This is a genomic window from Burkholderia sp. BCC0506 (genome assembly GCF_902833145.1).
In the GTDB taxonomy this organism is placed as follows: Bacteria; Pseudomonadota; Gammaproteobacteria; order Burkholderiales; family Burkholderiaceae; genus Burkholderia.
Window position 1 is genome coordinate 570,182 of record NZ_CADFEN010000002.1, and the last position, 115,343, is coordinate 685,524.

Here is a 115,343-nt window from a genome sequence, read left to right on the forward strand (position 1 = left end):
GGACGGTTTCTCCAGCAGCGCGCGCACGCCGAGATAGATCAGGTACGCGGCGCCGACCAGCTTCACGACGTTGAACGCGAGCGCCGACGTCATCAGCAGCGCGGACAGCCCGACGGCCGCGAACAGCGTGTGCACGAAGTCGCCGCTCGCGACGCCGAGGCCGGTCAGGATGCCGGTCTTGCGCCCGCCTTGCACGGTGCGGCTCAGCACGAGCAGCACGGCGGGGCCGGGGATCAGGAACAGGCCCAGAACGACGGCCGTGAAGGTGGTCAGCGTGGTCAGGTCGAACATGGCGGCTCCGGCGGGTGGGCGCAGCGGCAAGGGATCGGCGCATTGTATTCGGTTCGGCGCGCGGCCGCAGGCGCTTGCCGGAACGGCGCGGCTGCATCGGCACCTTTCTGGTGTAGGCACGACAGGACGCGCCGGCGTCCGGCCTTTTCCACAGCCCGTCGTTCCATGCGCGACCTTCCACCGATCGCCGATCCCGCCGCGGACGCCGACGTCTATCGCGTGCCGCGTCCGCTCGTCGTGTTCGGCGGCTCCGTACAGGCGGAGGTAAATATTGGGGCGATTCAGCACGAAACTCGCCGGAATATTGTTCTCGTATGCCCGGTGAACATCCGCGCAGCCATCCACGGCGAGCCGGAACCGTACGCTCGCCCGCGGCTCGCATAACGGTGCGTGACGCTGCCGGGCGCACGTAACCGACGCCCTACGCCGCCGTCAGCCGTCCCAATTCCTCCGCCAGGAAATCGACGAACGCGCGAATCCGCGTGGACATCTGGTGACGCTGCGCATACACCGCGTAGATGTCGGCGCTCGGCGTTTCATGATCGGGCAGCACGACGACCAGCCGCCCGTCGGCGAGATAGTCGCGCAAATCCCATTCCGCGCGCATCAGGATTCCGTGCCCGTCGAGCGCCCACTTCACCGCGATCTCGCCGTCGTTCGTCGTCAGGTTGCCGTTGATCCGCACGGCCTCCGTGTGGCGGGCCGCGCCGCGCCCGCTCGTCAGGCGCCACACGCCGTAGCCTTCGTCGCCCTGCCGGATGCCGATGCAGTTGTGCCGCGTCAGGTCGTGCGGCGTGGCGGGCACCCCGTGCCGCGCGAGATACGCGGGCGCCGCGCACAGCAGCCGGCGGTTCGGCGCGAGCCGGCGCGCGACGACGCGCGTGTCCGGCGGCTCGCCGAAGCGGATGCACACGTCGAATGCGTCGTCGGTGAGCGGCGGCGGCATCACCGACAGCTGCAACTGCACCGACACTTCCGGGTAGCGCGCGACGAAGCGCGAGATCGCCGGGCCGACGTGACTGCGCCCGAACCCGAGCGTCGCATTCACGCGCAGCAGCCCCTTCGGCCGCTGCTTCGCGCTGCCGAGCAGCTCGCCGAGTTCGTCCATCTGGTCGAGGATGCGGCGCGCGTATTCAAGGTACACGTCGCCTTCGGGCGTCAGCATCATCCGCCGCGTCGTGCGATTGACGAGCGTCACGCCCGCGCGCCGCTCCATCTGCGTGAGCCGCTTGCTGACGGCCGCCGCGGTCAGCCCGAGTTCGCGCGCGGCCGCGCTCAGGCTGCCCGACGCGGCCAGCGTCGAGAAGAAGCCGAGATCGGCCGGCTGGACGGTATCCGCCATGACGGGATTCGTGAATTGAAGTTAAAGATGCTTTGAGTATAGCCCCGGTTTATACACTCCCGGTTCGGTAAAGTGCGTGGACGCTCACGATCCATCGAGGATGTCCGCATGAAGACCTACCGTATCGCAACGATTCCCGGCGACGGCATCGGCAAGGAAGTGGTGCCGGCTGGCAAGCAGGTGCTGGAAGCGCTGGCCCGCGGCAGCGACCGCTTCGCGTTCGAGTTCGAGGATTTCGACTGGGGCGCCGATTACTACCGCCGGCACGGCGCGATGATGCCGGCCGACGGTCTCGACGCGCTGCGCGGCAAGGACGCGATCCTGTTCGGCTCCGCGGGGGACCCGGACGTGCCCGACCACGTGACGCTGTGGGGCTTGCGCCTGAAGATTTGCCAGGGCTTCGACCAGTACGCGAACGTGCGTCCGACGCGCATCCTGCCGGGCATCGACGCGCCGCTGAAACGCTGCGGGCCGGCCGACCTGAACTGGGTGATCGTGCGCGAGAACTCCGAAGGCGAGTACGCGGGCGTCGGCGGCCGCGTGCACCAGGGTCATCCGATCGAGGCCGCGACCGACGTGTCGATCCTCACGCGCGCCGGCGTCGAACGGATCATGCGCTTCGCGTTCCGGCTCGCGCAGTCGCGGCCGCGCAGGCGGCTGACCGTGATCACGAAGAGCAACGCGCAGCGGCACGCGATGGTGATGTGGGACGAGATCGCGAAGCAGGTCGCACTGGAATTTCCCGACGTGACGTGGGACAAGGAGCTCGTCGATGCGGCGACCGCGCGCATGGTGAACCGCCCGGCGTCGCTCGACACGATCGTCGCGACCAACCTGCATGCGGACATCCTCAGCGATCTCGCCGCCGCGCTCGCAGGCAGCCTCGGTATCGCGCCGACCGGCAACATCGATCCCGAGCGCCGCTATCCGTCGATGTTCGAGCCGATCCACGGCTCCGCGTTCGACATCATGGGCAAGGGGCTCGCGAACCCGGTCGGCACGTTCTGGTCGGTCGTGATGCTGCTCGAGCATCTCGGCGAGACCGAAGCGGCCGTGCGCGTGATGCAGGCGATCGAGGCCGTGACAGCCGACCCGTCGCTGCACACGCGCGACCTCGGCGGCAATGCGACGACCGTGCAGGTGACGGCGGCCGTCTGCGAGCGCGTCGCACACGCGGCGGTCGTGGCCTGACGGCGGCGAGGCGACGCAGCGGCGAGGCGACGGCGAAGCGGCGGTCGCGCAAGCGCGCTGCCGTGCGCCGCACGCTCGCTTCGCCCGGACACTTTCTGCCCGCGACTCGCGCATGCGACGCGAGCGGGGCGCCGGCCGGCGTTCGCGGTCCACCGACCGACGGCGCACGGCCCGACCTCGAAGGAGGAGACACATGCAAGCGGATCTGGAAACCCGCGTCGCGCGGAAACTGATGTGGCGCATCATTCCGTTCGTGATGCTGCTGTACTTCGTCAGCTTTCTCGATCGCGTGAACGTCGGCTTCGCGGCGATGACGATGAACCAGGCGATCGGCCTGTCGCCGACCGCGTTCGGGTTCGGCGGCGGGCTGTTCTTCATCGGCTATTTTTTGTTCGAAGTCCCGAGCAACCTGATTCTTCATCGCGTCGGCGCACGCATCTGGATCGCGCGCGTGATGATCACGTGGGGCATCGTGTCGGCCGTGTCCGCATTCGCTGTCGGGCCGACCAGCTTCTATGTGTTGCGCTTTCTGCTGGGCATGGCCGAAGCCGGCTTCTTCCCCGGCATCATCCTGTACCTGAGTCTGTGGTTTCCCGCGAAGCAGCGGGCCGTGGCCGCCGCGTGGTTCATGGCGGCCGCGCCGATCTCGACCGCGATCGGTTCGCCGTTGTCGGGCGCGATCATGCAGATGCCGCCGATGTTCGGTCTGGCCGACTGGCAGATGCTGTACATCGTCGAAGCGCTGCCCGCGGTCGTGCTCGGCTTCGTCGTGCTGAAGCGCCTGACCGATGCGCCGTCGCAGGCCACGTGGCTGCGCGCCGACGAGCGCGACTGGCTGATCGCGAAGCTGAAAGCGGAAGCGGACGCGCGCCACACGCATGCCGGGCACACGGCCGGCGCGTGGCAGGCGCTGCGCGACCCGCGCGTGCTGGCGCTCGCGCTGATCTACTTCGGCACGTCGGCGGGGCTCTATACGCTCGGCCTGTGGGCGCCGCTGATGGTCAAGCAGTTCGGCTTCAGCGCGCTGCAGACGGGTTTGCTGACCGGCATTCCGAGTCTTGCCGCCGTGGTCGCGATGATCGTGTGGGCGCGGCATTCGGATCGCACCGGCGAGCGCACGTGGCACGTCGTGATGCCGTGCGTGCTCGCCTGCATCGGGTTCGTGTTCGCCGGGCAGGCGAGCACGGCATTGCTGACCGTGCTCGCGCTGGTCGTCGTCAACATCGGGATCAGCGCGGCGAAGGCGCCGCTGTGGGCGATGCCGAGCGCGTTCCTGTCAGGTGCCGGCGCGGCGGCGGGGATCGCGATGATCAACTCGATCGGCAATCTCGGCGGGTTCGTCGGGCCGTTCGCGATCGGCTGGTTGAAGCATGTGACGGGCGGGTATGCGGCGGGGTTGTATGTGGTGGCGGGGACGCTCGCGGTGTCGGCGGTGGTGACGTTGATGTTGAGCCGGAAGGGGGCGCAGCAGGCGGTCGTGTCGGGGGTGCGGCACAACCATTGAGGTCCGTGCAACGGGGCAGCCGGTGTACGATGCGTCACCCGCCCGAAGCCCCGATGACCGTGGGACATGGATCGACGCGAATCCGTCGCTATCGGCCACACTAGCGCGTCAAGGCCGCGAGTCCAGCGCGACGACGCGCTGCGCGATCTCCGTCGCGCACGCGTCCACCGACATGTGTGACGTGTCGACCAGACAGTCGCTGAAGGTTCGCGACGCATAACCTTCGCGATACATCTGCGCGACGCGTTCCCGCTCCCAGTCCGTCAACACACGCGCCCCCCGATTCGATCGCGCGACCGCTTCCGGCGGCGCCAGCGTCACGACGAACAGACGCGCCGAGCGCGCATCGCACGCCGCGCGCAGCCGCGCGAATTCTGCCTCGCCGATCGGATAGGCGACTACAAGAAAACGTTTGTGCGTATCGGTTATGCAGCGAACGAGGCGCTCCAGCGCGATCGCCCATTGCACGTCGAACGGTGCATCTTCCGGCGCGTCGTGATCGTCGCCGTCGACGAAGCGGGCACCGGGCAGCGCTTGCGCAAGCGCGGCGCCGATCGTCGATTTACCGCTGTTGATCGGGCCGTTGAGATGAATGACGGTGAGGGGGCGCATGGTGGCACGCGGGACCGGTCGAGGCTCAATGCAGGGAAGCGGCAATTATAGATGTAAGGATGGTGAAAGAAAATTTTTCACTCGATTCCTCTAAAGAAAGCCTTCGCGCCGCCGTTAGCGTTCAGCACAAGCACAAAAAGCATTACAGACCGAAAACCACACGACCAAACAACCGAGGACCGCGCGGCCGGTGAAGCCGCGCGCATGACCACAAGATGGCACACCGGAATTCGATACGGCGCGCGGGCACCGGGAGCCTGCGCGTGCTCTTCTTTTGTCTGGCCGCGGCGGGTGCGCTGCCGCGCGCAGCGTCGGCCGCCGGCATCGTGCCGGACGGCGGCACGTTCACGCACGTGTCGACCGGTCCGAACGGCCGGCAACTCGTCGATCTGGCGCCGGCCGTCGGCGGCGTGTCGAACAACACCTATTCTTCGTTCAACGTGACGACGGCCGGCGCGACGCTGAACAACGTCGGCATCAACGCGCGTACGATCGTCAACCAGGTGACGAGCACGAACCCGAGCCTGATCGAAGGCCCGATCGCCGTCGCGGGGGCGCGGGCGAACGTCGTGCTGGCCAATCCGAACGGCATCACCGTCAACGGCGGATCGTTCGTCAACACCGGGCACGTCGCGCTGTCCACCGGCAGCGTGGGTTTCAACGACCTGCAGATCGCCCCCGGCATCTATCAGCGCAACGTGCTGCTCGACACCGCGACCGGTACGATCGTCGTCGGTCCCGGCGGCCTCGCGAGCGCGCTGATCGGCCTCGACCTGATCGCCAGGAACATTCGCATCGAAGGCCCGCTGAACAACACGTTCTCGTCGCCGACGGCCGGCGTGCGGCTGTTGGCCGGACGCAGCGGCGTCGAGCTGAACACCGGGCTGTCGCCGACCGACAACGCGAACGACTGGCTCTCGCGCAAGGCGACGATGAACCCCGACACAGCGTCATCGTATGCGATCGACATCACGGCGGCCGGCAGCCTGACCAGCGGGCGTGTGCAACTGATCGTCACGGATCGCGGCCCCGGCGTGCGCAGCGCCGGCCCGCTGAACGCGTCGCTCGGCGATTTCACGCTGACGTCGAACGGCGGCGTCGAGCTGTCGAACACGAAGATCGACGTCGCGCGCGACTTCAGCGTGACCGCGCAGGGCGGCATCTCGCTGGCCGACACGCAGATCAGGGTCAACGGCGGCAGCGCGAACGTCGCGTCCGCCGGCGCGATCATGTTCGCCGGCAGCAGCCTGCTCGCGTCCGGCGGCGTGAAGCTGACCGGCGCCGGGATCGCACTCGCGCCCGACGCGGCGCAGGCGGGCTCGACCATCGCGTCGTCGCAAAGCGGCGTCGTGCTGAAGAGCAGCGCGGATATCGCGAACGTCGGCTCGCTCGTGCAGGGTCAGGCCGCGATCGACGCGGATGCCGATTCGGCCGGCGCCGTGACGCTGAACGCGACGGGCCGCATCCTGAACCAGTCGCTGCCGCAGACGCGGCTCGGCATCCTGTTCGGCGTGCAGGGCGACGTGTCGCTGACGGCGGGCGCGGATATCGTCAACCAGAATGCGCGGATCCTGTCGAACCGCAACGTGTCCGTCGTCGCCGGTGGCGACGTGAACAACGTCGTCGACCACAGCACCGGCGAGCAGAACGGCGCGGTGGTCGGCTTCTCTGAGCGCGGCGGGCGCTTCCTGTTCCTGCAACATCGCAGCGACGGCTTCACGGTCGATTACGGCGCGCTCGCGGATGCGTCGAAGCTCGCGTACATCACCGCGGATGCCGGCGCCGTGACGATCCGTGCCGCGAACGTGACCAACATCGGCGGCTCGATCCTGTCGAACGGCGGCGCGATCGATATCGCCGCGCGCGACCGGCTGCTGACGCAGGCCGTGTTCACCGGGCAGGCGTCGTACCGGCGCACGTGCTTCGTGTTCTGCCGCGCGAGTGCGTCATCGAACGTGCGGGCGCTCGGCGGCGTCATCGAGGCCAACACCGACATCACGCTGAAGGCCGGCACGCAGATCACCAATACCGGCGGCACCGTGCTCGCGCTCGGCAACCTCACGCTCGATGCGCCGAAGACGCTCGCTCAGGGCGTGGCGGGCTACACCGCGATCAACCGCGACCACGACCTGAAGGCGTGGTTCGGCAATCGCTGGGCGGCGATCTACGCGGCCGATACGGGCGGCATCTTCACCGGCGGGTCCGGCAAGGTGCGCCTGACCGGCGAGGCCGACATCGAGGGCGGCGCATTCAACGCGCCTGACGGCGTGTCGGCGGCAGGCGGCGTGGTGACGATTCGTTCGCCGGGCCGCCAACCGGTGACGATCGGCAACGGCAACCACCTGGGGCTCGTGTCTTGGTTCGGGCTGTGACGGCCCGTGCGCCGCGACTGGCCCGCGCGCTCCTGCTGACTGCGGGCGCGGCGTCGCTGCACGCGCATGCGCAGCTCGCGGGCGGGATCCCGCCGGGCATCGCCGCGCCGCGCGTTGAACAGGATCCGGCGCAGCGGCTGCTGCAGGAGCAGCGCGACCGCCAGCGCAGCGAAGAGATCGCACAGCCGCCCGCGCAGATCGCCGTGCCGGAACAGCCGACGATGCCGAACCTGCCGGCCGATGCCGATGTCGAGACGCTGCCCGATGTCGCGCCGACGTTCCGGATCGACCATGTCGAATTCACCGGCGATGCGATGCTCGGCCAGGCCGAACTCGACCGCATCGCCGCGCCGTTCATCGGCAAGCAGCTCGGGCGCAACCGCATCAACCTGCTGTTGCGCCGGCTGACGGAAGCCTTCATCGCGCGCGGCTACATCACGACGCGTGCGTACCTCGGCCCGCAGAACCTCGCGTCCGGCACGCTGAAAATCGACCTCGTGCCCGGCCGCGTGGCCGCGCTGACGCTGAACGGCAAGCCGCTACGGCCACGCGACCCGGACGAGAAGTGGTACGAGGTGCGCGGCGGGGGCTTGCTGACCGAAGCCGGCACCGCATGGGCGTTCGCGAGCGGCCCGGGCGACCTGCTGCGCCTGCCCGATCTCGAACAGGGCGTCGACCAGATCAACCGGCTGCGCCGCAACCAGGCCGAGATCCAGATCCTGCCGGGCGAGACGCCGGGCGATTCGATCGTCGCGATTTCGAACCGCGCCGGCGATCGCCTGCATTACGACTTCGGCGTGGACACCTACGGCAGCTCGCAGACGGGCAAGACGCGCTACCGCGCGGGGGTCGAAGCCGACAACGTGATCGGCCTGCAGGAATCGCTGTCGTTCAACTACGTCGGCACGACCGACACGAACGCGGTGGTGTTCTCGGCGGCGGTGCCGTACGGCTACCAGACCTTCAGCTACACGGTGTCGATGTCCGAGTACCAGCAGGCGATCGGCGACGTCGCGCTGCTCGAAGGCCGCACGTTCAGCCAGATGCTCGGCTGGAACGACGTGCTCGTGCGCTCGCCGCGCGGGCGCGTGAGCGTCGACGTGACGCTCAACAAGCTGCGCACCGAACGCGACGTGAACGGCCTGCCGCTGTCGCCGCAGAACCTCACGGTGCTGCGCGTCGGGCTGAACGGGCTCGTGCGCTTCGCCGCGCGCGGCCAGGGCGCCGCGGCGACCTGGGACGTCGGCGTGTCGCAGGGCCTGCCGTGGCTGTCGGCCACTCACGACCCGTCCGACATCGGCATTGACGACGCGCACAGCCAGTTCACCAAGCTCGACGCGACCGCCACGCTGCAGATGTCGCTCGGCACGCTCGCGGGCTCCGTCTGGGCCTATCGGGGCACGCTGCGCGGCCAGTACAGCCGCGTCGCGCTGTTCGGCAACGCGCAGATCTTCCTGGGCGGGATGAGCTCGGTGCGCGGCTTCACCGAAGGCGGGATGGCCGGCGACAGCGGCGTGTACCTGCGCAACGAGGCCGCGTGGCAGAACGTGCCCGCGTGGCGCGACGCGCGCATCGAGCCGTACGTGTTTCTGGACGGCGGCAAGGCGCATCTGAACGCGCAGGGCGGCTGGCCGACGCTCGTCGGCGCTGGTGTCGGCGCGCGCGCGCAATGGCGCCTGAAGCGCGGCACCGTGTCGACCGAGGTGCTGCTCGGGCAGGCGCTCGCGCAGCCGGCGGCACTCGGCAGGAAAGCCACCGTATTGCTGGCCACACTCAACTGGACCGATTGAAGGGGAAACTCCATGCATCGCTTGTCGAACCGTAGTGCCGTTGCAACCCGCTCGAACCTGTCCGCGCACGTGCGCCACCTGGGCCTGGGGCTCGTCGTCGCCGCATTCTGCGGCTTGGCCGCACCGCATGCGCACGCGGCGGCCAAGACGGCCCGCAAGCCCGCCGATGCGGCGCTCGCCGCTTCCGCGCCGTTGCCCGCCGATGCGGTGGCGAGTGTGAATGGCGTGCCGATCACGAAGGCGCAGATCGACGACGCCGTGCGCGCGGGGAAAGCGCCGGACACGCCGGCGCTGCGCGCCGCGCTGAAGAACCAGCTGATCGCGCGCGAGCTGTTCCGCCAGGCGGCGCTCAAGCTGCACTACGACACGAAGCCGCAGGTCGTCGCCGCGGTCGAGCAGGCGAAGGCGCTCGCGATGACGCAGGGGTACCTGCGCGACCAGGTCAAGCCGGCGCCGGTGGCCGATGCCGACGTGAAGGCGCGCTACGACGCGATCGTCGCGACGCTCGGCGAGAACGAATACAAGCCGAGTGTGATCGCGGTGAACGATGCGGACACCGCGAAGCAGATCGTCGCGCGCCTGAAGAAGGGCGAGGACTTCGGCAAGCTCGCGCAGGAATTCAGCAAGGGGCCCGGCGCGGCACAGGGCGGCGCGCTGAACTGGATCTCCTTCAAGACGCCGATCACCGCCGGCAACACGCAGAACTGGCCGCAGCCGCTCGCCGAGGCGCTCGTGAAGCTGCCGCAAGGCGGGCTCACGCGTGATCCGGTGCAGGTCGGCGACGCGTACTGGATCCTGCGCGTCGACGACAAGCGGCCGACGCAGGTGCCGGCGTTCGAACAGGCGAAGGACACGCTGCGCCAGCAGCTCGAACAGGTCGCGATGGAGAAGGCGACCGCGCAGGTGGTGGCGGACCTGATCCGCAACGCGCGCATTCAGCAGTAAGCGGCGACGCCGGGCGCGGCCCGGCCAACCGTCGACGCGGCATCGGGCGGGGAAACCCGGTGTCGCGTCTCGCCATGGCCGGGCCGGCCGATGGCACGCAACGCGCGGCATAAAAATCGAAACGAATCGACCAAGAAATGAACACGTCCAAGCGTAAGGTCTTGCAGCAACTGGCTGCCGCGGCAGCGGCGCGTGTCGGCACGCGTGCGCGTGCGGAAACGACGATATCGCGTTTGTTCCGCGTCAACGCGTATGCACTGCGCGAGTACAGCGGGTGGCAGCGCGTGATGTGCGCGCTCATTGCGACGACGATGTTCATTGGCCCGATCACCGTGACGGTCGAGCAAAGCCGCGACGCGGCCGGCATGCTGGGCGCGGGCAACCGCCGGATGGACGACGACACCTGGCAGCGGGTTCTCGACCTGGCATCGCTGCGCGTGCGCTTCTCGATGCAGATTGCCGCTGCCGCGCCAATTACCGACCCGACGGCCCCCATCTCGTTCCAGCCCGCGATCACGCAATCGACCGGCGCCGGCGGCGGCGTGCCGGTCGTCAACATCACCGCGCCGAACGCAGCCGGCATTTCGCTGAACCAGTATCAACGCTTCGATATCGACCCGGTCGGGCTGATCCTGAACAACAGCCTGATGTCGGGCACGTCGCTGACGGGCGGCGACGTGCAGGCGAACCCGAACCTGAACGGCCGGGCCGCGAGCGTGATCGTCAACCAGGTCACGTCGACGGGCAGCGGCTACGCGAGCTTGCTGAACGGTCCGCTCGAAGTGTTCGGCGCACCGGCGACGGTGATCATCGCGAACCCGAACGGCATCACGACGCGCGGCGCGGGCTTTACGAACACGATCGGCGTCACGCTGTCGACGGGCGCGCCGCAGTTCCTGAACGGGATCGGCGGTGCCCCGGCCGATTACGCGAACGCGAAGGCGATCGGCTACAACGTGACCGGCGGCCATCTGCAGATCGAGGGCAACGCGGGTGCGAACGGCCCCGGCGCGGGGATCGAGGGCACGGTGGGCACGATCGACCTGATCGGCGAGACGATCGGGATCAACGCGCCGCTGTATGCGGGCACACGCATCAACGCGATCGCGGGGCGGCAGTTCGTCACGCCGTCGGCGGCGGATGCAACCGGCACGACCTACGGCACGGCCTCGAACGGCGCGACCAACTCGGCCGCGGCGATCAACGCGGCGAACGGCGGCGCGAATCGATCGCTCGCGATCGACGCGACGGCGTTCGGCGCGATAACCGCGGGGCAGATCCAGGTGATCAGCACGGCGGCGGGGATGGGCGTGCGCACCGATGCGCAACTGGCCGCGAACGCGGGCGACCTGACGCTGTCGGCGAACGGCGACGTATCGATGGCGGGCACGGCGGCCCAGCATCAGGCGACGGTGCAGGGCACGGGCAACGTGTCGATGACGGGCACGCATATCGGCGTGGGCGGCTACACGATCAACGCGAACGGCGACGTGACGTCGGCCGGCGCGATCCAGTCGGGCGGCAAGCTGGCGGTATCGGCGGGCGGCAACGTGAACGTCGCGAACGCGCAGGCGAACAGCGACATCGCGATCGCGGGCGGCGGCGCAAACGTCACGCTGGGCGACGTGCAGACCGGCGGCACGCTGTCCGTCGCCGCACAGGGCGGCGCCGGCGGAGACGTCACGCTGAATGGCGCGGTGCTCTCGACAGGCGGCACGTCGTTACGCGCATCGCGCGACGTCCGGATCAACAACCGGCTCGACAGTCAGACGATCGACGTCACGGCACAGCGCAACATCGGCATTGCGGGGCCCGTGAGCGCCACGGGCAACCTGACGCTCACCGCGCAAGGCGGCGACATCGCGTCGACCGATCGCGTCGCGAGCGGCCAACGCTTGTCCGTCAACGCCGGACACGACGTCGCTGCCGCCGGCGCGCTGCAGGCGAACGGCGACCTGAGCGTGCGTGCGGGGAACAGCGCGAGCGTCGGCGACATCCATGCGGGCGGCGCGATCGACGTGAGCGCGCAGGGCACAGCCGGCGGCGGCGATCTCGCTTTCGACGGCGAGACGCAGGTGACGGGCGCGGCGCGGGTGGCATCGGCCCGCGACATCACGGTGAACGGCACGTTGACGGGCGGCTCGACGCTGACGCTCGATGCGCAGCGCGACGTGACGGTCGGCGCGCGCGGCACGGTGCAGTCGGCGGGTGACCTGGCGTTGACGGCGCGCACCGGCAGCGTGACGTCGAACGGCACGTTGACGAGCGCATCGAACCTGTCGGTGCAGGGCGCGCAGGACGTCGCACTGCTCGGCACCACGGGCGCGATGGCGGACACGACGCTGAGCGCGGGGCGCGACGTGACGGTGGGCGGCACGTTGTCCGGGCGCGGCGGCGCGCGGATCGATGCAGGGCGCGACATCGCGCTCGGCGGCAGCACGGGTTTCGTGAAGGACGTGCAGGCGCAGGCGGGCCGCAACCTGTCGATGACGGGCTCACTTGCCGCGACGAACGTGACGCTGGGCAGCGGCCAGTCGATGACGTTGCACGACGTGCAATCGTCCGCGGCCTTGCAGGCGAACGCGCAAAACGGCGCGTTGACGATCGACGGCACCGTGACGTCGCTGTCGACCACGCAGCTCAAATCAGGCGGCGACACGGCGGTGACCGGCACGCTGCAAAGCACGGGTCGCCTCGATGTCGCCGGCGGCGGCGGCGTCGCGATCGCGGGGCTGGTCAATACCGTGTCGACCGGGACGTTCCGCGCGGGAAACCGGTTCAGCGTGGACGGCACGTTGCAGACGACCGGCACGCTCGATATCGCCAGCGGCGCTGACGTATCGGTCGGCGGCACGGTGAACGTGCTGTCGGACGCGATCCTCGTATCGAGCGGCGGCGTGACGGTGAACGGGCTGCTGCAGAGCGCGGGCCCGCTGACGCTGACGAGCGGCGCGAACACGTCGATCGGCGGCACGGTGCTGTCGACGGGTGACGTGACCGTCAAGAACGCCGCGGGTTCCATGACGAGCACCGGCACCATCCAGGCAGGACGCGATCTGCTGATCGACGCCGCGCACGCAGTCGATCTCGGCAGGCAACAGACGATCGCGCAACGCGACCTGACGGTGCGCGCAGGCGGCGACCTCACCGCGAACGGCACGGTGACGGGTCAACGGAACGGCGCGCTGAACGCCGGCGGCACGCTCGGCGGCGCGGCCGCGATCGCGTTCGGTCAGGCGGCGACGCTGCAGTCGGGCGGCGATACGCGCCTGACGGGTTCGCTGCGCGGCGATACGGTGCAGACGCAGGCGGGCGGATCGGCGTCGCTGCACGACGTGCAGGCCGCGTCGTCGATGTCGCTCGCCGCGACGCAGGATCTCGCGACGACGGGCAACCTGATCGGCAACGCAACGACGACCCTGCAGGCCGGGCGCGATCTTGACGTCGGCGGCGCGGTTCAATCGTCGCAGACGCTCGTGCTGACAGCCGGTCGCGATGTCGCAACCACGGGCGCAATGCGGGCCGACCAGAACCTGCAAGTGCATGCGGGCAACAACGCAGCAATCGGCGATGTGCAAGTCGGCACCGCGCTCGACGTGAAATCGCAAGGCACGGCGGGCGGCGGCGACGTGACGCTCAACGGCAACGCGACCGTCGCAGGCGTGACGAACGTGCAGGCGGCGCGCGACATCGTCGTGAACGGTTCGCTCGCCGGCGCCACGCAGGTGACGCTGTCGGCGCAGCGCGACGTCGGCGTCAACGGCAGCGGTGCCGTCCGTGCCATCGGCGATCTCGCGATCACCGCGACGACCGGCAGTATCGCGTCGGCCGGCATATTGAACGGCGCAGGCTCGCTGACCGCGAATGCGGCCCAGGACGTTGCGCTGACGGGGACGACCGGATTCACCGGCGACACCGCCGTGACGGCAGGCCGCGACGTGACGGTGGGAGGGACGCTGGCAGGTCGTGGCGGCGCACGCATCGACGCGGGGCGCGATATCGCGCTGGGAGGGAGTACAGGATTCCTGAAGGATGTGCAGGCGCAGGCCGGGCGCAACCTGTCGATGACGGGGGCGCTCGCCGGAATGAACGTCACACTGGGCAGCGGCCAGTCGATGATGCTGCATGACGTGCAGTCGTCGGGCGCATTGCAGGCCAATGCGCAAAGCGGGACGCTGACCGTCGACGGCACGGTTACGTCGTTGTCGACCGCGCAGCTCAAATCGGGCAGCGACACGACCGTGACCGGCACGCTGCAAAGCGCGGGCCGCCTCGATCTGACGAGTGGCGGCAATCTCGGGATCGGCGGCACCGTCAGCGCGCTGTCCGATGCGACCGTCACGTCGAGCGGTGCAGCGACGGTGAACGGGCTGCTGCAGAGCGCGGGCCCGTTGACGCTGACGAGCGGCGCGAACACGTCGATCGGCGGTACGGTGCTGTCGACGGGTGACGTGACCATCAAGAACGCCGCGGGTTCGCTGACGAGCACCGGCACGATCCAGGCAGGCCGCGATCTGCTGATCGACGCCGCGCACGCGGTCGATCTCGGCACGCGGCAAACCACGGCACAACGCGACCTCACGGTGCGAGCGGGCGGTGACCTCATCGCGAACGGCACGGTGATCGGCCAGCAAAACGGCGTGCTGACCGCCGGTGGCGCGATCGGCGGTGCGGCCGCGATCGCCTTCGGGCAGGCGGCGACGCTTCAATCGGGCGGCGATACACGCCTGACGGGCTCGCTGCGCGGCGACACGGTGCAGATGCAGGCAGGCGGTTCGGCGTCGCTGCACGACGTGACGGCTGCCGCGACGATGTCGCTGTCGGCCGCGCAGGATCTTGCGACGACCGGCACCGTGGTGGCCGGCTCGACGGCGACGCTGCAGGCCGGCGGGAACCTGGGGGTCGACGGCGTGATGCAGGCGGTCGGCGATATCGCGCTGACCGCGACGAATGGCAGCATCTCGACCAGCGGGCCGATCGCCGGCAACGGCGCGATCGGCATGCAGGCGGGTACCGACATCCTGCTGAACGGCGCGGTCGGCGCGGCGCGCGGCATGTCGCTGAACGCGACCCGCGACGTCTCCGCGACGCAGGCCTTGAACGTGCTGGCGAACGACCTGCGGATCACCGCGGGCTACAACATCGGCGTGGCCGACGTGCAAGCGGGCGGGGCGTTTTCCGTCACGGCCCGGGACGGCGATGCGGCGTTCAACGGTATGGCTGCGGCGCTCGGCGAGACCACCGTGAACGCGGGGCGCGACGTGGTCGTGCGCGGCACGCTCGCCGGCGGCGGCGACGGCACGAGCGCGACGCATGCGCCGACGTCCGTGCAGGCCGGGCGCGATCTCCAGGTGACGGGCATGCTCGCGGGCGGCGCGACGCTCGGCGTCAACGCTGCGCGCGACGTGACGATCGGCAACGCCGGTCAGGTTCAGGCGGCCGGCGACATGACGCTTGCCGCCGGCGCCGGCAGCATCACGTCGCAGGGCACGCTTGCGGCAGAACGCGCTGCCGCGCTGACGGCGGCCACGGACGTTTCGCTGACCGGCAGGACGAGTATCGGCGGCGACGCGGCGCTGAAGGCCGGGCATGACCTGACGCTCGGCGGATCGGTCGCCGGCAAGGGCGGCGCGGTGCTGAACGCGGGCAACGATGTCGCGATCGGCGGCAGCACCGTCTTCACGAACGACGTTGCGGCCAAGGCCGGTAACGACCTCGCGGTCACGGGCGCGCTGCAGGGGCAGGCGGTGTCGCTGAGCGCCGCACGCGCGATCGCGCTGAAGGACGTGCAATCGAACGCGGCGCTGACCGTCAACGCCCAGGGTGGCGCGCTGACGATCGACGGCACCGTCAACTCGCTCGCGGGCGGCACGCTGAACGCCGCCGGCGGCCTGACGCTCAACGGCGCGTTACAGACGGCCGGATCGCTGAATGTCGCGAGCGGCGGCAACCTGGCGATCAACGGAGCCCTCAACGCGCTTAGCGATGCGACCTTGCATTCGGCCGCGGACCTGAACGTGAACGGCACGCTGCACGCGGGCGGCCCGCTGGCGGCATCGAGCAATGGCACGCTGTCGGTCGGCGGCACGCTCGACACGGCCACCGATGCGACCTTGAGCGCGGCGCGCGGCCTCGTCGTCGACGGCACCGTCAACGCGGGCCGCACGCTCGACATGACGAGCGGCGGCCCGACGACGCTGCGCGGCGTCGTCAACGCGGCGGCATCGGGCGCGCTGCGCTCGGACGGCGACATCACGGTCAACGGCACGCTGCAGGCGGCAGGGCCGCTCGACGTCATCGGCGGCGGCAACACGACGGTCGGCGGCGCGCTGGTGTCGTCGGGCGACATGACGCTGCGCAATGCCGCGGGCGCACTGACGAGCACCGGTACGCTGCAATCGGGCGGCAACCTGTCGGCCGACGCGGCCGGCACGATCGATCTCGGCCAGGGACGCACGACGGCGCTCGGCGATCTCGCGGTCAACGCCGGCCGCGATCTGCACGCCGACGGCACGGTGATCGCGCAGGGGCGCGGCACGCTGACGGCCGGCGGCGCGATCGGCGGGGCGGGGGCGCTGGCGTTCGGCGGCGCGGCGACGCTGCAGTCGGGCGGCGACACGCTGCTCACGGGTTCGCTGCGCGGCGACAGGGTCGACGTGAACGCGGGCGGTAATGCGACGCTGCACGACGTGAATGCGGGCGCGGCGATGACGCTCGCAGCGGCCGGCAACCTGAGCACGACCGGCGCGGTGACCGGCAACGCGGACGTGTTGCTGCGCGCGGGCGGCGACATCGATCACAGCGGCGTATTGCAGGCCATCGGCAATGCGACGTTCGACGCGCGCGGCGGGTATGTCGCATCGACCGGATCGATCGCGACGAACGGCGCGCTCGCGGTGAAGGCGGGCACGGATATCGCGCTCGGCGGCAAGACGGCTTCGGCGCTGAACACCGCCCTGACCGCCGGCCGCGACATCGCGCTCGGCGGCTCGCTCGCGAGCGGCGGCGCGTTCGATGCGACGGCCGGCGGGAACGCGGGCATCGCGGGCGCGGTGCTGGCCATCGGCGACACGCATGTCGGCGCGGTCAACGATATCGACGTGACCGGCAAACTCGAGGGCCATGGGGCCGGCATGCTTGCTGCCGGCCGGGATCTGACCGGCGCCGGCACGATCGCATTCGCACAGGCCGCGATGCTCGATGCGGGCCGCGATGTCGTGCAGGGCGGGCTCGTGCAGGGGCATACGGTTGCGATCACGGCGGCAGGCAATGCAAGCGTGACCAACGTGCAGGCGGACGATACGTTGTCGTTGCGCGCGAACGGCACGCGCACGGACACGGGGCCCGGCAACCTGACGATCAACGGCACGGCCGCCGCCGGCGCGCGCATCGATGCGGTCGCGGCGCAGGACGTGTCGGTGCCCGGCAAGTTGCAGGGCGCGGCCATGGTCGGCATCGACGCGGGGCACAGCGCCGTGATCGGGGGCGCAGTGCAGTCGGGCGGCGCGATGACGATTGCCGCGCATCTCGGCGATCTTGCCGCGACCGGCGGGATCAACAGCGGCGCGACGCTGGACGTGACGACCGGGCGCGATCTGGCGCTCGGCGCCACGACGAGCGCGGTCGGCGACATGACGCTCACCGCCGCGCGCGATCTGAACACGGGCAGCGGGTTGCTGATCGGCGACGCGAACGGCACGCTGCGCGCGGCGCGCGATATCGTCGGCGCCGGAACGCAGTCGTTCCTGCAAGGTGCGTTCGATGCCGCCGCGCAGCGCAACGCGGTGTCGGGCGGCCTCGTTCAGGCCCGGAGCGTGCAGTTGCAGGGCGGCAACGACGCGTCCGTCAACGACGTCGTCTCGGCGACCACGTTCGACCTGAAGGCGCTCGGCAACGCGGGCAGTGGCGATGCCGTGGTGCACGGCATCGCGCAGGCGGCCAGCGCCGCGACCGTGACCGCGGCGCATGACGTGCGGGTGACGGGCACGCTGTCGAACGGCGCGGCCCAAACGCTGAGCGCGGGCAACGACGTCGTCGTGAGCGGCACGTCGACGTCCGCCGGCGACATGAAGGTGGCCGCGTCGGGCGGCAGCGTGCAATTGAACGGCACGACGACGTCGGGCGGCGCGCTCGATGTCCGCGCCGGCGTCGATGCGCGCTTGGACGGCACGATTGCCGCGGCCGGCATGACGACAGTCCAGGCCGGCCGCGATATCGGCATCGGCGGCAGCGTGGCCGGGCAGGCTGGCGGCACGCTGACGGCCGCACGGGATATCGCCGGCGCCGGATCGGTGGCGTTCGGGCAGGGTGCGACGCTCGTCGCGTCGCACGACGTCGCGTTGTCGGGCGCGTTGCAGGGCGCGAGCGTGTCGGTGACGGGCGGCAACGATGCCGGCCTCGGCAGCGTGCAGGCGGTGTCGGGCGATCTGTCCGTCGTCGCGAACGGTCTCGCGGGCGGCGGTGACGTGACGCTCGGCGGCGCGGGCACCGCGCTGGGCGCGTTCGCGTTGCAGGCCGCGCGCGACGTCAGCGTGAGTCACGCGATCAACGCGGGGGCGGCAACGGGCATCACCGCCGCACGCAACGTCGCGCTTGGCGACGTGAACACGGCGGGCGACCTGAGCGTCGCCGCGTCGAACGGAAGTGCCGCTGCGGCCAATGTGACGGCGCGCGGCGATCTGAACGTGACCGCCGGGCAGGCGATCGCGCTGTCTGGGCAAACCGTGTCGGGCGGCAATGCGACGCTCGTGTCCGGCGGCGACATGACGCTGGCCGGCAGCATCGCCGCGCAGCAGGCAGGCAAGCTGACTGCGGGCGGTTCGATCGACGCGGCGTCGATCGCGTTCGGCAAGCAGGCCACGGTCGTCGCGGCGAACAGCATCACCGTGAAAGGTGACGTCGCGACCGACGGCGATCTGGCGATGACGGCCGGTAACGACCTCGCGATCGGCAGCGCGCAGACGGGCGGGGCGATCGACTTGCGCGCGCAGGGGCACAACGGCGCCGGCGACGTGATCGTGAACGGCGGCCTGACGTCCGGCGCCACGACGACGATCGCCGCCGCGCGCGACGTGTTGATCGCCGGCAGTGTCGGCAGCGGTGCAAGCCTGACGGCCGGCGCGGGACGGAACCTCGGTATCGGCGGCGCAATGCGTTCGAACGGCGATACGGCGTTGAGCGCGACGAACGGCAATCTCGTCGTGGGTGGCGACTTCGCATCTGTCGGCAATTTCGGTGCGCGTGCCGGCGGTACGCTGGCGCTGCTGACGGGCGGGCTGACCAACGGCGACACCACGTTGACGTCCGGCGGCGCGATGACGCTCGGCGGCGCACTGTTCGGCCTCGGCGGCGCGCGCCTCGACGCGGGCGGCGCGATCACGGGCGGCAGCGCGCTGACGTTCGGCAAGGATATCGGCGTGACGTCCGGCGGGGGCGTCGCGCTCGGCGCGATCCAGAGCGCGGGGACATTCACGGCGACGTCGGCCGGCGACCTGTCGCTCGGTGCGACGACCGCGGTCGGCGGTGTGTCCGCGACGTCGCAGGCGGGCAGCGTCGCCGTCAGCGGCGTGCTGCAGTCCGGCGCGAACGTGCAGATCCAGGCGGCGAACAACGTGCAGGTGACGGGCGCGCTGTCGTCGATGGGGACGGTGAATGTTAATGGCGTCAACGGCAACGTGACGCTCGCGGGCGTGTCGTCGAACGGCGATGCGACGCTGCATGCCGGGCAGAACCTCACGCTCGGCGGGTCAAGCGTCGTGGCCGGTCAACTGGGGTTGTCGGGCGGCAACGTGACGCTCAACGGGTCGGTGGCCGGTTCGAAGAACGTGACCGTCTCCGCGCAGGGGACGGTGGATGCCGGCAACGCGACGATCGTCGCGTCGCAGAACCTGCAGGTGAACGGCGCGAACGTCACGCTCGGCGACGCGACGGTGGGCAGGGCACTGACCGCGCAGGCGTCGAACCAGCTCACGCTGGCCGGCGGCCATGCGGTGAACGTGGTCGGCAATGCGACGCTGACGTCGCAGAACGCGATGTATAACGCGGCGCATGTGCTGGCCGGGTCGCTCAACGTGTCCGCGCCGAATCTCACGAACGCGGCGGGGGCGTCGCTTGCGTCGATCGGCGCGACGACGATCAACGCGTCGAACTTCACGAACGCGGGGCTGGTGAACGGCACGACGACCAACGTGACCGTGGGCGGCGGGCTGACGAACGTCGGCGGGTCGCTGATGGCGGTGGATGCGCTCGGCATCAACGCGGGTTCGCTGAACAACCAGAACGGGATCATCTTTGCGGGGAATCCGAGCGTTGGGACGGGGGCGACCGGTGATGTGTCGCTGACGATCAATGGCGGCGAAGGTACGTTCTACAACGCGGGCGGACAGGTGCTCGCGCAACGGAACATGGGCATCAACGTCGTCAACATGACGTTCGACCCGCTGCAGGGGACGATCAGCCAGGGCGGAAACCTGTCGGTCACCGCCGGCTACGTGAACATCGGCGGCATCTGGAATTACGGCGGGCAGAGCGTGGCGCTGACCGGCCTGAACGGCATCACGAACAACGGCACGATGACCGGGACCGCGGCGCTGACGCTGTCGTCCGGCGGCGGGACGTTCGAGAACCACGGGCAGGTCAGCGGCCGCGACGTGACGTTCAACGGCACGCTGAACAACGCGGGCGGTGCGGTGATGCATGCCGACAATGCGTTGACGCTGAACGGCAATACGACGAACCGCGGGACGGTCGAGGCGGGGAGCGTGCTCAACGTCAGCGGCTGGGATTATGACAACCAGGGGGCGACGACGCAGTCGCGCGGCGACGCGAATTTCAATCTCGGCGGTTCGCTGCTCAATACGGGTGGCTCGATATTCGCCGGCCGGAACATTGGCATCTCCGCGGCGCAGGTGATCAACGATCAGACTGCTCCGCAGGGGGCCGTCACGACGACCACCCAGGTCAGCGACCCGGCACTCCTGATGTCAGGGTCGGTGGGCTTGGTGATCGTTGGCTACGAAGATGTCAAAAATGGAGACCACGGCTATGTTCAGGCTGCGTACAAATCGCTGCCTGCGACGCTCGGTGGCCTGCTGGCGCCGACGGGCTCGACCACGAACACCGGTTTGATGTCGGCTTCCGATCCGGTCGCGACGTCCGGCACGGTGACGTTCTATCAATACAACGTACAGACCGGCACCAACGACCACGGTGTTTCTCAGTCTTCAAACTACTGGTTCGTTGGAACCGGGCCCGGGGCCGGTGCACTCAAATCGGCGACGTTCACATTGCCGACGGTCTATCAAACGACGACGACCCAGCAAGCCGGAACGTCGGGCGTGATTTCCGCCGGCGGCTCGATCTCGCTGACTGCCGGTACCTTGTCCAATAAGGGCGGGCAGGTCGCGGCGCAAGGCGACATCGCACTCAACGTCCAGTCGCTGAGCAACGGCGCAGTTGCGCCGACCATGACGGTCAACAACTCGACTTATGTCGATCAGGCCCAGTACGCGAACTTTCTGGCGCAGCTTGCGGCGCTCGGAACGATCGGGGTCAAGGGCACCGGCAATCCGACCGGCGCGTTCAATTGCGATGGGGGTAACTATTGCCAGGTGGGTTCGCCTTACCTGCCGACCACGTTTCAGATCAACAGGGGCGCAGCCGCGCCTACGGCTAACGGCACGGTGACCTTCACGACGCCGACGGGCATGATCGCGGCCGGCAGCAATCTGACGATCGGCGGCGGCAATCTGATCAACCAGGGTCTGCTGTATGCCGGCAACAACGTCGGCATTACGTCGGGCACGCTGACTAACCAGGGCGGCAACCAACAGAACTACGCGAGCCAGGTCGGCTGCGCATCCGGCGTGCCGAACGCTGCCTGCGGCAACGCAGGCCAACCGCGCGGCAACAACCCGACCACTACAACGTTCGGCTATCAGCAGAACGACGCGACGATCTATGCCGGTCATGACCTCGTCATCGCCGCCGGCCAGATCAACAACACGTACGGCAACCTGCTTGCGGGCCATGACATCGTCATCGGCGGTGTCGGCACGACCGCAAGCTCGACCACGCCCGCACAAAGCCTGAACAACACGTCCGGCAACATCGTCGCGGGCAACAACATCACGCTGAACGTCTCGGGGGCGATCACCAACAACCTGCCGCCGCCGGTTCCCGTGCATGAAAACTACGGCAAGAAGGAGCAGTACTCCGGCTGCATGACCGCAGGCGGCTACAAGGAAAGCTACTGCGAGGGTTATGTCGACCAGCAGTCGGGCAGCTCGTCGGTGATCAGCGCGGGCAACAACCTGCAGGTCAATGCCGGCAGCCTGACGAACATCGGCAGCCTGATCGCCGCGGGCAACAACGCGACGATCACGGTTGCAGGCCCGGTGGTCAACGAAGCGCAGGTGCTGAACGCCTACTGGCACTCGCATTGGGTGCAGGAAACGGGCATGTTCAGCAGTGACAAGCGTCACGACATCTGGGCATGCGGCACGCCGGAGCAGTGCCAGGCGCTGTATGGGAGCGCATACACGAGCACTGGCGGCGCCATCGATCCGCCGACGCCGGTCGGCAACATCGCGGCGACGATCCAGGCGCCGAACCTGTCGATCTCGTCCGGCGGGCAGATCCAGAACGTCGGCAACGTGATCGGCACGTCGGTGTCGTTGAGCGGGCAAAAGCTGATCAACGGCATCAAGACACCGAACACCTACACGCCGCAAGTCGGCTCGCCGGAACGCGTGATCACGCTGAGCCCGGTAACGTTGCCGGGGCTCAATCTGTCGATTCCGCGCGCGGTCGGGATGGGTACGCTGCCGACGCCGGTAGCCGGCAAGGCGTCCTACGTCGACGGATCGTTGAGCGGTTCGGGGCTTGGGCTGCTGGGTGCGCAGGATCTGCTGAACAACCTGCCGACGAATTTGCAGCCGTCGTCGACGCTGTTCTATTTCAATCCGCAGGAAGAGGACCTGCTGTTGCAGCAGGCGGCGCTCCAGCAGACCGGCAAGGCGAGCTTTGTCGACGGGCTGACGTACGACAGCAAGAACAACATGTCTGTGACGGCGCAGGAAAAGATGTACCTGTACCAGAACGCGATCGACTACTCGAAGGCGCACGACCTGCAACTGGGCGCCGCGCTGACGCAGGAGCAGATCAATACGCTGGACAAGCCGATGCTGTGGTACGTCGAGCAGACGGTGCCGGACCCGACGTGTCATGCGACCGGTACGGCATCGTGCCCGACGATCACTGCACTGATGCCGCAGGTGTATCTGCCGCAGGACACGCAGGCGCTGTCAGCGGGCGGCAACATCTCCGGACATGACGTCACGCTGAAGTTCAATCAGGACGGTAACGGCAGCATTCTCAATACGGGGAGCATCACCGCGTCGGGGACGCTGAGCGTCGACACGCACACGCTGACGAACCAGGCGAATCAGGTCAACGTCGGCGAGATCTGGCAGAAGGTCGATGGCGGGTATCTGAAGACGACCGGGACGGTGGTGCAGCCTGGTGGGTTCATGAGCGCGGCGAACATGGAGTTGAATGTTCAGGCGCTCAATCAGATCGGTGGGGCGCTGCAGAAGCTCAACGCGGATGGGACGGTTGATGCAGCTTCGACGCAGGCGATGCTTGCATCGCTGCAACGGCAGCTCGGCGGGGACTTCGCGCAGCAGACGCTGAGCGACCATCTGCATTCGGAGTTTGTGAAGCAGGGCGGATTTGGCCCGGATCAGCTTTTCTCGATGGCGGCGGCGGTGGCGCTGTCCGCGATGGGGATGCCTGTCGTGGGCGCCATGGTGTCGTCCGCGTTGAATCAGGCGTTCAGCGATCAGGGGTTCAGCCTCGGGGAGGTTCTCAAGGCCGGAGCGGTTGCTGATCTGACGCAGGGATTGACGCTGGGGCTCGGGCTTAACGCGGCTTCGCTGTCGTCCTTGGGGGATGGCATCGTCGCCGGTACCGCCACGCTTGATCAGGTCACTCAAGCGGCGGTTGAGATGGTTGGACGCGGCCTCATATCGGCTACGGTCAACACGGCGGTATACGGCGGCAGCTTCGGGGAGGTCCTGAAAGGCAGCGTCGTCAGCGATCTGGCCGCCGTGGGTGCCGGCGCGATCGGGGAACTGAACGACACAGGCTTCTTTGGGGCCGGCGACGGTTTCAAGGTGGGTTATGTGGTCGCGCACGCGGCGCTGGGTTGCGCGGGTGGTGCCGCGGGCGGGACCGGCTGTGCGGCGGGGGCGCTCGGAGGCGCGTTGTCCGCCGGTCTGAATCCGATTATCGATGCGACGGGCAGGATTCCAGCGCCAGTGCTGAATGTGATCGAAACGCTAGTGAGCGCTTCGGTTGCAGGCGCATTGGGGTTCAACGTTCAAGGCGCGGTGTCGGCGGCGCAGAACGAAACGCAGAACAACTGGCTGAGTCATGTGCGGCCAAGCTCAATGACGCTGTCGCAGCAGGAGCAGTATGAACAGGCGGCGGCCTCATGTCAGCAGCAAGGGGGCTCAGGGCCGGCCTGTAATCAGCAGAACCAGCTCGCTGCCTTGTCGGCCCAGAATGATCAGAATCTGGCGCAGGCGTGTGCGGGAGGAGCTAACGCGGCATGCCAAGCGCAGATTCAGGCGGCCAAAGCGGGTGGGAATCTGATCTTCACGAACCCCCTGGGGGGAGGGCTGAATTACACGTATGCGAATCCGCTGCAGTTTGCGACGGGGCCGGAAAGCGTGCCTTTCTCGTATGCTAACGGGCCCCAGATTACGAATATTCCAACGAGCTCGGGTTCGTCGGTCGGCGCTGCGACGCTGAACACCATGCTGGGCAGTCCACTGGCGGGGGCATTCGCGGGTATGGTGTATGCCTTGGGCGGATCGAATGAGCGCGCTTATTCGGCCGCACAAATGGGCGTCGCAGTGGAGGGTATCCTGGCCGGTGCGGCGGGATATAGCCTGCCGAAGGCGCCGGGCGGGGGGGCTCGAGCCTCTGCAGGTCGGGGCAGCGATTACACGGCGAGCACGGACGGGGCCACAAACAGTGCAACGACGACGCTCTATCGTGCCGTGAGTCCGGAGGAATATTCTTCGATCATGAATTCCGGACAATTCTCTTTTGGTCCGGCAGGTAGTGAGATGAAGCAGTTTGGGTTCAACTTGAACGAGGTGCTGAATTATGCGAACTTCCAGCCTGACTACGCCGCTATCGTGAGCGCACAGGTCCCCACAAGGCTTCTTGGGAACTTCAATGTCTCAAATGCAATAGATCCGTTCATCTTCAAAAACGGCGTTCTCACGGTCAACGGACAGTCAGGATTGAACCTGTTCAATTCCATTGTGAAGAATGTTGGTCACGCGTATTAGGGAGACGGTCTTGTATCACATAGTCGCGACGGTTCGCATGGCAGACGACGTTGAAGCTCCGAAGGTAAAGGGGGTGCGTTCCGGGTATGCCCCTCACCACAAGTTCAAAACGATCGACTATTTAGCTAGCGGAGTGCACACGTATGAAGATGATCGTTTGCACTATCCCGGAGAAACGCTGGAGACACGGATCAGCTTCCCAAGTTGGGAGTACTTTAAGGACACGGTGAAGGTGGGTGATTCCTTCGAGGTGCTTGAGCTCGACAGGTTGGTTGGATACGGGAAGGTGGAGCAGATACTGTGAAATTTATGTGCTGCGAGCGCAGCTAGCGGCACGGGTTGTGCGGGTGGGGCGCTCGGACGCGCGTTGTCTGCCGGCCTGAACCCGATCATCGATGCGACGGGCAGGATTCCAGCGCCAGTGCTGAATGTGATCGAAACGCTAGTGAGCGCTTCGGTTGCAGGCGCATTGGGGTTCAACGTTCAAGGCGCGGTGTCGGCGGCGCAGAACGAAACGCAGAACAACTGGCTGAGTCATGTGCGGCCAAGCTCAATGACGCTGTCGCAGCAGGAGCAGTATGAACAGGCGGCGGCCTCATGTCAGCAGCAAGGGGGCTCAGGGCCGGCCTGTAATCAGCAGAACCAGCTCGCTGCCTTGTCGGCCCAGAATGATCAGAATCTGGCGCAGGCGTGTGCGGGAGGAGCTAACGCGGCATGCCAAGCGCAGATTCAGGCGGCCAAAGCGGGTGGGAATCTGATCTTCACGAACCCCCTGGGGGGAGGGCTGAATTACACGTATGCGAATCCGCTGCAGTTTGCGACGGGGCCGGAAAGCGTGCCTTTCTCGTATGCTAACGGCCCGACCACTACGAGACATTCATTCCCGTGAAAAGGTAACCGCGATGACAATCGTCAACCCGTTTCGTTACGAAGCGCAGCCGAGCTATTACAGCCCGAAAGACGCATTTGTTGCTATGCTCCCTGCGACCATTGGAACGAAGAATGACTTGCTTGAGGCGTTAGCGTCCTCGCTTGTATTCCCGGCTTATTTCGGCTTTAACTGGGATGCGTTGTTTGACTGCTTGCGTGACTTCAGTTGGCTGGACGAGCACGACATCGTGTTAGTCCATCCCGATCTCCCGCTGTTGCAGCAATCAGAGCTGAAGATCTATTTGCGTTTGTTGCGCGATTCAGTTCTCGATTGGCGTCCAGATGAAGCTCATCGCTTCGAGGTTGTATTTGCCGAATCCGACAAGGAGGCGGTAGAACGCATGCTGCGAGAGTGATAGCTTGCTACTGCACTAGAACAGGAACGTTGGCGCCCGAAACACGGAGGCAACTCGTCCGGTGATCGTAGCGAGCAATCTGGATATATACCGTGGAATCAATGACGGTATGCCAATTGCGCTGCCACAAAGAGTGGCGCCAGGGTGGGCCGTAGCCGGTCCGCTTGCGGAGGCCGACGGTGTACCGTACACGGTGTTGAGTGGGCAGGGTGCCAGCGATGGCATGACGGTCTATCGTCGGAGCGCAATTTTTCCGGGCTGGCATGCGCGATATTGGACTGGACGAAAGGGCCATAGGGACGCGCGGAGCGGACTGCGCACGAATATCGGCCAGATTCATACATTCACGAGTTCCGCTATGACCCGGTACAAAAGCAGTGGCAGATTGGTCCCGCTACGCCGTTCTACGGACATTGAAAGGACATATGAACGCTAACGTTGGAATCGTGCTTCGCAAGCGCGACAGAGAGGCGGTCTTGCTGCAATTGGCGCGACAAGTCAGAACTTGGGGCGACGAGGTCGTGGAGGTTGGCGAAGCACGATATGGTTTTTCGGGGCTCGACGATGTCGAGTTCCAAATCTATCCGGTCACCCCCTTTGTCCTCGGTCGGATACCCGCCGGTGAGCGGGTATCCGACCTCGAATATGCGTGGATGACCGGCGCGGGTTTGGATCGATACGTGTCGTGGGCCAGGGAACATGACGAGGCCGCTCCGCTTGGTGTGTTCGAGGAGTCGCTCGTTGCGATGCTGAGCAAACTCCATTTTTGGGCTGTGCTGTGTGCACCCGAAGGCGACAGGCTGGAGACGTTTGTCAGGGTAAATGCTTTGGATATGGTGCAAATGCTACGTCGTACGGCGCGGGATTTGATTGCGAGCGGGGGATTTCTGGCAATCAGTCTGTAGAGCGCTGATAGGTTCGCGTCCATGCTACCTGGAATACTGCGATGACTCGTCGGAGACTGGCCGATCTTCGTTGGTCGATACGGCCTCCCGGCAGCTCCGTGCCGATCTGCAGCGGTCGCGGGCGGACACTGATCGCTGGATTGCTTCGCATCGGATTGGCTTAGAAGAGCACGTGAAAAGAATTAATAATTATTCGAGTGAATTTATAAATGAAATTAAACGATTTATTTCCATAAATAACGCGGCGAGGGTGTCGTTACTTCGGAACCTGAAAGTAAAATGCAATACCGAAGCAACTAAACGACCAACACCCAAGGACTGCGCGGGCTGAGCCTCCGCGCAGCTGACGCTTGAGCGTATCTACCATATAGTGAGCGTCGAGATTGACGCAGACGGAAGCGTCGTTATGGGCTGGTGACGTCCGACAGGACGGGAGAATGGCCAAGCATAGGTGTGCACTAAGCAGAGTGTTTTGAGATCGTAAATACAGCGGTGCCGTCGAACTGGCGTCCAAGAATAATTCCGAATAGGACGGTCAGCATTACGTCTGCAGCCTGGGAGGAATTGGGCTTCTCGAAGCATTTTATGATCGAGATCCTGTTGTGTATCCGATCTTCGAGCGAGAGCACGACCTTATCGCGTATGAGGATCCGTGAACATTTGTCGAACTTGGATGCGCGGCCGATGACGCGGCGGGCGGGTCTCCAGCAGAAGCTTGGCGCGCCTCAACCTCAGTGGAGGGTGAAAACGACTTTGAGCGACCACCTTCACGACGCATCCGTGAGGATGCTCGGTTCGTCCGGGATCACGCGGATCAACAACATCGCCTGACCCCGCGTCCGGGCGAGAACGGGAATGCTTCGAGCGACAAAGCCCCTAGAAAATTCCCTCGACAAAGCCCCCTAAAGAAATCCCCCCCCACCGCCGTTACCTTTTCTTAGGTAGCTCAAAAAAAGTATTACCACAGCCGTACAACCAAACCACACGACCAGATAACCGAGGGGCCGCCCGGCCGGCGAAGCCGTGCGCAGTATCAGAAGATGGGATGCACCGATTCAATGGGGCGCGCAGGCACCGGGGGCTGGCGCGCGCTTTGCCGTTGCCTTGCCGCGGCATGCCTGCTGCCGCATGCGGTTCTCACCGCTGCGTGCGCGTTCCCGCACGACCACACCTCCATGCTCGTCCCCGTCGTGCCGAATATCCGGCAACCGACGCCCCCCTCATCGTCCTTCCCCAACACATCACCCCAAGCACCCAACATCGCTCGAGGAGGCCCACGCAAAACACCAGAAAAGTAACGCGATTCGAATCTAGACCACTAAAAAAACGCATCAAAAAAATCGAGGATTGAATTGAACAAGCATTCCCTTTGTCTGCTGGCCGCAGCCGCAATTTCGGTATTCGTCGTCGCCGGTTGCGGCGGCGGTGACGGCTCGTCGAACGCAAGCAGCGGCACGCCCGCGAACACCGGCGGCGCAAATAACGCAGCCAGCGCACCGACCGTCGCGTCCACGCCCCTCGCGGCTCCCCCCGCAAGCGTCCCCGTCGCATCGTCGCAGCCGGTGACGGTCGGCGAGGCACTGCCCAGCCTGACGACCCCGCAAGCCGGTTCGACGGCCGCAACGGCAACCGGCCCGATCGGGATCTGGTCGGCATCCGGCAACCTCGGCTACTCGACCATCGCCTTGGTCGACCCGCACAACAACCTGAGCACGCTCAATCTGCTCGGATCGTTCGTGATGTCCGACGATTTCACGACCCTGACCGTCAACGGTTCGACGTGGTCACTCGCGCCGGGTATCAACTTTGCAGGAACGAGCGGCATCGTCACGAAGATCGATTCGGGCTCGGGCGCATACAGCCCGCAGCAGACGTTGTCCGGCACGATCAGCCGCAACGGTACGGCCTCGAATTTCACGTGGACCTACAACGCCGCAAACGCACTTGCCGTCACGCAGGACAGCGTGGTGGGCACCTGGGCGACGACCAACGCATCGTTCGCGATTGCATCGGGCGGTACGCTGACCGGCACGCTGAGCGGTTGCAACCTGAGCGGCGCGCTGCTGCTTGCCACGCCCGGCTCGAACCAGAACATGTACGACATGACGGTGACGGCCTCCGCGTCGACGGGCTGCAAGCTGCCGGCCGGCGTTCCGCTGTCGGGCAGCGCCGCGATCATGTTCGTGCCGATCACGGGAACCAACGGCTTCAAGCGCTCGATCCTCTACGTGCTGCGCGCGGCTGATTACAGCTTCGTCGCGTACGGTCAGGTGATCAAACAATAAACGCACGGTCGCATCGCACGCGGCGCGTCGACGTGCCGCGTGCGGCGGCCCGATGAACACGTTCCGTCAACAACGAAAGCCACTGATCCAATGAAGAATTCATCCAAAGCCACCCTGGTCGGTTGCGGCCTGCTCGTGACGCTGCTGTCCGGCTGCACCACGCTGCCGAATACCGACATGAAACCCGAGGCGCGTCAGAAGCTGCATTCGATCGCGATGCTCGACGTCACCGAGCCCAAGCGTGTGTCGGTCCTCAATCTCGGCGGCGCGGCGGGCGGGTTCGGCCTGATCGGCGCGCTCGCGCAAGCGGCCGTCAACGCGAGCCATACGAGCACGTACACGGATCACGTGGCGGCCAGCAAGGTCGTGTTTGCACCGGACATCGCCGACGGCGTGGCGGGCCGCCTCACCGGCAACGGCTATCAGGTCGTGAAGCTGGACGGCCAGAAGGTTAAGCTCGCCGATGACGGCAAGTCGGACGACTACTCCGCGATCCAGACCGACGCGGATGCGATCATGAACGTGTGGTTCTCTTCGTTCGGCTATATCTCGCCGCCCCAGCAGCCCGACTACATCCCGTGGGTCGTCATCCGCGCACGCATTCTCGACGCGAAGACGAAGCAGGACATCTATTACAAGACGTTCGCGTGCGGCTACGACATCAAGGCGAACAGCGTCCACATCGACAGCGATTTCGCCTACACGTACGGCAGCTTCAGCGATCTCGAGAAGAATTTCGACAAGTCGGTGGAAGGGATCAAGTCGTGCGAGAAGTCGGTCGCGGACATGATCGGCCAGGATCTGGCGCGTACGCCGGCGCCGGCCGCTGCCGCTGCCGCTGCCGCTGCTTCCACTGCTTCGACGGCATTGACGACGACTGCGGCCACCGCGACCGCGACGGCCACGGCCACGGCCACGGCCACGGCATCGAAATAACCTTGACGCGCCTGCAGGATCGTCGCGATACGCGTGGCGAATCCGGCAGTGCTTGAAGAAAAATCGGGAAGGGAAGTACTGCATGCAACCGGGCGGTGGTCACGCCGCCCGGCTGCTCTCGAAAGCGACTGGCTTACTTGTCGCTATCGCCCTTGATCTGCGGCAACGCCGACGCTTCACCCGGCGTCAGCAGCCCGACTTGCGAATACACGCGCAGCTTGTCGCGCGTATCGGTGATGTCGAGATTGCGCATCGTCAGCTGACCGATCCGGTCGCGCGGCGAGAACGTCGACGCCACCTTCTCCATCGACAGGCGTTCCGGCTGATACGTGAGGTTCGGCGACTTCGTGCTCAGGATCGAGTAGTCGTTGCCGCGGCGCAGTTCGATCTTCACTTCGCCGGTGATCGCGCGCGCGACCCAGCGTTGCGCGGTTTCGCGCAGCATGATCGCCTGCGGGTCGAACCAGCGGCCCTGGTACAGCAGGCGGCCGAGGCGGCGGCCGTTCTCGCGGTACTGCTCGATCGTGTCTTCGTTGTGGATGCCGGTGACGAGACGCTCGTACGCGATGTACAGCAGCGCGAGGCCCGGGGCTTCGTAGATGCCGCGGCTCTTCGCCTCGATGATCCGGTTCTCGATCTGGTCGCTCATGCCGAGGCCGTGGCGGCCGCCGATGCGGTTCGCTTCCAGCAGCAGCTCGACCTGATCCTTGAACTCGACGCCGTTCAGCGCGACCGGCTGGCCGGCTTCGAAGCGCACCGTCACTTCCTCGGCGGCGATCTTCACGTCGTCGCGCCAGAACGCGACGCCCATGATCGGGTTCACGATCTTGATGCCGCTTTCGAGGCTTTCCAGATCCTTCGCCTCGTGCGTCGCGCCGAGCAGGTTCGAGTCGGTCGAATACGCCTTCTCGGCCGACATCTTGTACGCGAAGCCCGCCTGGTTCATAAATGCGGACATTTCGGCGCGGCCGCCGAGCTCGTCGATGAACGTCTGGTCGAGCCACGGCTTGTAGATCTTCAGATCGGGGTTCACGAGCAGGCCGTAGCGGTAGAAGCGCTCGATGTCGTTGCCCTTGTACGTGCTGCCGTCGCCCCAGATGTTGACGCCGTCTTCCTTCATCGCGGCGACGAGCATCGTGCCCGTCACGGCGCGGCCGATCGGCGTCGTGTTGAAGTACGTGACGCCGGCCGTCGTGATGTGGAACGCGCCGCTTTGCAGCGCCGCGATGCCTTCGGCGACGAGCTGCGCGCGGCAGTCGATCAGGCGGGCGCCGGCTGCGCCGTATTCGATCGCGCGTTTCGGGATCGCGTCGTAATCGTCTTCGTCGGGCTGGCCGAGGTTCGCCGTGTATGCGTACGGGACGGCGCCCTTCAGTTTCATCCAGTGCAGCGCGGCGCTGGTGTCCAGGCCGCCGGAGAAGGCGATACCGACCTTCTGGCCGGTCGGGAGGCTTTCGAGAATCGTGCTCATAGGAATTACCGTGGATTGAAGCCGGTGGGATCGTATTTCGCGGAATATGCGAGTATCGGCTGTCCGGGAAGTTGGGGCAAGGGTTGATTTTGGTGCGAAACCGGCGTCGCGCCTGTCGCGGCGGGCCTGACAGCAGGTTAACCGGGTAGAGAACGACGTGCCGGGCGGCGTTGCGTCGCCGCCGAAACACGTGCGGACGAGCCGGCGTGTCGGCCGGATTTCCGGGGCCGGATCGGCCACGGGCCGCGGGTCGGCGTCGCCGGCGCGCGATCTGGCTGTATTGAAAGGTCTATGAAAGGTATGTGCGCAAAACCCGGATGCCCGGACCCTCAGATATTCCACGACCGTGCGGTATCGAGCAGCCGCTCGCGCAACTGGTCGACTTCGCCGGCCAGCTTGGCGGTGATCGACACGTAGCCGGACAACTGCGGCGGCGGCGCATCGTGCAGCGGGTCGACCGGCCGCCGGCGCGGGGCGAGCCGGCTCGGCGTGCCGAACTTGAGCGCGCGGCTCGCGCCGACCAGCGTGTCGCGGATGCGCCGGTTCAAGGTCTTCATCTCGACGCGCACGTACTCGCGGGCCGCGACGTCGTCGCGGTCCGGCAGCGCGCTCGACAGAATCTCCAGATAGCCGATGCACAGGCGCAGGCTGCGCTGGATCGCCTCGAGCTGCGCCATCGACGTTCCGCATTCCTTCGATACCGACGGCATCAGCGAGCGCAACTGCACGAGCAGTGCGCTCAGCGCGGCCATTTCCTTCAGGTGCGCGTCGTCGCTCACGTGGCGGTCACCCGCGAGCCGCGCATGCACGGCCGCGCACGCGCGCAGCGCGTCGGCGAGCTTGTAGCGCCACGAATAGGTCGCATAGAGCGGCAGCGCGAACGAGAACGCCAGCGCGATCGCGATGCCGGCCAGCACGTTCACCGCGCGCCACAGGCCGTCGACGATCTCGTTGTCGCCGTGCCCGGCGACGATCACCATCGTGATCGCCGACAGCAGCGCGATGTAGCCGGCCTTGCCGATCGCGTGATACGCGCAGACGCCGCACCCGACGGCCATCAGCAGGTAGATGACGAGCGGCGCGTGCAAAGCGGAATAGAGGAGGATCAGCGCGAGCCCCGCGAGCGCGCCGATCGACGTGCCGAGCGCGCGCTCGGCCGCCTTCTTGCGGATGTTGCCGTGGTGCTGCAGCCCGCCGACGACGATCAGCACGGTGATCGTCGACCACTCGCCGTGCGGCACGTTCAGCCCCGTGGACAGCGCGATCGACACGAGAATCGCGAGCGCGACGCGCGCCGCGTGGATCAGCTTCGCATGCCGGTAGCGGCGGTACGGGTCGAGTAGCGGGCGGAGCGCGTGGCGCACGAGCGGCGGCAGTCGGGTCGGGAGCGGGGCGGTCATGACGGAGCGGAAGTGGCCGGAACGCGCACGGCGGCCCGCGCGGGCGGGCGCCGCGCCGCATGCGCAGCAGACGTAACGCTAGCCGAACGCGGGCGGGCTGTCCACGGCGCGCCCGCCGGGCCGGGCGGCCGGCGGGCGCATCGGATCGCGCACGTCGCGTCGCGTCACGCGTCGGCCGCGCTCGATTGCGCGTCCAGCACGCGGTTGCGTCCGCCGGACTTCGCGCGGTACAGCGCTTCGTCGGCGCGCCGCAGCAGCGTCGCAGCGTTCATCCGGCCGTCGTCGGCGGTGGCCGTGCCGATGCTGGCCGTCACGCGCCCGTACGGGCTCTTCACGTGCTCGATCCCGAGCCCCGCGATCGCGCGCCGGATGCCTTCGGCGACGGTCGCCGCGCCCGGCGCGTCGGTGTCGGGCAGCGTGACGACGAATTCCTCGCCGCCGTAGCGCGCGACGTGATCGCTGTCGCGGCGCAGGCAGCGCGACAGCGATTGCGCGACCTGGCGCAGCACGTCGTCGCCGGCCGGGTGGCCGTAGTAATCGTTGAACGCCTTGAAGTGATCGACGTCGACGAACAGCACGGACAACGGGCGGCCGCTGCGCGACGCGCGCTGGGCTTCCTTCGCGAGCACCGTGTCGAACGTGCCGCGGTTGTCGAGGCCCGTCAGCGAATCGGTGTGCGCGAGCCGGTACAGCTTCGATTCGGCCTCCTGCCGGCGCTTCAGCTCGCGCGACAGCGCGAGCGAGCCCCACGCGATGAACGCCGTGAACAGGCTCATCAGCACGACGGTCCACACCGCGCGGTGGTGCCACGACGCGTAGATGTCGATCTCGGCGGGTGCGACGTCGACGATCAGCGGCAGCCCGGCGAGATGCTTGTAGACATAGACGCGCCGCACGCCGTCGATGGCGCCGACACCGGTCAGCTCGCCGTCGCGGCTGCGCTGCGCGTCGATGAACAGCGGCGAGTCGTGCAGGTCGAGGCCGACCACCCGCCTGTCGTACGGCAGGCGCGACACGAGCGTGCCGTTGTCCTCGACGATCGCCGCGCTGCCGTGCCGGCCGACCGCGAGGCCGTCGAGCAGCGCGCGGAAGTAGTCGATGCTGAGCGTGCCGACGACGACGCCGCCGAACGTGCCGTCGGGCCGCGTGATCCGGCGGCTCAGCGCGATCGTCAGCGCGCCGCCGCGCAGCCGCGACGCGTACGGCCGGCTGATGTAGAGGTCGGGCACGAGCCGGTCGCGATGCACGGTGAAATAGTCGCGGTCGGCGAAATTGCCCTGGCGCGCGGGCGACGCGCTCGAATCGATCGCGATATTGCCGTGCGGATCCATCACGAAAATCGAGCCGAGATAGGCGCCGGTCGCCGCGCGATCGAACAGCAGCCGGTGGCGCTGGCGCGGCGGCAAGGTCATCAGTTCCGGGTCGGCCACGCCGTCGACGACGTTTTGCAGCGACAAATCGTAAAGCTCGATATTGCGCGCGATATCGCGTTCGATCAGCAGCATCAGGTTGCGCGCATTTGCCACCGCATGGTCATATGCGTCGCGCCGCGCCTCGATTAATAGCGACGTGGAAAGTCCCCAACTGAACATCAGCAGGACGATACCCGCCACGAGTACGCCGCGGGGCGACAGAATGCGTGCCACGATCGACGCGGTATGGCGGCGCAGCGTGGCGGGCAGCGGGAATGACTTCATCCTCGGGGGGCGGCGGGCGGCGGCTACTCGCGTGGTTCGCGGTTCCGCGCGCGGATTATTTCGAATTGAGCGCCATTATCCCGCGAATTCCCGATTTTCGCGTGCACATGCAAAACATGCATGTGGAGAAGGCGATTCGCAACGGTTACGCATCATTACCGCAGCGCGCACGGGCGACTCGATTTGAATCGATTAACAGTGCCGGCCTTTTCGTCTGATTAATCGCATAATCATCAGTCGATTTTACTTATTGGCGCGGTATTTGGCGGATCGGGACAGGATTGCGTACCGACCGGGAAAACGAAAATCGGATGGCCCGCCCGTCGTCGGGTTTGGGCGACGACGGCCGGCAGTGACCGCGACCGATGCGGCCAAGCCGTTGATTCCGCGAAATCTCCTGCCCGACGGCGGGCGTGCCGACCTGAGCTGTCCCCCTGTCGAATCAGGTAGAATCCGCGCTTCGCCGCAGGCGCCCGCCGCGCAACGCGTATCGGGGCCGCATCGAATGCATCGCAGGACGCGCACCGCGCTCCGGTTCCGCATGCGCCGGCTACGGATGCCGGCCCGCTCAACGTTCGTCTCGTTTATGTCCGCAATTCCGAAGTCCGACCCATCCGGTTCGTCCGCGAACCCACCCAAGCTTCATCGCGCGCTGAAGGCGCGCCACCTGACGATGATCGCCATCGGCGGCTCGATCGGCACGGGCCTGTTCGTCGCGTCCGGCGCGTCGATCTCGCAGGCCGGCCCCGGCGGCGCGATGGTCGCGTACATGCTGATCGGCCTGATGGTCTACTTCCTGATGACGAGCCTCGGGGAAATGGCCGCGTTCATGCCGGTGTCGGGCTCGTTCGCGACCTACGGCGCGAAATACGTCGACGAAGGCTTCGGCTTCGCGCTCGGCTGGAACTACTGGTACAACTGGGCGGTGACGATCGCGGTCGAGCTCGTCGCCGCGCAGCTCGTGATGCACTACTGGTTTCCGGACGTGCCGGGCGTGTGGTGGAGCGCGGCGTTCCTCGCCGTGATGTTCCTGCTCAACGCGCTCACCGTGCGCGGCTTCGGCGAAGCCGAATACTGGTTCGCGCTGATCAAGGTCGTCACCGTGGTGGCGTTCATCGGCGTCGGGCTGCTGATGATCTTCGGCATTCTGAAGGGTGCGCCGGCCAACGGCTGGGGCAACCTGACGATCGGCGACGCCCCGTTCGCGGGCGGCCTGCCGGCGCTGATGGGCGTCGCGATGATCGCCGGCTTCTCGTTCCAGGGCACCGAGCTGATCGGCGTCGCGGCCGGCGAATCGGAAAACCCGCGCACGACGATCCCGCGCGCGGTGCGTCAGGTGTTCTGGCGCATCCTGCTGTTCTACGTGTTCGCGATCTTCGTGATCGGCGTGCTGATTCCGTATACCGACCCGAATCTGCTGAAGACGGACGTGACCGACATCGGCGTGAGCCCGTTCACGCTGGTGTTCCGTCACGCGGGCCTGGCCTTCGCGGCCGGCGTGATGAACGCGGTGATCCTGACGGCCGTGCTGTCGGCCGGCAACTCGGGCATGTACGCGTCCACGCGCATGCTCTACAACCTCGCCACCGAAGGCCGCGCGCCGAAGGTGTTCGCGAAGCTGTCGCCGGGCGGCGTGCCGCGCAACGCGCTGTACGCGACCACCGCCGTCGGCGCGCTGTGCTTCTTCACGTCGCTGTACGGCGACAAGACCGTGTACCTGTGGCTGCTGAACACGTCGGGGATGACGGGTTTCATCGCGTGGCTCGGCATCGCGGTCAGCCACTACCGGTTCCGCAAGGGCTACGTGAAGCAGGGTTATGCGCTCGACCAGTTGCCGTACCAGTCGAAGTGGTTCCCGTTCGGCCCGCTGTTCGCGTTCGTGCTGTGCCTCGTGATCGCGCTCGGCCAGGATTACCAGGCGTTTCTCGCGAACCGGATCGACTGGGCCGGCGTGGCCGCGACCTATGTCGGCATTCCGCTGTTCGTCGTCGTGTGGCTCGGCTACCGGTTCCTGAAGAAGAGCCGGTTCGTGCGCTACGAAGAGATGGAGATCGCGCCGTGGGTCGCCGCGAACCGCGGCGCGCAGCGGCAGCCGGTGGCGAACCGCGAAACCGCGGGCTGACGCCGGCGCGGCGGGCGGCCGCGCGACGGACGACGAAACGGGAAGCCGCGTGCTTCCCGATTTTTTTGCCCGGCTTTTGCCTGTACGGGGTCAAAGCCGGTTATATTGCCCGACCCTACCGGGCCGCGGCCCGGCCGGCGCGACAGGCGCAGCGCGGATCGGCATCCGGCGCGCGCGGTGCGGCGGCCGGTGCGCCGCCCGGCGTTTTCATCGCTCCATCCGGGCCGGCACGGCCCGCGGAGCGCGCAACCCAGAGGAATCCATGAGCGCATCACCCGCCGAGCGGAAGGCCGGACCTGTTTCCATCGTGCGAATCGAAGCCGCGATCAACGCGTGGCGCGAAGTGTACCCGCCGGCGCCGGACGGCGAGGACGGCTACGCGCTCGACGCCGGCAGCAACTGCCTGGCCGAGCTGTACGGCACGATGATCTGCTATCAATTGCCCGACGTGCCGCTCGACTCGCTGAGCGACGAGCAGCGCGACGCGCTGTACGCGACCGAGGTGTGATGCGGTCGGCACGATGTCGCGGCGCGGCATCGGCGAACGGACGGGAAGCCTCGCGGCTTCCCGTTTTGCTTTGCGCGGCGCCGGACGTCGCCGCGAGCGGAACGCTGCTCGCGCCGGGATCGGCGCCGGCTGAGGTATCGTGGCGAAATCGGGAAGCGCGCGATCGAGGAGGCCGGTACGGATAGCCGGCGAGGGGGACCGGTGCGGGCGTTGTCCGCGCGGTGCCGGATGAGCGTCCGTCGCCTGTCCCGGGAGGATTCGAACATGGAGTTGAGACACCTCCGCTACTTCGTCGCGGTCGCCGAAGAGCGGAATTTCACGCGGGCGGCGGAACGGCTGCACATCGCGCAGCCGCCGCTCAGCCGGCAGATCCAGCAGCTCGAGGAAGCGCTCGGCGTGCCGCTGTTCGAGCGCAACGCGCGGCCGTTGAAGCTGACCGACGCGGGGCGCTTTTTCTACTCGCACGCGGTGCAGCTGCTCGCACAGACCACCGAGCTCGAATCGATGACGAAGCGGGTCGGCAAGATCGAGCGCAGCATGTCGGTCGGTTTCGTCGGCTCGACGCTGTACGGGATGCTGCCGAAGATCATCCGGCGCTTTCGCAGCGAATATCCGGCCGTCGAGCTGAGCCTGCACGAGATGTCGACGATGGACCAGATCAAGGCGCTGAAGGAAGGGCGCATCGACGTCGGCTTCGGGCGCATCCGCCACGAGGATCCGAGCGTGCGTCGCGTCGTGCTGCGCGAGGAGCGGATGATCGTCGCGCTGCCCGTCGGCCACGCGCTCGACAGCGCGAAACCGGTGCTGTCGCTGCACGATCTCGTCAACGACACGCTGATCATCTTTCCGAAGGCGCCGCGCCCGAGCTACGCGGACCAGGTGCTCGCGGCCTTCCACGATCGCGCGCTGCAACCGCGCAAGATCTACGAGACGCGCGAGTTGCAGATCGCGCTCGGCCTCGTCGCGATGGGCGAGGGCGTGTCGGTCGTGCCGCACAGCGTGTACGGGCTCAAGCGCGACGACATCAGCTACAAGCCGCTCGACGATCCGAACCTCGTGTCGCCGATCATCATGAGCATGCGCATGCTCGACGAATCGGAGGACATCCGCGCGATGCAGGCGCTGATCTACCGGCTGTACGACGAGGCGCAGATGGAGTATCTGCCGCCGCAGCCCGAATGAGCGCGCGGGCGGTAGGGGCTTTTCTTGACGCTGTGCGCGCCGGCAGGCCACCATGCGCGGATTCGATGCGGCCGCCGACGCGCGGCCGCTTTCATGCAGACGACCGACACATGACCGATATCGTGACCGAGGAGACGACCGTCGAGACGCCGCAAGGGCGCCTCTTTGCGAAACGCTGGCGTGCGGGCCCGGCTCGGGGTGCGGCAGCGCCTGGGCCGGCCGCACCGATCGTGCTGCTGCACGATTCGCTCGGCTGTGTCGACCTGTGGCGCGACTTTCCCGCGCAGCTCGCCCGCGCGACGCAACGCGACGTGATCGCTTACGACCGCCTCGGGTTCGGCCGTTCGGACCATCATCCGGGCACGCTCGGCACGACGTTCGTGCGCGACGAGGCTGGTCGCGCGTTCGCGGCCGTACTGGAACGGCTCGGCGTCGATGCGTTCGTCGCCTTCGGGCACAGCGTCGGCGGCGGGATGGCGGTCGGCTGTGCGGCCGCGTATCCGGCGCGTTGCCGCGCCCTCGTGACGGTCGCCGCGCAGGCGTTCGTCGAGGATCGCACGCTGGCCGGCATTCGCGACGCGGAGCGGCAGTTCGACGCGCCGGGGCAGCTCGACCGGCTCGCGCGCTATCACGGCGACAAGGCCGAATGGGTGTTGCGCGCGTGGGTCGACACGTGGCTGTCGCCCGCGTTTCGCGACTGGAATCTCGACGACGACTTGCCGCGCGTGCAGTGCGCGACGCTCGCGATTCACGGCGAAGACGACGAATACGGATCCGACGTGCATCCGAAGCGGATCGCCGCGCGCGTCGCGGGGCCGTCGTCGTTCCTGCTGCTCGCCCGCTGCGGGCACATGCCGCACCGCGAGCGCACGGACGACGTGCTGGCCGCCGTCGCGACGCGCCTGCGGGACGCGCGCGCCTGAGCGCGCTCGCCATCGGCGGCGGGCCGATGCCCGCCGGTCGTCAGAACGACAGCTGGATCGCGAGATCGATCGCCAGCAGCACGATCGAAAGACCGATGCCGAGCATCACGTTCGGCAACCGGTGCTCGAAATCGCGATGATCCTTGCGCATCGCGGCGCCGAGCAGGAAGATCGCCTCGACGACGATCTGCAGCCCGACGAACAGCAGCATCAGCAGATACTCGTAACCCATCTGCTTGAACGCGACGAATTGCATCCCGTGATCGCGGATCCACTGGCCGATGCGCAACAGTTCGTAGACGAACAGCAACGCAGGGAACAGGTAACTGATGAAGTAGGTCGGCGCGGTGGCGTGCCGTAGTTCGAGGTGGAAGTGCTGATGCGTGGTAGCCATCACAACCCTCCTTGCAACGCATGATTGCGGTCGCGACGGCGGCGCGTGTCGCGTGCGGGCGACGGGGTTGCCCGATGCACAGTGCGCAGCCGTACCGCATCAGCATACTGCTGCGCGCGGAATTTGGCATGCGATGCGTGCGAACGTTGTAACAATGTGTGTGCGCCGCGCGACGCGTCGGCTGCATCCCGCTGCCGGATGCGTTGCGTCAGCGTTTCGCTTCCGCGCCTTCGATGAACAGCTTCGCGACCGACTGAAACTCCCGTTTCAACGACAGCCCCGGCACGGTCAGCCAGCGCAGCATCGCCGCGAGATACAGGTGATGGAACCAGGTGGCGAGCTGATCGGCCCGCAACGCGGCGTTCAGTTCACCGGCCTGCTGGGCGGCGGCGATCAATTGCTGCCACACCAGCGCGATGTCGCTGCCGTTCTCGCCCGCACGCTCCGGTTCGGCTGCCCCGATGCTCAGGAAGCGGTGCCGCAGGTACGCGAGCAAATACGCCGGATGGTGTTCGCACCACGCGGCCGACGCGTCGAGCACGCAGCCGATGCGCGACGCGAAGGTCTTGCGCCGCGCGACGTCGTGCTGCAGATGCGCGAGGTCGCGCGCGAGTTCGCCTTCGAGCCAGTGCGCGAGCACGGCTTCCTTCGTCGGAAAGTGGTTGTACAGCGTGCGTTTCGCGACGTCCGCCTCGGCGGCGATCTGCTCCATCGTGACGGCCTCGTAGCCGTGCGCATCGAACAGGCGCGCGCCGGTCGCGGCAAGATGCGCGAGCATCTGGATGCGCTTGCGCGCGCGGCGGCCCGGATCGTCGGTCGGAATCGTCATGGCAGGGGATTGACTGAAAGTGTACGGATTGCATTAGTATACGACGTGCATTTTTTTGAATCCAACTTTTCCGCCGCGCACGAGGAGCCCCGCATGAAACTCGTCATCGCCACCTACGGCACCGAAGGCGACACGCGTCCGCTCGCGGCGCTCGGCCGCGCGCTGCTGGATGCCGGCCACGACGTCCGGCTGCTCGCCGATGCGGCGACGCTCGGGTCGGCCGTTGCGCTCGGCGTGCCGTCGGCGCCGTTGTCCGGTGACATCCGTCGCGCGATCGCGCCGGACGGCGCGCTCGCCGATGCGGTGCGCGGGCGCGGCGGCTTCAACGATACGTCGAAGGCGCTCGCGGCGATCGCGAATGCGAACACGGCCGCGTGGATGCGCGAAGTCGCGGACGCATCGGCCGGGTGCGACGCGCTTCTCGTGTCGGGGCTCGCGTCGTTCGTCGGGTTGTCGGTCGCCGAGTATCGCGGCATCCCGGCGATCGGCACGGGCATGATCCCGATCACGCCGACGGCCGAATTCGCGTCGCCGTTCCTGCCGCCGGGCAAGCTGCCGCGCTGGCTGAATCGCGCGAGCCATCGGTTCGTGAATGCGTTGCTGTGGCAGGCGTTCAGGAAGGCGACGAATGCCGCGCGCGCCAGCGTATGCGGATTGCCGCCGCGCCAGCACGTATGGACCGATCATCCGATGCTGTATGGCGTGTCGCCGGCGCTGCTGTCCGGTCCGGCCGACTGGCCGGCGAACGTGCAGGCCTGCGGCCAGTGGCGAATCGATGCACCTGCGTGGGCGCCGCCGCCCGACCTGGCGGCATTTCTCGACGCCGGCGAGCCGCCTGTCTACATCGGCTTCGGCAGCATGGCCGGCTTCGATCGCGCGGCGCTGGCCGCGGCGCTGACGCAGGCGCTGGCCGGCCGGCGCGCGCTGTTCTATCCGGGCTGGAGCGGCATCGATGCGTCGCTGCTGCCGGCGCACGTTCGCGTGATCGACGATACGCCGCACGACTGGCTGTTCCCGCGCGTCGCGATGGCGATGCACCACGGCGGGTCGGGCACCACGCATTCGGCCGCGCGGGCCGGCATTGCGTCGGTGGTCGTGCCGTTCGCGGGCGATCAGTTCTTCTGGGCGAACCGGTTGCAGCGGCTGGGTGTCGCGGCAGCGCCGGTTGCGGGGCGGCGCGTGGAGGCGGCCGCGCTGGCGCGGGCCATCGCATTCGCCGAGCGCGGCGACACGAAGGCGCGTGCGGCGGAACTCGGTGCGCGTCTGGCGCACGAGGATGGCTTGCAGCGGGCCGTCACTGCGATCGAACGATGGGGGCAACCGCGCGCGAGGTAAGCCTGCGCTTCGGCATCGGCATCAGAAATGCCCGGTGAACCGGTAACGGCTGCCCGGGTGCCACAGATTGGCGACCGACGCGACCATCCCTTGCGACCACGTGCGCCGATGCAGCAGCAGGCACGGTTCGCGATCGTCCATCGTCAGGTGGCGGCGCGTTTCGGCGTCGGGCATCGCGGCCTCGATCCGGTATTCGACACGCTGCAGCGGCGCGACGCGCGTCAGGTACTGGTTCGGCGTCGTCGTCGTGAAGTCCTGCAACGCGTATTCGGGCGCGCAGGCCGGGTTGACCCAGCGTTCCTCGAGTTGCACGGGTGTGTCGTTCTCGAAATGCAGCACGCGCGAATGGAAGATCGGGCTGCCGGTGTCGAGCTGCAGTTCGTCGGCGAGCTTCGCATCGGCGACGGCCGCGCCGACCTGCAGCACCTGCGCGCGATAGCCGTGGCCGCGCGCAGCGACTTCGTCGGAGATGCTGCGGATCGCGACGAGCGTCGATTCGTATTTCGGCGACGCGACGTACGTGCCGGAGCCGCGCGTGCGCGTGAGTACCTGTTCGGCCGTCAGTTCGCGCAGCGCGCGGTTGACGGTCATTCGCGCGACGTTGAATTCGCGCGCGAGCTCGTTCTCCGACGGCACCTGGTCGCCTTCCGCCCATTCGCCGGCATGAATGCGCGCGAGGATGAAGTCCTTGATTTCCTGATAGATCGGTGTGGTCATGGGATCACGATTCAGAGTCGGCAGCGGGCCGCCGCCGAATGCCGATCCGGCGCGCGCCCGGCGCCGAGTGTACCGGTTTCGCGGGCGCGCCGGCCCGGATTTCCCGCATGATCCCTGTTCGGCCGGCGCGCGTCCATGCGGGATTGCACAGAGCGGCCGGCCTGCGGCGGCCCGCTTGCGGTCAGAACCGATGCCGGATACCGACCGTTGCGACCACCTGCGTGCGGGTCGACGAAGCCGCGACCCCCGTGACGTTCGCGAACCCGAGTGGCGCGCCCGACGCTACGCCGAATGCGTGCTGGTATACGGTTTCCGCATACACGTCGGTGCGCTTGCTCAGCGCGTAGTCGGTCATCAGCGTCACCTGGTGCCACTTCGGCCGGTAGCTGCCGGTTGCGTCGTCGTAGCGGCCGTCGGTGAATGTATAGGCGAGCGCGAACGAAACCGCCGGCGTCAGCGCATAGCGCGCGTTGGCCTCGTAGTTGTCGAAGCGCAGCGCGTGCAGCGCGCCGGGCAGCGACGACGCGGCCGTCTCGTCGAACATCGTATGCGTCCACAACGCGCCGATCGTCAGCCGGTCGAACGCATAGCTGCCGCCGGCGCCCATCACGCGCTGCCGCGCGGCCGGGAAGTTCGGCGCGTCGTTCGTCGACAGCGCGCCGCCGGCCGTCAGGCCGCCCCGGTTGAGTTGCAGGTACGCGGCGCCGACGCTGACCGGCCCGTTCGCATACGACACGCCCGCACTGTACGCGCGGTTGTTCGCGAAGCCGCCGGCCGCGTTGCTGAACCCGTACAGGCCGCCGAACTGCCAGCCGGCGAGCGGCGGGCTCGTATATTTCACCGCGTTGTCGATGTAGAACGAATCGTCGAGGTTGTCGTTGTCGAACGGATGCGACGCGAGGTTGTTGCCGTCGCCGTTGTTCGCCATCGCGAGCGGGCCGAGATAGTCGACGACCGCGTCGTACTGGCGGCCGAGCGTCAGCGTGCCGTACCGGTCGCTCTGCAGCCCGACGTACGCGCGGCGGCCGAACAGCGTGTTTCGATAGGACTGCGTGCCGTTGTTCAGGTTGAAGCCGCTTTCGAGGCGAAACAGCGCATGCAGGCCGCCGCCGAGATCTTCGTTGCCGCTCAGCCCGAAGACCGTATTCGACAGCAGGCCGTTGCCTTGTTGCCATGCGCTCTTGCCCGACTGATTGTTCGTATAGGCGATACCGGCATCCAGCATCCCGTAGAGCGTGACGCTGCTTTGCGCATGCGCGGCGGCGCCGATGAATGCGAACGACAGGGTACCGACGACTGCTTTTTTCATTGCGAGTGTTTTCCTGGAAAGGCCCGTTGCGACGGGAACGGCGATTCGTCGCGCGTGTCCGTGCGGACGCGCGCGTTCGAATCGATGAAAAGGGGGAGCGCGTGACGCGTGTCACGCGTGGCGACGGCGAACGCCGGCTAGTGCTGCAACAGGCGGATCGTGCCGAACTCGGCGGCCGGCAGCACGCGCAGGATCGACAGGATCGCGGGCGACGCCTGCGACCGCGCGACTTCGAGCTCGATGCATGCGCGCCCGGTGCGGCGGTCGATCGTGGCCGTGTAGAAGTTGAGCGCGGCGCCGACGGCCTGATGCAACCGGCGTCGCACGAGCGCGAGGTCATCCGATTCGACGCGGATCGACAGCAGCACGAGTGCATCCGCGGGGGCGCGGCGTCGCACGCGATCGGGCAGCAGATCGCATGAAGCGGCAAGTTCCGTTCTGGTCGGTGTCATGTGCTCATCCTCGGTCGCGTCGTGCTCCGTACGGCGGAAGCCTCGTCTTGGACATGGTGGCCATTCTAGAAATCGCCGCGGCGAAACGGTGTATAGACTCGCCGCGCGTCCGCAAACGATGCGTAAACGCGCCGCGGCGGCAACGCTGTCGTTGGATGACTGGCAGGCCGATGAGGAAATGCCGATTTGGCCGGCGAAGTCTAGACAGCTGACGCGCTCCGGTCGGCTGCCTCCGTACGCGTCGAGAAAGGCATCATTCAGCCTCGCGTAACCAGTAATTAATTGAAAATTAAGGAAAATGCTGAGCGCGCGCGTAATCCGCCGACAATTAGAGATAAACACGGATTGCTGGCTTCATCCGTGAAAAGGCAAAGTTGTATGTACAACTCGGATGTCGCTGAACAGGCGATGTCCCGGTTGGAAGGGTTCACGGCGGGCAGCCCGACCGGAGCCCGTCCCAGTTCGCCTCTGACAGGAACGCCATGAAGAAACTCGCGCTCAGTATTGCCCTCGCCTGCATCGCGGTCGGTGCCCACGCCAAGGATTGGTCGACGATCCGCTTCGGCGTCGACGCCAGCTATCCGCCGTTCGAATCGAAGGACGCGAGCGGCAAGGTCGTCGGCTTCGACGTCGATCTCGGCAACGAGATCTGCGCGCGCCTGAAGGCGAAATGCGTGTGGATCGAGAACGACTTCGACGGGATGATCCCGGCGCTGAAGGCGAAGAAATTCGACGGCGTGCTGTCGTCGATGTCGATGACGCCGGCGCGCGCCGAGCAGATCGCGTTCTCGGCGAAGCTGTTCAACACGCCCACCCGCCTCGTCGCGAAGAAGGGCGCGAACCTGCAGCCGACGGCCGAATCACTGAAGGGCAAGTCGGTCGGCGTCGAGCAGGGCACCATTCAGGAAACCTACGCGAAGGCGTACTGGGCGCCGAAGGGCGTGCAGGTCGTGCCCTACCAGAACCAGGACGGCGTGTACCAGGACCTGATGTCGGGCCGCCTCGACGCGGCGTTGCAGGACGCGGTGCAGGCCGACATCGGCTTCCTGAAGACGCCGCGCGGCGCGAACTTCGAATTCGCCGGCAAGGACCTCGACGATCCGAAGACGCTCGGCAACGGCGCGGGCATCGGCCTGCGCAAGGACGACGCCGACCTGAAGGCGAAGATCGATCATGCGATCGCCGACATCATCAAGGACGGCACGTACAAGAAGCTCGAGAAGAAGTACTTCGCGTTCGACGTCTACGGCGGCTGATCGCGCTGATGCGGCGAGCATCGGCTGCGGTGCGTGCTGCGTCGCGTCGGTTACCGGGTGCCGCCAGGCTTCGCATGATGCGTCCGAGTTGATGAGCGGACGGCATCACGTCGTGCGCAGAACTCGTTTGATGCGCGCTTAATGGCTATCGACAATCCAGCCACATCGTTCTGGATCCCTGACATGATCTTCCAAGGATTTGGCCCGCTGCTGTGGGCCGGCACGGTCGAGACCGTGAAGCTCGCGGTGCTGTCGCTCGCCGCGTCGCTGATACTGGGCCTCGCGGGCGCGGCCGCGAAACTGTCGGCCAACCGCGCGCTCAGGTCGGTCGGCACGTTCTACACGACGCTGATCCGCGCGGTGCCCGATCTCGTGCTGATGCTGCTGCTGTTCTACGGGATCCAGATCCTGCTCAACGAGGTGACCGACCTGATCGGCTGGGACCAGATCGACATCGACCCGTTCGTGGCCGGTGTCGTCACACTCGGCTTCATCTACGGCGCGTACTTCACCGAGACCTTTCGCGGCGCGTTCCTCGCGGTGCCGCGCGGCCAGCTCGAAGCCGGCTTCGCGTACGGGATGAGCGGCTGGCGCGTGTTTCACCGCATCCTGTTCCCGCAGATGATGCGCTTCGCGCTGCCGGGCATCGGCAACAACTGGCAGGTGCTCGTGAAGGCTACCGCGCTCGTGTCGATCATCGGCCTCGCCGACGTCGTGAAGGCGTCGCAGGATGCGGGCAAGAGCACGCTCGATTTCTTCTTCTTCACGCTGGCTGCCGGCGCGATCTACCTCGCGATCACGACGGTGTCCAACGTCGTGCTGCATCACCTCGAGAAGCGGTATTCCGTCGGCGTCCGGAGGCTCGCACTGTGATCGAACTCGTCAGCCAGTACTGGCAAAACTATCTCTATTCCGACGGCTACCGCTTCAGCGGCCTCGCGATCACGCTGTGGCTGCTGGTCGTGTCGATCGCGCTCGGGTTCGCGCTCGCCGTGCCGCTCGCGATCGCGCGGGCGTCGTCGAACCGCTGGATTTCCGGCCCCGTGTGGCTCTATACGTACGTGTTCCGCGGCACGCCGCTCTACGTGCAACTGCTGATGTGCTACACGGGCATCTACAGCCTGCAGGTCGTGCACGACCACGTGCTGCTCGACACGTTCTTCCGTAACGCGATGAACTGCACGCTGCTCGCGTTCGTGCTGAACGAATGCGCGTATGCGACGGAGATCTTCGCAGGTGCGATCAAGGCGACGTCGGCCGGCGAGATCGAGGCCGGAATGGCGTACGGGATGTCGCGCTTCAAGCTCCATACGCGCATCATCCTGCCGTCCGCGCTGCGCCGCTCGCTGCCGAGCTACAGCAACGAGGTGATCCTGATGCTGCACGCGACGACGCTCGCGTTCACCGCGACGGTGCCCGACATCCTGAAGGTCACGCGCGACGTCAATTCGGCAACCTACATGTCGTTCCAGGCCTACGGCATCGCGGCCGTGCTGTACGCCGTCGTCGTGTTCGCGCTCATCTGGGCGTTCCGCAAGCTCGAGACGCGCTGGCTCGCATATCTCTCGCCGCGCAGCCATTAACGCATTCGCACGATCCGCAACGAAGGACCCCGCATGTACAAGCTTACCGTTGACAACCTGCACAAGAAATTCGGCGACAACGAGGTGTTGAAGGGCGTGTCGCTGAAGGCGAAGGCCGGCGACGTGATCAGCATCATCGGCTCGAGCGGCTCCGGCAAGAGCACGTTCCTGCGCTGCATCAACTTCCTCGAACAGCCGTGTTCGGGGCAGATCACGATCGGCAGCGAGCCGATCCAGACCGCGCGCGACCGCAACGGTTCGCTGCGCGTGGCCGACCAGAAGCAGTTGCAGCGCATGCGCACGAAGCTGTCGATGGTGTTCCAGCACTTCAACCTGTGGGCGCACATGACGGTGCTCGAGAACGTGATCGAGGCGCCGATGGCCGTGCTCGGGATCGGCAAGGACGAAGCGATCGCGCGGGCGCGCAAGTATCTGGAGAAGGTGGGGCTCGCGCCGCGCGTCGAGGGCATGTATCCGTCGCACCTGTCGGGCGGCCAGCAGCAGCGCGTCGCGATCGCGCGCGCGCTCGCGATGGAGCCGGAAGTGATGCTGTTCGACGAGCCGACGTCGGCGCTCGATCCGGAGCTGGTGGGCGAAGTGTTGAAGGTGATGCAGAAGCTCGCCGAGGAAGGCCGCACGATGGTCGTCGTCACGCACGAGATGGGCTTCGCGCGCAACGTGTCGAATCACGTGATCTTCCTGCATCAGGGGAAGATCGAGGAAGAAGGCGATCCGCAGCAGATTCTCGTGAATCCGAAGAGCGAGCGGCTCGGGCAGTTTCTGTCGGGGCGGTTGAAGTAAGTATGCGCACGGTGTCGTACCGCCGCAAAACTGGAACGCTAAATGCTTGTCTCCCGTGATCCTTTCGATGAAGGAGCACCGCGATGAGCACGCCGACCACTACCGCTTTTTCCCACGTGAAGCCGCAGGACACCGCCTATCAAGGCGAAGGCCTGCGCGACTTCTTCCTGTACCGCGATCTTGGCATCGCCGCCGCGACGAACGGCAAGGTCGTCGCGCAACTCGTCAGAGCCAATCATGCACCGGAGGCGGGCACCGGCTGGCACCGTCACGAGGCCGAGTTCCATATCGTGATCATGCTGAAGGGCTGGGCGCGTTTCATGTACGGCGAACAGGAAACGCTGGTGGCGGCCGGCGACTGCGTGCACCAGGCGCCGGGGATCGTCCACTACCTGTTCGATTACTCGCCGGACATGGAATACCTGGAGATCGTCGGGCCCGCCGACTTCAAATCGATCGACGTCGAAGGGCCGTGCGCGGTACCGCAGCCGACGCCTTGGGCCGAGGCCGGTGCGTAGCTGGCCGGTTGGGTGTGCGCTTTCGACGAACCGCCTGCATGCAGGCGGTTTTTTATTGCCCCGCCGACATCCGCGACATGCCGTGTGTTGTCCGCTTCGACACATTCTTTCGAATTCCAAACGATCGCGAAGCTGAACAACCGGAAAGAAAAGAAAGAGATTCGTCAGCTTCGGCCGTCGATTGGCGATGCGATGTCAAAGATCGTCAATTGCACGTGGGCGCGGTGCACGGCCTGTCGTCGACCGGCGTTAAGGAGGTACCGGCCGGATTACCGGCTGGCCTATCCGGGAGAGTTTCACCATGAACCGCATCGCGAAGATCCTGACGGCTACCGCACTGGCTTGCGCCGTGCTCGTGCCGGCACTGGCCGAAGCGCATTCGCACCGCGTGTGCCACTTCGATCATCACCACCACCGCGTGTGCCGCTGGGTGCGGTAACCGTGGTTGTTTCCGGGAATGCCCCGGACGCTTTCATCATTCAGGCAAATCAGGAGAGGACCATGAAAAAAACGATGTTGATCGCCGCGCTGGTCGCCGGCATGGGTGTGTCGATCGGTGCGTTCGCGCAGGTGCCGGCCAGCGCGCCGGCCGGCACGACCGGGCTGTGCAAGGACGGTTCGTTCTACTCGGGCGCATCGAAGAAGGGCGCATGCGCCGGCCACAAGGGCGTGAAGACGTGGTACGGCGCATCGGCCGCCGCCGCCGCGAGCGCACCGGCCGCGGCGCCTGCAACGGCGGCTTCCGCTGCACCGGCATCGGGCGCCGCGGGCGCGAAGAGCGCCGCCACGACGGCCGCGGCGCCGGGCGGCGGCGCGGGCAAGGTGTGGGCGAACGACAGCACGAAGGTCTATCACTGCTCGACCGACAAGTACTACGGCAAGACGAAGCACGGCAGCTACATGTCGGAAGCCGACGCGAAGGCGAAGGGCTACCACGCGTCGCACGGCAAGGCTTGCTCGTAACGAGCCGGCCCGGCGCGCGAGCCGTTTCGCTCGCGCGTCGTCCCATGCTGCAGCAAACGTCGCCCCGCCTCTTCGGCGGGGCGATTCACTGTGTGGCCAGCCGCGTTCAGTGCGCGTGACCCGGTTACGCTTCAGTCGCCGCCTCGATCCCGGCGGCGCGCGCATCGAGCAGCGCGCGCAGCGTGACGTAGTGGCTGCCGCTCGTGTCGCCTGGCGCATCCGCGGTGCGATCGTACGGCTCGTTGTCGTGGATCGTCGCCCGCACGATCGGATAGATCTGCGTTTCCCACCGGCTGCCGTTGAACACGCCGTAGTGCCCCACGCCCGTCTGTACATGGTGCGTTTTCAGGTACGACGGCAACCCCGAACACAGTTCCTGCGCGGCCACCGTCTGGCCCACTGCGCAGATATCGTCCTTCTCGCCTTCGACCGTCAACAGCGCGGTGCGATGAATCGCCGCCGGTTCGACGAGCGTGTCGCCCACCGTCAGCTCGCCGCGTGCCAGTGCGTACTGCTGGAACACCTTCTCGACCGTTTCCAGATAGAACTCCGCGGTGAGGTCGGCCGTCGCGAAATATTCGTCGTAGAAGCGCCGCAACGTGTCGGCTTTCGCGGGGTCGCCTTTCGCGCGTTCGTAGTACAGATCGGCGAACGACGCCGCATGCCGGTCCGGGTTCATCGACATGAACGCGCCGACCTGCACGAAGCCCGGATACACGCAGCGCTGCGCGCCGACGAAGCCCGCCGGCACCACGCTGATCAGGTTGCGTGCGAACCATTCGATCGGCTGGCTCGTCGCGAGTTCGTTGACCTTCGTCGGATTCACGCGGCAGTCGATCGGGCCGGCCATCAACGTGAGACTCGCGGGCTGCGCGGGATCGCCGCCGGCCGCCATCAGCGAGACGGCTGCCAGTGACGCGACGGTCGGCTGGCAGATCGCCAGCACGTGAGCGTCCGGGCCGATGTGGCGGATGAAGTCGATCACGTGCGTGACGTACTCGTCGAAACCGAAGCGTCCGGCCGCCAGCGGGATGTCGCGCGGGTTGTGCCAGTCGGTGATGTACACGTCGTGATCGGCCAGCATCGTGCGCACCGTGCCGCGCAGCAGCGTCGCGAAGTGCCCGGACATCGGCGCGACGATCAGCACGCGCGGCTGGCGCGCGACCGGCCGCGCCTTGCGGAAATGCAGCAGTGTCGCGAACGGCGTGACCGCCGCCGCTTCCTCGACGATCGGCACCGTTTCATCGTCGACGACGACCGACGCGATTCCGAACGGCGGACGCCGGTGCGAGAACGCGCAGCATTCGAGCAGTTCGCACAGCGCGTCGACCATGCGGCCGGTCGGCGTCGATGTCGCCGGCGGCCACAGCGACATCGTCGCGCGGGTGGCGGCGGCCCATGCACGCGCCGGGCGCAGGCATTCCGCAGACCATTGATAAAACGGATAGGCAAGCAGGTTCATGACCGTCGCTCGTGACGCCGCATTGCAAGGAACGAGGCAAGCCGTATGCCAGCGTGAGGCTGGCACGCGCGTTGCAGCGGTTCGGGAGCGTGGCGACACACGCTGGGCGTGATGACGCAGGGGCGAAGGCGATGCGCCGCCTTGCCGGTCGGGCGTGCGACACGTGCCGGGATGCCGTGCGACGTTGCGCCAGTTCGGCGAACGGACCGCACAGGCGTGGTGCGGGCGGTCATGCGGCGCGTCCGTTTACGGTGCAGGGGCACGAACGACATTCAGCAGGAGGGAGCGACATGGAATCCAACGCACGGACGACGCTGACCATCAGCAGCCGCAATTACTCATCGTGGTCGATGCGCGGCTGGCTGCTCGCGAAGCTGAGCGGGCTCGCGTTCGAGACGATCAGCGTGCCGATCGATGCGACGTCGCGCGCGGAGCTGCTGCTGCTGTCGCCGTCGATTCTCGTGCCGTGCCTGACGCACGACGGCAACGCGGTGTGGGACACGCTCGCGATCGCCGAATACCTGAACGAGATCCGCCCGCAGGCGCGGCTGCTGCCCGACGACCGGCATGCGCGCGCGCATTGCCGGTCGATCTGCGGCGAAATGCATTCCGGCTTCAGCGCACTGCGATCCGCGCTGCCGATGAACCTGCGCGGGCATTTCCCCGGCTTCCGGATCTGGTCGCGCGCGCAGCACGACATCGAGCGGATCGTGACGATCTGGCGCGAGTGCCTGGCCGAGTACGGCGGCCCCTGGCTGTTCGGTACGGAGATCGGCATCGCCGACGCGATGTATGCGCCGGTCGTCACGCGCTTCCTGACCTACGACGTGAAACTCGAACCGGACGTTGCCGAGTACTGCATGCGCGTCCTCGCGCATCCGTTCGTCGCCGAGTGGATCGACGCGGCGAAGGCCGAGCACGAAGACATCGACGAACTCGACATGGAGTTCTGACCCGCCGCGTGCGATCGCGGCGCGCTTTCAATTTCACTACATACGCCGCGGGCGAAACGAACGCTCGATGCGCCCGCGCGATCCGCAAACGTTTTACCTTGATTCCGGTTCGAAACGAGAACGAATGCCCTAAAGGATGTTGCGCACGATGACGTAAACGAGTCACGGGGACGACTCGTGATCGCATGCTTCAGACATGCGACGCGCAGTCCGCAACAACCAGCGCAGCAGGGGAATCGACTTGAATCGTCAGCAATCGTGGACGCGTACCGCGGCACCCGGAGAAATTATTTACTCGGAGGGCTTCGCGGGCGAGCCCGTCATCTTTCTGATTGCCGACGGCAAGGTCGAGCTCTCCACGCGCTGCGACGACAAGCGCGTGATCGTCGCGACGCTCGGCCGTGGCGAATTCTTCGGCGAATCGGCGCTGCTCGCCGCCGAACCGCGCGCGCATACCGCGAAGGCGCTTTCTTTCTGTCAGCTCACGGTCGTGCCGGTCGCCATGCTCGACGAGGAAATCGAGCGCGTGTCCGCGCTGCTGCGCCATATCGTGCGCACGATGATCCGCCGCGTGAAGCGCAAGGACGACCAACTGGCGACCTATACGCATGCCGACTTCATGCCGGGCGTGCTGTCGTATGCGCACGTGCTGTCGCTGATGGCCGGCGCCGACACGCGCGAATCGGGCGACACGTGGACGCGCCGGCCGATGCAGGCGCATGCGACCGAAACCTCGGTGCCGCTCGCCGAAGTGATCCGCAAATGCCGTGCGATTGCCGGCCATTCGCGCCCGCACGTGCTCGCGATGCTGCGGCGCATGGAGAAGCTCAACCTCGTCACGATCGAGGCCGCGCAGGGCGACGGTGCCGGCGGCACGACCGACTACGCGGCTTCGTCGGATGCGCGCCAGGTCGTCACGTTCGACGCCGCACGCGTGGTCGACCGCGCGCAACAGGTGGCCGATCACGATCTCGACCTGTCGATCAACAGCGAACTCGAACTCATCGAACTGGCCGATCTCGAATCGCTGATCGGCGTCGACAAGACGCTGCTGCTCAACAAGCTGTCGAACGGCGAGATCGCGGAAGAAGTGTTCGCGTTCCGCAAATCGAAGGTGCTCAGCTACGTCGAGCAAAAGGGCGTCGCGTATTTCTCGCGACGCAACGCGCGCCGCGGCGGCGACGTACGCGCGCTCGAGGATCTCGTGTGGATCGACCCGCGCACGCTGTTCGACGTGGTCAGCGCGTTCGATACTTACGATCTCGCGAAGCTGATCGCGAACCTCGACGATCGCGCGGTGGCCGACAAGCTGTTTTCCGTGATGACCGAGGCGCGACGCAACGAGGTGTCGTGGGTGATGCGCCGCGAACTCAAGGTCGATCCGGTCGAGATCGAGGACATCGAGCAGCGCGTGCTGGAGGCCGTACGCGCGGCGAAGGCGCCTGCGGCGGGCGTGGCGTCCGGTGTGCCGGCATCGTCGTCGGACGCGTGATACGGGGAGGCGTATGGATCTGTTGACCCTGGTCGGGGTGGTGCTGGGCGGCGCGGCGATCGTGTTCGGGTTCGCGCTGGAAGGCGGGCATTTCTCGATGCTGTTCCAGTTCGAGGCGCTCGTGATCGTGCTCGGCGGCACGCTCGGCGCGGTGATGATCCAGAACACATGGGCGCGTTTCTTCGACGCGGTGAAGCAGTTGCGGCTCGCGTTCGTGCGCGCACGCGAAGTCGATCGCAAGAACCTGTCCGACCTGCTCGAATGGGGCGACCGCGCGAAGCTCGACGGGCTGCTCGCATTCGAATCGATGGACGTGAGCGGCATTCATCCGTTCGCGCGACGCGGGCTCGAACTGCTGGCGAACGGTGTGTCGACCGCCGTGCTCGAAGATGCGTTGCAGCGCGAACTCGATGCGTACGAACGCAGCCGACTCGCCGCCGTGCGCGTGTGGCAGCAGGCCGGCGGCTATGCGCCGACGTTCGGCATTCTCGGCTCGGTGCTCGGGCTCGTGCAGGTGACGAGCCATATTCTCGAACCGGCGCAGCTTGGGCCGGGCATCGCGGTGGCGTTCGTCGCGACGCTGTACGGGCTCGCGTTCGCGAACCTCGTGTTCCTGCCGCTGTACGGCAAGCTGCGCGCGCAGATCGACAGCGAGATGCGGTTCCGCAAGCTGTATCTCGACGGCTTGCTCGCGATTTCGCGCAAGGAGTCGCCGCATACGATCGAGACGCGGTTGACTGGCGATGTGCGCGGGCGAGCGGCGGAGTCGCTGGCGTGATGTTCGCGCGCTTGTATGACGAACCCGGATTCCCGACGGCATGACTGCTCGAACTGACGGCGCATCCGCCGCCGATCGCGACGATGATGAACTCGAAGGCGCGCAGTCGGGGCGCTGGCTGATTTCGTACGCGGATCTCATCACGACGCTGATGGTGCTGTTTCTCGCGCTGTACGTGCTTCAGCTCGCGAAATACAACGCGCTCGATGCGCGGTATCAGACGCTTGCGCGGCAGGCGGGTGGTGCGACGGCCGCTGCCATCGATACCGCGAAGTCCGACCCTGCGCCGCCGTGGCTCGCGTTGCTCGATTCGTTGAAGTCGAATGGACGCATTTCGCTGGTGAAGGCGCCGCATGGCGTCGAGATCGGTATCGACGCGAAGATTCTGTTCAACGTTGGCGATGCGCGTTTGCTGGCCGATTCGTCGCCGGTGCTGAACCAAATCGCGCAGGCATTGAGCGCGCATGCGACGGGCGACATCCTCGTCGAAGGCCACACCGACAGCGTGCCGATCGCGAACGCGAAATACGAATCGAACTGGGAGCTTTCGTCGGCGCGTGCGGGGAGTGTGGTGCGCTATCTGACCGAGCGCGGGGTCGCGCCGCATCGGCTGGCGGCGATCGGGCGGGCCGATACGCAGCCGCTCGTCGCGGGCGACGATGCTGGTTCGAGAGCGCGCAACCGGCGTGTCACGATCTTCGTTGCTTACTGATCAGCGCTTTGTATTTGCGTTGTTCGCCGTGCATATAGGCGGCCGCATATGCCCGCTCTTTAACAACATAACGAATCTCGAATGATCGCTATCTGAAATCAGCGATGCGGTTCTGCGCGTGCATGCCGATAACCCAATCTGGCTCAGACCGAGCGGTTATCGAGGGTTCCCCATGCATTTCTGGCGCAAGCTTTCCATTCAGAACAAGCTGATTCTCAGCATGACGAGTTGCCTGCTCGTGTTCGTCGCGATTTCGAGCGGGCTCAGCGTTCGTCTGATCGGCAACGCGGTGCGGGAGCGCGTCGTCCACGAAGAACTGCCGACCGCCGTGAACGGCATCCGCGCCGACGTGCAGCGCCAGATGGCCGGCCCGATCGCCGCGTCTCGCATTCTGGCGCGCGATGCGTTCCTGCTGCAATGGGAAGCCGACGGCGAACCCGATGCCGGCACGCGCAACTGGATCCAGCTCGCGAAGAACGTGAAGGACGAGCAGAAGGCTGCGTCCGTGCAGTGGGTGTCGGTGAAGAGCGGCAACTACTACAACGAAGCCGGCCTGCAGCGGAAGGTGACCGATCAGGATCAGTGGCTAACGAGCTTCCTGTCGTCCGGCAAGGCGTTCGAGGTGAACATGGATCGCGAGGTGACCGTCGGCGGTTACATGATGTTCATCAACAGCCGCGTGGAACTCGACGGCGTGCCGATCGGCGCGGCGTGCATGAGCCTGTCCGTCGATGCGCTCGCGAAGGGTATTTCGGCTTACCGGATCGGCGAGACCGGGTTTGCGTATCTCGTGCGCCCCGACGGCGCGATCATGATGCATCGCGATACGTCACTGATCGACGGCAAGCATTTTCTGAAGGATGAACCGGGGCTGCCGGGGGATGCGTCGTCCACGTTGCTTGCGGGTAAGCCGTATGCGTATCTGAGCTACGAGGGTGATGGCGGCGCGCGCTTCATCGCGACGTCGTTTATTCCTGAGCTGAATGCGTATGTGGTCGTTCAGGTGCCGCAGGCCGAACTGCTCGGGCCGGTGACGCGTGCGATTCGCAGTGCGGCGTTGGTGGCGGCGGTGGTGGGGCTTGGGGTTGCGTTGTTCGTGATCTGGCTGGTGGGGCGCGCGATTGCCGCGCCGATTCGTCGGGCGGCTACGCTGCTGTCGGAGATTGCCAGCGGGCAGGGCGATTTGACGCGCCGCATGGCTGTGGAGAGCGAAGACGAGATCGGGCAACTGTCGGATGCGTTCAACCGGTTCGTGTCGTCGCTGTCGACGCTCGTTCATCGGATTCGTGCGGCTTCGGCTTCGATTGCGACGGGGTCGGCGCAGATTGCTTCGGGGAATGCGGATCTCAGCGAACGCACCGAAGGGCAGTCGAGCAACCTGGAGCGGACGGCTTCGTCGATGGAAGAGATCACGGCCGTGGTGCGCAACAACACCGAAACGGCGACTACCGCGGCGAAGATGATCAATGGCGCGGCGGATACGGCGGCGCGCGGCGGGCAGGTGGTGGGCGAGGTCGTGACGACGATGGAGCAGATCAGTGACGCTTCGCAACGGATTTCCGAGATCATCGTGATGATCGACAGTATTTCGTTTCAGACGAATATTCTGGCGCTGAATGCCGCGGTGGAGGCGGCGCGGGCGGGGGAGCAGGGGCGTGGGTTTGCTGTTGTCGCTTCGGAAGTGCGGAATCTGGCGCAGCGTAGTGCGCAGGCGGCGAAGGAGATCAAATCGCTGATCGAGCACAGCGCGGGGACGGTGGGTGCCGGGTCGCGGCTCGTTAGTGAAGCGGGGAAGGTGATGAGCGATGTTGTTGCGCAGGTTCAGGGTGTTAGCGCGATGATGAGCGAGATTGCGGAGGCTAGCCTGGAGCAGAGTGCCGGGATCGATCAGATCGGGGATGCGGTGCAGTCTTTGGATCAGATGACGCAGCAGAATGCGGCTTTGGTCGAGGAAAGCGCGGCAGCCGCGGAGAGTTTGAAGCAGCAGGCGGCGGAATTGACCAAACTGGTGGCGGCTTTTAAGGTGGATGAGTAAGGGTTGATTTTTTCTTGAAATTGCTTATGAGGTCGGCTGCCGTGGCGTCACGGTGGCCGTTTTTGCTTGTCGGCGCGGGATTCGGTGACGTTTATAAAAATGAAATGCATTTCCAGATTGAGGGTTGGAGTGGGAGTGGTGGTGCCTGTCGCCATCATGGCGGCGGTGCAGGCGAAGGCTGTCTGGTTGCCGATGGATTCTTATCTGGCTTATCGGGAGAGGGCTGCGGCCGAGGTGAACGCAAGGTTGGTTAAGTTCGTTGGGGCGGTCAGGGTGAAAGGGTTTTCTGCGAGGGTTAGGGGTAACGTGCAAAGCGTTCTCGCCGATGACGGGATGACGCCTGGGCCGATGGGCTATTCTTAAAGTTGGATGACGGAAATGTCAATTTGCTCGTTGCGACGGTCCCGCTTTCGAAGGCTTGGGTGAAAAGGGCAGATGCGGGGATCAAGTCCATGGATGATGTTGCCGTTATCTTCGATAACGAGGCCTTTTATACGGATGTGTTCGCTGATTATGCGGCGGCGTATCGGTTTGCCGAACTGCCCGTGAGCCGGAAACTGGCTGATGCGGTGGTGAAGGCGCTGCTGCTCGGGAAAGCCACGATCGCGCACCGGAAGGGTCGAATATGTTGGCTGTCTCTATCGAGCAAGGGGAGACGGTTTATGTCCTCAGGCAGGAGGTAGCGGTGCCGGGGATTGCGGCTTGTGGGGCGGGTGGCAGAAGAAAAACAGCAGCATTGTTTTGCAAAATTTTTGCCTGTGCAGAAAGGCTACTCGCGGATTGTGTCAGGGGCGCAGGTGAGGGTGGATGAAGTTGTTCAATAGAGGATGGACGTCATGTCTTAGTTTGTGCAGAGAATTCACTGGATTGTGACCGCGAACTCGTCAGCTGTATAGCAATCTGTATTACACGATCACGACGTTTCGATGTCGAGACTGATGTCTGTCATTCATTTCCTACGGTTCCGATTAAAATCGGTTACTCTTGAAAAGTTGTGTGAGTAGCTAATTTCCAGAAGACTGGAGAGCGGGGGCAAGCCATGCAGGTAGACATCGTTGGACGAATACGCAACCTCCAGTTGCCCGTTACGCAACCGCTTGTCCCGCTCTTCGAGTGCCTAGTGAACTCCATTGAGGCAATAGAGGAGAGTGGTACAGGCGATGGTCGTATCGACGTGTATCTTGAGCGAGAGGCCCGCCAAGTGGCGCTGGTTGGCAGCGAGGAAACGGTCTTAGCTTCAATAAGGGACATTACCATCGTCGATAACGGTTCTGGTTTCAATGATGGTAACGTTCGTGCGTTCTTCCTTTCCGACTCGACCCGCAAGGTAACTCGAGGAAACAAGGGTATTGGACGCTTCACTTGGCTCAAAGTGTTTAACCAGGCAGCCATCGATAGTACATACTGCCAAGATGACAATCACTGGATGCGCCGGACCTTCCGATTCGTCGTAACGACAGAAGGAGTTGAGGGAGAAGAGGTCAACGAAGCTGAGGCGAAGGAGCGGCGGACTTCGGTAAAGCTCACCGGTTTGCGCGCCGAATACGAAAAGCACTTCCCGAAATCACTCGAAACTATCGCCCACAAGGTTATCGACCATCTGCTCATCCACTTCGTAGGCGGTCGCTGTCCGCAAATCTTTCTCCACGACGCGGATGGGCAGTCTTGCAATCTGAACTATATTTTTGCAGAGGAGGCGAAGGAGCGGGCACAGGAGGTGACGTTCGAACTCAAGGGGCACGCCTTCAAGGTGACCGTCCTGCGTTACCAGTCTAGCGCGGCGAAGAACCACACCGTCTCATACTGTGCGAACCAACGTGAAGTGCTGGAATGGAAGGCAAGCAAGGCAATACCCGACCTTCAAGGACGCCTGACTGACGATCAAGGTGAGCAATTTGTTTTCCGCACTTACGTTGCCGCTCCGTACCTTGACGCCAAGGTGAGTGCTGAGCGCACGACCTTCATGTTTCTGCAGGAAACCGATCTGGATTTCCCGGGAGAGATGACGCGTGAAGAGCTTGATGCCGAAGTCGTGAAGGCGCTCAAGCAGGTGGCTGAACCGTACACGACTCAACTGCGCGAAGAGAAGCGTCAGCTTATCGAAACCTTCATTCATCAGGACGCACCACAGTACCGGTTCCAACTGCAAGAGCGTTATCGGGATAAGCTGGAACGCATTCCAATAAATGTGTCGAAGGATCAACTCGATATTGAGCTATATAAGGCGCAGAAGGACATCGAGCTGGAGCACCGACAGCGCGCGGCCGATATTAAAAAGACGCCGATGGACACTGTAGCTGGCTCACCTGAGTACGCGGCCCTGTATCAACAATTTCTCGACGAGGAGAACGAACTTGGGAAGGCTGCTCTTGCCAAGTACGTTGTCCATCGGCGCACCATTTTGGAAATGCTGGAAACCGCGCTCAAGGTACAAGAGTCGGGGTCTTACGCACGCGAGGACCTCGTGCACAGTCTCATCTATCCGATGCAGGCCGATTCCGAAGATGTCGAGTTCTCTCGGCAAAATCTGTGGGTCGTTGACGAACGTTTGGCTTACCATTCGTACCTAGCGTCCGATCTTCCGATGACGCGATTGAAAGCTGTGAATGCCAATGGTGGCGATGAACCCGACTTGGCCATCTTCAATACGGCGCGAGCTTTCTCCGAGACAAAGAGTCCGTACCAGTCAGTGGTTGTCGTAGAGTTTAAGCGACCTGAGCGCAACGAGTACCCTGCAAAGGACGAGAACCCGGTGGAGCAGGTTTTGCGCTATGTCAGAAAAATCAAGGATGGGCAGGCTAAGGACAAGGATGGTAAGACCATCAACGTTGGTTCTATCCCATTCTATGCATACATCCTTTGCAGCTTGACGCCGCGTATTAAGGCTATTGCTGACAACCACGACTTCGTCAAAACGCCTGACAATGAAGGATTTTTCAAGTATCACCAAGCGCAGGGCTGCTATATAGAAATCGTGTCGTACGACAAGATCCTTAACGATGCAAAGAAGCGTAATCGCGCATTCTTCGAGCGTCTCCAAATACCTATCAATTAGATCGAAAATCATCTAGAACCTTGGAAGAAGAAATAAAGAAAGTGACCAATCTCCATGACCTCGGCTTGGCCTACCGAAAAGCCAAAGTTGACTTGTACTACTCGTCGCACGCGTCGCTAGCAGCGATTGCTAATTATGAGGGCGAGCTGCACGCGAACCTGACGGCGCTTCTTGCAAAGATTCATAGTGACGATGAGTCTTGGGTGACAACTCCAGAGTTCGTCGGCAGTTGGACCTTGGCTACCAAGTCTGTCGACATGTCCTGCTGGGATCGGTACCGAGAGAAGCACGGAAATGGTTTGATCTTTTCCTCCCCGGTGGAGGAGTGGGAAACTATCTGCAGTCTGTTGGAGAAAGCCGAAGAGCCGCAAAAGCCCAAAGCCGAGTTTCGCGTAATGGCGCAATGTAGTCTTGATTTCCACGTACTGTCAGCGCTGTGGATGCTTAAGGTGGGCCACCTGTTCGATGCTCAGTTGACCGGTTGCGCTTATGGCAATCGGCTACGTCGGACCACGGACGGAAAGAGGATTAACGAGCTCTCACTCGGCTCGTTCCAACCCTACCTGAAGCCCTTTCGTGACTGGCGTGACAATGGCATTGCGACCATGCGAGGCGCGCTGGATGCCGGCAAAGAGATCGTGGCGCTCACGGCGGACGTTAGCTCGTTCTATCACGAGCTCAATCCCGGCTTCATGCTTAATCCAGTCTTTGTCACAGATGTGCTGAGGTTGGAGATGGATGCCAATCAGGCCAAGCTTCATCGGATGTTCATTCGGGCGTTACTCGCGTGGGCAGCGGTCACACCGTTGAAGAAGGGGTTGCCGGTCGGGCTGCCCGCCTCAGCGGTTGTGGCGAATGTCGCGCTGGCCGAGTTGGATCGAATTATCGAGCAGCAATGTGCGCCGCTATATTACGGTCGATATGTGGACGACATCCTTCTGGTTATTGAGGATGTTGCTGGATTCCGCTCAACCTCCGAACTCTGGGAGTGGCTGTTCGCACGTTCTAACGGCAAGTTGGGTTGGGTAGTTCCAGCGGAGCGCAATCAGATTGGTTTTGCGCCAGACTACCTGAGCGATAGCAAAATCCATTTCTCCAACTCTAAGAACAAGGTGTTTGTATTGGCGGGGGAGCCGGGCAAGACACTGGTGGATGCAATTGCGCACCAAATCCATGAGCGTGCCAGCGAATGGCGCGCCATGCCAAGATTGCCGCGATCTGCTGACCATGTTGGTACTGACCTACTTGCCGCAACGCAAAGTGATGGCGAGGCCGCCGACAACCTGCGCAAGGCCGATGCACTGACAATGCGCCGTGCTGGTTTTGCCATCAAGCTTCGGGACTTCGAAGCATATGAACGTGATCTAACGCCGGATGCTTGGCGAGACCATCGAAAGGCCTTCTTCCGGGCGTTTGTTCAGCATGTGCTGGTACTGCCACAATTTTTTGATCTGGCGGTTTACCTGCCACGGGTCATTCGCCTAGCGACTGCGTGCGAAGACTTTGAAGACCTGCGCAAGATTTTGCGAGCGCTTGAACGTCTTTGTCGGCAAGCAACACAGAATTGCGAGTTCAGTGTCAAGGCTTGCCCTGCAGAGCAGTTGCCATCCGTACTTGAAATGACGATCCGGTGGCAAGGTCAGCTTTACACCACTGTGCAAGAAAGCATTAGTGCGGCTTTTCCACCACAATTGTCCAAGGTTGGTCAGCAAACGTGGCGAGCGCACATGGCTGACTATTTCCCGACAGGGAGTGTCGGTGCTCTTTTTTTAAATTGGTTATCGTCACCGAAAGATTTGCAAGCCGAACAGGCGCGTTTGTTTGCGTTTGATCTAGCACACTTGCCTTTCCGCTTCATCGGTTTTCCGCGCGAGATGGTGGCCCAGCGGGGCATTCCGGCGAAGAAGACAGCCACGCACTGTGCTAACGCTGCCGAGTTGTTACCGAACAACTTAGTTGATGGCATTGAAATACTTGCCAAGTTGACTCGATTTAAAGGCCTGCCGCATGGATTCCTGTTTGCCTCCCGCCCGTACAACGTGCCTGAGCTGTTTATTCTAAACAAGGCAGCCTATGAGGTTTCGGAACACGCTGCTATGAGAGCTGTGGTTCTTGCTGTGCGTGGATTTAATCTAGGCAGCGCGGCGCCGAGCTTCGACAAGCATGGCGTACTGCAGATCCCGGATAAACACCAACACCGTCGATATGGCATTGCCGTGTCGAGTTGGAAAACGCGCATGGCGAGCTGGACGGCGGCGGTCATGCGTATGCCTGATCCCGATGCTGAGCGCTACGCGCGGCTGTGTCGCTTGCTGGATGGGGTGATTGCCCAGCCGCAGCACAGCCGCTACCTCGTACTTCCTGAGCTTGCCCTGCCGGCACACTGGTTCATCCGCATCGCACGCAAGTTGCATGGGCGTGGTATTTCACTGATCACGGGCATCGAATACCTGCATGCTAGCAAAGGGCGGGTGCGCAATCAGGTGTGGGCAGCGTTGTCACACGATGGACTTGGATTCCCCTCGTTGATGATCTACCGGCAGGACAAGCAGCGACCAGCATTACACGAGGAGCAGGAGCTAGCGCGCCTTGCCAAACTAGAGTTGAAGCCGGACAAGGCTTGGCGGACGCCGCCGGTTCTCCAGCACGGGGATCTGCGCTTTGCGCTACTGGTCTGCAGCGAACTAACCAACATCAGCTATCGTGCCGCTTTGCGCGGCAAAGTGGATGCGCTGTTTGTGCCGGAGTGGAATCAGGACATAGAAACCTTCAACGCCTTGGTAGAGTCGGCCGCGCTAGATGTGCACGCCTACATCATTCAATGCAACGACCGTCAATACGGTGACAGCCGGATACGCGCCCCGTTCAAAGAAAGTTGGCAACGTGACCTGCTTCGAGTCAAGGGCGGCGTGACCGACTATTGTGTGGTTGGTGAAATCGACGTGCAGGCGCTGCGTCAGTTTCAGAGCAGCCACCGTTCTCCAACCAAGCCATTCAAACCGGTACCGGACGGGTTTGAGATTGCGTTTGGCCGAAAAGTGTTGCCGGATGCGGAGTGAATAGGAGCCGGCTTTTTCCATGATCATGTGAGCCGAGTCCTAACCCACATACTGGCTGTTTGCGCAGTGCTTCGTCTGCTGCATTCGACTGACTACGATGGCGTGTGCTGGGGCGCGCGTTTCTATACCGAATGGCCACCGCCTTCTGTTTCCCCAATTCTGAGATGCCAGCCCGACTACACTGGTCATGAAGCCATGCTTCTCGCCATCGGAAGCTGAACGCAGCCCCTCCGCCCCGATGGTCGAAAGAAAGCCGTCTTGCCCAACAAGACCCAGCGAAGAGGGGAGAAAAAAGGGGAAACCTGAAGCAACAAAGAAGCGCGGGCCGCATGGGCGGCAACCCATACGACCCGCTGACCACCACCAACTCGTACAAGGAGTCGGAAATGGCTGACGCCAATACTAAGCCACGTCGTAGAAAGAACAAACCCGTCAACATGCAGAAGACGTTTGAGCTGGTCCTTCGCAACTACCCGGACCTTCCCAAGCGGGGCTGGCCGTACCTGCCGTGGATGAAGGCGATCGATATCAATTTCAAGATCTTCGGATTCAAGCCGGGCGACCGCGTGTACCTGAGAGTCTGCGATGCCAAGCGGACGATCACGATCACGCCGGACTACGGCCAGTTGGCGCTGCGAGAGCAGCCGTACCACGATCCTGATTGGGTACCGCCGCCGCTGTAACGTCTGCAAGGGCCGCTTGATGCGGCTCTAGCGAGTGGAAGCAGGCGTTTCCCGAATGCGATTGACCGCCGGGGCGACACAGCCCCGGCCATTGCCGCGAACGCCGCGACTCATACCTGTAGCCACCGTCAACAACTGTCACGACCGCAAGGGCCGGTGAGGCCGCACCGCGCCTGCTGAAATAACCGAATGGCGTCACATCACCGCCCACCAGCCCGCCGCTTCACAACCGCTCCCCGCTGCAACACATACTCGACCCGCGCGGCTTCATCAGCCACCACCCCAATATCCTCAAGCGGATTCCCATCCAGCACGACGAGGTCGGCGATCGCGCCTACCGCAACCACCCCAAGCTGCCCCGTCATATTGACGATCTCCGCTGCCACCGTCGTCGCCGACCTAAGCGCTTCCAAATTCCCAAGCACTTCCGCCCGAATCCGAAACTCCCCGGACTGAAACGCGTGCATCTCCCCGAGCAGATCCGACCCGAACCCCATCTTCACCCCGGCCTTCGCATAGATCTCAAGCGACTCGCGTCCTTTCTGCTGCACGGAAGCCACCTTCGCGATGGAGTCCGCCGGCATCCCGAATTCCGCCCCATGTTTCGCCAGCGCGTCATAAGTCACCAGCGTCGGCACCACAAACGCCCCCCGCTCCTGCATCAGCACCGCAGCCGCTTCATCCACCAGATTCCCATGCTCGATCGTCCGCACACCGCATCTCACAGCCCGCGCAATCGCCCGCCCCGTATACGCATGCGCCATCACATAAGTATTCGCGGCTTCAGCCTCATCAACGATCGCCCGAATCTCGTCCTCCGAATACTGCGTGTTCGCAATCGGATCGGTCGGCGAAGCCACGCCGCCTGACGCCATGATCTTGATCTGCGTCGCGCCTTTCTGAATCTCCTCACGCACGGCGAGCCGAACCCCTTCGACGCCATCGACGACGCGCGCAATCGCCCCCGTCCTGAAACAGCAGGAGCAGGGCTCCAGCACATCACCACGCGGCCGGAAATCCCCATGCCCACCGGTCTGCGACAGCGCTTTCCCCGACGGAAAAATCCGCGGCCCCGGAATCAACCCCGTCTCAACGGCCTGCATCAAGCTCCAATCCGCGCCCCCCGCATCCCGCACACTGGTGAACCCACGCGACAACATCGCATCGAGAATCGGCAGCGACCGAATCGCCGCGAGAATATTCGGCTGCGTCGCATTCGCGCCGAGGTTCGCACTCGACGCCAGCACATGCACATGGCAATCGATGAACCCCGGCATCACGGTCTTGCCGCGCGCATCGATCACCTGCGCATTCGGCAAATCCACCGGCCGATCGGTGATTTCGACGATCCGCTCGCCTTCGATCACGACATGATGATGTTCGAGCAACACGCCTCGTTCGAGGTCGAGTACGTTGCCGCCTTGAAGCACGGTAATGGTCATGAGCAAAAATCCTTATCGAGTCGTGGCGGCCGCACGCTTCGCATCCTTCACGAAGCGCGTGCCGACGAAACTGACGGCCGCCGCGAGCATCACGTAGAACGCGGGCGCCATGTTGCTGCCGGTGCGGGCGATGAGCCACGTGATCAGGAACGGCGCGAACCCGCCGAAGATCGTCACCGCGAAGTTGTACGCGACGGACAACCCGGTCGACAGCACCTTGGTCGGAAACAGCTCCGCGAACGCCGCGAGGATCGGCCCCGTATAGGCCGCGATCAGCACGCCGAACACGGCCTGGAACACGATCAGCGACGCGAACCCGGGCGCATGGTTGATCCACGAGAACATCGGCCACGCGAGCACGAGGATCGCGAGCGCCGCGCCGGACAGGAACACGCGCCGTCCCCACGCGTCGGCGAGTCGTCCGACGATCGGCGAGCAGCACATGATCATCAGCCCGCCGACCATGCCGGCCGTGAAGCCCGTCGATTGCGGCAGATGCAGCGTGCGCACGGAATAGGTCGGCATGTAGAACAGCAGCACGTAGGTGCAGACGGTCCACAGGATGACCATCGAGAAACTCGCGAACGTCTCGCGCGGATACGTGTGCAGCACTTCCTTCAGCGGCGAGCTTTCCTTCGCCTGCGATTCGACGGCGCTGAACGCGGGCGTCTCGTCGATATGGCTGCGAATGAAGTACCCGACCGGCCCGACGATGATCCCGAGCAGGAACGGCAGCCGCCAGCCCCAGCTATGCAGCGCCTGCGTGTCGAGCGACGTCGTGACGAACGTGCCGGTCGCCGCGCCGAGCAGCACCGCGAAGCCGATGCTCGACTGGATCCAGCTCGAGTAATACGCGCGCTTCTCCGGCGGCGCGTATTCGGTGAGGAACGCGGTGGCGCCGCCCATCTCGCCGCCGGCCGAGAAGCCTTGCAGCAGCCGCGCGACGACGATCATCAGCGGCGCGGCGATGCCGGCCTGTTCGTAGGTCGGCGCGATCCCGATCAGCGCGGTGCCGGCCGCCATCAGCAGGATCGTGAGCGACAGCGCGGCCTTGCGTCCGACCTTGTCGGCATAGACGCCGAGCACGATGCCGCCCACCGGCCGCATGAAGAAGCCCACGCCGAACGTCGCGACGGTCAGCAGCACGGACGTCAGTTCGTTGCCGGTCGGGAAGAACAGCTTCGCGATGATCACCGCGAAGAAGCTGTAGACGGTGAAGTCGAACCATTCGAGGCCGTTGCCGATCACGGTCGCGACGATGGCGCGGCGGCGCTGTTGCACCGCCGCATCGACGGCAGGCGCGGCGCGCGGGGAAAGCGTTCCTTGCATGGTCTCTTCCTTGGTCAGAAGACGGGACGGCTGCCCCGCTTGAATCCCATGCTAAGGAGAGCCGCAATTTTTTCTGAAACGAAAGATTCGCATGCCTGCATGCGCTGCACGCATGGGTCGTGCGGGGCGAGTCAGGCCCCGGTTTGCTGCTCCGCCTGTTCGAACAGCCAGCGGGTGAACAGGCGGGCGGCCTGGTTCTGCGCGCGGTCGTTCGGCGAGATCACGTAATAGCCGCCGCCGTGGCTCGCGGACGCTTCCGTCACGCGCACGAGCAGGCCGGCTTCGAGGCAGGCGTCGATCATGTAACGCCAGCCGAGCGACACGCCCTGACCGAGTATCGTCATCTGCACGATCTGCGGATAGGAGTTGATCGTGATGTCCTGCGGCTGCGCCTTCTGCCGGTCGACGTCGTTCAGGTCGAACCATTCGGACCACGACATCCATTGGCGCTGGCCGTCTTCGAGGCGCAGCAGCGTTTCGTGCGCGAGATCGGCCGCGTCGAGCGTGCGGCCGGCGAGATAGCCGGGCGCGCAGACGGGGAACACTTCCTCGTCGAACAGCCGTCGTGCGGTGTATTCGGCCGGCGCCTGCTGGCGCACGTAGTAGACGCCGACGTCGAATTCCGCGGGCGACATCGATGCAAGACCGTCGCGCACGATCAGGCGCAGCTTGATGTTGGGATACGCGGCGCGAAAGTGCGGTAGCCGCGGCGTGAGCCACAGCACGGCGACGCCGGACGAGCACGCGATCGTCAGTTCGAGATCGCCGTACGGTTTCATCACGTCGTGCGTGGCTTCCGCGCATTGCACGAGCAGACGGTGGACTTGTGCCGCGTATTGCTCGCCGGCGATCGTCAGCCGCAGCGAACGGTGCTCGCGCACGAACAGCGAGCGGCCGAGGAATTCCTCGAGCTGCTGGATCTGGCGGCTGATCGCGCTTTGGGTCAGGTGCAGTTCGGCGGCGGCTTTCGTGAAACTCGCGTGCCGCACCGCGGCTTCGAACGCGATGAGGCACTGAAGGGGCGGGAGCGGCGTGATGCGCATGGCGGGCAGGGAGTCGAGGGCGCTGCCTCCATGATACGGGCGGATCGAACGGAAATTACAACGCGCGCAGCCAGTTAGGGCCGCATCGCTTCGCCCGAAAAGCGGGTCGTGGAGTCAAACAGTTACAAGTTAGCGGTTGACGCGCGCCTGCCCGGCGGTTAGTGTGTGCGTCGAAGTCCAAGAAGTCCGATTGCTGTTCATCAATTGATCGCTCCCTCCAGCGGTATTCGTTGTCCTCTCCCTCCTTGACGCTTCACGCGCTCTTCACCAGAGCAAATCTTTTTATTTTTTATCAAGGAATCTTCATGGATACCGGTATCGTCAAGTGGTTCAACGACAGCAAAGGCTTTGGCTTCATCACGCCGGACAACGGCGGCGACGATCTGTTCGCTCACTTCTCGGAAATTCGTGCCGACGGCTTCAAGACGCTGGCTGAAAACCAGAAAGTGAGCTTCGAGACGAAGCAAGGCCCGAAGGGTCTGCAAGCGGCCAACATTAAGCCGCTGTAAAGTTTGAAGGGCCCGGCCGCCCGCGATGGGCGCCGGGTCGCAGCGACATCCTCACGGAGCCTGGTCTCCTAAAGTTGGCGCGATCGTTTCTGGCTGCCTCGGTTGAGTCAGCCGCTGACCGAGCGTCACACGCCTCGTTGCACTTCATTCCCCCCTCCGGCCGCAGCGCCTGATTTTCACTTTCCGACTGCTTCGGATTCGGCTCGCAATGGCCTTGAATCGGCGCATCCGTGCACCTTTCGCACGGTACGCGCGGTCGATCATTATTAAAATTAAAAATGCGAAACAAACATCATCATCGATACAACGGCTATGCCGTCCAGCCCTCGGCGCATCGTTTGCCCGACGGCAGTTTTTCAGCCAACCTGCTGCTCGAACGCGTCGACGGCGCGTCTGCCGAAGGCCGCTACCAGTTCTATTCGCTCGACTACTTCGCGAGTGAAGCGCAAGCGCTGCGGCACTCGGCACGCTGGGCACGCCACTGGGTCGACACGCGCGGTTGAAGGCCGCGCCGCGGTGCCGGCCTGGCAGGCCAGGGCGGACCGAGCGCTGCTTGCCAATCTCCGCATTCGTGCGAAGATTGCACGTACATCACATTCGCCCGAGAACGACGTGACCCTGTCCCATCCTGAGCGCAGCCCGGAGGCCGCCCATCCGCCGTGGATGGCCGTCGCGCTGGCCGAACTCGGCATCCGCCGCCATCCGCCCGGCAGCATCAACCCGCGCATCGTCGAATACAACAACCAGACGAACCTGGTCGGCTACGACGACAAGATTTCCTGGTGTTCGTCCTTCGTGAACTGGTGCATGGCGCACGCGGGATTCCGCGGCACCGGCTCCGCGCTCGCACGCTCTTGGCTCGAATGGGGCAAACCGCTGGAGCGCCCGGTCTACGGCTGCATCGCGATCCTCACGCGCGACGATCCGACGAGCTGGAAAGGGCACGTCGGGTTCTACCTGCGTCACGATGCCGAACACGTCCATCTGTTCGGCGGCAATCAGCTGGAAGAAGTCCGGGAGCTTGCGTATCCGTTGCATGAGGTGATCGGCTATCGTTGGCCCGACGCTGGATGACCGGGTCGTCGCGGCATACGCGAATTCGCCATCGCGCGATGGGCGGTTGACTCGATCGCGTTGTCGTCGGTCCAATGTCTCGGATCGTGCGGCTGGAGCATGGGGCGCCGGCAAGCATGGAAGCCGGCGCCGCGTCGTGCTCCCGTCTAGTTCTTCGCCACAGCGTCGGTTTCCGCCTCCGTCCCACCCACCGCGTCATTCCTGCTCCACCCACCCCCGAGCGACCGATACAACGCCACCGCGGCCAGCGCATGCTCGCGCTTGACCTGATTGAGCGAATCCGAATCGCGCAGATAGACCTCCTGCGCGGACAGCACATCCAGAAAATCCGTCGCGCCGCCCTTATAAAGCTGATTCGCCAACCCGAGCGCCTTATCGGAAGCCGCCAATGCACTATCGAGCCGCCGCGTCGCCTCGTCGGAACTGACGAGATTCGCGCGCGCATCCTCGACTTCCCGCAGCGCTTGCAGCATCGTCTGCCGTAACCCGAGTTCCGACTCGCGCATCCGGCTTTCGCTCTGCGAGATATCGGCGGTAATGCGCCCCGCGTTGAAGATCGGGCTCGTCGCACTCAACGCCGCGCTGAACAGGTTGTCGGTCAACGTCGGCAACCCGAGATACGAAGCCGCGAGAATCCCGTCCGTCAGGTTCAACGAAAACTTCGGATACCGCTCGGCCTTCGCCACGCCCACTTGCGCTGCACGCCGCTCGACCTGAGCATAGGCAGTCAGCACATCGGGCCGCCGCAACAACGCCTGCGAAGGCAACGTCCCCGGCGCACCCGCTGGCGGCGCGGGAATCTCGCCCGTCTGCGCCAGCACGAGCCGATCGACCGATTCCGGCGTCCGCCCCGAATACACGGCAATCAGATTCAGTTGATGCGAAATCTGCGACTGCGTCGGCGCGATCCTCGCTTCGAGCGCATCGAGCTGGTTCTGCGCGCGCGTCACGTCGAGTTCCGTCGACAGCCCGAACGCCTGCCGCTTGCGCGTGAGTTCGAGCGCATGCTGCCGGATCTTCGCGTTGTCCTGCAGGATCTTCAATTCCTGCTGTGCCCAGCGCAGATCGACATACGCGGATGCCGCATCGGCCGCGAGCGCGAGGCGCATCGCGTCTTCCGCATGCTTTTGCCCGACCAATTCCGCTTGAGCGGCGAGCAGGTCGAGCCGTTCGCCGCCGAACACATCGGGCGACCAGCTCAGCGCGAGCCCCGCGCCGGCCTGCCGCACATAACCGAGCGGCGGCGTGTTCTGCCGCGCGTCGGCCGCATGTGCGGTCGCGTCGAGTTCGGGCAGCAGCGCCGCGCGCTTCTGCACGGTCAGTGCCTGCGCCTGCTTCACGCGTTCGGCGGCGGCTTGCAGATCGAGGTTGCCGTCGAGCACGGTCGCGATCAGCCGGTCGAGCACGGGGTCGTGGAATTGCGCCCACCAGGCGGCGGCATCGACGTCCGCGCGCGGCACGTCGGTGTCCCACGCGGTGGGCGCGAGCGTCTGAACGGATTCGTTCAACGCGGGATGCTGCGCGGGCTGCACCGCACATCCGGCGGCGAATGCGCTGACGGCCAGCGCGACGAGTAGCTTCTTCATGATGACGATTCCTTGGCCTCAGTGCGCGTCCGGCGGCGGCGCGTTCAACGTAATGGGTTTGGAAAACACGACGGCAAGCAGCGCGACGACGAAGCACAGCGACAGCGCGTAGTACGCATCCGCATAGGTGAGCGTCAGCGCTTCGCGATAGACCAGCCGATGCAGGTTCGCGAGCCCGGCCTGCGCGGTATTCAGCGTGTTGCCGGCCACCGATCCCCAGTACGCGGCCTGGCGATCGAGCAGCGATGCGACCTGCGGTTCGCCGGCGCTCACGTGTTCGTTCAGCCGCAGATAGTGAAAATTCAGCCGGTCGTTGAGCATCGTCGCGCTCACCGCGATGCCGATCGCGCCGCCGAGATTACGCATCAGGTTGAACAACCCGCTCGCCGATTTCAGCCGCGATTGCGGCAGCGAGCCGAGCGCCATCGTCACGATCGGCGGCACGCTGAACTGCTGGCCGATGCCGCGCAGCGCCTGCGGCAGCAGCAGTTCCTGCCAGCCCCAGTCGTGCGTGATCGGTGTGTACAGGTAGCAGCCGAGGCCGAAACAGATCAGCCCGAACACGAGCAGCGCACGCATGCTGACGTAGCGCGCGGCGAACGCATACGCGCACAGCGCGATCAACTGGAACGCGCCGACCGACAGCAGCGCCATGCCGATCTGCAGCGAGCTGAACGCACGCACCTGCGCGAGAAACAGCGGCGTCAGGAACACGGTCACGAAAATCCCGATGCCGGTGACGAACGACAGCAGGCTGCCGATGCCGAAGTTGCGCACGGCGAGCGCGCGCAGGTCGACGATCGGATCCTTCGCGGTCAGCGCATGCACGATGAACAGAAAGCCGCAGATGCCGGAGATCCACGCGCAGAAGACGATCGCGTCGTCGCCGAACCAGTTCTTGCGCGGGCCTTCCTCGAGCACGTATTCGAGGCAGCCGAGGAAGCCCGACATCAGCGCGATGCCGAGATAGTCGCCGCGCTTGATGAGGCTCAGATCGGGCACGTCGATATGCACGTAGCGCGGCACGAGCGCGGCCACCGCGATGCCCGGCACGAGGTTCAGGTAGAACAGCCAGTGCCACGACCATTGGTCGGTGATCCAGCCGCCGATCACGGGGCCGATCGCCGGCGCGAGCGACGCGAGCGCGCCGATGGTCGTCGACGCGATCAGCCGCTGCCTGCCGGGGAACAGCACGAACGCGGTGGTGAACACGGTCGGGATCATCGCGGCGCCGAGCGCACCCTGCAGGCCGCGAAACAGGATCATCGAGTTGATGTCCCACGCGAGCCCGCACAGCATGCTGGTGATCGTGAAACCGACGGCCGACGCGACGAACAGCCAGCGCGTCGACATCACCTTCGACAGCCAGCCCGACATCGGGATCACGATGATCTCGGCGATCAGGTAGGCGGTCTGCACCCACGACAGTTCGTCCTGGCTCGCGGACAGCCCGCCGCCGATGTCGCGCAGCGACGACGCGACGATCTGGATGTCGAGCGTCGCCATGAAGAAGCCGACGCACATCAGCGCGAACGCGAACACGCGCTGCCGGGTCGGTTGCGACGCGGGGTCGCCGGAAAACGCGGTGGTCATCGTCGGCTCCCGCTCAGTTCGTGTGGTCGGTATGCACGGTCACGACCGCGGAGAGCCCCGGGCGCAGCACCTGCTCGATACCCGGCTGCGGATCGAGATGCACGCGCACGGGCACGCGCTGGACGATCTTCGTGAAGTTGCCGGTCGCGTTCTCCGGCGGCAGCACGCTGAACGTCGCGCCGGTCGCGGGTGCCAGACTGTCGACGCGGCCGTGCAGGCGCGTGCCGGACGCATCGAGCGCGACATCGACGCGGTCGCCCGCGCGCATCTTGCGCAACTGGTCTTCCTTGAAGTTCGCGTCGACCCATAGCCCGGAAGCCGGTACGACCGTCAGCAGCGGTACACCGACGTTCGCGAGCATTCCGACGCGGCCGGTGCGATTGCCGACGTAACCGTCGACCGGCGAGCGGATCGTCGTGTATTCGACGTTGAGCGCCGCGACGCGCTGCGCGGCAAGCGCGGTGTTCACGCGGGCCCGCGCGTCGGCGAGCTGTGCGCCAAGCACGTCGAGCTGCCGCTTCGACGCGAGCAGCGCGGCGTCGCTGCGTTCGACGGCCGCGCCGGCCTTCGCGTAATCGGCGTCCGCGCGCTCGACGATCTGGTTCGAGACGGCGTCCGATTTCACGAGCTCGCGGTAGCGCACGCGGTCCGATGCGGCGCGCGTCAATTCGGCTGACGACGCGTTCTTGTCCGCCGCGTGCTGGCCGATCACCGCGTATTGCAGTTGCTGCTTCGCTTCGAGTTCGGTCACGGCGGCGCGTGCGCTGTCGACTTCGGCGCTGGCCTGCGCGAGCTTCGCGTCGTAGTCGCGCGCATCGAGCTGCACGAGCACGTCGCCGGCCTTCACGCGCTGGTTGTCGGTCACGAGAATCTTGTCGACGAAGCCGTTGACCTTCGGCGCGAGCACGGTGACGTCGCCGCCGACATACGCATCGTCGGTGCTTTCCTGGAAGCGCAGCACGAACAGCCAGTCGAGCGCGGCGGCCGCGACCGCGACGACGACGGCGCCTACCGCGATGCGCATCCACGGCACGCGGCGTTGCTGTTTCGCCGGTTGGTCGGTTGTAGCTGCTTCGCGTGACGAGGCAGCGGCTTGGGTCGTATCCATCGATTCACCTATGTATATGCACTAATCAAAGCGACCGACGACGTCGTGCCGATCGGGGAAAGGGCTAGCGTTCCGGCAGGTTGTGCGTGATCCGGAACAATTCGTCTCTCAGGCGGGCCGCCTGCATCGGCCCGAAGCGCCGCTCGAATGCTTCCTGAGCGGCGAGCCAGTGCACATCCGCGTCGGCGACCTTCGTTTCGCCGTCCGCGGTCAGCGCGAACGTCTGGCCGCGACACGGCGGCTCGATCCGGCCCGTCACCAGCGCCGCGCCGACGAGCGGCTTGAGCGCACGCAGCAGCGCGGTGCGTTCGATCACCAGCACGTTCGACAGCGTCGCCATCGTCAGGCCCGGCCGCTCGCGCAGCAGTGCGAGGATGCTGTACTGCGATGGCGTCACACCCGCCCGCGACAGGTAACGCTCGTAGAACTGCGAGATCCGCCGGGCGGCTTGCCGGACCGCGAAGCAATCGTCATCGGTGAGCGTGGTCTTGTGCATGTACACATGTTAGGGCGAAGGATTGCGCGGAGCGATGGCCGGGGCGGGATCAGATTGGTGTCGTGGCCGTACCAATCGATGTCGAAAAGCGCGTTCCCGTACCGCGCCGTGTCACGTCACGCCGCCGCCGGCACGCTCCAGCCTTCGCGATCGCAATACGCGGCCGTGTAGTCGATGAACGCCTTCACCTTCGCGGGCAGCAAGGCGCGGTTCGCGTACGCGAGCTTGATTTCGACGAATGCATCGACGAGATCCGCGCCTTCGAGCAACTGCACGAGCGCGCCCGACGCGAGTTCGGCCTCGACGAGCGTTTTCGGGACGACGCCGATGCCGAAGTCGTGCATCACCATTTCCCGGTTGAACACGGGGCTGTTCGACGAGATGTCGAAACGGAACGGCACGGTGAGCAGGTTGCCGTCGACGCGGAACGACAGCGCCGGGCGGCGCAGCGACGGCGAGATCGGCACGAACGGATGATCGGCGAGGTCGGCCGGCGTCTCGGGGCGCGCATGCGTCTGCAGATACGCAGGCGTCGCGACGATCACGACCGGAATGCGCTCGATCAGCCGCACGACGGTCGATTCGCTCGTCAGCATGTACGGCACGACGATGCCGATGTCGTAGCCTTCGCCGACCAGATCGACCGGACGCTCGGTCAGCGTGACGTCGAGGCGCACGTTCGGGTGTGCGGCCTTGAAGCCGGCGATCAGCGGCACGAGCCGGTTCAGCGCGGCTGTCGTATGCGCGACGAGGCGCAGCAGGCCTTCGGGCTCGCGCGTGTGCGTCTGCGCTTGCGCTTCCAGTGCGTCGAGCTCGTCGAGCACCGCCGCGCAACGCTCGTAGATGCGCTCGGCCGTCTCCGTCAGCGACACCTGGCGTGTGGTCCGGTGCAGCAGCCGGCTGCCGAAACGCGCCTCCAGATCCGCGACCGCGCGCGACACGACCGGCCGCGCGAGGCCGTGCATGTCGGCGGCGCGTGTGAAGCTGCGCATCTCCACCACCGACCGGAAGATCCGCAGCTTGTCGATGTAGTCCATGTCCGTCTCCTTGACGCGATGGCCGGCCGCCGACCGTTCGCCGACCCTGTTACGGCGGAGTGTACATTGACTTTATGCATATGCACATATAGATTGCCGAACATGAACGACATCTCGATTGCTCAGACGTGCAACTGTCTCGCGCTGCGTCAGGCGGCGCGCTTCGTCACGCAACTGTACGAACGCCATCTGGCCCCGGTCGGCGTCACGCCCGCCCAGTTCTCGATCATGGTGAATCTCGCGCACCGGCCCGGCCTGCTGATGAGCGAACTCGCCGATACGCTGGTGATGGACCGCACGACGTTGCTGCGCGCGCTGAAGCCGCTGCAGCGCGACGGGTTCGTCGCGACGGCGGCGGCCGAGCACGATGCGCGTGCGCATGCGCTCCATCTCACGAAGCGCGGCGAGCGAACGTTCGCGCAGGCGAAAGTCGCATGGCAGGCCGCGCAGGACGAATTCGACACGCAGTTCGGCCGCGATCGCGCGAAAGCGTTGCGCGAGGAGCTGTTCAGCCTGACCGCGGAGCGCTAGGCGGGGCGGTCAACTGGTGCGAAATTCGAGCCATTGGTCGCCCTCGAAGCTTCCTGTTGCGAGAATTGGTTTTAATCGTGTTTGGTTCGGTTGCAATCTGGACAGTTTTTGTTTCCAGTTGTAGAGTCCTCTGACCGATTTCACGAGCCGGCGGCGGCGCCGGCCGGATACGAGTCACGAGGAGCAACCGATGCTGCAGTTGAGCGACCGCGACGACGCGATGTTGCGCGGGGATTTCGGCGACGGCGTCGCGCGTGCGATGCGCATCGTCGCGCGCACGGCGCAAGTAATGTCCGCGCCGCACCTGATCGACATTACGTCTGCCCATATCGACGGTTGCCTGTATCACGGGCAAACGAGCGTCGACTTCGTCGAGTATTTCGTCGACACGGGCGCGAAGGTCGCGGTGCCGACCACGCTGAACGTCGGGTCGCTCGACCTGATCCATCCCGAGCTGTATCACGGCGACCGCACGATCCAGCGCGATGCGCAGCGCCTGATGGACGCGCATTTGCAGCTCGGCTGCGAATCGAGCTTCACGTGCGCGCCGTATCAGCTGAAGCATCGTCCCGCGATGGGCGAGCAGATCGCGTGGGCCGAATCGAATGCGATCGTGTTCGCGAACTCGGTGCTCGGCGCGCGCACGAGCCGCTACGGCGATTTTCTCGACCTGGCCGCCGCGATCACCGGGCGCGCGCCGTATGCGGGGCTGCATGTCGACGCGAACCGTGCCGCGCGGATCGTGTTCAATGCACCGGATTTCACCGGCCTGCCGTCGCGCGACATCTACTTCGCCGCGCTTGGTTTGGCGATCGGCAAGATCGCGGGCGCGATCGTACCGGCGATCGTCGGGCTGCCGGCCGATACCACCGAGGACGAACTCAAGGCGCTCGGCGCGGCCGCGGCGTCGAGCGGGGCTGTCGCGCTGTTCCATGCGGTCGGCGTGACGCCCGAGGCGCCGACGCTCGACGCGGCGTTGCACGGGCACGCCGCGCAACGCACGGTCGATGTCACGATGGGCGATCTCGACGAGATTCGCCGCACGCTGAATCACGGTGCGGCCGGCGACGCGCTCGTCGCGGTCGCGCTCGGCACGCCGCATTTTTCGCTGGCCGAATTCCGCACGCTCGACACGTTGCTCGACGCGTTCGACGGCAAGCCGGCGTGCGACTTCTACGTGAACACGAGCCGCTTCATTCTGTGGGAGCTGGAGGAAGCCGGCCTCGCGGAGAAATTCGCCGCGCGCGGCATCCAGATCGTCGTCGATACCTGCACGTACATCACGCCGGTGATGAAACAGCTGTCGGGGCTCGTGATGACCAACTCGGGGAAATGGGCGTCGTATGCGCCCGCGAACATCGGCGTGACGGTCGCGTACGGCAGCATGCGCGAATGCGTGCGCTCCGCATACGAAGGCAAGGTGCGATTCGATGACTGAAACGACGCGCACATTCTTGATGGGCGACACGCTCGTGCCGGGCACCGCGTGCGCGCGTCCGTTCGTTCTCGACAAGCCGCTCAGCTTCTGGGGCGGCTACGACTCGGGCGCGGGCAGGATCGTCGATCGCGGGCATCCGCAGGCCGGCGCGAGCCTCGCCGGCAAGGTGATGGTGATGCCGCACGCGAAGGGCTCGAGTTCGAGCAGCAGCGTGCTCGCGGAAGCGGTGCGCAACGGCACGGGGCCGGTCGGGATCGTGCTGAAGGAGCGGGACCTGATCATCTCGATCGGCGCGATCGTGGCCGCCGAGCTGTATGCGATCGCGGTGCCGGTGGTATGCGTGACGGACGACGTGTACGACGCGATCGTCGCCGCCACGGGCGATGTGCGGATCGAAGCGGGCGACGGGGACGGCGGCGCGCGGATCGAGATCGGCCGCTGACGCGACAGTCGCGTACCGGTCGCGTCAGAGGAAGCGTATGTTCCGCGTCTCGGCGCTTGCGAGCGACAGCGCACGGCGGGCGGCATTCATCTCGCGCCTGCCGCCGGGCTGCGTGAGCCGGCGGATTTCGGGCCACGCGATCAGGCCGAACGTGGTGCGCAAGATCGTACTGAGCACGAACAGGCCGATCGTGCCCGCGCCGAACCACGTGATCGCGTCGACCATCCCTTCCGTGTTTCGCGCTATCGCGGACATGATGCCGGCGACGAGGGCCAGCGTGACGAGAATGAACAGCGTCACGAACACATCAGTCCGAGCGGCGGCGACTTTCGCGGGACGAACGAGATAGACGGAGCCATCGGTCCTGTTGCGGATGCCGTAGACGGTCAGTCGATCCCGGCCTTCGGCATAGGCAACATTCAGCCGATCGCCCGTGACGATGAACAGGCGGTGCGTGCCGCTCGTCCTGAGCACGAGCGGCGCGTCGAATGCATCGAGCTGCAGCGCGATCTCCTCGATGCTTTGCGTGGTCCAGCCGAGGTTGTTGCTCCAGACCTCCGTGCTGATCGTCTTCTGGACGACCGATGTCACGCAACCGGATGTGATTCGCAACGTACGATCAGTCATGTGCTGCTCCGTTCCACCGTGAAACTGGCGGGTTCGTATTGCCACTTTTGCTGTGCCTCGCGCCGCTGAGGCTTGAAGATCAGGTCGGACAGGCCGGCGAGCGCCAGCGAGCCGCCCAATACGCTGATGATGCTCGCGAACAAGGCCAGCGCCACGATGAGCGCCCAGCTTGCGTTGTATGCGGCTGCACCGATCGCGAGGCTCAGCACGAGCATGCACGACGTCCACGTGAGCAGCGACACGTTGCGCTGTTTCTGCGCGAGCGCATCGTAAGGCGCGATCGCCACGTCGTTGCTCCTGATCCATGCGATTCCGCGACGACCGCGATCCTCGAAGACGCATGCGCGCACCGCCATGCCGCGCTTCAATTGATCGATCTGCTTGAACGCTTCCGCGTCGACGTCACTGGCCGCGATGAAGTAGCAGGCGTCCTGCATCGTCAGGCGATAAAGCGGTACTTTCTTGATATCGGCTTCGATACGGATCAGATTCGTATCGATACGGTCGATCGTCGACTCGATCAGGGTAGTGTGATTGCGCATAGGCAAGACGGGGGGCACCGGTGTGGCATTGATCATACCGATGAATTGCCGGGTAGGCACCGCGTGCTCGCGGCATCCCCGTGTCATTCGCGCGCCGCTCCCCCAGCCGCTTCCCGGTACGCGCTCGGCGTCTGCCCGGCCCAGCGCCGGAACGCGCGCGTGAAATTCGCCGGGTCGGTGAATTGCAGCCGTTCGGCGATCGTCTTCAGATCGAGATCCGACGCGGCGAGCAACTGCTTCGCGTCGCGAAACCGCGCTTCGTCGAGCAACTGCCGATAGCTCGACCCGGCTTCCTCGAGCCGCCGCCGCAGCGTGCGCGTCGACACGAGCAGCGCATCGGCGAGCGTGTCCGGCCCCGGATAATCGCCGGCTGCGCGCGCCAGTTCCGCGCGTACGCGCTCGACCAGATCGCCTTCCTCCTGCCGCACCTGCGCGTATTCGCGCTCCACCTGCACGAGCGCTTGCCGGTGCGCGACGTCGTCGGCGAGCGGCAGCGGCCAGTCGAGCGCATCGCGCGCGATCCACAGCGCGTTGGCCGCGCAGCCGAATGCCACCGGCGGCAACGTATCGCGGTAGCGTGCGAAATACGCGGGCTCCGGCCAGGCGAATCGCAGCTCGATCGGCGGTGACGCGCGGCCGGACCATTGCGAGATGTTCTGCGCGAGCCCGGTCAGCACGAATTCGAACATCACGTGATGCTGCAGCACGGGGTTCGCCTGCACGCCGTGCAACTCGAGCGTCGCGCCGCGTTCGTCTTCCGCATAGGTCAGCCGGTACTGGCGATTGCGCATCCGGAAGTAGCGTTGCGTGACGGACAGCGCTTCGCGGATGTCCCGCGCGGTCAGCGTCGCGTAACCGAGAAAGCCGTGCACGGTCGGCTTCAGCAGCAGCCCGAACGCGAGCCCGATGCCCGGGTCGCCGCCGATTTCGATCGCGTTGAGCACGAGCCGCCCCCATTGCGACGGCGCGACGCGTGCGTCCGCTTCGGCCAGCACCGCGTCGCGCAGGCCCGTGCCGGCGCGCACCGCGGCCAGGTCGACGCCGCGCGCGGCCAGCGCCTGCAGCAGCAGGCGCGTATAGGCGACCGGAATCGTTGGCCGGCGCAGCCCGAGGCGATCCTTGCGAGACGGGGAAGTCATGTCGATTTGGCCGGAAATGACAAGCATTATGGCTGTTTGCCCCCTCACGTTCAAGGCGGCGCGCGCCTACGATGTCACGCATCGCTTATCGGCCGAATCATCATGACGACACCCTTTCCGCACCTGCTCGCCCCGCTCGATCTCGGCTTCACGACGCTGAAGAACCGCGTGCTGATGGGCTCGATGCACACCGGCCTCGAGGACAGCCGCAAGACGCTGCCGCGCCTCGCCGCCTATTTCGCCGAGCGTGCGCGCGGCGGGGTCGGCCTGATCGTGACGGGCGGCTTCGCGCCGAACGTGGCCGGCTGGACCAAGCCGCTCGGCGGCACGCTGATGACGTCGGCCGCCGCGCGCCGGCATCGCGAGATCACCGGCGCGGTGCACGCGGAGGACGGCAAGATCGCGCTGCAGATCCTGCATACGGGCCGCTACGGTTATCACCCGTTCGCGGTCGCGCCGTCGAAGATCAAGTCGCCGATCTCGCCGTTCGCGCCGCACGAACTGAGCGCGCGCGGCGTCGAGCGGCAGATCCGCGCGTTCGTGCGCTGCGCGAAGCTGGCCCGCGAAGCCGGTTACGACGGCGTCGAGATCATGGGCTCCGAGGGCTACCTGATCAACCAGTTCATCTCGATGCATACGAACAAGCGCAGCGACGAGTGGGGCGGCTCGTACGAGAACCGCATCCGCCTGCCGATCGAGATCGTCGAGCGCACGCGCGAAGCGGTCGGCCGCGACTTCATCCTGATCTACCGGTTGTCGATGCTCGACCTGATTCCGGACGGCAGCGACTGGCGCGAAACCGTGCAGCTCGCGAAGGCGGTCGAGCGCGCGGGCGCGACGATCATCAACACGGGGATCGGCTGGCATGAGGCGCGCGTGCCGACGATCGCGACATCGGTGCCGCGCGGCGCGTTCGCGTGGGTGACGAAGAAGATGAAGGGCGAGGTCGGCATCCCGCTCGTGACGACCAACCGGATCAACCGGCCCGAAGTGGCCGAGCAGATTCTCGCGGACGGCTGCGCGGACATGGTGTCGATGGCGCGCCCGCTGCTCGCGGATGCCGAGTTCGTCGTCAAGGCCGCGCAGGGCCGCGCCGACGAGATCAACACCTGCATCGGTTGCAACCAGGCATGCCTCGATCACGCGTTCAAGAACCGGATCGCGTCGTGCCTGCTGAATCCGCGTGCGTGCCACGAGACCGAGCTGACCTACACGCCCGCGCCGCGGCCCAAGCGCATCGCGGTGGTCGGCGCGGGGCCGGCCGGGCTCGCCTGTTCGACGGTGCTCGCGCAGCGCGGCCATCAGGTCGACCTGTTCGACGGCGCGGCCGAGATCGGCGGCCAGTTCAACATGGCGAAGCGGATTCCGGGCAAGGAAGAGTTTCACGAAGCGTTGCGCTACTTCGGCCGGCAGGTCGAGCTGACCGGCGTGAAGCTGCACCTGAATCGTCGTGTCGATGCGAGCGACCTGATCGCGAGCGGCTACGACGAGATCGTGCTCGCCACCGGCGTCGCGCCGCGCGACCCGAAGATTCCCGGCCAGGACGGACCGAACGTGCTCAGCTATATCGACGTGCTCGCGGGCAGGCAGCCGGTCGGCCGGCGGGTCGCGGTGGTGGGCGCGGGCGGGATCGGCTTCGATGTCGCCGAGTTTCTGGTGCAGGACGGCGAGTCGCCGGCACTCGATCTGGAGGAATGGAAGGCCGAGTGGGGCGTGACCGATCCGGCTACGACGCGCGGCGGCGTGACGCGTGCGCAGGTGTCGGCGCCTGCGCGGGAAGTGACGCTGCTGCAGCGCAAGGCTGCGCCGCTCGGCAAGGGCCTTGGCAAGACGACCGGCTGGATTCACCGGGCGACGCTGAAGATGAAGCAGGTGAAGATGATCGGCGGCGTGAACTACGAGCGGATCGATGCGCGCGGGCTGCATGTGTCGTACGGCGAGCAGCGCACCGATCACGAGCTGATCGAAGCCGACACGATCGTGCTCTGCACGGGGCAGGAGCCACAACGTGCGTTGCTCGCGCCGCTGCAGGCGGCCGGGCGCTCGGTGCACCTGATCGGCGGCGCGGAACTGGCCGCCGAACTCGACGCGAAGCGCGCGATCGATCAGGGCGCGCGGCTGGCGGCGCGGTTGTAACGGGCGGCTGCCGAGACAGTCGCTCGGGCGAACATCGCGTGGCGATGATCAGGCCGCGCGCCGCCCCGCGGCTTGCCGCCCGATGCGCTGTCGCGGGTGCCGGGCGGCAGTGAGCCGCGGCATCGACCGCGCCACCACCTGACGTGGCGGCGCGAGCCGGCGGACCGGGGCCGCAAACAGCCGGCGCGGCTCAGGCCGCTTCGGCCCGCTCTTCCTCTTCTGCTTCGAGCATCGCCTTGACGATCAGGTAGACGGCCGGCAGGTCGTCGTCGTCGCGGCGCCAGTCGACCGGTTCCTCGACGTCCGCGGCGACCAGCCGGCTGTCGCGCAGGCGGATGAACGCATCGACGACTCTCGGATCGTTGCGGTTCAGGAAACCGGCATTCGAGAACGCCAGCTCCTCGACGTTCAGCAGTGCCTGCCAGCTCATCGTGCGCACGGCCGCCGGATGCGTGCGGCGGCGCAGGCCGAGCGCCCGCTGCGCGGGGCCGCCGACGACACGCTGCAGATCGACGACCGCCCGCTGCGCGGCGCGCTCGAAGTGGACGGGATTGAAGCCGGGTTGCTCGGGATCGAATGCGGAAGCCTGGAACATGGTCGCCTCACAAAAGTCCGTTCGTCGGTGGATGACGGAATTCGGGTCAAATGGTGCAAAAGCACTGTAAATATATACAGTGTTCCGTGCGGTTTCAAGCCCCGAATGGAGAATTTCGTGCGACGGCGCGCGAAGCGCGTGCCGCATCGAACGGGCGGCCGATTTACACCGCCGCCGCGATCGTCTCCCGCAGCCATCGATGCGCCGGGTCGCGATGCACGCGCTCGTGCCACAGCATCGACATTTCATAGCCGGGCACCTCGACCGGCGCCTCCACCACGGGCAGCGCGGGCACGTCGCGCACCAGCCGCTCGGGCAGCATCGCGACGAGATCGGTGCTCGCGACGGCCGACATCACGAACAGGAAGTGCGGCACCGACAGCACGACGCGCCGCGTGGCCCCCACCTTCGCGAGCGCTTCGTCGGTCACGCCGACGAAGCCGCCGCCGTCGGGCGACACGATCACGTGCTCGAGCGTGCCGAACTGCGCGAGCGTGGGGCGCCGCTTCAGTCTCGGATGGCCGGCACGGCCGATCAGCACGTAGCGCTCGACGAACAGCGGCAGGCGCCGCATGCCGGGCGGCGATCCTTCGGTCGTATGAAAGGCCAGGTCGGTGCCGTTTCGTTCGGCCTCCTGCTCGATGCGCGGCGGCACGAGCTCGACGACGGCCAGCCGCGTGCCGGGCGCGGTCGAACGCAGCGTGCGCAGCGCGGGCAGCACGATCGTCGATTCGCCGTAGTCGGTCGCGGCCACGCGCCACGTGTTCGTCGCGGTCGCGGGATCGAACGGCGTGGCCGGGATCACCGCGCGCTCGACGGCCTCGAGCGCATCGCGCAACGGCTCGCGCAGCGCTTCGGCGCGCGCGGTCGGCCGCATCCCGCGCGGCCCCGGCAGCAACAGCGGATCGCCGAATACGTCACGCAGTTTCTGCAGCTGCACGCTGACCGACGGCTGCGACATGTTCAGCTTCTCGGCCGCGCGCGTGACGTTGTGCTCGGTGAGCAGCACGTCCAGCGTGACGAGCAGGTTCAGATCGAGCCTTCTGAGATTAGTCATGGCTATAGCTGGAATATCGGGAATTCATTTCAAATATACCGTCGTCACCGGCATCCTGCAGTCATCCAATTCACGGAGTGGTGAACATGAAGGTGCTGATCGTATATGCCCATCCCGAACCGCGTTCGCTGAACGGCGCGCTGCGCGACCTCGCCGTCGCGCATCTCGAAGCGGCCGGCCATACGGTGCAGGTGAGCGACCTGTATGCGATGAACTGGAAGGCGGTACTCGATGCGAACGACGTGACCGATCGCGCGCCGGACGCGCGGTTCGATCCGTCGCTCGATTCGAAGCGCGCGTTCGCCGCGGGTACGCAAAGCGACGACATCGCGCACGAGCAGGACAAGCTGAAGTGGGCCGACGCGGTGATCCTGCAGTTTCCGCTGTGGTGGTTCTCGATGCCGGCGATCATGAAAGGCTGGGTCGAGCGCGTGTACGCGTACGGCTTTGCGTACGGCGTCGGCGAACATTCCGATACGCATTGGGGCGATCGCTACGGCGAAGGTTCGCTGGCCGGCAAGCGGGCGATGGTGGTCGTCACGACGGGCGGGTGGGAGCCGCACTACAGCCCGCGCGGCATCAACGGGCCGATCGACGACTTGCTGTTCCCGATCCAGCACGGGGTGCTGTATTACCCGGGGTTCGACGTACTGCCGCCGTTCGTGATCTATCAGACGGGCAAGATGAACGCCGCGCGCTTCGACAAAACCTGTACGGCGCTCGGTCAGCGTCTCGACGATCTGTGGACCACGCCGCCGATTCCGTTTCGCCGGCAGAACGCGGGCGATTACGAGATTCCTGCGCTGACGTTGAAAGAGGACATCGCGCCGGGGAAGGTGGGGTTTGCCGCGCATTTGGCTGCGTGACGGTTACCGCACACCCTGATGCGAGGGGCACCGATCATCGCCGCCAGGCGCGCATTGCAACATGCAAAAGACCCGGGCGGCCTGCGTGACATCGCCGGCCGCCCGGGGCGTGCATCTCGTGGCCGTTCGTCACGGCCGCGATTCATCGTGGCTCAACGATCGTCTTCCCGCACCGAAGACGGATGCCGGCACAGCGCCCGCACTTCCATCTCCATATACGGAAACAGCGGCAACTGGCTCAGCACGTCGTGCAGCTGCTGCACGCTTTCGACGTCGAAGATGCTGACGTTCGCGTACTGCCCGGCGATCCGCCACAGATGACGCCAGACACCTTCGTTCATCAGCCGCTGGCACATCGCCTTTTCTTCCGCCTTCAGCGTGGCCGCCTTGACCGGATCCATGTCCGCCGGCAGGCGAACGGTCATTTCCACATGAAACAGCATCCTGCACTCCTTGCGTTGTCGATTCGTCGAACGGGACGGGCGCTCACGCCTGCGCGCGGGCCCGCTCGACTTCGCTGCCCGGCACGTCCTGCTTTTCCTTGAGCAGCGTGAAGTCGAAGTCGATCAGCGCGAACTGCCCGTCGACGCCGTACGGCTTGCCTTCCGCGCCCTCCGCTTGCTTCACCGGCGGGATCAGCCCGTCGCGCGTCGCGAACGCGAAGTCGTCCCACAGATGCGGATCGCCGTCGATGTTGATCTGCGTCGTCAGCTTACGATAACCGTCCGCCGAAACGAAGAAGTGAATGTGTGCGGGACGATGGCCGTGGCGGCCGAGCTGGTCGAGCAGTTGCTCGGTCTTGCTGCCCGGCGGCACGCTGTAGCCGACCGGCAGCACGCTGCGGAAGCTGTAGCGGCCTTCGGCGTCGGTGCGGATCGAGCGGCGCAGGTTGAACGCGGGCTGCGACGGGTCGAAGTACGAATAATTGCCCAGATGGTTCGCATGCCACACCTCGACCAGCGCGTTCGCGAGCGGCGTGCCGTCCTGGCCGAGCACGCGGCCGCGCATGACGAGCGTCTGGCCCGGATCGGTGCCGTCGTCGAGGCGCGCATGGCCGACCGATTCCGGCGCGCCCGCCACGTAGAGCGGCCCTTCGATCGTGCGCGGCGTGCCGCCCTGGATGCCGGCCTTTGCCTCGGCTTCGTCCATCCGCACGTCGAGGAAGCGCTCGAGGCCGAGGCCCGCGGCGATCAGCCCGAATTCGCGGCCGGCTTCGTTCAGGTAGTTCAGGGCCGTCCAGAACTCGCTCGGCTGCACGTCGAAGTCCTCGATCGTGTAGCAGATGTCCTTCACGATCCGGTTGACGATCGCGCGCACGCGCGGGTTGCCGGGCTTTTCCGCGGCGTCGTCGAAGGTCTTCAGCAGGGCGTCGATGGCTTGCTTGTTCATCTGTGTCTCCGGTGTCGGTTGTCGTGTGGGGATCAGCGGGCGTCGCGTCGCATCCGTTCGATGCGGGCCCAGTCGAAGGTGAGGCCGAGGCCGGGCGCCGCCGGCAGATGCAGCTTGAAATCCTGGTAGCGCAGCGGCTCGACGAGGATCTCCTCGGTGAGCAGCAGCGGGCCGAACAGTTCGGTGCCCCATTTCAGCGAGTCGAACGTGCTGAACAGTTGCGCGGACGCCATCGTGCCGGCCGCGCCTTCGAGCATCGTGCCGCCGTACAGTTCGATGCCGGCCGCCGCGGCGATCGACGCGACGCTCGCCGCGCCTTGCAGGCCGCCCGATTGCGCGATCTTCACCGCGAACACGTCGGCCGCGCGATCCCGCGCGAGCGCGAACGCATCGACGGGGCCGTGCAGCGCCTCGTCGGCCATGATCGGCACCTGCGCGAGCTGCGTGAGGCGTTTCAGCCCCGCGCGGTTGGTCGCGGCGATCGGCTGCTCGACGAGGCTCACGCCGGCGTCGGCCAGCCGCGCGCCGGCCCAGATCGCATCGGTTTCGCTCCAGGCCTGGTTCACGTCGACGCGCACGTCGCCGCGCTCGCCGAGCGCGCGCTTGATCGCGACGACGTGGGCCACGTCGTCGGCGACCGCGTTCGAACCGATCTTCAGCTTGAACGCGCGGTGGCGGCGGGCTTCCAACATCGCTTCGGCTTCCGCGATGTCGCGTTGCGTGTCGCCGCTCGCGAGCGTCCATGCGACATCGACCGCATCGGTCCGGCGCCCGCCGAACAGCTCGGACAGCGGCACGCCGAGGCGCTGCGCCTGCGCGTCGAACAGCGCGGTCTCGATCGCGCACTTCGCGAAGCGGTTGCCCTGGAACAGCTTGCGCGCCCGCGCCATCGCGGCGCCCGGGCGCGTCGCGTCCATGCCGTGCAGCAGCGGCGCGAAGTAGGTATCGATGTTGACCTTGATGCTTTCGGGGCTCTCCTCGCCATACGCGAGGCCGCCGATGGTCGTCGCCTCGCCGACGCCTTCGATACCGTCCGTGCATCGAATCCGGACCAGCACGAGGGTCTGGCAATTCATCGTGGCGACCGACAATTTGTGGGGCCTGATCGTCGGCACGTCGACCAGTAGCGTGTCGATGCGCTCGATGGTGGCGGCAGTTGCTATCATGCGATTCCTCCTGTTGGTGCACATGGTAGGAATGCCCGCCCCGCGTCGTCCAACACTCTTTCCGACTACTTCCATACCTTTGAGGCATGAAATGGAATTGCGTCAGCTCCGCTACTTCATCGCCGTCGCCGAGGAAATGAACATCACGCGGGCGGCTGAGCGGCTGCACATGACGCAGCCGCCGCTCAGCCGCCAGCTCCAGGCGATCGAGGAAGAGATCGGGTTGCCGCTGTTCGAGCGCGGCGCGCGGCCGCTGAAACTGACCGATGCCGGGCGCGTGTTCTATGCGCAGGCGAAACGGCTGGTCGACCAGGCCGACGAGCTCGGGCCGCTGACGCGGCGGCTCGCGCAACTGTCGGAGCGGATCGTGATCGGGTTCGTGCCGTCGACGCTGTACGGCGCGCTGCCGGACGTGATCCGCGCGTTTCGCGAGGCGCAGCCGGACGTCGAGCTGTCGCTGATCGAAATGTTTACGCTCGAACAGCTCGGCGCGCTGAAAGGCGGGCGGATCGACGTGGGGTTCGGCCGCCTGCGCTTCGACGACGACCAGCTGGTGCGCGAGGCGCTGATCGAGGAAAAGCTGATCGCGGCGCTGCCGGTCGGGCATCGGCTCGCCGATCCGGCCCGGCCGCTGACGCTCGCGGATCTCGCGAACGAGACGATGATCGTCTACCCGAGCACGCCGCGGCCGAGCTTCGCCGATCAGCAGTTGTCGGCGCTGCGCGACGGCGCGGTCGTGCCGGCGGCGGTGCACGAAGTGCGCGAACTGCAGACGGCGCTCGGGCTCGTTGCCGCGCAGGTGGGCGTGTCGCTGGTGCCGGAGAGCGTCGAGGGCGTGCGCGTGAAGGGCGTCGTCTATCGGCGGCTGCCGGAGCCGGGCGCGACGTCGCCGATCATCATGAGCCGCCGGCTGCATGGCGAAAGCGCCGCCACGGCGGCGTTCTGTGCGATTGCGCGGGAGATGATCGTGCCGGCGGCGTGACGGCTGGCGTTACCGCTTCGATTGCAACTAACGGTCGATCCCGGGGCGCGTCGCCGAATTCGGGCAGGGTGATGCGCCGAGGTGCCGTACCGGCATGGTCAACGCGGGCGAGCAAGCAGTCGCGTGGCGAGTGCGGTGGGCAAGCAGGGTGACGGTCACGCCAGACGTTGCGCGTCGAGCGTCTCCGACGGCGATTCGCCGAACTTCTCCCGATACGCGATCGCGAATCGCCCGAGGTGTGTAAACCCGCAATCGAGCGCGATATCGGCAATGCGCCGGTGGGACGCCGCGCCGCGCAGCAACTCGCGCGCATGGTCGAGCCGCGTCGCGCGCAGGTATTGCATCGGGCTCATCCCGCGGAATTGCAGAAACGCGTCGCGCAGCGTCCGTTCGGGTACGTTGGCGGCCTGGACGATATCGGCGAGCTGCAACGGCTGCGCGTAGTGCGCATCGACGAACTCCTGCGCGCGCCGCACGAAGCCCGGCGCGGGGTCGCGATGCGACGCCTGCAGCACGGACGGCGGATGGCCTTCGATCAGCAGGTCGATCAGCAGATGCTCGAGCTGCGACGCGACGCGCGGGTTCGCGTTCGCGCGTTCGAGCAACTCGGGCGAGCGCGCGACGAGCATCAGCTGCTGGCGCCACGCGGCGAGCGCGGCGTCGCTGATGTGCAGCACGGGGTCGAGCGTCGCGCGCGGGTCGCCGGTCAGCGCGCCGACGGTCGCCGCGTCGATGCGCAGCACGAACTGCTCGCAATCGGCCGACAGCAGCGCGTCGAAGCGCTCGCCGGGCGCGCACAGCACGCCGGTCTGGCCGTCGACGCCGAGCTGCCGCCCCATCGCGCGCACCTCGGCCTGGCCGGACAGGCAGAACATCAGCAGGTAGTAGCCGTCGACGGCGTCGACCTGCACGCGCATCGCGTCGCCGAACGCGATCGTGCCGATCCCGAGCCCGCCCAGCTTGACGAAATCCATGTGCGACGCACCCTGCACGCGGCCGCTCGGCAGCAACGCGTGCGGCTGCATCACGCGCGAGATTCGCTCGCGCGTTTCGTCGAGATCGCGGGATTCGAACAGCCGGTGCGCACGCAGCGCGAGCGGCTCGAACGACGTTGGGGACATGGGCCTCAGCCTTGGTATGGGCGACGCGCGCGTCGATCCGACGAATGGGTCGCGATCGTGCGCCGGGTCGCGTGTGCCGTCATGCTAGCGCAGAAATCCGCCGAAAGTGGATATTGCGCCGCCGCAATCGCACTTTCCGGATAGACGTCGAATATTAGCTTTTCAAAAATCGGCTCCATGCATTCAACGCAACGGATCGACAAGGAGTCCGACATGGAGCAGACAGAATTGCCCGTCGTTTTCGCCGCGCGCGGCGACGCGTCCGACGTGACCTTCCCGCACGACGACGGCTCGCGCGTGCCGTACAAGGTGTTCAGCTCGCGGGCGGTCTACGATCGCGAGCAGGAGCGCATCTTCCGCGGGCCGACGTGGAACTTCGTCGCGCTCGAAGCGGAAATTCCGAACGCCGGCGATTTCAAGAGCACGTTCGTCGGCGACACGCCGGTGGTCGTCACCCGTACCGAGGACGGTGCGCTGTCCGCGTGGGTGAACCGCTGCGCGCACCGCGGCGCGCAGGTGTGCCGCAAGTCGCGCGGCAACGCGAGTTCGCACACGTGCGTCTATCACCAGTGGAGTTTCGACAACCAGGGCAACCTGCTCGGTGTGCCGTTCCGGCGCGGCCAGAAGGGGATGACCGGGATGCCGGCCGATTTCGATCCGAAGCAGCACGGGCTGCGCAAGCTGCGCGTCGACAGCTATCGCGGGCTCGTGTTCGCCAGCTTCAGCGACGAGGTCGCGCCGCTGCCCGAGTATCTCGGCGAGCAGATGCGCCCGTGGATCGACCGGATCTTCCACAAGCCGATCGAATATCTCGGCTGCACGCGCCAGTATTCGAAATCGAACTGGAAGCTGTACATGGAGAACGTGAAGGACCCGTATCACGCGAGCATGCTGCACCTGTTCCATACGACCTTCAACATCTTCCGCGTCGGGATGAAGGCGCGCTCGATCCCGGATGCGAACCACGGGCTGCACAGCATCATCACTGTGACGAAGACGGGCGACGACACGTCGGCCGCGTACAAGCAGCAGAACATCCGTTCGTTCGACGAAGGTTTCCATCTCGAAGACGAATCGATCCTCGATCTCGTGTCGGAATACGACGAGGACTGCACGAACCATATCCAGCCGATCTTCCCGCAGCTCGTGATCCAGCAGATCCACAACACGCTGGTCGCGCGGCAGATCCTGCCGAAGGGGCCGGACAACTTCGAGCTGATCTTCCACTTCTTCGGCTACGCGGACGACACGCCCGAGCTGCGCGCGCTGCGCATCAAGCAGGCGAACCTCGTCGGGCCGGCCGGCTACATCTCGATGGAAGACACGGAAGCGACCGAGCTCGTGCAGCGCGGCACGGTGCGCGATGCCGATGCGACGTCGGTGATCGAGATGTCGCGCGGCAATCCGGATCAGCAGGACACGGTGATCACCGAAAGCCTGATCCGCAAGTTCTGGGTCGGCTATCAGAAGCTGATGGGCTATTGAGGCGGAGCAGAAAATGACGGAAGACATGAAGACGTGGTTCGAGATTTACATGCTCCAGAACCGCTACATCGGGCACCTCGACAACGACCGGCTCGAACACTGGCCGGAGATGTTCACCGAGGACTGCACGTACGAAATCGTGCCGAAGGAGAACGCCGATCTCGGCCTGCCGGTCGGGATCGTCCACTGCACGAACCGGCGGATGCTGCGCGACCGCGTGGTGTCGCTGAGGCACGCGAACATCTACGAGGAGCACACGTACCGGCACATGACGTCGGGCCTGACGATCGTCGCCGAACGCGACGGCGAAATCGATACCGAGAGCAACTACGTGGTCGTGCAGACGCGCAGCAACGGCGAATCGAACGTGTACCAGGCCGGCAAGTACTACGACACGGTCGTGCGCACGCCCGACGGCCTGCGCTACAAGACCAAGCGCGTGATCTACGACACGTCGCGCGTGCAGACGCTGCTCGCGACGCCGATCTGACCGATCTGACGAAGCAAGGAAACGACATGACCGAAGCAACGCTGGCCGAGTGGCATCCGCTCGGCGCTTTCGACGAATTCTCCGAAGACGAACCGGCGGCGCGCGTCGCCGGCCAGAAGCCGATCGCCGTGTTCCGGATCGGCGACGAACTGTTCGCGATGCACGACCTCTGTTCGCACGGTCACGCGCGCTTGTCCGAAGGCTATGTGGAGGACGGCTGCGTCGAATGCCCGCTGCACCAGGGGCTGATCGACATTCGCACGGGCGCGCCGAAATGCGCGCCGATCACCGAGCCGGTGCGGACCTATCCGATCCGGATCGTCGACGGGCAGGTGGAAGTCAATGTCGGCTGATCCGATCGTGATCGTCGGCGCCGGCCACGCGGCGCGGCGTACGGCCGAAGCGCTGCGCGAACGCGATGCGGCGGCGCGCATCGTGATGATCGGCGCGGAGCGCGAGTTGCCGTACGACCGGCCCGCGCTGTCGAAGGATGCGCTGCTGAGCGATGGCGGCGAACGGCGTGCGTTCATCCGCGATGCGGCGTGGTACGACGCGCAGCGCATCGAACTGTGGCTCGGCACGCGTGTCGACGCGATCGAGCGGGAGGCCCGGCGGGTGCGGCTCGACGACGGTGCGGCGCTGCCTTACGCCCGGCTCGTGCTTGCGACGGGTTCACGGGTGCGGGCATTCGGCGGCCCGGTCGACGAAGGCATCGTGCCGCATTACGTGCGCACGGTCGCCGACGCGCGTGCGCTGCGTGCGCAACTCGCGCCCGGGCGCCGCGTGGCGGTGCTCGGCGGCGGCTTCATCGGCCTCGAGGTCGCGGCGGCGGCGCGCCAGATCGGCTGCGACGTGACGGTGATCGATCCGGCCGCGCGCGTGCTGCAGCGCGCGTTGCCGGAGGTCGTCGGTGCATACGCGCATCGGTTGCACGCTGCGCGCGGCGTGATCTTCCGGTTGGCGACGCTGCCGCGCGCGATTCGGCGCGCGCCGGGCGGCGGCGCAATCGTCGAGACCGATCGCGGCGACGTGCCGGCCGATATCGTCGTGGTCGGCATCGGCGTGGTGCCCAACGTCGAACTCGCGCAGGCGGCCGGGCTCGACGTCGACAACGGGATACGCGTCGACGCGGGCTGCCGCACGGCCGATGCCGCGATCTTCGCGGCGGGCGAGGTGACGATGCACTTCAATCCGCTGCTCGGGCGGCATGTGCGGATCGAATCGTGGCAGGTGGCCGAGAACCAGCCGGCCGTCGCGGCCGCGAACCTGCTCGGCGCGGACGAGCGCTATGCCGAGCTGCCGTGGCTGTGGTCCGATCAGTACGACTGCAACCTGCAGATGCTCGGGCTGTTCGGCGGCGAACGCACGATCGTCGTGCGCGGCGACCCGGCGAGCGGGCCGTTCACCGTGTTCGGGCTCGGCGACGACGGCAGGATCGTCGCGGTGGCCGCGGCGAACCTCGGGCGCGACATCGGCGCGTCGCGGCGGCTGATCGCGGCAGGCGCGGTGCCGGACCCGGTGAAGCTGGCCGATCCGGCGGTCAATCTGAAGACGTTCATGTAGCGGCGAGACGCGCGGCGCGCGTGCGCCGTGCGTGCCGGCCCGGCCGCGGGTTTGTCGGTGGCGGCGAAATCGGGGATATTAGCGGCATCGCCGATCCGCCCGTGCTCCATGACGTCAGACAAAGCCCTCGAACTGAAACGAAGCAAGCGCCGTGCGCTGTGGCTGCTGCTGGCGGCCGTCGCGGTGTTCGTCATCACCATCCTGCTGCCGCGCGGCCCGTGGGTCGACGGCTTCAAGGCCGTCGCCGAAGCCGCGATGGTCGGCGCGCTCGCCGACTGGTTCGCGGTCGTCGCGCTGTTCCGCCGCGTGCCGATCCCGTTCGTGTCGCGCCACACCGAGATCATTCCGAAGAACAAGGACAAGATCGCCGACAACCTCGCGGTGTTCGTGCGCGAGAAATTCCTCGGCCCCGACGCACTCGCCGCGCAGATCCGCCAGCACGATCCCGCGCAGAAGCTCGGCGCGTGGCTCGGCGAGCCGGCGAATACCGACGCGCTCGGCGGCTACGTGACCAGGCTGATGAGCTTCGCGCTCGACATGACCGACGACGCGCGGATCCAGTCGTTCGTCCACGATGCGTTCCGCGCGGTGATCGACCGGGTCGACCTGTCGCAATCGGCCGGCGCGATCCTCGACACGCTGACGAAGGACGGCCGCCACCAGGCGCTGCTCGACGATGCGATCGAACAGGTGGTCGACGTGCTCGACAACGAAGAGAACCGCGAGGTGATCGCGGGCTTCATCGTCGAATGGCTGAAGACGCAATACCCGAAGGTCGAGAAGATCATGCCGACGCAGTGGTTCGGCGAGAACGGCGCGAGGATGCTCGCGAGCGCGGTGAGCCGCGTGCTCGAAGGCGTCGCGGCGGACCCCGAGCACGAGCTGCGGCAACGCTTCGACCGGACGGTCGTGCGGCTGACCGAGCGGCTGAAGCACGACCCCGCGTTCGTCGCGAAGGGCGAGGAGATCAAGCGCTACATTCGCGACGGCGATGCATTCAACGAGTATGTGCGCGACTTGTGGGACCAGTTGCGTGCGTGGCTGAAGGCCGATCTCGCGCGCCCCGATTCGGCGCTGCACCGGCAGGCCGCGACGCTCGGCGGCTGGCTCGGCGCGCGGCTCGCCGAGAGCCCGGCGCTACGCGCGTCGCTGAACGAGCACGTCGAGAAGGCCGTGCACGAGATGGCGCCCGATTTCGCCGATTTCCTCATGCGTCACATTCGCGACACGGTGCGCAACTGGGACGCGCGCGAGATGTCGCGACAGATCGAGCTGAACATCGGCAAGGATCTGCAGTACATCCGCATCAACGGCACACTCGTCGGCGGGCTGATCGGGCTCGGGTTGTATCTGGTGTCGCTGGTGCCGCGCTGGGCGGCCGGCTGGCCGCACTGACGCAGGTACGGGCATTGCGCCCGTGGCGCGACGCCGAGCGCCGCCGGATCACGCGGCAGCCTTGGCGCCGTGCAATTGCAGGCCGAGCGCCTTGATGACTTTCAGAATCGTGCCGAAGCTCGGATTGCCGTCGTGCGACAGCGCCTTGTACAACCCTTCGCGCGACAGGCCCGCATCGCGTGCGACCTGCGACATGCCGCGTGCGCGGGCGATCACGCCGAGCGCATGCGCGATGAAGGCCGGATCGTCGCCCGCCTCCTGCAGGCATGCGTCGAAGTAGTCGGCCATGTCGTCTTCGGTTTTCAGGTGTTCGGCCGAATCCCACGGCCGCGTCTTGATCTTGTCCATCGATCACTCCATGTCGAGGTGCGCGAGCATTGCGTGCGCGGTGCGGATGTCCGTCCGTTGCGTCGACTTGTCGCCGCCGCAGAGCAGGATCACCCATATCGTTCCGCGCCTCACGTAATACACGCGATAGCCGGGGCCGTGGTCGATACGCATTTCGACGACGGGGGCGACGGCGGATTTCCAGTCGCCCGGATTGCCCATCGACAGACGGTCGATGCGCGCCTGGATGCGCCGCCGCGCGACACGATCCGGCAGGCCGGCAAACCACGCGTCGAAGACGTCGGTGGTCCGGATGCTGAACGTAGGCGCACTGTAGGGCACGGATTGCAGGATGTCAACCATGGTTCACATGTCCGATGAATGGAATTCGGTTGCCCCTACGGTAGGGCCGTGCGCGTCGTTTGAGGTCGAATTGGCCGTCAGGCCGATCCTCGCGAGGCCGGAGCCGGCCATTCGGTCGAAGCCGGAATTTCGCGAATCCGTCTACAATCGAAAACGTCTTTGCCGCCCGCGCGTGCTTGCCGCGCGCGGGCGGGTCCGTTCGTCCTCCCGCATCATCCGGAGGCGCCGCCGCGCATCAGACATGGCGTCTTGCGCGGCGAGCAGTGCCGTGGTCTGTGTCCAGTAGGTAAGGCGTCCGCGTGCCGTAGGCCGGCGCGCGTCCTGAACGCCGCGTGTCCGTAGGCCGGGCAGGCGGCATAACCGAGAGTCCCCCATGAAAGCATCGGATCTGTTCGTGAAGGCGCTGGAAGCCGAAGGCGTCGAGTACGTGTTCGGCATTCCCGGCGAGGAAAACCTCGATCTGCTCGAATCGCTGCGGCGATCGAAGATCAAGCTCGTGCTGACCCGGCACGAGCAGGCGGCCGGGTTCATGGCCGCCACCTATGGCCGCCTCACGGGCCGCACCGGCGTGTGTCTCGCGACGCTCGGGCCGGGCGCGACGAATTTCGTGACGGCCGCCGCGTATGCGCAGCTCGGCGGGATGCCGATGCTGATGATCACCGGGCAGAAGCCGATCAAGTCCAGCAAGCAGGGGCACTTCCAGATCGTCGACGTGGTCGACATGATGCAGCCGCTCACGAAGTTCACGCGGCAGATCGTGTCGATCGGCAACATCCCGTCGGCGGTGCGCGAGGCGTTTCGCCGCGCGGAGGAAGAGCGTCCGGGCGCCGCGCACCTCGAACTGCCCGAGGACATCGCGCACGAGGAGGGCGACGGCAAGCCGATCCCGCGCAGCTACAGCCGGCGGCCGGTGGCCGAGGAGAAGGCGGTCGCGCATGCGGTCGACGCGATCCAGGCCGCGCGCCATCCGCTGTTGATGATCGGCGCGGGCGGCAACCGCAAGACCACCTGCAAGATGCTGCTCGAATTCGTCGACAAGACGGGCATCCCGTTCTTCACGACACAGATGGGCAAGGGCGTGATCGACGAGACGCACCCGCTGTGGCTCGGCAACGCGACGCTGTCCGACGGCGACTTCGTGCATCGCGCGATCGAGCACGCGGACTGCATCATCAACGTCGGCCACGACGTGATCGAGAAGCCGCCGTTCTTCATGCGCACCGACGACAAGACCGTGATCCACGTGAACTTCCTCGGCGCGCAGGTCGACCCCGTCTATTTTCCGCAGATCGAGGTGGTCGGCGACATCGCGAACGCGGTGTGGCAGATGAAGGAAGCGCTGACGCCGCAATCGCACTGGGATTTCGAGCGCTTCAAGATGATCAAGGCGCATTTCGACGCGCACCTGGAAAAGGGCCAGCACGACCCGCGCTTCCCGATGTATCCGGTGCGGATCGTGAACGACCTGTACAACGCGTTGCCGGTGGACGGCATCGTCTGTCTCGACAACGGGATGTACAAGATCTGGTTCGCGCGCTACTGGCGTGCGCACGAACCGAACTCGCTGCTGCTCGATAACGCGCTCGCGTCGATGGGGGCGGGCCTGCCGTCGGCGATCGCGACGAAGATCGTGCATCCGCGGCGCAAGGTGATCGCCGTGTGCGGCGACGGCGGTTTCATGATGAATTCGCAGGAACTCGAAACGGCCGTGCGGCTGAAGCTCGACATCGTCGTGATGATCCTGCGCGACGATGCGTTCGGGATGATCCGCTGGAAGCAGGAGAACATGAACTTTCCCGATTTCGCGATGACGCTGCAGAACCCCGATTTCGTGTCGTACGCGCAAAGCTACGGCGCGCACGGGCATCGCGTCGAAGCGGCCGACGATCTCGAGCCGCTGCTGCGCGAATGCTTCTCGTCGCCGGGCGTGCACGTGATCGACGTGCCGATCGACTACTCGGACAACGAGCGCGTGCTGAACCGCGAGATCAAGCGCCTGTCGGCGCAACTCTGAATGCCCGTTCACAGGAAGGAGTCGTTCCATGTTGAAGGAAACTTATCCGTACTACCTCGCCAACGAAGCCGTCTACGCGAACACCGATCTCGAGGTGACCGACAAGTTCAGCGGCAAGGTCGCCACGCGCGTCGCGCTGGCCGATGCGAAGGCGATCGATGCGGCGATCGCCGCGGCCGTCGACGCCACGAAGCCGATGCGCGAGATGCCGGCCTACAAGCGGCAGGCCGTGCTCGATCATTGCGTCGCGCGTTTTCGCGAACGTTTCGACGAGCTGGCCGAGGCGCTGTGCATCGAGGCCGGCAAGCCGATCAACGATTCGAAGGGCGAAGTCACGCGGCTGATCGATACGTTTCGCGTCGCGTCCGAGGAATCGGTGCGCATCGACGGCGAGATCGTCAACCTCGAGATCTCCGCGCGTGCGCAGGGCTACACGGGCTACACGAAGCGCGTGCCGGTCGGCCCGTGCTCGTTCATCTCGCCGTTCAACTTCCCGTTGAACCTCGCCGCGCACAAGGTCGCGCCCGCGCTCGCGGCCGGCTGTCCGTTCGTGCTGAAGCCCGCGAGCCGCACGCCGATCGGCGCGCTGATCATCGGCGAGGTGCTCGCGGAAACCGACCTGCCGAAGGGCGCGTTCTCGGTGCTGCCCGCGCATCGCGACGGCGCCGACCTGTTCACGACCGACGAGCGCTTCAAGCTGCTGTCGTTCACCGGTTCGCCGGCGGTAGGCTGGGCGCTGAAGGAAAAGGCCGGCAAGAAGAAAGTCGTGCTGGAACTCGGCGGCAACGCGGCCGCGATCGTCGATGCCGACCAGCGCGACCGGCTCGACTACGTGGTCGATCGCCTCGCGTTCGGCGCGTACTACCAGTCGGGCCAGAGCTGCATCGGCGTGCAGCGGATTCTCGTGCACGCCGACCTGTACGACGCGCTGCGCGAGAAGCTGATCGCGAAGACGCGTTCGCTGAAGATGGGCGATCCGAAGGATCCGTCGACGTTCGTCGGCCCGATGATCTCCGAATCCGAGTCGCGCCGCTTGGCGGGCTGGATGGATGCGGCCGTCGCGGCCGGGGCGAGGATCGTCGCGGGCGGCAAGGTCGACGGCGCGATGTTCGAGGCGACGCTGCTGGAAAACGTCGGGCGCGAGCAGGACCTGTACCGGAAGGAGGCGTTCGGCCCGGTCGCGATCCTGGAGAAGTTCGACCGCTTCGACGACGCGCTCGCGCGCGTGAACGACAGCGACTTCGGGCTGCAGGCCGGCGTGTTCACCGATTCGCTCACGCATGCGCAGCGCGCGTGGGACGAACTGGAGGTGGGTGGCGTCGTGATCAACGACGTGCCGTCGTTCCGCGTCGACAACATGCCGTACGGCGGCGTGAAGGATTCGGGCCTCGGCCGCGAAGGCGTGCGCTACGCGATCGAGGACATGACCGAGCCGCGGCTGATGGTCGTGCGGCGCCGGTAACGCGCGGCGGGCACGCCGTGCCGCAACGGCACGCAGGCGGGCGATCGGGCCGGCCTGCGTGCCGTTTTTCATGGCGGCGCACACGGCGGCACGGCGCCGTGCGCGCACCACGCCGGCTGCCCGAAACAGGCTCGACGGCGGGCCTCGCCTCGTGATGTAATCGCGCGAAACTGCCGACCGGGGTACGACGCCGGAAAGCGCGAATTCATTCCTCACGAGGTCGATTCATGTCCCCCGTCTCGGCATTCAAGCTGGTTCTGTTGTCATTCCTCGCGATCGTCGCGCTCGAATGCATCGCCAAGCGCTTGCGGTTGCCGCCCGCGGCCGCGCTGCTGATCGGCGGCATCGGCATCGCATTCATCCCCGGGCTGCCGCCGATCAACCTCGATCCCGAACTGGTGCTGCTCGTGTTCCTGCCGCCGCTGCTGATGGACGGTGCGTATTTCTCCGTGTGGGAAGAGTTCAAGCGCAACGTCGGCGGCATCCTGATGCTGGCGATCGGCGCAGTCGTATTCACGACGTTCGCGGTCGGCTTCGCGGTGCACTGGGTGGTGCCGGCGCTGCCGTGGGCCGCGTGCTTCGCGCTCGGCGCGATCGTGTCGCCGCCCGATGCGGTCGCCGCGAAGGCGGTGCTCGAGCGCGTCGCGCTGCCGCGCCGGCTGATGGTGCTGCTCGAAGGCGAGAGCCTGCTGAACGACGCGGCCGGCCTCGTGCTGTTCCGCTTCGCGGTCGCGGCCGCGCTCACCGGCGCGTTCAGCCTCGAGCACGCGGTCGTGCGCTTCGCGGAGCTCGGGCTCGGCGGCGTGGTGGTCGGCTTCGTGGTCGGCAAGCTCGTCGTGTGGTTCCTGAGGCTGCTCGACGACGACTATCTCGTGATCACCGTCGCGGTGATCGCCGGCTGGATCGCGTACATCGCAGGCGAAATGGTCGAGGTGTCGGGCGTGATCTCGACCGTCACGGCCGGCATGATCGTCGGCTGGCATCAGCACGAGGTGTTCTCGGCAGCCGTGCGCACGCGCGGCACCGCGTTCTGGCAGGTCATCGTGTTCCTGCTCGAGGCGATGGTGTTCGTGCTGATCGGATTGTCGCTGCGCGGCGCGATCCACCGGCTCGGCGGTTTCGAGCAGGTGCTCGGCACGATGGTGCCGCCCGTGCTTGCGGTGCTGGCGGCGGTGATCGTGTCGCGCTTCGTGTGGATCTACGCGGTCGAGGCGCTGAAGTGGCCGGTGCGCGGCCTCGCGCGGCGCGGCGACGCGCCCGACTGGAAGGCCGCGACGATCATGAGCTGGGCCGGCATGCGCGGCGTGGTGACGCTGGCGATCGCGCTGTCGCTGCCCGAGGCGCTGCCGGGCCGCGACGTGATCCTGGTCGCGTCGTTCGCGGTGATCCTCGTCACCGTGCTGCTGCAGGGCACGACGATCGGGCCGCTGATCCGGCTGCTGCGCCTGCCGCAGCGCGACGAGCGCGCCGCGCACCACCTGACCGAGCCGCAGACGTGGGCGTACGTGGAGGCCGCGCAGCTCGCGGCGATCCAGCCGCTCGTGCGCGACGAGAACGGCGTCGTGATCCATCCGCGCCTGCTCGAGCAGTACACGTATCGCGCCGAGCTGACCGAACGGGCGAAGAACGAGCCCGCGTTTCCGGCGCAAGTGCGCCAGGCCCACTACGACGTGGTGCTGGCCGCGATCCGGGCCGGGCGTGCCGAACTGTTGCGCCTGCACCGGTCGGGGCGCATCCACGACGAGATGCTGCACACGCTCGAACGCGATCTCGACCTGCAGGAAGTGTCGGCGCAGCACGCACGCGGTTAGGGCGCGCTGCGCGCGAATCGCACGGGCCGGCGTCCTGCCGGCCCCGACACGCGAGCGGGTCGGCCCGCCCGCCGCGCGATTTTTTCTTTTCCCGCCCGCCGATTCCGGATACCGGAGTCCGGCCCTCAATATGATCGGCCACCAGCCTTGCAACGCATGCAAACCTCATGGCGCCGGTCTCGCAAACGTTATCGTCTTTCGAATCCGGAAATGATCTGATTTATCTGTTTCCGTCTCTTTCTGCATATTTGGCAAAACTAAACCGGAAGGAGATAGATGCTGTGTTCTAATTTCATTTAGAATCAGCCGGTTATGTTTATTGAGAGAAAGAATGCAGAGGTAATGGGGTCGCCGACGGGGAAAGAAGCGGCGCCCAAAGCCTTGCAAGGCATTGCCGACAGGCCAAATCGGCGGAATCGGGCAGGGTTTTTCAACTGCCAATATAAGATAGCGTCCAAGTCGGATAAACAACTCCTATGAAAGAATCGATTGGAGATTCGGCGTTTGAAACTGTATTTATGAAAGAATCGAGCAGTGATAATGCCTCGGATTGCCTCGAATCGGGGTTATCGGTCCTTCTCGTCGATGACCAGCCGTTCGTCGGCGAGGTGATCCGCCGCGCGTTGCGCAGCGAGCACGACATCGACCTGCACGTGTGCACCGACGCACACCGGGCGATGGCGGTCGCGCGCGACGTGAAGCCGACGGTCATCCTGCAGGATCTCGTGATGCCGGAGATCGACGGCCTCGATCTCGTGCGCGCATGGCGCGCGGACGCCGGCACCGCACGCGTGCCGATCATCGTGCTGTCCGCGAAGGAAGAGCCGATCGTCAAGCGCGAGGCGTTCATCGCCGGCGCGAACGACTACCTGGTGAAGCTGCCCGACGCGATGGAGCTGACCGCGCGCATCCGCTATCACTCGAATTCGTACCTGATGTCGCGGCAGCGCGACGAGGCGCTCGATTTCCTGTCGCACGACATGCGTTCGCCGCAGACGTCGATCCTCGCGCTGCTCGACGTCTACCGCGCCGAACACGGCGACATGCCGGCGATCATGGAGCGCATCGCCGGCCATGCGCGGCGCGCGCTCGCGCTCGCCGACGGCTTCATCCACCTGACCCGCGCGCAGTCCGAGCGTCGCGCGCACGAAGTCGTGAGTCTCAACGAGATCGTGCTCGACGCCGTCGACCAGCTGTGGGAGAAGGCGGCCGGGCTCGGCTGCCGGGTGATCGCGCAGGTGCCGGATACCGAGTGCGTGACGATGGGCGACCGCATGATGCTGACGCGCGCGGTCGCGAACCTGATCGACAACGGGCTGAAGTACGGCCCGGCCGGGGTGGACGTTCATTGCGCGCTGAGCGGCGAGGGCGGCGCCTGGCTGATCGGCGTCGAGGACGCCGGCGCCGGCATCGCGCCGGAACAGCGCACGGCCGCGACCGAGTCGTTCGTGCAGCTCGAATCCGCGCACGGCGCGGCGCGCGGCGGTTTCGGCCTGGGCCTTGCGTTCGTGCGCGCGACGGCGGCGCGGCATCGCGGCCAGATCCTGATGCGCAATACGGCGCGCGGCTTCATGGTCGCGCTTCGGCTGCCGGCGCAAGCGGAGCGGTGATGTCGCGGCGCGGCCTGCCGGCGCCGCGCCGCCCGAGAGACCCCGATGCGCTCGTGGCGCGCCGCCCGGCGCGCAGGCGGGTGCGGTTTTTTTCAACGCTGAATTTAGAAAGCCCATAACGAACATGGCCACCGTGACGCCCCGCGCGACCAATGAAAGCCTGCATCCGACGATCGGCGCTGCCCGGCTGACGCTCGGCAATCGCATCCTGCTCAGCTTCGGCGTGCTGTTCGTGCTGATGCTGGTGACAGCCGGCGTCTCGTACGAGCGACTGCGCGCGATCAACGCAGAAGCCGTCAGCATCGAGCGCGACTCGCTGCCCGGCGTCTACCTCGCGTCGTCGCTGCGTGCAGCGGTCAACGAAACGTTCGTCATGCTGCAGCAGGCAACCTTCGTGGAGACCGATCCCGACGCCGCGCAGCGCGATCTCGCGAAGATCGCGGACGCGACGAAGCAGGTCGAGTCACTGTCGGTCGACTACCAGGCGTCGATCTTCCGCGACGACGACCGCGCGCGTTTTGCGACGTTTCGCGGCGCATACGATCGCTACCTGCCGCTGTTGACCGACGCGGTACAGAAGCACCGCGGCTCGCGCGACGAAGCGATCGCGGCCTACGCGAAGGTGTTGCCGGGGTGGGCCGAGGTCGTGCAGGACGCGAACATCATGGTCTAGGAGAACCGCAAGTTCGCGGACTTGTCCGCGAGGATGATCCGCGAATCCGTGCAGGACACGGAAGTCGTGCTCGTCGGCGCGCTGACGATCATGCTGCTGGCCGCGCTCGGGCTCGGCTACATGCTGTACCGCTCGGTCACCGTGCCGATGGCGCGGCTCGTCGAGGTGCACGACGTGATGCGCACCGGCAACCTGACGCGTCGCCTCGACCTGCGCCGCCGCGACGAATTCGGCACGCTCGAGACGGGCTTCAACCGGATGGCCGACGAACTGACCGAGCTGGTTTCGCGCGCGCAGCAGTCGTCGCTGCAGGTGACGACGTCGGTGGCCGAAATCGCGGCGACGTCGCGCGAGCAGCAGGCGACCGCCAACGAAACCGCGGCGACGACGACCGAGATCGGCGCGACCTCGCGCGAGATCTTCGCGACGTCGCGCGACCTGCTGCGCACGATGAACGAGGTGGCCGGCGTGGCCGAGCAGTCGGCGACGCTCGCGGGCGTGAGCCAGAGCGGGCTCACGCGGATGGGCGAGACGATGCGCAGCGTGATGGACGCGGCCGGCTCGGTGAACGCGAAACTCGCGATCCTCAACGAGAAGGCGCTGAACATCAACCAGGTGGTCGCGACGATCACCAAGGTGGCCGACCAGACCAACCTGCTGTCGCTGAACGCGGCGATCGAGGCCGAGAAGGCCGGCGAGTACGGCCGCGGCTTCGCGGTCGTCGCGACCGAGATCCGCCGCCTGGCCGACCAGACGGCGGTGGCGACCTACGACATCGAGCAGACGGTGAAGGAAATCCAGTCGGCCGTGTCGGCGGGCGTGATGGGGATGGACAAGTTCTCCGAGGAAGTGCGCCGCGGGATGCTCGACGTGCAGCAGGTCGGCGGGCAGCTGTCGCAGATCATCGCCGAGGTGCAGACGCTCGCGCCGCGCTTCCAGATGGTCAACGAAGGGATGCAGACGCAGGCGAACGGCGCCGAGCAGATCACGCAGGCGCTGTCGCAACTGTCGGAGGCCGCGCAGCAGACGGCCGAATCGCTGCGCCAGTCGTCGCAGGCGATCGACGACCTGACGCTCGTCGCGAATCAGTTGCGCACGAGCGTGTCGCGCTTCAAGGTCGACGCGTGACGCGCGCCGATCCGCAGAATGGCGCCCGCGCGCTGTTCCTGATGTTCGAGCTCGACGGCGAGCGTTACGCGCTCGACGCGGCCGGCATCGAACAGGTGTTGCCGCTCGCCGCGTTGAAGGCGATGCCCGGCGCGCCCGACTGGATTGCCGGGCTGCTGATGCGCGACGGCCAGCCCGTGCCGGTGATCGACGTGCCGATGCTGGCGCTCGGGCGGCGCGCGCAGGCGCTGCGCTCGACGCGGCTCGTGATGGTCCGTCATCGCGCCGGTCACGCCGGCGGCGAGCGCACGGTCGGCCTGATCGTCGAGCGCGCGACGCAGACGATGCGGATCGACCGCGCGGCGTTCCGCGTCAGCGGCATCTCGACCGCGCGCACACGCTGGCTCGGGCGGGTCGCGAACACGCCCGACGGCGTCGTGCAGCAGGTGTCCGTGTCCGACCTGGTCGACGACGTGGCCCGCCTGTATCTGTTCGACGGCCTGCCGGGCCATGGGGAGGAGTCCGCATGAATGCGTCCGAATCGCGATTTCGCGGCTGGTTGCTGCGCGAGACGGGCATCGACCCCGATTCGCTCGGCAACGACTTCCTGATGCGGGCGCTGACCGAGCGCGTGCATGCGGTGCAGGCGGACGGCGAGCGCGTGCCGTCGGCCGCGCGATCGCCCGTGACGCCGGAAGCGCTCGACGCGTACTGGCAGCAGCTCAACGCATCGGCCGACGAGCGGCGCGCGCTGATCGAGCTGTTCGTCGTGCCGGAAACGTGGTTCTTCCGCGACCGCGAGGCCTTCGCGACGCTCGCGCGGCTGGCCGCCGAACGGCTCGCCGCGATGCCCGGCCGCGTGATCCGCGTGCTGAGCGCGCCGTGCTCGACGGGCGAGGAGCCGTATTCGGCGGCGATGGCATTGCTGGATGCGGGGCTCGAGCCGGCCAGCTTCGCGATCGACGCGATCGACCTGAGCGCGCGTGCGATCGAGCAGGCGCGACTCGGCTGTTACGGGCGCAATGCGTTCCGCGGAACGGCGACGGAGTTTCGGACGCAGTATTTCACGCCGACGCGCGACGGCTGGCTGCTCGACGAGCGCGTGCGCGCGTGCGTGCAGTTCGGTCAGGCGAACCTCGTCGATCCGGTGGGCGACAACGGCATTCGCTACGACTTCGTGTTCTGCCGCAACGTGCTGATCTATTTCGACCGCGATGCGCAGGATCGCGTGATCCGCTCGCTCGACGCGCGCCTTGCCGACGACGGCGTGCTGTTCGTCGGGCCGGCGGAGACGGGCGTCGCGATGCGGCACGGAATGCGCTCGGCGCGCGTGCCGCTGGCGTTCGCGTTTCATCGCGAGCCGGCCGGCGCGGCGGCCGATGCGTGCGCGGCGCGGCCGGTTGCGCCGCTGCCCGCGGCGGCACCGTTCCGGCGCGCGGAGCGCTTCACGGTCGCACCGCTTGCCGCGCCGCGCCCGGTGGTGGCCGTCGCGCCGCCGGCCTGGCTCGGCGACGTGCATCGGCCGTTCGCGGCGGCGCCGCCGGCGATGCAGACGGGCGCCATCGACGCACGGGCCGACCTGGCGATGGCAACCGCCGAGGCCGCTCCGGCCAACGACGGCATCGCACCGGCGATCGACGATGCCCCGACGCTGGAGGACGCGCAGGCGCTGGCGAACGCGGGCGCGTTCGACGAGGCCGAGCGCGTGCTCGCGCAGTTCTCGGCGCGCGTCGGCCCGGATGCCGATGCGTTCTACCTGAACGGGTTGATCGCGGATGCGCGCGGGCGCGCCGCGGAAGCGGGCGATTTCTACCGGAAGGCGCTGTACCTGCGCCCCACGCATCACGAGGCGCTGACGCATCTCGCGACGCTGCTCGACGTCGGCGGCGATCGTGCGGGTGCGCAATGGCTGCTCGAACGCGCCCGGCGTTCGGCCGGCTGACACCACGACGGAAACGGGACCGACACCGTGACGACCAGAGAAACATATGAACCGCGACGCCGCTGCCACTGACGAAGCGACGCTCGACGTCGACGATTGCTGGAACCGGATCGGCACGCGCGGCGACCGCTCGTGCGAGCGGCTGAACGACTGCCTGCGCTGCCTGAACTGCCCGGTCTACGCATCGAACGCGGCGAAGCTGCTCGAGCGGCCGCTCGACGTGGCCGAGATGACCGACGTCACGCGGCGGATGAGCGCGTTCGGCACGGCGCGCGCGGGCGACGACGGCGATACGCGCCATGCGGCGCTCGCGTTCCGGGTGGCCGACGAATGGCTCGCGCTGCCGATCGGCGTGCTGCGCGAGATCGCCGGCACGCGCCCGATCCATTCGCTGCCGCATCGCCGCAATTCGGCCGTGCGCGGCGTGGTCAACATTCGCGGCACGCTGCGTATCGCGATCTCGATCGGCGAGCTGCTCGGCCTCGATGCCGGCAAGGGCGGCAGCGCCGGCAGCGGCAGCGACGACGGCCGTTTCACGCGGCTCCTGGTAGCCGCGCACCAGGGCGAACCGGTCGTGTTTCCGGTGGACGAAGTCGAGGGCGTGCTGCGCTTCGGCGCGTCCGACTGGGTACCGGTGCCGGCGACGGTCGGGCGTGCGAGCGCCGGCCTGTCGCGCGGCGTGCTGTCGTGGCGCGGCAAATCGGTGGGCCTGCTCGACGACGATCGTCTGTTCGACGCCGTGACACGGAGCATGCGATGAGCGGCGATGACGACCTGAGCCACCTGTCGCTGCTCGAGCTGTATCGCGAGGAGACGCGCACGCAGACCCAGGCGCTGTCGGAGCGGCTGCTCGCGCTCGAATCGGGCGAGCCGGATGCCGTCGCGCTCGAGGCGTGCATGCGCGCCGCGCATTCGCTGAAGGGCGCCGCGCGTATCGTCGGCGTGCCGCTCGGCGTCGAGATCGCCGGGCGGATGGAAGAGTGCTTCGTCGCCGCGCAGGCCGGCACGATCGCGCTGACGGCCACGCACGTCGACGTGCTGCTGGCCGGCGTCGACTTGCTGGTGCGGGTCGGCGATCCGCAGGGGCAGCCGGTATCGCAAACGGAGATCGACGTGTTCGCGGCGGCGCTGACGGGCGCCGACAGCGCGCAGACGATGCAGGCGCCGGCCGCCGTGCCGCCGTCGGTCGTGCCGTATCGCGATCAAGACGGCGCCGCGAACGAGCCCGTCGGCGCCAGTGCCCCGGTGCCGCCGCTCGCCGTGTCGGGCCCGGCGCCCGATCCGATCCAGGCCGGCCGTGTGGCGGGCGCCGGCGCGATGCGCCGCGTGCGCGCCGATACGCTGAACCGGCTGCTGAGCCTGTCCGGCGAATCGCTGGTGGAATCGCGCTGGCTCAAGCCGTTCGCCGAATCGATGTTGCGCGTGAAGCGCGCGCAGCGCGACGCGGCCCGTTCGCTCGACCTGATGGTCGAGCAGTTCGCCGACGATCTCGACGCCGGCATGCTCGCGTCGATGAACGAAGTGCGGCACATGCTCAACGACCTGCAGCGCTCGCTCGCCGAGCGCATGGACGAATTCGACCGCTTCGAGCGGCGCAGCACGCATATCGCCGAGCAACTGTACGACGAGGCGCTGCAGTGCCGGATGCGGCCGTTCGGCGACGCGACGCGTGCCTATCCGCGCATCGTGCGCGATCTCGCGCGCTCGCTCGGCAAGCAGGTGCGTTTCTCGATCGTCGGCGAAGGCACGCAGGTCGATCGCGACATCCTCGATTTGCTCGACGCGCCGCTCGGCCACCTGCTGCGCAACGCGATCGACCACGGCGTCGATTCGCCCGAGGCCCGGCACGCGCGCGGCAAGCCGGCCGAGGCGAGCGTCACGCTCGAGGCGCGTCACAGCGCCGGCTCGCTGCTCGTCAGCGTGATCGACGACGGCCCGGGCGTCGACATGGACGCGCTGCGCGCGGCCGTCGTGCGCCAGCGCCTGACCGACGACGAGACGGCCGCGCGGCTGTCCGACCCCGAACTGCTCGAATTCCTGCTGCTGCCGGGCTTCTCGATGCGCGAGGCGGTGACCGACGTATCGGGGCGCGGCGTCGGCCTCGACGCGGTGCAGGAGATGGTGCGCGGCGTGCGCGGCGCGGTGCGGATCTTCAACGAGCCGGGCGCCGGCATGCGCTTCGTGCTGCAGTTGCCGCTCACGCTGTCGGTGATCCGCAGCCTGCTCGTCGAGGTCGGCGGCGAGCCGTATGCGTTTCCGCTCGCGCACGTGCGCCGCACGCTGGAGCTTGCGCACGACGACATCGACGTGCTCGAAGGGCAGCCGCATTTTCCGTTCGACGGCCGGCGCGTGGGCCTCGTCGCCGCGCACCAGCTGCTCGATGCGGGCGAGCCGGATGTCGCGCGCCCCAGCACGGCGGTCGTGGTCGTCGGCGGCGAGCCGGAGCTGTACGGCGTCGCGGTCGACCGCTTCCTCGGCGAGCGGATGCTCGTCGTGCAGCCGCTCGACAGCCGCCTGCACAAGATCCAGAACATCGCGGCCGGCGCGTTGCTCGAGAACGGCGACCCGGTGCTGATCGTCGACGTCGAGGACCTGATCCGCTCGGTCGACAAGCTCGTGCGCGGCGGCCAGCTCGCGCGGCTCACGCGCGATCCGCAGCTCGCGCTCGCCGACCGGCGCCGCCGCGTGCTCGTTGTCGACGATTCGCTGACGGTGCGCGAGCTCGAACGCAAGCTGCTCGAAAAGCGCGGTTACGACGTGACGGTCGCGGTCGACGGGATGGAAGGCTGGAACGCGGTGCGCAGCGATGCGTTCGATCTCGTCGTGACCGACGTCGACATGCCGCGCATGGACGGGATCGAACTCGTCACGCTGATCAAGAACGACCCGATGCTCAAGCGCGTGCCGGTGATGATCGTGTCGTACAAGGATCGCGACGAGGATCGTCGCCGCGGGCTCGATGCCGGCGCCGATTACTACCTCGCGAAGAGCAGCTTCCACGACGAGGCGCTGCTCGACGCCGTGCACGACCTGATCGGAGATGCGCGAGGATGAACATCGGCATCGTCAACGACCTGCCGCTGGCCGTGGAGGCGCTGCGCCGCGTGATCGCGCTGCGGGCGGACCATCGCGTGCTGTGGGTCGCGACCGATGGCGACGAGGCGGTGGATTTCTGCGTCGCGCATCCGCCCGACGTCGTGCTGATGGATCTCGTGATGCCGAAGGTCGACGGCGTCGCCGCGACGCGCCGGATCATGGCGCGCGCGCCGTGCGCGATTTTGATCGTGACGGCGAGCGTCAGCGCGAACACGTCGTCGGTGTACGAGGCAATGGGCGCCGGCGCGCTCGACGCGGTCGATACGCCGACGCTCGCGCTCGGGCTGTCGACCGACGCGTCGCCGCAGGCACTCCTCGCGAAGATCGACCAGATCGGCCGGCTGCTCGAAAGCCGCTCCGCGGCGCTCGTGCCGCCGGGGCCGGTGCCCACGCGCGGGCAGCCGACGCTCGTCGCGATCGGGGCGTCGGCGGGCGGGCCGACCGCGCTCACCGCGCTGCTGCGCGCGCTGCCGGCCGACTTTCCGGCTGCGATCGTGATCGTCCAGCACGTCGACCAGGCGTTCGCGTACGGCATGGCCGAATGGCTCGACGGCTATACGCGGCTGCCGGTGCGCGTCGCGCGGCAGGGCAGCGTGCCCGAGGCCGGCGCGGTGCTGCTCGCGGCGACCAACGACCATCTGACGCTGTCGCCGCGCGGCGTGCTCGGCTATACGCGGCATCCGGCCGAGACGCCGTACCGGCCGTCGATCGACGTGTTCTTCAACAGCGTCGCGGACGGCTGGCAGGGCGATGCGCTCGGCGTGCTGCTGACCGGCATGGGACGCGACGGCGCGCTCGGCCTGAAGGCGATGCGTGCGAAGGGCTGCTACACGATCGCGCAGGACGAGGCGACCAGCGCCGTGTACGGGATGCCGAAGGCAGCGGCGGCGATCGGCGCGGCGTCGGCGATCCTGCCGCTCGACCAGATCGCACCGCAGTTGATCGCGCGGCTCGCGCTCGCGCCGCGCGACTGACGGCGCACCGCGCAGGCGCCGTCGTTTCGTGGCGCGTCGGCGCGTATAATCGCCGCTTGCGGAGATGGCATGCCTCCCTGCGGTCGTTCCCGGCGCGTGACGCGTGGCGCGCGGTGCGACCCTCAACCGCCGGTTTGCCCGGCTGATGATGCCTGCGTGTTCCTGGGTCGTCAGGAGGTCGCAGGCCGTCCATGCGGTATTCTGCCGCCCAGGTTTGGATATTCCGTCGAATCTGGAAATCATGTTTTTCACCACTTCTGCCGATTTTTTCGCGACCGTGCGCTATGTGTGCCGCTGGCTCGCGCTCTCGGCCCTGCTCGGCGCGCTCGCCGGCACGGCTTCCGCGCTGTTCCTGATCGCGCTCGACCGGGCGACCGGTACGCGCGTCGCGCATCCGTGGCTGCTGTGGGGGCTGCCGGCCGCCGGCTTCGTCACCGGCTGGGTCTACCATCGGTTCGGCCAGTCGGTCGCGCGCGGCAACAACCTGCTGATCGACGAGATTCACGATCCGAAGGCGCTCGTGCCGAAGCGGATGGCGCCGCTCGTGCTGGTCGCGACCGTCGTCACGCATCTGTTCGGCGGATCGGCCGGCCGCGAGGGCACGGCCGTGCAGATGGGCGGCGCGCTCGCCGATCGCGTCACGCACCTGTTTCGTCTCGATCGCGAGCATCGCCGCGTGCTGCTGATGGGCGGCATCGCGGCCGGCTTCGCGTCGGTGTTCGGCACGCCGCTCGCGGGCGCCGTGTTCGGCCTCGAGGTGCTCGCGATCGGACGCCTGCGATACGACGCGCTGCTGACCTGCGTTGCATCGGCGATCGTCGCGGACGTCGTGTGCCGCGCATGGGGCGTCCATCACACGGCCTATGCGATTCCGTTCGTGCCGGCCGTATCGGCCGCCGGGCTGGCCGTGACGGTCGTCGCGGGCATCGCGTTCGGCGTGGTCGGGCGGCTGTTCGCGTTCGCGACGCATGCGCTGACCGCGTGGTTTCGCCGCGCGATCCGCTATGCGCCGCTGCAGCCGGTGCTTGGCGGTCTGCTGGTCGCGGCGGCCGCGACCGTGCTGAACGTGCCGCGGTATCTCGGCCTCGGCATCCCGACGATCGAGGCCGCGTTTCACGGCCCGCTGCCGCTTTACGATTTCGCGGGCAAGTTCGCGTTCACCGTCGTCACGCTCGCGTCGGGGTTCAAGGGCGGCGAAGTGACGCCGCTGTTCTACATCGGCGCGACGCTCGGCAATGCGCTCGGCCAGGTGCTGGCGCTGCCGGTGCCCGTGCTCGCGGGGCTCGGCTTCGTCGCGGTGTTCGCGGGTGCGGCGAACACGCCGATCGCGTCGACGATCATGGCGATCGAACTGTTCGGCGCGGATATCGGCGTGTATGCGATCGTCGCGTGTGTGGTCGCGTACCTGTTTTCGGGGCACGCGGGGATTTATCGCGCGCAGCGCGTGGCGGTGGGGAAGGGGGCGCACGGGGAGGCGGAGTGACGTGCGGCCGCGGTCGATGTCGTGCGATCGCGGCGCCTTTGCGATATGCGGGACGCTGGAGCAAGAGAGACATCCGATGACGCTGGACGATTTCCTGAACGAAGCAAAGCGCCTTGCGAGGCCGTGCCGTCAGTACCGCTTCGCGGACGACGGCGAACCTGTCACCGGCTACTGGCACGGGATCGATGCCGATGCGTTGTGCATCTGCGTCGAGCGCGACGGCGCCTGGCTCAACGTCTATCTCGACGATGGCGGCACGTCGGGCCGCGTGGAGACTTCCACGCAACCTGTCCGCTCCGAGCGCCCGCTGTGCCGATCCGACGCAATGTCGCTTCCGCCGGTCGACGCGGTGTTCCGCTTCGGCTCCGCCGCGATCGGCGCGTACCTCGACGCACACGGCTGGCAGCGCGATTGGGGATTCAACGGCAACTTCAAGGGCGCCGCCGCGCACGACTACGAACGCGCGTGGATGGCGCAATGCCCGCTCTACACGGGCGGCGTGGTGGCCGTCGCGGGCGGATGGAACATGCTGTGGGCAGACGGCGACCGGCATGAACTGATCGACCGCGAACTCGTGCTCTGGACGTTCGAGGAACCGGAACCGTGGGTCGAGGTGTTTTTCGACGGAAGCCGGTACGCGGTGATCCAGCGGATCACCTAGCGTCTACCGTTCATTCGCAGCAAGCGTGTCGCCGAACCGCCTGCTTTCCGGGGCGGTTTTTTCCCATCCGGCGTCGATCGTCACGTGTCGCTGCGATCCCCGTGCACCAACACCGCCTTGGCGCCCTCCGCCGATTCGTACCGCATCGCCTCTTCGATTTGATCGAGGCGGAACAAGTCGCCGATTTTTGTCCTGAACAACGGATCGTCAATCACCCGTTCCAGGTTGCCGAGCGCGCGGACAAGGTTGTCGGGTTCCTTCACCGTGCGGCTGTCGAAATTGCTGAACCGCTTCATCGTCAGATTTTTCGCCATGAACAGTACGGAAGGCATCACGACCGGCGACGCAGCGTCCAGAAATCCGTACACGTAGACCGTCGGGTTCGGCGGCAGCACCGGCAACACGTGACTGAGCAATTCGCCGCCGACGCCATCAAAAACGGCTGTCGCGTTCAGTTCCGCCGCGAGCGAAGCAAGCTCGCGCTCGAATCCTTCTCGCGTGACGATCACGTGCTCGACGCCGGACGCGCGCAACGTGTCGCGCGCGGCGTCGCCGCGAACCAGAAAGATCGCTTGCAGTTGCCTGTCGCGCACGAGCGCCGCGATCCCACGGCCCGTTGCCGAATTGCCAGCCGTCACGATGACACCCTCGTGCCCGTCCCGTTCGGCTTCGTCGAGAAATGCGTAAGCCGTCATCGCGTTCACGAGCGAGCCGCAGTAATCCCGCGCAGAAACGTGCCCGGGCAAAATCAGGCACGCGCGGTAGGGCACGTGTGCGCGCTCGGACCACAAGCCGATGCCGCGCGGGCTTCGAGCCAGCGAGCGATAGATCGCAACCTGTTTGCCCAGGTATCTTTGCGGCACACCATCACCGACGGCGATGACGCTTCCCGCACCGGATGCGCCCCAGACGGCGTGTTCGCTCAACGGCAACGCAAGCCCCGCCGCTGCCGGCCTTTTGAGGAACGTCTTGTCGCCGTGGTTGATGGCTGACGCATCCATGTCGATCAACACGTGGTCGGGTTCGGCGTCGAGCGGCGTGGGAATGTCGCGCAGTTCGAGTTCGCGGTCGGGGGTCACGCTGAGTGCTTTCATGGTCGGTCGTGTCGGGGGCTGAACAACCGTGAATCTACGGCGATTTCGATATTGCCGAAACGGCGTGTTCCGACATACCATCAATTCCATTTTGGAATCGCCGGGAAGCACGCTGATGGATCGTCTGGAGGCAATTCGGCTGTTTGTCCGCCTTGTCGAATGCGGCAATTTCTCGGCCGTGGGGCGCGAACACGGAATAGGACAGCCTGCCGTCAGCAAGAAAATCGGTGCGCTCGAAACCCACCTTGGCGCGCAGCTTCTGTTGCGCACGTCGCGCAAGGTCATCGTCACCGAAGCGGGGCTCGCGTTCTACGAGTCGGCCAAGCAACTCGTCGACGATTTCGACGTGCTCGAGGCGTCGGTGGGCGACCGTCAGCGCGCCCCCAAGGGCGTCGTCAGGGTCAACACGGCACCGGCACACGGACGGCTGTGCATTACCCCTTTGTTGCCGGAATTCTTCAAGCGCTACCCGGACGTTAGCGTCGAATTATCGGTTTCCGAGCGGCTGGTCGATCTGGTCGGCGATGGCGTCGACCTTGGCATCCGGCACGGGCAGTTGATGGATTCGTCACTCACCGCCAAAAAGCTGACCGACGCGGATTTCCTGCTCGTCGCCAGTTCGGATTACGTTGCTGCACATGGCGAGCCACGGCGACTTTCCGACCTCGATCGGCACGCGTGCGTGGTATTTTCGAAAGATCGCGAGCCGAAACCGTGGGCGTTCAGGGTCAACAAGGAAACCGTCTCCTACGTGCCGCACGGCTCGCTGACGACGGGCGACGCCGAACACATCCGGGCGTCCGTTTTATGCGGCCTTGGCATTTCGCAAGCGCCGTCCTGGCTGTTCGAGAAAGATATTCGATCCGGAAAGGTTCGCGTCCTGCTGCCGCGGTTGCAGCCTGAACGCTTCCCCATCCATCTCGTCTACCCCGCGGGCCGGCGCCTTCCGATGCGGGTCCGGGTGCTCGTCGAATTTCTGGTGGCGGCCTTCAGGAACGGCAAGCCTTGACCGGCGGGAGCGCCACCGGCGAATCCGCCTGCGTTCCCGCGCGACACACCCTGGCACGCAGATCGTCGGCCTTTACGGCTTCGGCAGCCGCGCGACGTTGCGCGCCAGCAGTTCCTCGATATCGATGCCTTTTTCCGCCAGCAGCGCGGTGACGACGCCGTTCAATTCGCCGAGCGTTTCCTTGACCGATTCGCGGATCGTATCCACGACGACCTGGGTGCTGCGTTCGATCTCGATGTTGACCGTGTCGTCGACGCCCTTCGCATCGAACGTGGTCGCGCGGCGCGTTTCGGGAATCAGCCAGACGTCGAACCAGCCTTCGTCGCGATTGACGTCCGACACGGTGAGGCTGCAGCCGTTGATCGCGATGTAGCCTTTCGCGAACACATAGCGCTTGAACTCGGCCGGCACGCCGATGCGGACCATCCGGTTGTGTTCGGACGTCGCGACGTGCAGGATGGTCCCCATGCAATCCACGTGGCCGGACAGCGGATGCCCGCCGATTTCCGCGCCGTCCTTCGCGGCCCGCTCGACGTTCACGCGCGCGCCGGTCGTGAGGCCGGCCAGCGTGGTGATCCGCAGGCTCGGCAGCATCACGTCGAAGTCGATCAGTGCCGGCGAATGGATGGTCGTCACGGTCAGGCACACGCCGTCGACCGACACGCTCGCGCCGATCTCGATATCGGTGGTGAACCCGTCGGGGAACGCGATGCTGAACGTTCTCAGTTCGCCGTGATCCTTGATGGCGTCGATGACGCCGATACCCTGAACGATGCCTGTAAACATGGTCTGCCTTTGGTGCCTGTGGTCGCAAATTGCCCGGCCGGTATGATAAGTGATCCGGGCCGACGCGGCCGGGCGCGGTCGGGCGGGGCGCTCGCGATCGAGAAAGTAAATCAATGTCAACTCGATCGCCGGGATGTTGCCAGCCGATTCCGTGACACGCTAGGATATGCGCGTCCCACGTTTTTAGCCGAAGCCAAACGTTTGCTGGCGGAAAAATTCCAACAATTCGGCAAGCGTGGG

Annotated in this window: 95 protein-coding genes, 1 pseudogene and 1 riboswitch (2 of these 97 running past the window's edge); of the genes and pseudogenes, 62 read left to right on the plus strand and 34 right to left on the minus strand. The window is 66.1% G+C overall.

Annotation, left to right across the window (positions count from 1 at the left end):
• Nucleotides 1-291, minus strand: the 5' portion of a protein-coding gene (locus tag HWX62_RS06565) for a LysE family translocator (RefSeq protein ID WP_006490488.1). It extends 336 nt beyond the left edge of the window; the window shows 291 of its 627 coding nt (coding positions 1-291); the start codon lies at nucleotides 289-291; its stop codon lies off the left edge, out of view.
• 165 nt (nucleotides 292-456) lie between these two features.
• Here HWX62_RS06565 and HWX62_RS33020 point away from each other — a divergent pair, with 165 nt between their 5' ends.
• A complete protein-coding gene (locus HWX62_RS33020; RefSeq protein ID WP_244135982.1) occupies nucleotides 457-675 on the plus strand; it encodes a hypothetical protein in 219 nt (72 codons plus the stop codon).
• A 37-nt stretch (nucleotides 676-712) separates the two neighbouring features.
• On the opposite strand, the gene HWX62_RS06570 is transcribed toward HWX62_RS33020, so the two are convergent.
• Nucleotides 713-1,633: a LysR substrate-binding domain-containing protein gene (locus HWX62_RS06570; RefSeq protein WP_175931877.1), complete on the minus strand. Its 921-nt coding sequence runs from the start codon at nucleotides 1,631-1,633 to the stop codon at nucleotides 713-715.
• A gap of 108 nt (nucleotides 1,634-1,741) precedes the next feature.
• On the opposite strand from HWX62_RS06570, the gene HWX62_RS06575 reads away from it, so the two are divergent.
• Complete coding sequence (locus HWX62_RS06575; protein ID WP_175931876.1) at nucleotides 1,742-2,824, plus strand: tartrate dehydrogenase; 1,083 nt, start codon at nucleotides 1,742-1,744, stop codon at nucleotides 2,822-2,824.
• Between the two features lie 193 nt (nucleotides 2,825-3,017).
• The gene (locus HWX62_RS06580) at nucleotides 3,018-4,328 is read left to right on the plus strand and encodes an MFS transporter (protein ID WP_175931875.1); all 1,311 of its coding nucleotides are present in this window, start codon (nucleotides 3,018-3,020) and stop codon (nucleotides 4,326-4,328) included.
• A 108-nt stretch (nucleotides 4,329-4,436) separates the two neighbouring features.
• Here the strand turns inward: HWX62_RS06580 and HWX62_RS06585 are convergent, their stop codons facing one another.
• Nucleotides 4,437-4,940: a shikimate kinase gene (locus HWX62_RS06585; protein ID WP_175931961.1), complete on the minus strand. Its 504-nt coding sequence runs from the start codon at nucleotides 4,938-4,940 to the stop codon at nucleotides 4,437-4,439.
• A 215-nt stretch (nucleotides 4,941-5,155) separates the two neighbouring features.
• On the opposite strand from HWX62_RS06585, the gene HWX62_RS06590 reads away from it, so the two are divergent.
• The 10 genes from HWX62_RS06590 to HWX62_RS06635 all read left to right on the plus strand — a co-directional run bounded on the left by HWX62_RS06590 (nucleotide 5,156) and on the right by HWX62_RS06635 (nucleotide 30,821).
• On the plus strand, nucleotides 5,156-7,312 hold the full coding sequence (locus HWX62_RS06590) for a filamentous hemagglutinin N-terminal domain-containing protein (protein WP_244135983.1): 2,157 nt from the start codon (nucleotides 5,156-5,158) through the stop codon (nucleotides 7,310-7,312).
• 56 nt (nucleotides 7,313-7,368) lie between these two features.
• On the plus strand, nucleotides 7,369-9,102 hold the full coding sequence (locus tag HWX62_RS06595; protein WP_244135992.1) for a ShlB/FhaC/HecB family hemolysin secretion/activation protein: 1,734 nt from the start codon (nucleotides 7,369-7,371) through the stop codon (nucleotides 9,100-9,102).
• A gap of 12 nt (nucleotides 9,103-9,114) precedes the next feature.
• The gene (locus HWX62_RS06600) at nucleotides 9,115-10,047 is read left to right on the plus strand and encodes a peptidyl-prolyl cis-trans isomerase (RefSeq protein WP_175931872.1); all 933 of its coding nucleotides are present in this window, start codon (nucleotides 9,115-9,117) and stop codon (nucleotides 10,045-10,047) included.
• Nucleotides 10,048-10,184: 137 nt separating this feature from the next.
• On the plus strand, nucleotides 10,185-25,409 hold the full coding sequence (locus HWX62_RS06605) for a filamentous hemagglutinin N-terminal domain-containing protein (protein ID WP_244135984.1): 15,225 nt from the start codon (nucleotides 10,185-10,187) through the stop codon (nucleotides 25,407-25,409).
• 37 nt (nucleotides 25,410-25,446) lie between these two features.
• A complete protein-coding gene (locus HWX62_RS06610; protein ID WP_175931871.1) occupies nucleotides 25,447-25,713 on the plus strand; it encodes a hypothetical protein in 267 nt (88 codons plus the stop codon).
• 63 nt (nucleotides 25,714-25,776) lie between these two features.
• A complete protein-coding gene (locus tag HWX62_RS06615; RefSeq protein WP_175931870.1) occupies nucleotides 25,777-26,298 on the plus strand; it encodes a DUF6862 domain-containing protein in 522 nt (173 codons plus the stop codon).
• Nucleotides 26,299-26,311: 13 nt separating this feature from the next.
• Nucleotides 26,312-26,695, plus strand: coding sequence for a barstar family protein (locus HWX62_RS06620; protein WP_175931869.1), 384 nt, complete (start codon nucleotides 26,312-26,314; stop codon nucleotides 26,693-26,695).
• Nucleotides 26,696-27,120: 425 nt separating this feature from the next.
• On the plus strand, nucleotides 27,121-27,600 hold the full coding sequence (locus HWX62_RS06625) for a hypothetical protein (protein WP_175931868.1): 480 nt from the start codon (nucleotides 27,121-27,123) through the stop codon (nucleotides 27,598-27,600).
• A 1,352-nt stretch (nucleotides 27,601-28,952) separates the two neighbouring features.
• Nucleotides 28,953-29,885: a hypothetical protein gene (locus HWX62_RS06630; protein ID WP_244135985.1), complete on the plus strand. Its 933-nt coding sequence runs from the start codon at nucleotides 28,953-28,955 to the stop codon at nucleotides 29,883-29,885.
• A 90-nt stretch (nucleotides 29,886-29,975) separates the two neighbouring features.
• A complete protein-coding gene (locus HWX62_RS06635; protein ID WP_175931867.1) occupies nucleotides 29,976-30,821 on the plus strand; it encodes a hypothetical protein in 846 nt (281 codons plus the stop codon).
• A gap of 133 nt (nucleotides 30,822-30,954) precedes the next feature.
• On the opposite strand, the gene argG is transcribed toward HWX62_RS06635, so the two are convergent.
• The 3 genes from argG to HWX62_RS06650 all read right to left on the minus strand — a co-directional run bounded on the left by argG (nucleotide 30,955) and on the right by HWX62_RS06650 (nucleotide 35,389).
• On the minus strand, nucleotides 30,955-32,292 hold the full coding sequence (argG, locus tag HWX62_RS06640; protein WP_175931866.1) for an argininosuccinate synthase: 1,338 nt from the start codon (nucleotides 32,290-32,292) through the stop codon (nucleotides 30,955-30,957).
• A 329-nt stretch (nucleotides 32,293-32,621) separates the two neighbouring features.
• Entirely contained in the window at nucleotides 32,622-33,692 is a 1,071-nt protein-coding gene (locus HWX62_RS06645; RefSeq protein WP_175931865.1) for an FUSC family protein, read from the minus strand.
• Nucleotides 33,693-33,856: 164 nt separating this feature from the next.
• Entirely contained in the window at nucleotides 33,857-35,389 is a 1,533-nt protein-coding gene (locus HWX62_RS06650) for a sensor domain-containing diguanylate cyclase (RefSeq protein WP_175931864.1), read from the minus strand.
• Here HWX62_RS06650 and HWX62_RS06655 point away from each other — a divergent pair.
• From HWX62_RS06655 to HWX62_RS06675, 5 genes are all read left to right on the plus strand, one after another.
• Entirely contained in the window at nucleotides 35,380-35,607 is a 228-nt protein-coding gene (locus HWX62_RS06655) for a hypothetical protein (protein ID WP_175931863.1), read from the plus strand. The genes HWX62_RS06650 and HWX62_RS06655 overlap by 10 nt on opposite strands.
• A 368-nt stretch (nucleotides 35,608-35,975) precedes the next feature.
• On the plus strand, nucleotides 35,976-37,511 hold the full coding sequence (locus tag HWX62_RS06660; RefSeq protein ID WP_175931862.1) for an amino acid permease: 1,536 nt from the start codon (nucleotides 35,976-35,978) through the stop codon (nucleotides 37,509-37,511).
• 262 nt (nucleotides 37,512-37,773) lie between these two features.
• A complete protein-coding gene (locus HWX62_RS06665) occupies nucleotides 37,774-38,019 on the plus strand; it encodes a DUF3717 domain-containing protein (protein WP_175931861.1) in 246 nt (81 codons plus the stop codon).
• 264 nt (nucleotides 38,020-38,283) lie between these two features.
• Nucleotides 38,284-39,201 (plus strand): LysR family transcriptional regulator, encoded by a 918-nt coding sequence (locus tag HWX62_RS06670; RefSeq protein WP_059814926.1) that lies wholly within the window; start codon nucleotides 38,284-38,286, stop codon nucleotides 39,199-39,201.
• A 110-nt stretch (nucleotides 39,202-39,311) separates the two neighbouring features.
• Complete coding sequence (locus HWX62_RS06675; protein WP_175931860.1) at nucleotides 39,312-40,124, plus strand: alpha/beta hydrolase; 813 nt, start codon at nucleotides 39,312-39,314, stop codon at nucleotides 40,122-40,124.
• A 40-nt stretch (nucleotides 40,125-40,164) separates the two neighbouring features.
• Here HWX62_RS06675 and HWX62_RS06680 read toward each other — a convergent pair whose 3' ends face one another.
• On the minus strand, nucleotides 40,165-40,518 hold the full coding sequence (locus HWX62_RS06680; RefSeq protein ID WP_175931859.1) for a hypothetical protein: 354 nt from the start codon (nucleotides 40,516-40,518) through the stop codon (nucleotides 40,165-40,167).
• A gap of 208 nt (nucleotides 40,519-40,726) precedes the next feature.
• Entirely contained in the window at nucleotides 40,727-41,347 is a 621-nt protein-coding gene (locus HWX62_RS06685) for a TetR/AcrR family transcriptional regulator (protein WP_175931858.1), read from the minus strand.
• Nucleotides 41,348-41,440: 93 nt separating this feature from the next.
• On the opposite strand from HWX62_RS06685, the gene HWX62_RS06690 reads away from it, so the two are divergent.
• Nucleotides 41,441-42,682, plus strand: coding sequence for a glycosyltransferase (locus tag HWX62_RS06690; RefSeq protein ID WP_175931857.1), 1,242 nt, complete (start codon nucleotides 41,441-41,443; stop codon nucleotides 42,680-42,682).
• 21 nt (nucleotides 42,683-42,703) lie between these two features.
• Here HWX62_RS06690 and hutC read toward each other — a convergent pair whose 3' ends face one another.
• From hutC to HWX62_RS06705, 3 genes are all read right to left on the minus strand, one after another.
• Entirely contained in the window at nucleotides 42,704-43,399 is a 696-nt protein-coding gene (gene hutC, locus HWX62_RS06695) for a histidine utilization repressor (protein ID WP_034205366.1), read from the minus strand.
• 181 nt (nucleotides 43,400-43,580) lie between these two features.
• A complete protein-coding gene (locus tag HWX62_RS06700) occupies nucleotides 43,581-44,708 on the minus strand; it encodes a porin (RefSeq protein ID WP_175931856.1) in 1,128 nt (375 codons plus the stop codon).
• 137 nt (nucleotides 44,709-44,845) lie between these two features.
• Nucleotides 44,846-45,160 (minus strand): hypothetical protein, encoded by a 315-nt coding sequence (locus tag HWX62_RS06705; protein WP_244135986.1) that lies wholly within the window; start codon nucleotides 45,158-45,160, stop codon nucleotides 44,846-44,848.
• Between the two features lie 482 nt (nucleotides 45,161-45,642).
• On the opposite strand from HWX62_RS06705, the gene HWX62_RS06710 reads away from it, so the two are divergent.
• From HWX62_RS06710 to HWX62_RS06740, 7 genes are all read left to right on the plus strand, one after another.
• The gene (locus HWX62_RS06710; protein WP_175931855.1) at nucleotides 45,643-46,416 is read left to right on the plus strand and encodes an ABC transporter substrate-binding protein; all 774 of its coding nucleotides are present in this window, start codon (nucleotides 45,643-45,645) and stop codon (nucleotides 46,414-46,416) included.
• Between the two features lie 183 nt (nucleotides 46,417-46,599).
• Nucleotides 46,600-47,289, plus strand: coding sequence for an ABC transporter permease (locus HWX62_RS06715; RefSeq protein ID WP_175931854.1), 690 nt, complete (start codon nucleotides 46,600-46,602; stop codon nucleotides 47,287-47,289).
• Nucleotides 47,286-47,999, plus strand: coding sequence for an ABC transporter permease (locus HWX62_RS06720; protein ID WP_175931853.1), 714 nt, complete (start codon nucleotides 47,286-47,288; stop codon nucleotides 47,997-47,999). Before HWX62_RS06715 ends, HWX62_RS06720 begins: the two co-directional genes overlap by 4 nt.
• Before the next feature lie 33 nt (nucleotides 48,000-48,032).
• On the plus strand, nucleotides 48,033-48,800 hold the full coding sequence (locus tag HWX62_RS06725; RefSeq protein WP_175931852.1) for an ATP-binding cassette domain-containing protein: 768 nt from the start codon (nucleotides 48,033-48,035) through the stop codon (nucleotides 48,798-48,800).
• A gap of 83 nt (nucleotides 48,801-48,883) precedes the next feature.
• Nucleotides 48,884-49,318, plus strand: a complete 435-nt coding sequence (locus tag HWX62_RS06730; protein ID WP_113045491.1) for a cupin domain-containing protein — start codon at nucleotides 48,884-48,886, stop codon at nucleotides 49,316-49,318.
• Between the two features lie 301 nt (nucleotides 49,319-49,619).
• Complete coding sequence (locus tag HWX62_RS06735) at nucleotides 49,620-49,757, plus strand: HHHH-motif protein (RefSeq protein WP_006488624.1); 138 nt, start codon at nucleotides 49,620-49,622, stop codon at nucleotides 49,755-49,757.
• A gap of 62 nt (nucleotides 49,758-49,819) precedes the next feature.
• Nucleotides 49,820-50,281 carry a hypothetical protein gene (locus HWX62_RS06740; protein ID WP_175931851.1) on the plus strand — a complete coding sequence of 154 codons (462 nt, stop codon included), beginning with the start codon at nucleotides 49,820-49,822 and terminating at the stop codon, nucleotides 50,279-50,281.
• A gap of 124 nt (nucleotides 50,282-50,405) precedes the next feature.
• On the opposite strand, the gene phaZ is transcribed toward HWX62_RS06740, so the two are convergent.
• On the minus strand, nucleotides 50,406-51,743 hold the full coding sequence (phaZ, locus tag HWX62_RS06745) for a polyhydroxyalkanoate depolymerase (protein ID WP_175931850.1): 1,338 nt from the start codon (nucleotides 51,741-51,743) through the stop codon (nucleotides 50,406-50,408).
• Nucleotides 51,744-52,033: 290 nt separating this feature from the next.
• Here phaZ and HWX62_RS06750 point away from each other — a divergent pair, with 290 nt between their 5' ends.
• The 9 genes from HWX62_RS06750 to HWX62_RS06790 all read left to right on the plus strand — a co-directional run bounded on the left by HWX62_RS06750 (nucleotide 52,034) and on the right by HWX62_RS06790 (nucleotide 64,510).
• Entirely contained in the window at nucleotides 52,034-52,696 is a 663-nt protein-coding gene (locus HWX62_RS06750; RefSeq protein WP_175931849.1) for a glutathione S-transferase family protein, read from the plus strand.
• Nucleotides 52,697-52,937: 241 nt separating this feature from the next.
• Nucleotides 52,938-54,188, plus strand: a complete 1,251-nt coding sequence (locus HWX62_RS06755) for a cyclic nucleotide-binding domain-containing protein (RefSeq protein ID WP_175931848.1) — start codon at nucleotides 52,938-52,940, stop codon at nucleotides 54,186-54,188.
• A 13-nt stretch (nucleotides 54,189-54,201) separates the two neighbouring features.
• Nucleotides 54,202-54,966, plus strand: a complete 765-nt coding sequence (locus HWX62_RS06760) for a flagellar motor protein (protein WP_006484340.1) — start codon at nucleotides 54,202-54,204, stop codon at nucleotides 54,964-54,966.
• 40 nt (nucleotides 54,967-55,006) lie between these two features.
• Nucleotides 55,007-55,678, plus strand: coding sequence for an OmpA family protein (locus HWX62_RS06765; protein ID WP_175931847.1), 672 nt, complete (start codon nucleotides 55,007-55,009; stop codon nucleotides 55,676-55,678).
• A gap of 172 nt (nucleotides 55,679-55,850) precedes the next feature.
• Nucleotides 55,851-57,713: a methyl-accepting chemotaxis protein gene (locus tag HWX62_RS06770; protein ID WP_175931846.1), complete on the plus strand. Its 1,863-nt coding sequence runs from the start codon at nucleotides 55,851-55,853 to the stop codon at nucleotides 57,711-57,713.
• Nucleotides 57,714-58,165: 452 nt separating this feature from the next.
• On the plus strand, nucleotides 58,166-58,396 hold the full coding sequence (locus HWX62_RS33025) for a hypothetical protein (protein WP_244135987.1): 231 nt from the start codon (nucleotides 58,166-58,168) through the stop codon (nucleotides 58,394-58,396).
• Nucleotides 58,397-58,833: 437 nt separating this feature from the next.
• Nucleotides 58,834-60,768 (plus strand): hypothetical protein, encoded by a 1,935-nt coding sequence (locus HWX62_RS06780; protein WP_175931845.1) that lies wholly within the window; start codon nucleotides 58,834-58,836, stop codon nucleotides 60,766-60,768.
• 41 nt (nucleotides 60,769-60,809) lie between these two features.
• Nucleotides 60,810-63,827 carry an RNA-directed DNA polymerase gene (locus HWX62_RS06785; RefSeq protein ID WP_175985113.1) on the plus strand — a complete coding sequence of 1,006 codons (3,018 nt, stop codon included), beginning with the start codon at nucleotides 60,810-60,812 and terminating at the stop codon, nucleotides 63,825-63,827.
• A 386-nt stretch (nucleotides 63,828-64,213) separates the two neighbouring features.
• Complete coding sequence (locus HWX62_RS06790) at nucleotides 64,214-64,510, plus strand: hypothetical protein (RefSeq protein ID WP_077021487.1); 297 nt, start codon at nucleotides 64,214-64,216, stop codon at nucleotides 64,508-64,510.
• Between the two features lie 200 nt (nucleotides 64,511-64,710).
• Here HWX62_RS06790 and HWX62_RS06795 read toward each other — a convergent pair whose 3' ends face one another.
• From HWX62_RS06795 to HWX62_RS06805, 3 genes are all read right to left on the minus strand, one after another.
• The gene (locus HWX62_RS06795) at nucleotides 64,711-65,952 is read right to left on the minus strand and encodes an amidohydrolase family protein (RefSeq protein WP_175932285.1); all 1,242 of its coding nucleotides are present in this window, start codon (nucleotides 65,950-65,952) and stop codon (nucleotides 64,711-64,713) included.
• Between the two features lie 12 nt (nucleotides 65,953-65,964).
• Nucleotides 65,965-67,281 (minus strand): MFS transporter, encoded by a 1,317-nt coding sequence (locus tag HWX62_RS06800; RefSeq protein WP_175932286.1) that lies wholly within the window; start codon nucleotides 67,279-67,281, stop codon nucleotides 65,965-65,967.
• 131 nt (nucleotides 67,282-67,412) lie between these two features.
• Nucleotides 67,413-68,324 carry a LysR substrate-binding domain-containing protein gene (locus HWX62_RS06805; protein WP_175932287.1) on the minus strand — a complete coding sequence of 304 codons (912 nt, stop codon included), beginning with the start codon at nucleotides 68,322-68,324 and terminating at the stop codon, nucleotides 67,413-67,415.
• 305 nt (nucleotides 68,325-68,629) lie between these two features.
• Here HWX62_RS06805 and HWX62_RS06810 point away from each other — a divergent pair, with 305 nt between their 5' ends.
• The 3 genes from HWX62_RS06810 (at nucleotide 68,630) to HWX62_RS06820 (ending at nucleotide 69,907) form a co-directional block, all read left to right on the plus strand.
• Nucleotides 68,630-68,833 carry a cold-shock protein gene (locus HWX62_RS06810; RefSeq protein ID WP_006485974.1) on the plus strand — a complete coding sequence of 68 codons (204 nt, stop codon included), beginning with the start codon at nucleotides 68,630-68,632 and terminating at the stop codon, nucleotides 68,831-68,833.
• Nucleotides 68,834-69,111: 278 nt separating this feature from the next.
• The gene (locus tag HWX62_RS06815; RefSeq protein WP_175932288.1) at nucleotides 69,112-69,336 is read left to right on the plus strand and encodes a hypothetical protein; all 225 of its coding nucleotides are present in this window, start codon (nucleotides 69,112-69,114) and stop codon (nucleotides 69,334-69,336) included.
• 160 nt (nucleotides 69,337-69,496) lie between these two features.
• Nucleotides 69,497-69,907: a TIGR02594 family protein gene (locus HWX62_RS06820; RefSeq protein WP_175932391.1), complete on the plus strand. Its 411-nt coding sequence runs from the start codon at nucleotides 69,497-69,499 to the stop codon at nucleotides 69,905-69,907.
• Nucleotides 69,908-70,053: 146 nt separating this feature from the next.
• On the opposite strand, the gene HWX62_RS06825 is transcribed toward HWX62_RS06820, so the two are convergent.
• From HWX62_RS06825 to HWX62_RS06845, 5 genes are all read right to left on the minus strand, one after another.
• Nucleotides 70,054-71,493: an efflux transporter outer membrane subunit gene (locus HWX62_RS06825; RefSeq protein ID WP_175932289.1), complete on the minus strand. Its 1,440-nt coding sequence runs from the start codon at nucleotides 71,491-71,493 to the stop codon at nucleotides 70,054-70,056.
• A gap of 18 nt (nucleotides 71,494-71,511) precedes the next feature.
• Complete coding sequence (locus HWX62_RS06830; protein ID WP_175932290.1) at nucleotides 71,512-73,086, minus strand: DHA2 family efflux MFS transporter permease subunit; 1,575 nt, start codon at nucleotides 73,084-73,086, stop codon at nucleotides 71,512-71,514.
• 13 nt (nucleotides 73,087-73,099) lie between these two features.
• Nucleotides 73,100-74,194 (minus strand): HlyD family secretion protein, encoded by a 1,095-nt coding sequence (locus HWX62_RS06835; protein ID WP_175932291.1) that lies wholly within the window; start codon nucleotides 74,192-74,194, stop codon nucleotides 73,100-73,102.
• Nucleotides 74,195-74,258: 64 nt separating this feature from the next.
• Entirely contained in the window at nucleotides 74,259-74,690 is a 432-nt protein-coding gene (locus HWX62_RS06840; protein WP_175932292.1) for a MarR family winged helix-turn-helix transcriptional regulator, read from the minus strand.
• A 116-nt stretch (nucleotides 74,691-74,806) separates the two neighbouring features.
• Complete coding sequence (locus tag HWX62_RS06845; RefSeq protein ID WP_175932293.1) at nucleotides 74,807-75,727, minus strand: LysR family transcriptional regulator; 921 nt, start codon at nucleotides 75,725-75,727, stop codon at nucleotides 74,807-74,809.
• Nucleotides 75,728-75,829: 102 nt separating this feature from the next.
• On the opposite strand from HWX62_RS06845, the gene HWX62_RS06850 reads away from it, so the two are divergent.
• The 3 genes from HWX62_RS06850 (at nucleotide 75,830) to HWX62_RS06860 (ending at nucleotide 78,138) form a co-directional block, all read left to right on the plus strand.
• Nucleotides 75,830-76,258: a MarR family winged helix-turn-helix transcriptional regulator gene (locus HWX62_RS06850; protein ID WP_175932294.1), complete on the plus strand. Its 429-nt coding sequence runs from the start codon at nucleotides 75,830-75,832 to the stop codon at nucleotides 76,256-76,258.
• A gap of 190 nt (nucleotides 76,259-76,448) precedes the next feature.
• Nucleotides 76,449-77,696: an aconitase X gene (locus HWX62_RS06855; protein ID WP_175932295.1), complete on the plus strand. Its 1,248-nt coding sequence runs from the start codon at nucleotides 76,449-76,451 to the stop codon at nucleotides 77,694-77,696.
• The gene (locus HWX62_RS06860) at nucleotides 77,689-78,138 is read left to right on the plus strand and encodes a DUF126 domain-containing protein (protein ID WP_175932296.1); all 450 of its coding nucleotides are present in this window, start codon (nucleotides 77,689-77,691) and stop codon (nucleotides 78,136-78,138) included. Before HWX62_RS06855 ends, HWX62_RS06860 begins: the two co-directional genes overlap by 8 nt.
• Nucleotides 78,139-78,162: 24 nt before the next feature.
• Here the strand turns inward: HWX62_RS06860 and HWX62_RS06865 are convergent, their stop codons facing one another.
• Genes HWX62_RS06865 through HWX62_RS06875 form a run of 3 tightly spaced genes read right to left on the minus strand, consistent with a single transcriptional unit; the run spans nucleotide 78,163 to nucleotide 80,473 of the window.
• Nucleotides 78,163-78,765, minus strand: a complete 603-nt coding sequence (locus tag HWX62_RS06865) for a hypothetical protein (protein ID WP_175932297.1) — start codon at nucleotides 78,763-78,765, stop codon at nucleotides 78,163-78,165.
• On the minus strand, nucleotides 78,762-79,367 hold the full coding sequence (locus HWX62_RS06870) for a hypothetical protein (RefSeq protein ID WP_244135988.1): 606 nt from the start codon (nucleotides 79,365-79,367) through the stop codon (nucleotides 78,762-78,764). Before HWX62_RS06870 ends, HWX62_RS06865 begins: the two co-directional genes overlap by 4 nt.
• Nucleotides 79,368-79,390: 23 nt before the next feature.
• A complete protein-coding gene (locus HWX62_RS06875; protein WP_175932298.1) occupies nucleotides 79,391-80,473 on the minus strand; it encodes an AraC family transcriptional regulator in 1,083 nt (360 codons plus the stop codon).
• A 75-nt stretch (nucleotides 80,474-80,548) separates the two neighbouring features.
• On the opposite strand from HWX62_RS06875, the gene HWX62_RS06880 reads away from it, so the two are divergent.
• On the plus strand, nucleotides 80,549-82,582 hold the full coding sequence (locus tag HWX62_RS06880) for an NADPH-dependent 2,4-dienoyl-CoA reductase (RefSeq protein ID WP_175932299.1): 2,034 nt from the start codon (nucleotides 80,549-80,551) through the stop codon (nucleotides 82,580-82,582).
• Nucleotides 82,583-82,772: 190 nt separating this feature from the next.
• On the opposite strand, the gene HWX62_RS06885 is transcribed toward HWX62_RS06880, so the two are convergent.
• Complete coding sequence (locus tag HWX62_RS06885; RefSeq protein WP_175932300.1) at nucleotides 82,773-83,177, minus strand: DUF2471 family protein; 405 nt, start codon at nucleotides 83,175-83,177, stop codon at nucleotides 82,773-82,775.
• 163 nt (nucleotides 83,178-83,340) lie between these two features.
• On the minus strand, nucleotides 83,341-84,234 hold the full coding sequence (locus HWX62_RS06890; RefSeq protein WP_175932301.1) for a LysR family transcriptional regulator: 894 nt from the start codon (nucleotides 84,232-84,234) through the stop codon (nucleotides 83,341-83,343).
• Between the two features lie 86 nt (nucleotides 84,235-84,320).
• Between HWX62_RS06890 and HWX62_RS06895 the strand changes: the two genes are divergently transcribed.
• Nucleotides 84,321-85,100 carry an NAD(P)H-dependent oxidoreductase gene (locus HWX62_RS06895; RefSeq protein ID WP_175932302.1) on the plus strand — a complete coding sequence of 260 codons (780 nt, stop codon included), beginning with the start codon at nucleotides 84,321-84,323 and terminating at the stop codon, nucleotides 85,098-85,100.
• Nucleotides 85,101-85,252: 152 nt separating this feature from the next.
• Here the strand turns inward: HWX62_RS06895 and catC are convergent, their stop codons facing one another.
• The 3 genes from catC to HWX62_RS06910 are packed head-to-tail and all read right to left on the minus strand — an operon-like array spanning nucleotide 85,253 to nucleotide 87,655.
• A complete protein-coding gene (gene catC / locus HWX62_RS06900; RefSeq protein WP_059448784.1) occupies nucleotides 85,253-85,543 on the minus strand; it encodes a muconolactone Delta-isomerase in 291 nt (96 codons plus the stop codon).
• A 43-nt stretch (nucleotides 85,544-85,586) separates the two neighbouring features.
• Nucleotides 85,587-86,489, minus strand: coding sequence for a catechol 1,2-dioxygenase (gene catA, locus HWX62_RS06905; protein ID WP_175932303.1), 903 nt, complete (start codon nucleotides 86,487-86,489; stop codon nucleotides 85,587-85,589).
• 32 nt (nucleotides 86,490-86,521) lie between these two features.
• Nucleotides 86,522-87,655 (minus strand): muconate/chloromuconate family cycloisomerase, encoded by a 1,134-nt coding sequence (locus HWX62_RS06910; protein ID WP_175932304.1) that lies wholly within the window; start codon nucleotides 87,653-87,655, stop codon nucleotides 86,522-86,524.
• Nucleotides 87,656-87,746: 91 nt separating this feature from the next.
• Here HWX62_RS06910 and HWX62_RS06915 point away from each other — a divergent pair, with 91 nt between their 5' ends.
• Nucleotides 87,747-88,637 (plus strand): LysR family transcriptional regulator, encoded by an 891-nt coding sequence (locus HWX62_RS06915; RefSeq protein WP_175932305.1) that lies wholly within the window; start codon nucleotides 87,747-87,749, stop codon nucleotides 88,635-88,637.
• Between the two features lie 155 nt (nucleotides 88,638-88,792).
• On the opposite strand, the gene andR is transcribed toward HWX62_RS06915, so the two are convergent.
• Nucleotides 88,793-89,758 carry an anthranilate 1,2-dioxygenase regulatory protein AndR gene (andR, locus tag HWX62_RS06920; RefSeq protein ID WP_175932306.1) on the minus strand — a complete coding sequence of 322 codons (966 nt, stop codon included), beginning with the start codon at nucleotides 89,756-89,758 and terminating at the stop codon, nucleotides 88,793-88,795.
• 213 nt (nucleotides 89,759-89,971) lie between these two features.
• Here andR and andAc point away from each other — a divergent pair, with 213 nt between their 5' ends.
• From andAc to HWX62_RS06945, 5 genes are all read left to right on the plus strand, one after another.
• Nucleotides 89,972-91,243 (plus strand): anthranilate 1,2-dioxygenase large subunit AndAc, encoded by a 1,272-nt coding sequence (andAc, locus tag HWX62_RS06925; protein ID WP_175932307.1) that lies wholly within the window; start codon nucleotides 89,972-89,974, stop codon nucleotides 91,241-91,243.
• A gap of 13 nt (nucleotides 91,244-91,256) precedes the next feature.
• Entirely contained in the window at nucleotides 91,257-91,733 is a 477-nt protein-coding gene (gene andAd / locus HWX62_RS06930; protein WP_175932308.1) for an anthranilate 1,2-dioxygenase small subunit AndAd, read from the plus strand.
• A gap of 26 nt (nucleotides 91,734-91,759) precedes the next feature.
• Nucleotides 91,760-92,086: an anthranilate 1,2-dioxygenase ferredoxin subunit AndAb gene (gene andAb, locus HWX62_RS06935; protein ID WP_039344765.1), complete on the plus strand. Its 327-nt coding sequence runs from the start codon at nucleotides 91,760-91,762 to the stop codon at nucleotides 92,084-92,086.
• Entirely contained in the window at nucleotides 92,076-93,296 is a 1,221-nt protein-coding gene (andAa, locus tag HWX62_RS06940) for an anthranilate 1,2-dioxygenase system ferredoxin--NAD(+) reductase (RefSeq protein ID WP_175932309.1), read from the plus strand. Before andAb ends, andAa begins: the two co-directional genes overlap by 11 nt.
• Before the next feature lie 108 nt (nucleotides 93,297-93,404).
• Nucleotides 93,405-94,691 carry a DUF445 domain-containing protein gene (locus tag HWX62_RS06945; protein WP_175932310.1) on the plus strand — a complete coding sequence of 429 codons (1,287 nt, stop codon included), beginning with the start codon at nucleotides 93,405-93,407 and terminating at the stop codon, nucleotides 94,689-94,691.
• Nucleotides 94,692-94,739: 48 nt separating this feature from the next.
• Here HWX62_RS06945 and HWX62_RS06950 read toward each other — a convergent pair whose 3' ends face one another.
• Entirely contained in the window at nucleotides 94,740-95,039 is a 300-nt protein-coding gene (locus HWX62_RS06950) for an addiction module antidote protein (RefSeq protein WP_006490972.1), read from the minus strand.
• Nucleotides 95,040-95,042: 3 nt separating this feature from the next.
• A complete protein-coding gene (locus HWX62_RS06955) occupies nucleotides 95,043-95,381 on the minus strand; it encodes a type II toxin-antitoxin system RelE/ParE family toxin (protein WP_175932311.1) in 339 nt (112 codons plus the stop codon).
• 373 nt (nucleotides 95,382-95,754) lie between these two features.
• Between HWX62_RS06955 and HWX62_RS06960 the strand changes: the two genes are divergently transcribed.
• The 12 genes and pseudogenes from HWX62_RS06960 (at nucleotide 95,755) to HWX62_RS07015 (ending at nucleotide 112,214) form a co-directional block, all read left to right on the plus strand.
• Nucleotides 95,755-97,395, plus strand: a complete 1,641-nt coding sequence (locus tag HWX62_RS06960) for an acetolactate synthase large subunit (protein WP_175932312.1) — start codon at nucleotides 95,755-95,757, stop codon at nucleotides 97,393-97,395.
• Between the two features lie 28 nt (nucleotides 97,396-97,423).
• Entirely contained in the window at nucleotides 97,424-98,857 is a 1,434-nt protein-coding gene (locus tag HWX62_RS06965; RefSeq protein WP_175932313.1) for an aldehyde dehydrogenase family protein, read from the plus strand.
• Between the two features lie 227 nt (nucleotides 98,858-99,084).
• On the plus strand, nucleotides 99,085-100,668 hold the full coding sequence (locus HWX62_RS06970) for a Na+/H+ antiporter (protein WP_175932314.1): 1,584 nt from the start codon (nucleotides 99,085-99,087) through the stop codon (nucleotides 100,666-100,668).
• Between the two features lie 476 nt (nucleotides 100,669-101,144).
• The gene (locus HWX62_RS06975; RefSeq protein WP_175932315.1) at nucleotides 101,145-102,278 is read left to right on the plus strand and encodes a hybrid sensor histidine kinase/response regulator; all 1,134 of its coding nucleotides are present in this window, start codon (nucleotides 101,145-101,147) and stop codon (nucleotides 102,276-102,278) included.
• Nucleotides 102,279-102,402: 124 nt separating this feature from the next.
• Nucleotides 102,403-104,079, plus strand: a pseudogene (locus HWX62_RS06980) (methyl-accepting chemotaxis protein).
• On the plus strand, nucleotides 104,076-104,588 hold the full coding sequence (locus HWX62_RS06985) for a chemotaxis protein CheW (RefSeq protein ID WP_175932317.1): 513 nt from the start codon (nucleotides 104,076-104,078) through the stop codon (nucleotides 104,586-104,588). The pseudogene HWX62_RS06980 and the gene HWX62_RS06985 overlap by 4 nt, the downstream one beginning before the upstream one ends.
• Nucleotides 104,585-106,000, plus strand: a complete 1,416-nt coding sequence (locus tag HWX62_RS06990; protein WP_175932318.1) for a CheR family methyltransferase — start codon at nucleotides 104,585-104,587, stop codon at nucleotides 105,998-106,000. Before HWX62_RS06985 ends, HWX62_RS06990 begins: the two co-directional genes overlap by 4 nt.
• 46 nt (nucleotides 106,001-106,046) lie before the next feature.
• Nucleotides 106,047-106,760, plus strand: a complete 714-nt coding sequence (locus HWX62_RS06995; protein ID WP_175932319.1) for a chemotaxis protein CheW — start codon at nucleotides 106,047-106,049, stop codon at nucleotides 106,758-106,760.
• A complete protein-coding gene (locus HWX62_RS07000; protein ID WP_175932320.1) occupies nucleotides 106,757-109,054 on the plus strand; it encodes a hybrid sensor histidine kinase/response regulator in 2,298 nt (765 codons plus the stop codon). Before HWX62_RS06995 ends, HWX62_RS07000 begins: the two co-directional genes overlap by 4 nt.
• The gene (locus HWX62_RS07005; protein WP_175932321.1) at nucleotides 109,051-110,070 is read left to right on the plus strand and encodes a chemotaxis response regulator protein-glutamate methylesterase; all 1,020 of its coding nucleotides are present in this window, start codon (nucleotides 109,051-109,053) and stop codon (nucleotides 110,068-110,070) included. Before HWX62_RS07000 ends, HWX62_RS07005 begins: the two co-directional genes overlap by 4 nt.
• Before the next feature lie 51 nt (nucleotides 110,071-110,121).
• Nucleotides 110,122-110,232, plus strand: a riboswitch (Fluoride riboswitch).
• A gap of 79 nt (nucleotides 110,233-110,311) precedes the next feature.
• On the plus strand, nucleotides 110,312-111,553 hold the full coding sequence (locus HWX62_RS07010; protein ID WP_175932322.1) for a voltage-gated chloride channel family protein: 1,242 nt from the start codon (nucleotides 110,312-110,314) through the stop codon (nucleotides 111,551-111,553).
• 76 nt (nucleotides 111,554-111,629) lie between these two features.
• Complete coding sequence (locus tag HWX62_RS07015) at nucleotides 111,630-112,214, plus strand: hypothetical protein (RefSeq protein ID WP_175932323.1); 585 nt, start codon at nucleotides 111,630-111,632, stop codon at nucleotides 112,212-112,214.
• Nucleotides 112,215-112,294: 80 nt separating this feature from the next.
• Here HWX62_RS07015 and HWX62_RS07020 read toward each other — a convergent pair whose 3' ends face one another.
• Nucleotides 112,295-113,308, minus strand: a complete 1,014-nt coding sequence (locus HWX62_RS07020) for a Zn-dependent oxidoreductase (protein WP_175932324.1) — start codon at nucleotides 113,306-113,308, stop codon at nucleotides 112,295-112,297.
• Between the two features lie 115 nt (nucleotides 113,309-113,423).
• Between HWX62_RS07020 and HWX62_RS07025 the strand changes: the two genes are divergently transcribed.
• The gene (locus HWX62_RS07025) at nucleotides 113,424-114,317 is read left to right on the plus strand and encodes a LysR family transcriptional regulator (protein WP_175932393.1); all 894 of its coding nucleotides are present in this window, start codon (nucleotides 113,424-113,426) and stop codon (nucleotides 114,315-114,317) included.
• 72 nt (nucleotides 114,318-114,389) lie between these two features.
• Here HWX62_RS07025 and HWX62_RS07030 read toward each other — a convergent pair whose 3' ends face one another.
• Nucleotides 114,390-115,103, minus strand: a complete 714-nt coding sequence (locus HWX62_RS07030) for a riboflavin synthase subunit alpha (RefSeq protein WP_175932325.1) — start codon at nucleotides 115,101-115,103, stop codon at nucleotides 114,390-114,392.
• Nucleotides 115,104-115,286: 183 nt separating this feature from the next.
• On the minus strand, nucleotides 115,287-115,343 hold the final stretch of the coding sequence (locus HWX62_RS07035) for a hypothetical protein (protein ID WP_175932326.1). 171 nt of this gene lie beyond the right edge of the window; only the last 57 of its 228 coding nucleotides appear in the window; its start codon lies beyond the right edge, outside the window; the stop codon is at nucleotides 115,287-115,289.

Bases quoted from the DNA above. Each gene is read 5' to 3' on its own strand.
- HWX62_RS33020 (WP_244135982.1), top strand. From the start codon at position 457: ATGCGCGACCTTCCACCGATCGCCGATCCCGCCGCGGACGCCGACGTC.
- HWX62_RS06570 (WP_175931877.1), bottom strand. From the start codon at position 1,633: ATGGCGGATACCGTCCAGCCGGCCGATCTCGGCTTCTTCTCGACGCTG.
- HWX62_RS06575 (WP_175931876.1), top strand. From the start codon at position 1,742: ATGAAGACCTACCGTATCGCAACGATTCCCGGCGACGGCATCGGCAAG.
- HWX62_RS06580 (WP_175931875.1), top strand. From the start codon at position 3,018: ATGCAAGCGGATCTGGAAACCCGCGTCGCGCGGAAACTGATGTGGCGC.
- HWX62_RS06585 (WP_175931961.1), bottom strand. From the start codon at position 4,940: ATGCGCCCCCTCACCGTCATTCATCTCAACGGCCCGATCAACAGCGGT.
- HWX62_RS06590 (WP_244135983.1), top strand. From the start codon at position 5,156: ATGGCACACCGGAATTCGATACGGCGCGCGGGCACCGGGAGCCTGCGC.
- HWX62_RS06600 (WP_175931872.1), top strand. From the start codon at position 9,115: ATGCATCGCTTGTCGAACCGTAGTGCCGTTGCAACCCGCTCGAACCTG.
- HWX62_RS06605 (WP_244135984.1), top strand. From the start codon at position 10,185: ATGAACACGTCCAAGCGTAAGGTCTTGCAGCAACTGGCTGCCGCGGCA.
- HWX62_RS06610 (WP_175931871.1), top strand. From the start codon at position 25,447: ATGGCAGACGACGTTGAAGCTCCGAAGGTAAAGGGGGTGCGTTCCGGG.
- HWX62_RS06620 (WP_175931869.1), top strand. From the start codon at position 26,312: ATGACAATCGTCAACCCGTTTCGTTACGAAGCGCAGCCGAGCTATTAC.
- HWX62_RS06625 (WP_175931868.1), top strand. From the start codon at position 27,121: ATGAACGCTAACGTTGGAATCGTGCTTCGCAAGCGCGACAGAGAGGCG.
- HWX62_RS06635 (WP_175931867.1), top strand. From the start codon at position 29,976: ATGAAGAATTCATCCAAAGCCACCCTGGTCGGTTGCGGCCTGCTCGTG.
- argG (WP_175931866.1), bottom strand. From the start codon at position 32,292: ATGAGCACGATTCTCGAAAGCCTCCCGACCGGCCAGAAGGTCGGTATC.
- HWX62_RS06645 (WP_175931865.1), bottom strand. From the start codon at position 33,692: ATGACCGCCCCGCTCCCGACCCGACTGCCGCCGCTCGTGCGCCACGCG.
- HWX62_RS06655 (WP_175931863.1), top strand. From the start codon at position 35,380: ATGACTTCATCCTCGGGGGGCGGCGGGCGGCGGCTACTCGCGTGGTTC.
- HWX62_RS06650 (WP_175931864.1), bottom strand. From the start codon at position 35,389: ATGAAGTCATTCCCGCTGCCCGCCACGCTGCGCCGCCATACCGCGTCG.
- HWX62_RS06660 (WP_175931862.1), top strand. From the start codon at position 35,976: ATGTCCGCAATTCCGAAGTCCGACCCATCCGGTTCGTCCGCGAACCCA.
- HWX62_RS06665 (WP_175931861.1), top strand. From the start codon at position 37,774: ATGAGCGCATCACCCGCCGAGCGGAAGGCCGGACCTGTTTCCATCGTG.
- HWX62_RS06670 (WP_059814926.1), top strand. From the start codon at position 38,284: ATGGAGTTGAGACACCTCCGCTACTTCGTCGCGGTCGCCGAAGAGCGG.
- HWX62_RS06675 (WP_175931860.1), top strand. From the start codon at position 39,312: ATGACCGATATCGTGACCGAGGAGACGACCGTCGAGACGCCGCAAGGG.
- HWX62_RS06680 (WP_175931859.1), bottom strand. From the start codon at position 40,518: ATGGCTACCACGCATCAGCACTTCCACCTCGAACTACGGCACGCCACC.
- HWX62_RS06685 (WP_175931858.1), bottom strand. From the start codon at position 41,347: ATGACGATTCCGACCGACGATCCGGGCCGCCGCGCGCGCAAGCGCATC.
- HWX62_RS06690 (WP_175931857.1), top strand. From the start codon at position 41,441: ATGAAACTCGTCATCGCCACCTACGGCACCGAAGGCGACACGCGTCCG.
- hutC (WP_034205366.1), bottom strand. From the start codon at position 43,399: ATGACCACACCGATCTATCAGGAAATCAAGGACTTCATCCTCGCGCGC.
- HWX62_RS06700 (WP_175931856.1), bottom strand. From the start codon at position 44,708: ATGAAAAAAGCAGTCGTCGGTACCCTGTCGTTCGCATTCATCGGCGCC.
- HWX62_RS06705 (WP_244135986.1), bottom strand. From the start codon at position 45,160: ATGACACCGACCAGAACGGAACTTGCCGCTTCATGCGATCTGCTGCCC.
- HWX62_RS06710 (WP_175931855.1), top strand. From the start codon at position 45,643: ATGAAGAAACTCGCGCTCAGTATTGCCCTCGCCTGCATCGCGGTCGGT.
- HWX62_RS06715 (WP_175931854.1), top strand. From the start codon at position 46,600: ATGATCTTCCAAGGATTTGGCCCGCTGCTGTGGGCCGGCACGGTCGAG.
- HWX62_RS06725 (WP_175931852.1), top strand. From the start codon at position 48,033: ATGTACAAGCTTACCGTTGACAACCTGCACAAGAAATTCGGCGACAAC.
- HWX62_RS06730 (WP_113045491.1), top strand. From the start codon at position 48,884: ATGAGCACGCCGACCACTACCGCTTTTTCCCACGTGAAGCCGCAGGAC.
- HWX62_RS06735 (WP_006488624.1), top strand. From the start codon at position 49,620: ATGAACCGCATCGCGAAGATCCTGACGGCTACCGCACTGGCTTGCGCC.
- HWX62_RS06740 (WP_175931851.1), top strand. From the start codon at position 49,820: ATGAAAAAAACGATGTTGATCGCCGCGCTGGTCGCCGGCATGGGTGTG.
- phaZ (WP_175931850.1), bottom strand. From the start codon at position 51,743: ATGAACCTGCTTGCCTATCCGTTTTATCAATGGTCTGCGGAATGCCTG.
- HWX62_RS06750 (WP_175931849.1), top strand. From the start codon at position 52,034: ATGGAATCCAACGCACGGACGACGCTGACCATCAGCAGCCGCAATTAC.
- HWX62_RS06760 (WP_006484340.1), top strand. From the start codon at position 54,202: ATGGATCTGTTGACCCTGGTCGGGGTGGTGCTGGGCGGCGCGGCGATC.
- HWX62_RS06765 (WP_175931847.1), top strand. From the start codon at position 55,007: ATGACTGCTCGAACTGACGGCGCATCCGCCGCCGATCGCGACGATGAT.
- HWX62_RS06770 (WP_175931846.1), top strand. From the start codon at position 55,851: ATGCATTTCTGGCGCAAGCTTTCCATTCAGAACAAGCTGATTCTCAGC.
- HWX62_RS33025 (WP_244135987.1), top strand. From the start codon at position 58,166: ATGGATGATGTTGCCGTTATCTTCGATAACGAGGCCTTTTATACGGAT.
- HWX62_RS06790 (WP_077021487.1), top strand. From the start codon at position 64,214: ATGGCTGACGCCAATACTAAGCCACGTCGTAGAAAGAACAAACCCGTC.
- HWX62_RS06795 (WP_175932285.1), bottom strand. From the start codon at position 65,952: ATGACCATTACCGTGCTTCAAGGCGGCAACGTACTCGACCTCGAACGA.
- HWX62_RS06800 (WP_175932286.1), bottom strand. From the start codon at position 67,281: ATGCAAGGAACGCTTTCCCCGCGCGCCGCGCCTGCCGTCGATGCGGCG.
- HWX62_RS06805 (WP_175932287.1), bottom strand. From the start codon at position 68,324: ATGCGCATCACGCCGCTCCCGCCCCTTCAGTGCCTCATCGCGTTCGAA.
- HWX62_RS06810 (WP_006485974.1), top strand. From the start codon at position 68,630: ATGGATACCGGTATCGTCAAGTGGTTCAACGACAGCAAAGGCTTTGGC.
- HWX62_RS06815 (WP_175932288.1), top strand. From the start codon at position 69,112: ATGCGAAACAAACATCATCATCGATACAACGGCTATGCCGTCCAGCCC.
- HWX62_RS06820 (WP_175932391.1), top strand. From the start codon at position 69,497: ATGGCCGTCGCGCTGGCCGAACTCGGCATCCGCCGCCATCCGCCCGGC.
- HWX62_RS06825 (WP_175932289.1), bottom strand. From the start codon at position 71,493: ATGAAGAAGCTACTCGTCGCGCTGGCCGTCAGCGCATTCGCCGCCGGA.
- HWX62_RS06830 (WP_175932290.1), bottom strand. From the start codon at position 73,086: ATGACCACCGCGTTTTCCGGCGACCCCGCGTCGCAACCGACCCGGCAG.
- HWX62_RS06835 (WP_175932291.1), bottom strand. From the start codon at position 74,194: ATGGATACGACCCAAGCCGCTGCCTCGTCACGCGAAGCAGCTACAACC.
- HWX62_RS06840 (WP_175932292.1), bottom strand. From the start codon at position 74,690: ATGCACAAGACCACGCTCACCGATGACGATTGCTTCGCGGTCCGGCAA.
- HWX62_RS06845 (WP_175932293.1), bottom strand. From the start codon at position 75,727: ATGGACTACATCGACAAGCTGCGGATCTTCCGGTCGGTGGTGGAGATG.
- HWX62_RS06850 (WP_175932294.1), top strand. From the start codon at position 75,830: ATGAACGACATCTCGATTGCTCAGACGTGCAACTGTCTCGCGCTGCGT.
- HWX62_RS06855 (WP_175932295.1), top strand. From the start codon at position 76,449: ATGCTGCAGTTGAGCGACCGCGACGACGCGATGTTGCGCGGGGATTTC.
- HWX62_RS06860 (WP_175932296.1), top strand. From the start codon at position 77,689: ATGACTGAAACGACGCGCACATTCTTGATGGGCGACACGCTCGTGCCG.
- HWX62_RS06865 (WP_175932297.1), bottom strand. From the start codon at position 78,765: ATGACTGATCGTACGTTGCGAATCACATCCGGTTGCGTGACATCGGTC.
- HWX62_RS06875 (WP_175932298.1), bottom strand. From the start codon at position 80,473: ATGCTTGTCATTTCCGGCCAAATCGACATGACTTCCCCGTCTCGCAAG.
- HWX62_RS06880 (WP_175932299.1), top strand. From the start codon at position 80,549: ATGACGACACCCTTTCCGCACCTGCTCGCCCCGCTCGATCTCGGCTTC.
- HWX62_RS06885 (WP_175932300.1), bottom strand. From the start codon at position 83,177: ATGTTCCAGGCTTCCGCATTCGATCCCGAGCAACCCGGCTTCAATCCC.
- HWX62_RS06890 (WP_175932301.1), bottom strand. From the start codon at position 84,234: ATGACTAATCTCAGAAGGCTCGATCTGAACCTGCTCGTCACGCTGGAC.
- HWX62_RS06895 (WP_175932302.1), top strand. From the start codon at position 84,321: ATGAAGGTGCTGATCGTATATGCCCATCCCGAACCGCGTTCGCTGAAC.
- catC (WP_059448784.1), bottom strand. From the start codon at position 85,543: ATGCTGTTTCATGTGGAAATGACCGTTCGCCTGCCGGCGGACATGGAT.
- catA (WP_175932303.1), bottom strand. From the start codon at position 86,489: ATGAACAAGCAAGCCATCGACGCCCTGCTGAAGACCTTCGACGACGCC.
- HWX62_RS06910 (WP_175932304.1), bottom strand. From the start codon at position 87,655: ATGATAGCAACTGCCGCCACCATCGAGCGCATCGACACGCTACTGGTC.
- HWX62_RS06915 (WP_175932305.1), top strand. From the start codon at position 87,747: ATGGAATTGCGTCAGCTCCGCTACTTCATCGCCGTCGCCGAGGAAATG.
- andR (WP_175932306.1), bottom strand. From the start codon at position 89,758: ATGTCCCCAACGTCGTTCGAGCCGCTCGCGCTGCGTGCGCACCGGCTG.
- andAc (WP_175932307.1), top strand. From the start codon at position 89,972: ATGGAGCAGACAGAATTGCCCGTCGTTTTCGCCGCGCGCGGCGACGCG.
- andAd (WP_175932308.1), top strand. From the start codon at position 91,257: ATGACGGAAGACATGAAGACGTGGTTCGAGATTTACATGCTCCAGAAC.
- andAb (WP_039344765.1), top strand. From the start codon at position 91,760: ATGACCGAAGCAACGCTGGCCGAGTGGCATCCGCTCGGCGCTTTCGAC.
- andAa (WP_175932309.1), top strand. From the start codon at position 92,076: ATGTCGGCTGATCCGATCGTGATCGTCGGCGCCGGCCACGCGGCGCGG.
- HWX62_RS06945 (WP_175932310.1), top strand. From the start codon at position 93,405: ATGACGTCAGACAAAGCCCTCGAACTGAAACGAAGCAAGCGCCGTGCG.
- HWX62_RS06950 (WP_006490972.1), bottom strand. From the start codon at position 95,039: ATGGACAAGATCAAGACGCGGCCGTGGGATTCGGCCGAACACCTGAAA.
- HWX62_RS06955 (WP_175932311.1), bottom strand. From the start codon at position 95,381: ATGGTTGACATCCTGCAATCCGTGCCCTACAGTGCGCCTACGTTCAGC.
- HWX62_RS06960 (WP_175932312.1), top strand. From the start codon at position 95,755: ATGAAAGCATCGGATCTGTTCGTGAAGGCGCTGGAAGCCGAAGGCGTC.
- HWX62_RS06965 (WP_175932313.1), top strand. From the start codon at position 97,424: ATGTTGAAGGAAACTTATCCGTACTACCTCGCCAACGAAGCCGTCTAC.
- HWX62_RS06970 (WP_175932314.1), top strand. From the start codon at position 99,085: ATGTCCCCCGTCTCGGCATTCAAGCTGGTTCTGTTGTCATTCCTCGCG.
- HWX62_RS06975 (WP_175932315.1), top strand. From the start codon at position 101,145: ATGAAAGAATCGATTGGAGATTCGGCGTTTGAAACTGTATTTATGAAA.
- HWX62_RS06990 (WP_175932318.1), top strand. From the start codon at position 104,585: ATGAATGCGTCCGAATCGCGATTTCGCGGCTGGTTGCTGCGCGAGACG.
- HWX62_RS06995 (WP_175932319.1), top strand. From the start codon at position 106,047: ATGAACCGCGACGCCGCTGCCACTGACGAAGCGACGCTCGACGTCGAC.
- HWX62_RS07000 (WP_175932320.1), top strand. From the start codon at position 106,757: ATGAGCGGCGATGACGACCTGAGCCACCTGTCGCTGCTCGAGCTGTAT.
- HWX62_RS07005 (WP_175932321.1), top strand. From the start codon at position 109,051: ATGAACATCGGCATCGTCAACGACCTGCCGCTGGCCGTGGAGGCGCTG.
- HWX62_RS07010 (WP_175932322.1), top strand. From the start codon at position 110,312: ATGTTTTTCACCACTTCTGCCGATTTTTTCGCGACCGTGCGCTATGTG.
- HWX62_RS07015 (WP_175932323.1), top strand. From the start codon at position 111,630: ATGACGCTGGACGATTTCCTGAACGAAGCAAAGCGCCTTGCGAGGCCG.
- HWX62_RS07020 (WP_175932324.1), bottom strand. From the start codon at position 113,308: ATGAAAGCACTCAGCGTGACCCCCGACCGCGAACTCGAACTGCGCGAC.
- HWX62_RS07025 (WP_175932393.1), top strand. From the start codon at position 113,424: ATGGATCGTCTGGAGGCAATTCGGCTGTTTGTCCGCCTTGTCGAATGC.
- HWX62_RS07030 (WP_175932325.1), bottom strand. From the start codon at position 115,103: ATGTTTACAGGCATCGTTCAGGGTATCGGCGTCATCGACGCCATCAAG.